Origin of the sequence: Pseudarthrobacter humi (assembly GCF_024294965.1) — a bacterium.
Lineage (GTDB): Bacteria > Actinomycetota > Actinomycetes > Actinomycetales > Micrococcaceae > Arthrobacter > Arthrobacter humi.
Genome location: NZ_JANCLV010000004.1, coordinates 1 through 112,337 on the forward strand (window position 1 = coordinate 1; position 112,337 = coordinate 112,337).

Consider the following 112,337-nt stretch of genomic DNA (forward strand, 5'->3'; position numbering starts at 1 on the left):
GGCGTTGTGGCGGCGCAGGATCTCGGGGAACACCTCCGCGGCATTCCCGACATAGCCCACGGACCAGCCGCGGCGCTCTTCCTTGGCCTTCAGGACCTTCGCGATCGCGGTGTCGAGGTCGGTCTCGACCTCGTCGAGGTAGCGTTTGCCCGCGCGGCGGCGCAGGCGGCTTTCGTCAACGTCGACGATCAGGCAGGCGCCCGCGTTCAGGGTCACCGCGAGCGGCTGGGCACCGCCCATGCCCCCGCACCCGCCGGTGAGGGTCAGGGTCCCGGCGAGGGTGCCGTCCTCGTCCCCGGTGAGCTTCCGGGCGATCGCGGCGAAGGTCTCGAAGGTGCCCTGCAGGATGCCCTGGGTGCCGATGTAGATCCAGGACCCGGCAGTCATCTGGCCATACATCATCAGGCCCTCGGCCTCGAGCCGGCGGAACTCGGGCCAGTTGGCCCAGTCGCCCACGAGGTTCGAGTTCGCCAGCAGCACCCGCGGCGCCCACTCGTTGGTCCGGAACACACCCACCGGCTTGCCGGACTGGACCAGCAGGGTCTCGTCCTTCTCCATCGTTTCCAGGGTGCGGGTGATCGCATCGAACGCCGCCCAGGACCGGACAGCACGGCCGGTCCCGCCGTAAACCACCAGATCATCCGGGCGCTCCGCGACCTCGGGGTCCAGGTTGTTCATCAGCATCCGCAGCGGGGCTTCTGTCTGCCAGCTCTTGGCGGTGAGCTCGGTGCCGCGGGCAGCTTTGACCGGGCGGGCACCGGTAGTGAAATCGGCGGGTGCCATGAGGGGCTCCTTGGTGTTCTGGGCGAGTATGAGGTTCGCGGTGTTGGGAAGAGGTTCTGTATCAACTAAAGCCGTTCCCGGCCGGGCCGGACAGGGCTTTCGGAGGGGTGGTGTCCGGGATTCCAGACGTGCACGTTCTCCCCCGTCAGGTAGCAGCAGGTGTCGTTTTGGGCGCTCATAGCGACCTCTGCCGCTACCTACATGGGCAGCACTACTTGGCGGGACGGCCGTGGATGCGGATGGACAGTTCGTCCGCTACCTTCTGGACCCGCGCGGCGAGCGCCGGCCATTGGTCCGCCGGCAATTTGTCCTCGAGGAACGTGACGGCAACTGCCGCCGTCGGCCATCCCACGTGGTCCGTAACAGCGGCGGCGATCGAGCCGAAGCCCGGCGTCACCTCGCCATGTTCGGTGGCGTAGCCGCGCTGCCTCACCTGGTCCAGGTGCGAGGACAGCGCGGAGTACTTCATGATGGCGCCCTCCACCTCATGCCGGGCGGTGAAGGCCTCGGCATTCGGATAAAGCGCCCGGACTTGCGACTTGGGCAGTGCGGCGAGAATGGCGCGGCCGCTGGCGGTGAGGTGGCTGGGAAGCCGGACGCCGACGTCGGTCACGAGGGACGGGCGGTTCTTGGCCCGTTCCTCCACGATGTACAGCACGTCGCGGCCATGAAGCACGGCCAGGTGCGCGCTCTCGCCGATGACGTCCACCAGCGACGCCAGCAAAGGCCGGCCCAGGCGGGACAGCGGCTCCTGCCGGGAATAGGCCGAACTCAGCTCGAAGGCACTGATGCCCAGCCCGTAGCGCTGCTCCTCGTGCAGATGGAGGACAAAGCCGTTCGCCTCCATCACTCCCAGGAGGTGGTAGACACTGGAGCGCGGCAATCCCAAGGATGTGGCAATGCTCGACGCCGCCATCGGCCCCCGTTTGGAGGCCAACAGCTTGAGGATACGAAGAGTGTTCTCGGCGGCGGGTACTTTGGACGCCGCCCTTGGTTCACTGCCCGCCCCTGGCCTGGCTTCCGCGCTCGACACCACTGCACTCGACTCCACTGTGCCCTCCGTCATTTCTCGCAGGGCTCCCGGCCATGTCCGGGATCCCGTACTTAACCTTGCGCCCACGACCGGTCCCCTCATGGCCATCAAAACACGGCCGATGTCCGGGATGCCAGACACTTGGCTTCGATGCGGGTCGGTCCGGAGTTGTTTGGGCTTAGGCTGGCTTCCCGGCCGCTCGGGCCCGCCCTGGCCCGCCGGGGCGGCTGGCTCGGGTCCGGCGGCGTGGGCCGGAGACGCTGGTCGTCGGAGCTGGTCGTAGGCTGAAGCGTATGGCCTCAACCAGCGATATTCTTGCCGCGTACGATTCCCAGCTCCGCCGGCTGGTTCCGCCAGCGGTTCCGGCAGGCCACGAGTATCAACTGCTAGGCCCCCTGCTTCGCGTGACCGGACAGCGGCGGGGCTTCATCGAGTCGGCTCGTGATGTCGGCGTGGAGGGCGGAATGCTCGACAGACTGATCGACGAGCAGCGTGACTACTTTGCCGGCCGCGGGGAAGCCGTCGAGTGGAAGATACGGGCGCATGACCTCCCGGTTGATATTGAGTCCCGGCTTCTGGCCGCTGGCTTCGCACCGGAAGACCGCGAGACCGTCCTGGTGGGTGAGACGGCAGCGATGGCCGGTGATCTGGCGGTCCCCGAAGGCATCCGTGTGAGGCCAGTCTCAGAACGTGGCGACCTGGAGCGGATTGCGCGCATGAACTCCGCGGTGTGGGGCGTTGACTACAGCTGGGTGGCCGCTGACCTGCATCAGCGGCTCGCCTCTGACCCGGAAAACCTGGTGGTCTTCGTAGCGGAGGCCTCGGGCGAAGTGGTATCGGCGGCCTGGCTGGAGATTAATCCGGACACGGATTTCGCCGGTTTGTGGGGCGGGTCCACTTTGCCTGCATGGCGCGGGCGCGGGATCTATAAGGCTCTGGTTTCCGCACGCGCCCAGGTGGCGGCCGCCCGTGGAGCGAAATATCTGCAGGTGGACGCGTCTGCTGACAGTGAGCCGATCCTGCGAAGGTTGGGGTTCAGGGCCATCACCACCACCATTCCGTTTGTGTGGACTCCTCCTGCAGGCGGCGCCAGTCCTGGAGCAGCTGGATAGAGCCCGCCCCCGCGAGGACGAAATGTCATGCTGCACCACCAACTGCGCTCCCGTGACTCAAACCAGCGCCGAATCCAGGAACGTGCATTCTGTCAGTGATGGTCCTGCAGCTGGCCTTTTGGCAGCAATGAGTCGACGGGTGGGTCGTCAATAACCGCGCCAACGTGTTGAAGTCTGAGCTCTTCGAGAAGCTCCGGCGGCCAGTGGGGTGGTTCCCAGTCGGGGTGTTCGCTGGCGTAGTGACGTCCGGTCGGTGATATCCAGCTTGGCGGTTCGTTCTTGGTGGCGGCGGCGGGTTTCCAGGCGGTGGTGTGGCGGAGTCTGTGGTGTTTGTGGCATGGCTGGCCGAGATTGCTGATTCCGGTGGTGCCGCCGTGGGCCCAGGCGAGGATATGGTCTGCTTCGTTGTCGAGGGAGTGGTTGCTGCAGCCGGGGAAGGGGCATTTCCCGTCGCGGAGCCGTAGCCATTGGCGCTGGGCTTTGGTGAGCCGGTAGCTGGTGCGCCCGATCTCGAGCGGTGCGCCGTCGCGGGGGTCGATCAGGACGCGGTGGAAGGATTCGGCGCCGTCGGCGACGAGCCGGCGGGCCACGGACGGCGGGATCGGCCCGTACCCGTCGAGCATGGCCGGTTCCTCGGTGCGGCCCAGCAGCGCCATGACCGGGACCGTGACCAGCACCTGCGCCCGCGGCGACGGAACACCGCCCACGCCGACGGATTCCCGGCCAGAGCTGAGATCGGTCCCGCCGCTGATGCAGTCCGCGCTTCCGCCGAGGAGCCAGGTAGCGACGGTGTCGGCCCGGAGCTGGCTGAGGTTCCGGTCCTCGGCCGGGCCTTGCAGCGCCCGGGCGGCGGTGGTGGCCCGGTTCCAGATCCCCGCGGCGGTGTCCGCCGGGAGGTAGGCGGAGAGCCAGGCCATACCGTCCCGGTCCGGGGCATACTCCAACCGCCGATCCGCGGCGCTGCGGGTGTGGCGTTTTTCGATGCTGACCGGGTGGTGGCGTTCCCGCCAGGTCCGGGCCTTGTGCCGGAACCTGCCGGGGATGAGCTCACCGGCGAAGCCACGTGCCGGATTCACTGCGTGGGGGTCCAGGAAATGTGCCTCCAACGCCGCCGCGGCCGGCCTGTCGAGGTTGATGGTTTCGTCGACCATGATCCGGGCGTGCTGCCACGAGATCGTCCCGGCCTGCAGCGCCGAGAACGTCAAAGGCAGGGCAGTGGTCAGGGCGTGCGCCTCGGCGAGGAGGGCACCGGCAGCCCGTTCGCTGACCGTCAGCGCACAGGCGACCTCGGCGATCAGGGCCATCTCCTGCCCGGTGTTGTCCTCGGGCGACGTTGCAGGGCCGGCCAGAGCCTCGGCAGCGGCGGAGTAACCGGCAGCCAGCCAGGCCTTCAGGGCGGCACTTTTGGCGTCCAGCCGTGAGATCTCGGCCAGCCCGTCCAGGAAACCATCCGCCACCCGACGCATAGGATCAGCCTCCCCGGAACAGCCGGAACCGGTCCCGTCCCGGAGCGCAGAAGCAAGCTCAGCGAAGGACACCGAAAGGGCCTCCGCCGTCGCCACAGCTGCTCTGCTATCCATACCCAAATCATCCGCGGAGGGTCTGACAATAATGGCGACGCTGAACGGCTATGTGCATAACTCCGCTGACGTCCTTGTCGAAGAGTGTCGGCGGAGCTGGGCGCTTAAGTCGCCCTTCGCGCCTGGTAATTGGGGACGGTGAGGAGCGTCAGATGCTGACAACAACCTTGCCGCGGACGCGCCCTTCGTGCATGTATTCGACGGCGGCCGGCGCTTCAACAAGCGCGTAGACCTTGTCCACGGCGGGCTTCACACTCCCGGCTTCAATGAGCATGGTCAGTGCCTCGAGATCGCGATAGTTTTCCGTCGAAACAAGCCCCTTGAATTTCTGCCCGGAGAACAGTGACGCCAGCGGCGCACCCATCGAACGCTCAAACCCGCCGGTCAGGTTCCCACCGCCCTCGCCGCCGACGATCACCAGCGTGCCGCGCGGGGTCAGCACGCGCCGCAGGACTGCGAGCGGCCGGTTGCCGGCCGTATCCAGGATGACGTCGTAACGCATTCCGGCGCGGGAAAAATCGTCCCGGGTGTAGTCGATGACGTGATCAGCCCCGAGGGACCGGACCAGCTCCACTTTTCGGGTGCTGCAGACTCCGGTGACCTCCGCCCCGAATGCCTTCGCCACCTGCACCGCAAAGGACCCGACTCCACCGCCAGCACCGATGATCAGCACTTTCTGGCCGGTCGTCACCTGTCCAGCGTCGCGGACAGCCTGCAACGCGGTTACACCCGAAATGGGTGCCACCGCAGCTTCCTCGGCCGTGAGGTTCGCGGGCTTTGTGGCCACACGATCCTCCCTGGCGCAGACAAATTCCGCGAAGGACCCCTCACACGTGCCGAACACTTCGTCGCCAACCTGTAAGCGTGTGACGCCAGCCCCCACTGCCTCCACGACGCCGGCAACCTCACGGCCGCGGACCGGAATCTTGGGCTTCTTCAGCCCGAAGCCGAAGAGGCGGAGCAGGTATGGCCGCCCGGTCATAAGGTGCCACACACCCTGGTCGACGCCGGCCGCGCGGACCCTGATCAGTACTTCCCGATCACCCGGCACGGGCAGCGGGATATCCCTTAGCTGGAGCACGTCGGCGTTCCCGTAAACGTCCTGCACGATAGCTTTCATGATGCGTCTCCTTGATGATTCGGGTACTGGAACACGTCCTCGAGCGGCACGCTGAGCACATGGGCGATTTGGAACGCCATCTCCAGGGACGGCGAGTACCGGCCCTGTTCGATGGCGATGACGGTCTGGCGGGTGACGCCCACACGCTCGGCGAGTTCGGCCTGCGTCATCTCGCCCCGTTCGAACCGCAGGCGGCGGATTGAATTGGTCACCCGCGTTGGCTTCACCACGGCTGGAACCCCCTGCGGTAGGCAACAATCTTGGCCACGGAGCCGAGGATTGCAGAAAGGAAAAACGCCAGGTAGATGACATTTGCGATCCAGAAGTGGTCCGCCTCCAGCATCGCCATCAGCAGCACCGCGACTCCCCCAATCACCAGAAACGACTGCCCGATGTACTCGCCGAAGCGGTAGATCTCCCGGTCCCGCTGGTCCTTCTTCCCGGCCTCCTTGGGCGAGAAAATGCCCATCAGGATGTGCAGGGCGATGGACAAAACAATGGAACCCCCTACCGTCCACAGCAGCGGCGCAACGTACGGGACGTCGACCAGAGGCATGGTTCCGGCCAGGCCGAGGACGATGGCCAGGTAGATGCCGTAGGAGCCCACGGCCACCACGCCCGTGATCCACGCGCTCTTCTCTTCGAAGGACATTTCCGCTCCCTGCCGACACTTAGCGTGTAAAACAAACTTGACACTCCCAATGTAAAAGAAAGCAGACATGGAGTCAAGGATGATTTACATAGGCGGAAGTTGCCTTGTGCCCCCGTCCGTTCAGGCGCCCGGAAGGCGGGCGAACCCGGCGTGGAAGTCGCGGACAATGACCGACCCACTGCCCAGGAGCTTCGCCTTCGTCTGAAGCCGGGCCACGAGTTCCTCCGTTGGGCGGCCGAATATTTCGATCGTCTGCATCCTGATGAATGGAGCAATCGGCGGGAACTTGGGTCCTGCCACCTCCAGATGGAACTCCAGTGAGGCCGGATCAGGATGGAAATGCAGGACGCTCATCGTGGTTCCATCCGCCGAGAAATAGACGCTGTAGGCGATGATCCGCGGCTCGTTCAGATCCACGAATGCAGCCAGTTCCGTCATGGCCGCCTTGAGTTCCTCCAGCTTGCCGGGCCGAACCTGGGATGTATCAAGATACGCAATGAAGTCATCCACTTCATCCTCCGCTTCAAGGTCCGGCTCAACGTCCGGGATGGCCTTCCGGGAACCATCTTCCTCCGGATCCAACTCACCGCCTAGCCCGCGCAAGGCAGGAGCACTTCGCTGCGCCAGCCCGCTCCCCGGCCCGGGGGGAGGCCGCGTTGAGTCTGGAATGAAAGACACCAAGTGTCCGTGAGGCTCATCACGCCGGGCGCCAAAATGGTCTGCTGGTTAACGATCCCCCTCCCAATGACGAGAAGGTATTTGTATGCAGCACGCCGCCACCAGGCAAGACACAGAAGCCAGCCCGGACGCCCGCCCCACCGAAAGGCCCGGCCCAGGCACCGCCGTCGCAAGCGCCCTCAACCGGGGACTGAACGTCCGGCATATCCGCTTCATGGCGCTCGGCTCGGCCATCGGCACCGGCCTGTTCTACGGCTCCGCCTCCGCCATCCAGAAGGCCGGCCCGGCGGTCCTGCTCGCGTACGTCATCGGCGGCGCGGCGGTTTTTATGGTGATGCGGGCGCTCGGCGAGATGGCCGTCCGCCACCCCGTCTCGGGCTCGTTCGGCCAGTACGCCAGCCGGTACCTCGGCCCGCTGGCAGGGTTTGTCACCGGCTGGACCTACGTCTTTGAGATGGCGATTGTGGCCATCGCGGACGTGACCGCATTCAGCATTTACATGGGCTTCTGGTTTCCGCAGGTGGACCGCTGGATCTGGATCCTGGCCATCATCTGCTTCCTGGCCGCACTGAACCTGCTCAGCGTAAAGGTCTTCGGCGAACTCGAGTTCTGGTTCTCGCTGATCAAGGTGGTGGCCATCATCGCCATGATCGTCGGCGGCGCCGCCATCATCGCCTTCGGTTTCCAGGCGGGCGGCTCCACCGTGGCGCCGGGCCTCGGCAACCTCGTGGAGCACGGCGGGCTGTTCCCGAACGGCTTCGAGGGGCTCCTGGCCTCGTTCGCCGTCGTGATGTTCGCGTTCGGCGGGATCGAGACGCTTGGCATCACCGCCGGCGAGGCCGCGGACCCCAAGAAGGTTATCACCAAGGCGGTGAACACGGTGCCGGTCCGCGTCCTGCTGTTCTACGTCCTGACCCTCGGCGTGCTGATGAGCCTCTTCCCGTGGAACGAGATCGGCAGCAACGGAAGCCCGTTCGTCCAGATCTTCAGCGGCCTGGGCATCCCTGCCGCACCGCACATCCTCAACGCCGTGGTGATCACCGCCGCGCTCTCCGCCATCAACAGCGACATCTTCGGCGCTGGCCGCATCCTGTTCGGCCTCTCCAACCAGGGCCACGCGCCGGCAGTATTCGGCAAGGTCTCGCGCCAGGGCGTGCCGTGGATGACGGTAGTGATGATGGCCGGCATCCTCCTGGTGGGCGTGGTTCTGAACGCGGTCATCCCCGAGGACGTCTTTATCCTGATCGCCTCGATTGCCACGTTCGCCACCGTCTGGGTGTGGGTTATGATCCTGGCTTCCCATGTCGCGATGAAGCGGGAGATCGCGCAGAAGAACCTGCCGGCGTCGGAATTTCCGTCCCCGTGGTGGCCCGCGGCCTCCATCCTGACCATCGCGTTTATGGCGCTGGTCATCGCCGTCCTGGGCGGCTTCGACGACACTCGAGTGGCGCTGTACTCGGGCGCGGTGTGGCTGGGCCTGCTGGTCCTCGCCTACCGCCTGTGGGTCAGAGGTAACGGACGACGCCGGGCCGAACTTGTGGACGAAACCTCACCGCTCCCGGTGGTCGCCTCAGCCCGCCGGAGCTAAGATCAGGCATGGTTCCACTCTCAAACCTTCTGGCGTTTGCGCTGGCATCCGTGGTGCTGATCGCCGTCCCCGGACCCAGCGTGCTGTTTGTGATCGGCCGTTCCCTGGCCCTTGGCTGGAAGGGCGGCGTCCTGACGGTACTGGGCAACGCGACCGGGCAACTGGTGCAGGTGGCTGCAGTCGCGCTCGGCGTGGGCATTATTGTGGCGCAGTCCGTGGTCCTCTTCAGCGTGGTGAAGCTGGCCGGCGCCGCCTACCTGGTCTATCTGGGCATCAAGGCCATCCGGAACCGTCGGCACAACTCCTTCGCCGATCGTCAGCCAGTGGCCTCCTCGCCACGACGGCTGGTGGCGGAAGGCCTGGTGGTGGGGATCACCAACCCCAAGTCAGTGGTGTTCTTCGTGGCGGTGCTGCCGCAGTTTGTCGACTACCCGTCCGGGGCCATTCCGTTCCAGCTGGCGCTGCTGGGGGCGGTGTTCCTGCTGATCGCCGTAGTGTCGGATAGCCTCTGGGCCGTCGCCGCGGGTTCAGCCCGCCAATGGTTTGCCCGTTCGCCCCGCCGGGTTTCAGCGGTGGAGGCAACAGGCGGGGCCTTGATGATCGGCCTCGGCGGAACCTTGGCCCTGACAGGCAGCAAGTCCTAGGGACCACCCCGACGCTCTCTCACTTTTGGGGCGATTTGGCGCAACGCTCTTACACATGAGGTGAGAGAGCGTTTGCCCAAAACGTGCATTACGTGAGAGAGCGTCCGGGAGTTGCGCTCGTGCTCAGACGGCGGCGAGCGCCGAGCGGACCGCGGCCGGCATCGGCGTTGTGGGCCGGCCGATCAGGGTGCGGAGGTCCGAGCCGCTGACCAGGAGGTCGCCACGGGCAATGCCGAGGTCCGAGTCCGCCAGGATGTCGGCGAAGAGCTCCGGCACGCCGAATCCGGCGAGGAGTCCTGCGTAGTCGCTGGCCGGAAGGTCCTGGTAAACCACGGGCCTGTTGGCCGCGGCGCTGATTTCCTGCGCCAACTCGGAAAGCGTGAAGGCGTGGTCCCCGCCGAGCTCATAGACCTTGCCGGCCTGGTTGTCGGCAACCAGGACTGCTGCGGCGGCCTCGGCGTAGTCAGCGCGGGTCGCAGCGCTGACCTTGCCTTCACCGGCGCTGCCGGCAAGCGCACCCTGGGCAAGGGTGCCCTGCAGCTGGTCGGTGTAGTTCTCGAGGTACCAGCTGTTGCGGAGAATGGCGAACGGGACTCCCGAGTCCTTCAGGATGGCCTCGGTTGCCTGATGGTCGGCGGCCAGTTTCATGGCGGTGGTGTCGGCGTTGGCCACACTTGTGTAGGCCAGCAGCTCCACGCCTTCGGCCTTCGACGCCTCGATCACCGTGCGGTGCTGGTCCACGCGCGCGCCTACCTCGTTGCCGGAAACGAGGAGGACTTTGCTCGCGCCTTTCAGCGCCTGCGCCACGGACGTGGCGTCTGTGTAGTCCATCGGCTTGACCTGCACACCGCGCGCTGCGAAGTCGGCAAGCTTTTCGATGGACCGGCCGGCGGCCACAATCTCTGCCGCCGGAACGTTGCGCTGCAGCAGGGCCTCGATGACGTGGCGGCCAAGCTGTCCTGTTGCTCCTGTAATGACGATGCTCATGGGGTGTTTCCTTTCACCGTTTGTAAGGGGGTCACCATCCACAACCCGCCACGTGTCGGATTACTTCCTGAAAGACAGTACGCACTTCTAGGTAAGGTACTCACCTTTTGGTAAGTTATGGGTATGGAAGCGACTGGATGGCCCACCACCCTGCCGGAAGATCTCCGGGCACACCTGCCGGAAGGATCGGCCGACGGCGTGTTCCCGGCTGGGTGCCCCAGCCGCACCGTCCTGGACCACATCACCAGCAAATGGGGAGTCCTGATCCTCCTGGCGCTCTCCGAAGGTGAGCAGCGCTGGAGCGAACTCCGGCGCCGGGCAGAGGGCATCAGCGAAAAAATGCTGGCGCAGACCCTCAAGACCCTGGAGCGCGACGGCCTGGTGCTGCGGAAGGCCCAGCCCGTCATCCCGCCCCGCGTGGACTACAGCCTGACCGAACGCGGCCATGAGCTGTCCGGCCTGCTGGTCCCCCTGGCCACCTGGGCCTACAACAACGCCGACGACATCCTCAACGGCCAGCGCTGATTCCGGCGGGGCGCTGATTCCGGCCCGCCCTGGTTCCCGGACAACGATGATTCCCGGCCAGCGCCGATCCCTGAATCCCCTAAGTACGAATCGTCCGCGAAGTCGAGTACATGTTACTGGTGTGACTGGTGTGAATAGCGCCTAGCGTAGATGCAAGGTGCCAGCCAGGAATTGGAGGACCATCCTCTGCTGGGAGCGTTCCGGCTACCGCACCAAAGTGGGCGGCTCCACGCCGCTTCAAGGAGTGGTTCGCATGGTGAAAGCACATGTCCAGGACCTGGCCAGCATGGGGCGGCCCGTCAGACTTTCTACCCTCGTCCACCGCGCATGCGGCCGAGTCCTCGCGGCGTTCCGCCCACGGTGCCCCTATCGCGTGGGCGATGCCGCGGTGGGCGACGATCCGTTCAACGGCCGGCACGAGGGGATCATCATGTCCCACCGCGGTCCAGCCGTAGAACTCGGCGCCGCGGCTGGGGTCTTCTTCTACGATCACCGCCACGTGAGGCGGCTGGACTGAGTTTTTGTCCAGATAACGCGCTCATCAGGGGCCGTGGCCCACGTTATCTGGACAAAAACTCCACGCCCGGACGGGCTGTTGGGGGCTTACCGCGCCGACCAGCCGCCGTCCATCGCGTAGCTGGCCCCGGTGACCATGCCGGCGTGATCGGACGCCAGCCAGGCCACCAGGGAAGCAACCTCCTCCGGCTCCACCAGGCGTTTCACGGCGGACTCGGTGAGCATCACCTTGGCCAGGACCTCGGACTCGGGGATGCCGTGCACCTTCGCCTGGTCCGCGATCTGCTTCTCGACGAGCGGGGTCCGGACGTAGCCAGGGTTGATGCAGTTGGATGTGACCCCGTGCCCCCCGCCCTCAAGCGCCGTCACCTTGCTCAGCCCTTCCAGGCCGTGCTTGGCGGAAACGTACGCGCTCTTGAACGGGGAAGCACGGATTCCGTGCACCGAGGACACGTTGACGATGCGGCCGAACCCGTTGGCATACATGTGCGGCAGGGCGGCCCGGATCAGCAGGAACGGGGCTTCCAGCATGAGGGCGATGATCCGGCGGAACTCCGCCGGATCAAACTCCTCAATGGGGCTGATCCGCTGGATCCCGGCGTTGTTCACCAGGATGTCGCAGTCCAGGCTCAGGGTGGCGAGCGTGTCCACGTCCAGCAGGTCCACGGCCCAGGCGGTGCCGCCCACTTCATCGGCGAGGGCGGCAGCGCCGGCGGAGTCGACATCGGCCACCACCACTTTCGCCCCGCGTGCGGAGAGTTCCCGGACACACGCAGCGCCGATCCCGCTGGCGCCGCCGGTCACCACGGCCTTGCGGCCGTTCAGTGTGTTTTCCATTGCAGATCTGCTTTCCATCGTGTGCGCGCTCAATTTCCCTGCGGTGAACTGGTCAAGCAGTTCAGCGTGAGGCCGCCGGGAGCAGTCCCTCGCGGGCGGCGTCGGCCTTGTCCACTTCCTCCAGCGCGATGCCCTTGGTTTCCTTCAGGCTCAGCACGGCAACCGTAGTGATCGCGCAGGCAACCACGAGGTAGATCGCTGTGGGCAGCCAGGAACCGGTGTCCTTGAGCCACTGGGTAGCAAGCAGCGGGGCCAGCGAACCGGCGAAGATCGAGGTGACCTGCGAGCCCAACGAAACGCCCGAGTAGCGCATCCGGGTGGGGAAGAGCTCGGCCATGATGGCAGGCTGGCCGGCATACATAAACGCGTGCAGGCACAGGCCGATGGTCACGGCCAGGACAATCACCACGGCGTTGCGGGTATCGAACATCGGGAAGGCGAAGAACGGCCAGGCCGCACCGGAGATGGACCCGATCAGGTAGACCGGCTTGCGTCCAAGTTTGTCCACGAGCCGTCCCACCTGCGGGATGACCAGGAAGTGGATGACGTGGGCGATCAGGAGTGCGAGCAGGAGCGAGGACGTGTCGTACTTGTGCACGCTCTTGAGGTAGACAATGGCGAAGCTGACCACCAGGTAGTACATGATGTTCTCCGCGAAGCGCAGTCCCATGGCCTGCAGGATGCCCTTGGGGTACTTGCGGACCACCTCGAAGACGCCGTAGCTGACGGCCTGTTCCTTCTCCACCAGGGCCTTGGCTTCCAGGAAGATGGGCGCCTCGGTGACGTGGGTGCGGATGTAGTAGCCAACGAAGACGATCACGGCGGAAAGCCAGAAGGCCACGCGCCAGCCCCAGCCGAGGAATGCCTCCGGGCTCAGGGCGGTGGACATAATGAACAGCACCAGCGTTGCCAGCAGGTTGCCCACCGGCACTGCGGCCTGCGGCCAGCTGGACCAGAATCCGCGGGACTTGTTGGGGCTGTGTTCGGCAACCAGCAGCACCGCGCCGCCCCATTCACCGCCGAGCGCGAAGCCCTGGATGAAGCGGAGGGCCACCAGCAGCGCCGGAGCCAGGTAGCCGATGTCGGCAAAGCCCGGGAGGCAGCCCATCAGGAACGTGGCCACGCCGACGATCACGATGGTCAGCTGCAGCGTGGGTTTGCGTCCCAGTTTGTCGCCGATCTGGCCGAAGACGATGCCGCCGAGGGGGCGTGCCACGAAGCCCACCGCGTAGGTGAGGAACGCCTGGATGATGCCGTCCAGCTCGTTGCCGGTGGCGGGGAAGAAGTACTTCCCGAAGACCAGGGTGGCGGCGGTGGCGTAGAGGAAGAATTCGTACCATTCCACCACCGTGCCCACCATTGAGGCGGCCACAATCTTCTTAAGCCCGGATCCCTTGGGTGCGGATCCGGCGGCATTGTCTGCCGAGCGCTGCTCTACGCTCATGAGTTTCTCCTTAGTGTCCACTTTGACACGCGCTGTGATCCACAGCACTAATGGCTCCACTGAGTATTACTGCACAAACATGCGCCTTCAATGCCCAATCCGGCACCTGCTGTGTGCACAATTGCAGATATGAAGGCGAATCCCGATGACCTCCTGGTCCTGCTTGCGGTATCCCGCTCCGCCAAATTTACGACGGCGGCGCAAGTGTTGGGGCTGAACCACACCACCGTTTCGCGTCGGATCGCCGCCCTGGAGAAGGCGCTCGGCGGCCGTGTCCTGGCCCGGGCGGCGGGCGGCTGGGAACTGACCGACCTGGGCACGGAGGCCGTCCGGGTCGCCGAACAGGTGGAGGCCGCGGTGAGTGCGCTGGGACCGGCAGGCCAGGCGCCGGACCCGATTACCGGCGTCGTGCGTATGACGGCGACCGACGGTTTCAGCGCCTACATCGCGGCCCCGGCTGTCGCCCGGCTGCGCCGGAAACACCCGGGACTGAGCGTGGAAGTGGTGACCATGACCCGCCGGGCGCTCCAGCAGCGCTCCGGGCTGGACATCGAGGTGGTGGTGGGCGAACCGCAGGTCCACCGGGCTGAAGCCGTCCAACTGGGTGAGTACATGCTGGGGATGTACGCCTCGCGTGCCTACCTTGCCGAGAACGGGACGCCGGCGAGCGTTGCCGAGCTGACGGAGCACCCGCTGGTGTACTTTGTGGATTCGATGCTGCAAGTGGACGACCTGGACGCGCCCCGGCGGCTGGTGCCGGCCATGCGCGAGGGGCTGACGTCCACCAACGTGTTTGTCCATGTGGAGGCCACCCGTGCCGGCGCCGGCATCGGATTCCTGCCGTGCTTTATGGGCAATCTGCACAACGACCTGGTCCGGCTGCTCCCCGAGGACTTCGCCGAATTGCTCCCTTACTGGATGGTGCTGCGGCCCGATTCGATGCGCCGCCCTGCCGTGGCCGCAGTTGTGCAGGCATTGCGCGACCAGACGGCGGCGCACCGGGACGCCCTGCTGGGCCGCGCTCAGACCCCATCAACTGCTCCATAACCGCCGTTTTCGGGGCCCAAAAGGGCGCCTACGGAGCAATCGATGCGGCGACAGGGTCGTGACGCACCGGAGAGTTCGCGGCGAAGGCGCGAACCTGGGCGTCGTTCCAGATGTGGGCCGGGACGGCGCCGCCCAGCAGCCGGCGGGCCAGCTGCGGGTCTCCGTCGAGCGGGGTGTCGCTGCCGGCCATGACCATGTTGCCGAAGCGGCGGCCTTTCAGCATGGCGGGGTCGGCGATGATGACCGTGTACTTGAATGCGGCCGCGATGGTGGCTGCGTCTTCGCGCGCATTCAACAGGTTCGGGGCGTCGCCTGAGTTGACCACATAGATGCCGCCCGGCGCCAGGACCCGCTGGATGTGGCTATTGAACTCGGCGGTGGTGAGCGGCCGCGGCGTGAGTGACCCGGCAAACACGTCACGAATGATGAAGTCGCGGCTGTCCGGCGTGAGCGTCTCGGTGACCTCGCGGGCCTCCCCCACTCGCAGCCGCAGGAGCGGCGCCTTGGGCAGGTCGAACCAGCCGCGGACATACTCGGCCAGCTTGCCGTCTAGTTCCACCACCACTTGGCGGGCGTCGGGATAGGCCGCGTGGAAGTACCGGGCAAGCGAACAGGCCCCGCCACCCAGATGTAGTCCGCGCAGCTTCTCGGCTACGCCCGCGGTGGGCGCGGCAGCCTTGGCCCCGCCCTTTGCGGCCTTCGGCGGCCATCGTGACTCAATCAGCGCCGCCATCCAGCGCATGTACTCAAAATCGAGGAAAAGCGGATCCGCAAGGTCGATGTGGGAGCTCATGACGCCGTTGATCTTCAGGAGCCAACCGTTGGAGTTGTCCTGGTCCGCAATGAGCTCGCAGTCGCCGGTGTCAACGTAGTAGACACCCTCAACCGGGCCCTCAGGACGGGTCCCCTTGGGCACTTCGATGACACCCGCCGTCGAACGCTGGCTGCTCCGGCCGCCTGACTTGCCGCGCTTTGCCATTACCCGTGTGCCGCTTCAGTCATGGATCAACCATAATTGACCGCCCCGCATCAGCCGTCCGGCACGGCTCAGGGCGTCGGGAACAGGGCGTCGGGAACAGGGTCAGGTTGAGAGCGGCCGGTCCCGATCGCTCCCCTCAGTTCGGTCCGCACGGTCACGGTCTGCGCGGTTACTCCGAAGCTCCTCTGCCCGAGTGGCGTCGGAGCGCGTGTCGCCGGCCCGGGTGGCGTCGGAGCGCACGTCGCCGTCCGGATGCAGGTCGGTGCGTGTTGCTTCTGTGCGGGTGGCCTCCCTGCGCCCGTCCCCGTCCTGATTAATGTCCGGGTCCAGCGCATCGGCCTTCCGCGTGCGCTCGGCAACATCTTCACGGAGCGACCTGGCGTTGTCGGTCTTATCCTCGGCCTCCTGCTTCAGCCTCGCCGCGTCGACCTGCGCCTGTTCGGCATCGGCACGGGCGCGGATGGCCCGGGCTTCGTTCTCACGCGCATCGAGCTCGATATCCTCGGCTTTCCGGCGCATTTCGGCGGCCTTTTCGCGGTGCGACTCGTCCCGCTTCTGCTGCATGGCCTGACGGCGACGCCCGGTCACCAGCCACAGCACGATCAGGACCAGCACGACGATGGCAACAATCACCCAAACCCACGATGTTGTATCCACGACTACCCACCCTTTCCACTTCGTTGTGACGGGGTCCCTGCGATGCCGGGCGGCAGGCGATACAGACGACCTGCAATCCAGTTGGCCGCGGTACCCGACCCCTAATAGTAACCATGCTTAGCATCTTGCGGCCAGCGTGGGACCGGCCGGGACAGGCAGTGCCACACGGGACTAGGCAGGGCCTGCCACTAGGAGGAAAATCAATACCAGCAGATTCCTTCAGGCTTCCCGGGCTCCTCCGCGTCCCGGGTATCAGACGGGGTCGGCGGCGAGGTGGCCTCTTCTGAGACCGAGGCCAGTCCCCCCAGTCGTCGTCGGCCCCCTTGCTCTGCTCGCAGGTACACAGCCGACCGGCACTCAGCGGACGCGTGCCAGAGCGAACCCGTCCCAGCCTTTGGACCCGACCGTCTGGATCACGGTAGCATCGAGCTGCGGATGTTGGCCCAGCAGTTCCAGGGCGCTGATGATCCCGGGGGCATTGATCTGGTCCATGGAAGGATCCAGCACCGCGCCCTCCCAGACAGCGTTGTCCAGGACCACCACGGTTCCCGGCCTGCCCAGGCGCACGGCCCACTCAAGGTACGCGGCGTCGTTTTCCTTGTCCGCATCGATGAACACAAAATCGAACGGCTCTTGCCCCTCGGACTGCAGCGCGGCCAGGGTGTCCAAGGCAGCGCCCACCCGGATCTCCACTTTGTCCCCCAAGCCGGCAGCCTCGACATTCGCCCTGGCGATGTCCGCATGTTTGGCGAGGTATTCGCACGTCACCAGCCGGCCGCCGTCGGGCAGTCCCTGCGCCATCCAGATGGTGCTGAACCCTGCGAGCGTGCCGATCTCCAGTACCCGGCCGGCGCCGGACAGCTGGACCAGGAGCTTCAGCAGCTTGCCGGCGTTGGGCGTCACTTCAATGGGCGGCATCCCGGCGTCGACGGCGGAGCGCACCGCCTGCCGAAGCGCAGCGTCCGGATGCACCACTGTAGTTGTGAGGAAGTCTTCCACGGCCACCCACCCCGGCTGGGTCTTGTGCTCAAACATGGCCACAGTCTGGCACGCAGGCACGCGACGGTCTAGGAGGCCAGCCGGCGCCAAAAGAATGCCTGGCGTGGCGGGAATTAGGAACCGTCCGAGAGTGCCCCTTCGAGGCGGTCCACCTTGGCGCTGAGCTCGCCCTTATAACCGGGCCGGATGTCTGCCTTGATGACCAGTGAGACACGGCTGCCGAACTTGCCCACGGCTTCGGTGGCGCGCTTTACGACGTCGAACACCTCGTCCCATTCGCCCTCGATGGTGGTGAACATTGAGTCCGTCTGGTTGGGCAGGCCCGACTCCCTGACGATCCGCACGGCGGCCGCAACGGCGTCGTGCACTGATGCGTCGGTGGGACGCGATCCCTCTGCGGGCGTACCGGACGGGGCGACTGAAAATGCAAGCAACATACGGCAAGTCTGTCATGCGGCCAAACCCGAAACAGGTCTGGTGAGGCCGGCGAAGCGTCACATACGTTGCTACCCTCCGGTAACCATGATGGCTGCCTGCGCCATTGCTAACCTGAACGAATGAGCATTGCTGTCGTCCGCAAGCCACTACGCGCAGACGCTGCCCGGAACGTGGACAAGATCATCCTGGCCGCGCGCCAGTGCTTCCGCGAACATGGGCCGGAGGTTCCGCTCCAGACCATCGCGCAGACGGCAGGCGTTGGCCCGGCCACCCTGTTCCGGAACTTCGCCGACAAGGAGGAGCTGGTCCTGGCCGCCCTCAACCGGCAGCTCCGGGAGTCGGTGGACCCTGTCATGGCGGACGCGTTGGCGGACATCGATGCAACGGCGGGACTGCTGCGCGTCCTCGAGGCCATCATGGCCGCGGCCAGCGCTGATGCCAACCTGCTGGGCGCCGTTGCGGGCCGCCGCGAACTCCTCACCGGCATCACCGGCTCGCTGATGGATTCCATGAGTGTCCTGCTGGGCCGCGGCCAAGGCCAAGGCACCCTGCGATCGGATATCTCCATGACGGACATGTTCCGCTTGCTCGCCATGCTGATCGGCGTCGTGGACACCATGGAGCCCGGTTCCGACGCCTGGCGCCGCCCGCTCGCACTTATCGAGGACGCTATCCGCACTGAACGGCCCCACCGCCCGTTGCCCGCGCATGTGCCGCTGCCCGCCCCGCAGCTACAGGGTCCACAGTTCACCTGACACACGAGCCCGCCCGCCGACCACCACGCCGGGCTCCCCATTGTTGGTGTCCAAACGGTGGATTAGACTCAAGTAGGGTTACGCAGCCAGCCTCTGAATCTTCAGAGGAGTATCAGTTGAAACACGCCAAGCGCAGCCAATCCAACGACACGGTCCGCCGATGAACCAGGCCCACTTGTCCCAGGTTATCCACGACCCCCGCGGCCCAGAGGAGATCCTGCCGTCGCTGGCGGCGGAGGATTTGGCCAACCTGCTGGACGCCCTCTACCAAAACCTCGACACTCCCACCCCGGTATTCGGTGCGCAGGCGTGGTATGAGCTGGCCGTCGAGGAAAGCGCCCGCCGGACCCGGTCGCCAGAGGAAGAGCAAACCGCCTGACCGGCCTACGGCCCGGACAGCGCGGGTGGCGGTGCCGGGCTGACGATGAGCTCAATCAGCTGGCGTCGCCCCGGCGTTCTTTTCTTGAGGTTTGCTTTCTTCGGGCGTGTCCTCCTGCAGCCCGGCGCTGCCGTTCCCTTCCGCCGTGGGAGGCTCCTGGCCGTGCTTGTGAGGCTCATGATCGTAGTGATGGGGCACGTGCTCCTTGGCCTCCAACAGGTGCTGCTGCAGCTTCTCCTCCGCATCGCGGCGGCGCCGGGAAGTATCCCGCAGTTCCCGCGTCGATTCGGAGACAGTGGTGTCATAGACCGGCCGCGGCTTCGGGTCCGGAGCCTGGGGGTTGTCGGTTCCAGTGTCCGGATCCGGCGTGTTGGGCTCTGGCTGTTCGTTCATCTTGACTGACTCCTTAGGCCGTAGCGACAGCCTCACGCCGATACACCGGCCGGCCATCAATCGTCAGGTTCCGTTTCCCGGTTTCGGAGTTCGGCCCGCACGGCCGCGTGCAGGGCGGCGATGTTTGCTTCCTGGCTGACGTCCAGAGCCAGTCTCATCCGCTCGGAGAGTACAACCAGGTCCTCCGGCGGCACGTCTGCCAGGGACCGGAACCGGGTAAAGAAGCGCTTGACCGGTATCCCGGCGCGCCAACCGTCACGTGCTGGACGGCGGGTTTTGCCGGGTCTCGCACCGGCTGGGTGCAGCCTTATTTCCATGGTCAGCGCTCTCACGAGAGTCCACGGCCAACTGCATAGCCAGGCCCATGCTATAACGCATATGAGCCGCACCACCAGTGCTTCGGCGTCGTTTCACGTGGCGGTCAGTTCCATCCGATGAGCCGCAGCAGGGCTGCGGCTCCGGCGCCCACCACCACCACCAGCAGGAAGGGCGCCCGGAAAGCCAACGCGACGGCGGCGGCGGCGAGGGCTCCCAGCCGCGCGTCGGCGGCCAGTGTCTGGCCGGACGCCACAGCGTTGACAATGGTCAGGGATGCCAGAAGTCCGATGGTCATGGTGCCGGCGATACGCGACATCCGGGGGTCCTTCAGCAGCTTCGCCGGGACGAGATAGCCCACCAGCTTCCACGCGTAGGCAAGGACGCACGCCAGCAACAACCAGATCCAGAGATTCATGCGCCCGCCTGCCCCGTTTGCCCGTGGCCGTCCCCGCGGCTGTCCCTCTGGTTGTCCCTCTGGTTGTCCAGGTGCGCGTCCCGGGTTTTATCCCGGCGCCCGTGGTGCTCGTCGTAGGGATCCACGTCCGGCTCCAGGCCTTCATCACTGCGTCCGTGGCTGAACCAGCCGATCACTGCAGCCACCACCGCGGCGATCAGGATGGGCACGCCCGCCGGAACGAACGGCACGGCAACCACCGTTGCCAGGGCGCACACCACGGCGATCGCCGCCGGTTCCCGCCCCTTGAGCCGCGGCCACAGCAGGGCCAGGAATGCGGCCACTGCCGCACCGTCCAGGCCCCACTGTTTGGGATCACCCAATCCGCTTCCTGCGAGGGCCCCCACGGCGGTGAAAAGGTTCCAGAGTACGTAGATGCCAATGCCGGCCGTCCAGAAACCGCGGCGTTGCTCGTCGGGGTCGGTCTGCCCGCTGCTGGTGGCGGTCGACTCGTCAATAGTGACTTGTGCGGCAACATACTTCCGCCAGCCCGTCGGATGCAGGAGGGCGTTGAGCTGCATGCCGTAGATGCCGTTCCGCATGCCCAGCAACGTGGCTGCGCCCATGGCGGCAATTCCGGAGCCTCCGCCCGCCACCACACCGATGAACGCGAACTGGGAACCGCCGCTGAAAAGCAGCAGGCTGAGCACCATGGTCTGCCAGAAATCAAGACCTGAGGTGACGGACAGCGCGCCGAAAGACACTCCGTAGAGGCCTGTGGCAATGCTGATCGAGATTCCCACGCGCACGGCGGGCGAGGCGAGCAGCTTCACCACCGTCGCCCCGGGTTCCGCAGGCTCCAAGCCCACAGGATGAGCGGCAGCTGAAGCGGAAACCGGACGGTGTGTACCTTGCGCTGCGTCGGTGACCCGGCGGAGCCATAGGCGCGGCGAAGCGCGTCCACGTGGCCGGCCAGGAATACCGTGAACATTGCAGTCACAGCGGTGGCGGTTGCCCGCCGTGTCACCGGGATCAGGAGGCCGACGGCGGCACCCGCCTCCAGCAGTCCGCTCACCGCAATCCATTCCTCCCGTGACATCACCGCCAGGGGCCGCCGACCGCCGTCGGGCGCTGGCACTGCGCGCCCCGCCGGCGACTCGCCGACACCTGGAGTCTCGCGGCACAGATAATCCGGGACCACCTGTTCGAAGAACCGCGGCTCGCGGAAGTGCTTCATGGCGCTGGTCATCAGCAGCGCGCTCATGGCCGCCGCGGACACTGTTTGGGTGGCCCGGGCGGACCATCGAAAAGGCATGGGTCCACTCAATCACAGCGCCGCCCCGGGGGGCTAAACAGCAGCGGCTCAGGACGGCAGCTGGACCTGTTGCCCGCTCGATTGCAGCTGCGCCAGCACCCTGGCCGGTTTGTTCGTGGTGATCTCGTGGATTCCCAGCCCTTGGCAGAGCGCCACATCCCGCTCCGAATCAACGGTCCACACGCGGAAGCGGCGGCCGGACTCCAGCCAGCGCTGCACGGTCCGGGCGTGCTCGCGGACGTACATGATCCCGGGCCCCGCGAGTCCCACCTCGCACTCATCCAGGATGCGTTCGCCTTCCAGCTGCGCCGCCTTCATCAGGTTGGCGATGGCGCCGCCGGCCAGGGGGCCGAGGCTGAGTTCGTCGCGGAGTTCGTCGACGTCGATGTCGTCCACCAGTTGGCAGATGAATTCGGCCGGCACACTCCGGAGCAGGTGCTTTACGGAATCCGGGCTGAAGCTCATGAACGTCACCTGGATGTTGTCCACCGAGGAAGTTCCGCGGTCCCAGCCTTCGCCCCGGAGCACGTCCAGCACTCGGTCCTCCAGTTTCAGCTGGTAAGGACTGGGGTGCTTGAGCTCGATTGCCAGGCCGATCGGCCGGCCAGCGCCGCGCAGGATGTCCAGGAGTTGAGGGAGCGTGAGGAACTGCTCCGACTTCGCGCCGTATTCCTCCGGGATCCGGGCGCCTTTCCAGGACGAGAAGTCCAGCAGCCGCAGCTCCGCCAGTGTTCGGTCAGCAACAGGTCCGGTTCCGTCCGAGGTCCGGTCCAGGTTGGCGTCATGGAGGAGCACGGCGTGCTGGTCCCGCGTCAGGTGGACGTCGCACTCCACCCCGTCCGCACCGTCGGCAATGGCTTGGAGGTAAGCGGCGCGCGTGTGTTCGGCAAATGCCGCGCTGGCGCCGCGGTGGGCAAAAACCAGTGGCCGTTCCGGCTCAGGCTCCTCGAATGTCATGAGGACACGCTAGCGGACGCCGCCCGGCGGCTCGGCGCTAGGCTGGGCACATGCAGGTGAACTCTGAGCCAACTACCCGCCAGGACCCGTCCCGGCCCGCAGGCCTCGCGCCGCGGCCCCCCAAGGCGGGCGCCGCCGTCGTCGGTCATCAACTCAGCGCCGGGGACGCCGAAAAGGCGGCAGCGCTGCGGACAATGAAGCTGGTGGCGCTGGGACTCCTCATTGCCATGGCCGTCATTTTTGTTTTCGCGTTCGCGCTGCAGAAGGAGTATCCGTGGCTGCAGTACGTCCGCGCCGCGGCTGAGGGCGGCATGGTGGGCGCGCTGGCCGACTGGTTCGCCGTGACCGCGCTGTTCAAGTACCCCATGGGCATCAAGATCCCGCACACAGCCATTATCCCGCGCCGCAAGGACCAGATCGGGGCGTCGCTGGGTGAGTTTGTGGAGACCAACTTCCTGTCCGAGCAGGTGGTCCAGGAGAAGCTCGCTTCGGTGGACGTCGCCCGGAAGGCCGGCCAATGGCTCGCCGGGCCGGGTGGCGCCGAGCGCGTGGCGAAGGAGGGTGCCGCCGTCATCCGCGGCGCGTTCAAGGTGTTGAACGACGACGACGTCCAGGCGGTCATCGAGGGAATGGTGCGTAAGCACCTGCTGGCTCCGCCGTGGGGACCGCCGGTGGGCAGGATGGCGGAGCGGATTTTTGCGGACGGGCACCACCACAAGCTGGTGGACCTGCTGGTGGACCGAGCCGCGGACTGGGTGGACGACAATCACGAAACCGTCAGCCGGCTGGTCTCGGACCGCTCCCCCACCTGGGTCCCGCAGTTCGTGGACGGGCTGGTGGGCGACAAGGTGTACGTGGAGATCCTCAAGTTCACGCGCGCCGTCCAGTCCGATCCGAACCACCAGGTCCGGCAACAGATCGACAAGTACCTGAACGACCTCGCGCAGGACCTTCAGCATGATCCCGCGATGATCGCCCGGGCCGAGGACATCAAGGCACAGGTTCTGGGAGATCCAGAGGTCCGCGAGCTGGCCTCCCGCACGTGGGGAACCGTGAAGAGCGCCCTGTTGTCTGCGGTGGACGATCCGGACAGTGAACTGACGGTCCGGTTCAAGGTTGCCGTCCGCGACTTTGGCTCGCGCCTGGTCAACGACGCCGAACTGGCCGGCAAGGTCAACGCCTGGATCGGCGACGCCGCCGGTTACCTGGTGCGGACCTACCGCTCCGACATCGCCGGCGTGATCACCGATACCGTGGCCCGCTGGGATGCCGAGGAAACGTCGCAGAAGATCGAACTCCAGGTGGGCAAGGACCTGCAGTTCATCCGGATCAACGGCACCGTGGTGGGCTCACTGGCCGGGCTGGTCATCTTCAGCGCGGCGCACCTGGTCTTCGGCTGACCTGGCCTTCTAAGGCAACGCGGGGTCACTTAACGCCCGATAAACGGCCCCGCATGGGCAGTGAGTGACCCCGCGTTGCAGTAGGCGGGGAGGTTACGCGAAGGACTCCAGCTGCACGCCGGCCGCTTCGAGTCCGGCGCGAACACCGGCGGCCATCTCCACAGCCCCGGGGGTGTCGCCGTGGATGCACAGGGAGTCGGGCCGGACCTGAACCACCGTTCCGTCCACGGCCACAACTTCGCCCTTCGTCGCGAGGCGCACTGCGCGCTCAACGATCGAGTCGACGTCGTGCAGGACGGCACCAGCCTCGGAGCGCGGCACCAGGGTCCCGTCCGCCTTGTAGGCGCGGTCCACAATGGCCTCAACAAAGACCGGGTGTCCTGCTTCCTTGGCCTGGATCAGCAGCTGTGAGCCCGGCAGCCCGAGGATCGGCAGGCCGGGGTCGTAGGCCTGGATGGCGGCAACCACGGCTGAGGCCTGCTCGGCGTCGTGGACCAGGCGGTTGTAGAGGGCGCCGTGGGGCTTGACGTAGTCAACGGAGGCCCCGACGGCGTGCGCCACGCCGTCGAGCGCGCCCAACTGGTAGAGGACGTCGCCGAAGAGCTCGTCGAAGGACATGTCCAGGGAGCGGCGGCCGAAGCCGGCCAGGTCCCGGTAGCCCACGTGCGCGCCAACGGTGACGTCGAGTTCGAAGGCGGCGCGGCAGCTGTCCAGCATGGTGACGGGATCCCCCGCGTGGAAGCCGCAGGCCACGTTCGCGCTGGTCACCAGCCGGAACATTGCGGCGTCGTCCCCCATGTTCCACGAGCCGAACGATTCGCCGAGGTCAGCGTTAAGATCCAAGGTTGTTGCCTTCCAGAGTAAGTTTTTCCGGTTCCGCCGCCACAGCCTTGAGCTCCCCCGGGATGGTGTCCGGCATGGGGCCAAAGGCTTCCTTGGCGTTCGCCACCACGGCGCGGCCCATTATGAGGTTACCGGCACCGCCCACCACCGCGCCGATGCCGAACGGAAGCGCCCGTCCCAGCAGCGCAGTGCCCTGGCGTTTGAGCAGGTTCTTGAGGAAGGCCCTCTGGATCTTGTTCCGGATGGCACCGAAGCCCGATGGCATGGACTTGGTCAGCACGTTGCCCCATGCCTGGGTGGCGCTGGCTCCCTTGCCCATGGCCTGGCCGCTCAGGGTCCCCAGCAGGGCGGTGCCTTCTTCGCCCAGCATGATGGCCATGACCATGGTGCTGGCCTTTTCCGGGTTGGTCAGCCGGATGCCATGAAGTTCCGCCAGCGAGGTGGCATAAAGCGCTGTTGCTTCGAGGAAGCCGACGGTCGCCGCGGCGGAGAGGCCCAGGGAGGCCACGGTTCCGACGCCTGGCACAACGGCGGTTGCCCCAACGATCGCACCGCCGCCGGTCACCGCCCGCAGGTAGTCGCGTTCGAGGATCTCCGCGAGCCTGGCGGCGCTGGCGCGCGGGTGTTTGCGTTGCAGCCGCCGGACGTAGGCGAGCACCAGCGGTCGCTGGATTTCGACTGCCCGGAGGAGCATGTTGTGGACTCCGGGTTTCGGCTTGCCGTCGGCGTCGAACACCGCGTTGTGGGCGGTCTCCTGTGCGATACGTACTGCGGGATTGCTGCGCTTGGCCATGGTCACCTCTGCTTCGGTATTGCTTGTGTCCGCCGGCAGTTTTTGGCTGCGGCCCTGCCTTAACACTAAGGGTGCTTAAGAGTAAGCGGTCCCCGCGCCCACCGGACCACGCCGCCGAGTTCCGCCAAAATCCCGGCCAGCCTAGACTTGCGCTATGCCCACACTCCAAGCCCTGCGGCCCTTTGCGCACCGAGAGTACCGGGTCCTCATCTCCGCACTGGCCATCTCCATTTTCGGATCGGGAATGTGGGCTGTCGCCATGGTCTACCAGGTGATCCACCTCGGCGGTGGTCCGCTGGAGCTGTCCCTGGTGGCCACTGCCGGCAGCATCGGCCTGGTGGCCTTCGTGCTCGCGGGCGGGATCGCCGCTGACCGTGTGCCGCAGCGGCTCCTGATCATTGCCGTTGAAGGCGCCAACCTCGCCGTTATCGCGGCGATCAGCGGGCTGGCCATGGCAGGGTGGCTGCAGCTGTGGCATCTCGCCGTGGGCAGCTTTGTGCTGGGCGTGGGCGCCGCGTTCTTCTTCCCTGCCTACTCGGCGATCCTGCCGCGCATCCTGCCGCCCGAGGACCTGCTGGCCGCGAATGGCATGGAGGGGACCATGCGGCCCATCCTCCAGCAGGCGGCCGGACCCGCCGTCGCGGGCGTGGTGGTGGCCGCGCTCTCGCCGTCGCACGCCGTGACCGGAGTGGCCACCTGCCATCTACTGGCGTTCATCGTCCTGAACTTCCTGGGGCGGCATGCCCTGGACGCGCCCCACAACGGGCCGACGGCGGGGCTCACGGCGGGAGCGCGAGGGCCGGGACGCACGCCGGGGCAGCAGGCGCCGCGAAAACGTCCTTCTTCCACGACCTCCGCGAGGGCATCAGCTACACCATCCGCACACCGTGGCTGCTGTGGACCTTGCTGTGGGCCTGCGTTTCCGTGCTCTTCCTGATCGGTCCCATCGAAGTGCTGATGCCGTTTGTGGTCCGCGACCAGCTCGGCGGCGACTCGAGCATGTTCGGCTTCCTGCTGGCGGTGATGGGCGTGGGCGGGGCCGTCGGCTCGCTGGTCACGGCTTCCCTGAAACTGCCGCGCCGTTACCTCACGGTGATGATGGTGTCCTGGGGTGCGGGCAGCCTGCCGGTCGCCGCCATCGGCATCCTGGACAGCTTCTGGACCGTGGCCGCCGCGATGTTCGTCTGGGGCGCCACCGGCAGCGTGGGCATGGTCATCTGGGGCACCTTGCTGCAGCGACGGGTGCCCAGCCACCTGCTGGGACGGGTCTCCAGCCTGGACTTCTTTGTGTCCCTCGCGCTGATGCCCATCTCCATGGCGCTTGCCGGACCGGCAGCCGAGGTCTTCCCCATCTGGGCAATTTTCCTGGCCGCCGGCGTCGTCTGCCCCGTCCTGGCGGTGATCGCCATGATCGCCGCCCGGATGCCCGCCGACGAACTGGCCCACCCGCTGGACAGGCAAGTTGTGGTGGAACGCACGACGGCGGCGGGAGACTGACGCACCCTGTCACCTGGGGCGCGCAGTCACCTCAGCCGCGAATCACCTCAGGCGCGGAACCCCACAATGGGGAGGCTCGCCGTCGGGGGCCCGCTGGGGAAGACAGTACGTTCCGGAACCTCAAAGGGATCCAGGGCAACCCGGACCGCTTCTTCACCAATGGTGTGCACCTGGCCGCGGACATCCACGTCAAGCGGTCCGCCGGTGCGGACGCTCAGCGTGAGTGCCCCGGAGTCGAGCTCCACCAGCAGTAGCCGGCCCTGGATCTTCAGGTGGAAGGACAGCGTCTCCCACTCCGCCGGAAGCCGCGGATCGAAGTACGGCAGGTGGCCCTGGTCCCGGAGCCCGGCGAAGCCGGAGACCAGCGAGCTCCACACTCCCCCGGTGGAGGCGATGTGCACGCCGTCGATCGTGTTCCCGTGGGTGTCATCCAGGTCGATGAAAACGGCGTTCGTGAAGTGCTCCAGGGCAGCTTCGGGATGCCCCACCTCGGCGGCCATGATCCCCTGCACGCAAGCGGACAGGGTGGAATCGCCGGTGGTGATGGGGTCGTAGAAATCGAACGCGCGGCGCTTCTCATTGGCAGAGAAATCCTGCCACTGCAGGAACATGGCCAAGACCGTGTCTGCCTGCTTCAGCACCTGGTGCCGGTAGATCACCAGCGGGTGGAAGTTCAGCAGCAGCGGGTACTTGGACCGGGGAGTGGTCCAGTCCCACGGCTCCAGGGTCATGAAGTCGTTGTCCTGCGAGTAGACCTGCAGGTCATCGTCGAAGGGCAGCTGCATACGGTTCGCGGCCTGCTCCCACAGCTCGCGTTCGGCGTCCTCGATCCCCGGGTGGTCCAGCGCGGCGGCGGTGCGCAGGTTAAAGCGGGCCATCACGTTGGTGTAGAGGTTGTCGTTGACAACAGCCGTGTACTCGTCCGGTCCGGTGACCCCGTGGATGTGGAAGAGCCCGTCCTTGCCGAAGAATCCCAGGGAGCTCCACATGCGGGCGGTTTCGATCAGGAGCTCGGCGCCCATGCCCTCGCGGAAGGTCTCGTCGCCGCTGGCCCACAGGTAGCGGTTGGTGGCGAAGGCGATGGCGGCCGCGATATGGAACTGCGCCGTGCCGGCGGCGTAATACGCGCTGGCTTCCAGGCCGTTGATGGTGCGCCACGGGAACAGGGCGCCGTCCACGCTGAGCTCCTTGGCGCGGATCTTGGCGGCCGGCAGCATGTCGTGCCGGAACTCCAGGACCTGGCGGGCGCCGTCCGGGTTCGTGTAGGTGAGGTAGGGCAGGAGGTAGACCTCCTGGTCCCAGAAATAGTGCCCCTCATAGCCTGAGCCGGTGACGCCCTTCGCAGGGATGCCCGCGATGTCGGCCCGGGCGGTGGCCTGGGCCAGCTGGAACAGGTTCCAGCGGATGGCCTGCTGGAGCTCGGACTGGCTGCCCACCACGATGTCCGAGGTGTCCCAGTACTCGCGGTAATGCTCGCGGCTCTCGGTGAAGATGTCCTCCACAGACCGGAGCCCGGCTTCGGCGGCCTCTGCCGCGTCCCGTTCCGAGTCCTGGACGCCGCGGCCGGCGGCGTAGCTGACGCTCTTTTCGAGCCGGAACGGCTCGTCGGCGCGGACGGCAAGGACGTACCGGACGCTGCTGTCGTCTTCGCCTGCCACAGTCTCAAAGGGCTGGTGGCCCGCGGAAGTCCAGTGGTCCACGGCGATTCCCACGCGCTGCCCGGATTCCGCCGCTTCCCAGGAGAGGCGGAGCGAGCCGTCGCCGCCGTCGGTCCTTACCGGCAGGAGAACCCGGCCTGCGTGCCGGCCTGCCCGGCGCGGGTCATGCGCCGAGTGGTCCTCCACAGGCTGGTCCTGGCGGTTGATGACGGAGGACGTCACATCGGCGGACACCTCGCGGTCCGAAGCTACTTCGAGCGAGATGCCCAGGCTGCCGCGCGAGGCGAAGCCCACGGCGCGGCGTTCGGTGGTGGTCACCGTGGCGCCGGACCGGCACAGCCAGGTGATCCGGCACTCGTAGATGCCAGTGGCGAAGTCGACGGAGCGTCGGTAGTCCAGCACGGCGGATTCGGCGAGTGTGAGGCTCTCGCCGTCGATGATCACCGTGAAGTTGTTCGCATCAGGGATGTAGATGATCCGCTGTCCGGTCCGGGCGAAGCCGAACGCGTTCTCCGCGTGCTTGATGTCCCAGATCTCATGGAGGCCGTTGATGAAGCTGCCCGGAAGGTCTGCGTCCGAGGCCGCCCAGTGCGCACCGCGGATGCCCAGATGGCCGTTGCCCAGGGCAAAGAGCGTCTCAAGGGTGCCCGCGCTGCCCGGCTGGTGGCGTGTCTCCACAAGCTGCCAGGGGGTGTTGGGGAACCGTTCACGGTCCGCGGTGATAAGAGCCATGGTGTTGGGGTCCTTTGGCGTTGTGCGTTGCGGGGAAGTGCTTCGTGCCTGAAGCCCGGGGGAGCGTCAGGGGCGATGGCTGTTAGAGCAGTTCGTCGAGGTCGTTGACCACGCTCGTGGCTCCGGCGTCGAGCAGGGTCTGCCGGCCGGCGCCGCGGTCCACGCCGATCACCGAGTGGAAATGCCCCGCATGTCCGGCCTGGACACCCGAGACGGCGTCCTCAACCACCACGCATTCTTCGCTCGGAAAACCCAGCAAGTCCGCGGCGTACTGGTACGTGGCGGGGCTCGGTTTGCCGGGCAGGCCCTGGGCCGCAGCCACCACACCGTCAACCACAATTTCGAAGTGCCCGTTCAGGCCGGCGGCTTTAAGCACAGCCGGAGCGTTCCGGGATGAGGAGACGACGGCGACCTTGAGTCCGCGGCCCACGGCGGCTTCCAGGAAGCGCACCGAGCCTTCAAACGGCTCGACGCCGGCGCTGACGATGTCGTTGAAAACCGTGTTCTTCCGGTTGCCCAGTCCCTGGACGGTGGCCTCCTGCCCGGGGTTCCCGGCAGAACCTTGACCGGTGGTGCCGTCACTTGGCGTGCCTTCCGGCAGCACGATGCCGCGGGACGCCAGGAAGTCCCGGACGCCGTCGAACCTGGGCTTGCCGTCGATGTGATCGAAGTAATCGTCTTCGCGGTAGCCGGGCACATCCGGACGGGACGCCAGGAAGCCCTCGAAGAGTTCCTTCCACGCCTGTTCGTGGACAGTGGCCGTGGGGGTCAGCACGCCGTCGAGGTCGAACAGGATGGCAGAGGCAGTAGTCCAGCTGGTGCTTTGGGTTTTCAGAACGTCAGTCATGCGCGGTGTCCTTTCAGACGGCGGGCAACAGGCGGGATGTCACGGGGCGATAAGTAATGGGGCTATGTAAGCGGGGGCTGTGCAAGCAGGCGGAACGTGGAATAGCTGGCAGAAAAGCGGCGGGCAGCAAGGAGGGGTCCAAGCAGGGAGCGGAGAGGGACGGCCACGATGCCGCCCGGTCAGCAGAGACGGCTAAGGGCCGGGGTAAAACCACGGCGGGCCGATGGGCTGCTGTTTAACGTCTTCTTCCATCATGAGCGCCTTGGCCCGGCCTGACAACTTGGCGGAGCAGGCATCGCCACGCAAGGCGGGCAGGAGGCCTGGACGGAGGCCTGGCACATGGCATCTGTCCGGCTGCCCTTTCCGACGGTTTCCAATGGCCCGCAAGAGCTGGCCACCGACGAGTGTAAGCGCTTACAAATTTCGCGCGCAACTGTTTTTTCTCATATTGCGATACGGGGCACACGCCCGGCCGGGCACAGGGTTCAACAGTTCACGCGCTGGAACCGATTACGCAGTTGAGCCGAGCACGTAGTGGCGCAGGAACGCGCTGACGTCCACCATCTCCGTCTTGCTCATGGCGTGGCCCATGCCCGGATACGTCCTGGCGGTCAGCCGGGTGTTTTCGTTCAGCCATTGTTCCGTGTAGGCCGTGGCGTCCCCATTGATCACCAGGTCCGCCTTGTCCCGCCCCCAGAAGAAGGGCGGCGGAGCCGTGAAGGATTCGGTCAGGGACAGCAACTCGTTTTCCAGTACAAACCCGGAAAGCCCAACCGTGGCCCTGTAATCCGCGGGATGGAGCCGGAGCAGCGTACTGGCCATGGCCATCCCCTGCGAGTAACCCAACAGACTCACGCTGCTGTGCCGGCCCCTGGCAGAGTTTATCCACGCCTGGACGGTGTTGGTGGCAGCGATGACATCCGCGAAGTCGTTGGCCAGGAAGTAGTCCAGCAGGAACCAGCCGTAGTGGTCGCCGATCACCATGGGCGCGCGCAGGGCAACACACGTGAACTCGGCCGGAAGGTATTCGAACAGCCGCGCCATCCGCGACTCGTCGGTGCCGTAGCCATGCATCAAGACCAGCAGCGGCGTGCCGTCCCGTTCGCTTTCCGGCTTGGACCACGTAACTGTTTCCATCGGATCAGCGTAGCCAGTCCAGCGGGCCAGCGGTTCGCATCGACTCCTGCTGATCGGCGCGAACGCGCCGAGGCCGTGGTGGAGTGGGGCCGGCGCAACGCGGCGCCAAAGATCCGCGGGCAGTTCCAGCGTGTGCTTGAGGACCTGATCCTGAGATCCGTGTTCCGCTCGCTCTCCCGGAAGGCCGCGGAGAACGTCGACTGGGTCTACCGGCACCACATTCGACTGGGGAGCCGGGTACGACCCGGGAGTTGAGGCCAGCGTTCCGCCCAACACCGGACACATAAGGTAGCCTGACGCTGGAAAGCATGCTTACCAAATGCGGCGCGCAGGATGCTGCCGCATACAGCACCGCCCCTCCAAGATCAGCGGACAACAAGGAGCAAGTCATGAGAATCGGTTCCTCCATCTTCCTTATTGCACTCGGCGCCATCCTGGCCTGGGCTGTCGCCCCGGGACTCATCCCCTTCATAGATCAGGTCATGGTGGGCTACATCCTGATGGCCGTTGGCGTGATCGGGCTGATCGCCTCCCTCATCCTGGCCTCACCGGGCCGCAGCCGCCGGGTCAGCGAAACCCGTTCGGTGGTTGATCCCAACACCGGCGAGCGCATCACCCGCAACGAAAGCCGCGACGGCGGTATCTAGGCTCCACAACCACCCGGACGCCGGGCCGGACCAGACAGGTCCGGCCCGGCTTTTCCGCTTCCGGACCGCCTCACCCATAACACCGGCCGGCAGGCTTTGTTTCATGTGGGTTTCCATTGACAAACCAACATAAGCGAAGATAAAGTCAAGTAATTCAACATCATGTGATGCCAGTCACTGGACGTCACAGCCGCTGGGATTCAGCACTTTACGCAACGGAGGGTACGTGTTCGCCGAGGAGCGCCAGCAGAAGATCGCGGAGCTAGTCGCCGGCACCGGCCGGGTCAGTGTGACCATGCTGGCGGAGCGCTTCCGCATCACCACCGAAACCGTCCGGCGCGACCTCGCCACCCTCGAAACCACCGGCACCGTGCGCCGGGTCCACGGCGGAGCAGTTGCGGCCGACCGCTACAGCACCACCGAGGAAAGCATCAACGAACGGACCATCCAGCGCCCGGACCAGAAGATGCGCATCGCGCAGGCGGCCCTGGCCCTGATCCCCCAGGCCACGTCCGGCAGCATCCTGCTCGACGCCGGTTCCACCACCGAAGCCTTGGCCGACCTCCTCTCCCGCCGCGCCGCCGTCGAGCCTTCCGCAGCGGAACCCCGGCCCGAACTGGTGGTCATCACCCACGCCGTGCCCATCGCAGCCAAACTGTCCAGCGCGCCCGGAATCGCCCTGCAGATCCTGGGCGGCCGGGTGCGCGGCCTCACCCAGGCCGCTGTGGGGCAGTCAACAGTGGAGGCCGCTCAGCGGATGCGCCCGGACATCGCCTTCATCGGCACCAACGGCATCCACCCCAGCTTTGGCCTCAGCACGCCCGATCCTGAAGAAGCCGCCGTTAAGGCAGCCTTCGTCCATTCGGCACGCCGCATCGTGGTGCTGGCCGATTCCTCCAAGCTGGACGCAGAAACCCTGGTCCAGTTCGCCTCCCTGAAAGATCTGGACACCTTGATTACAGACAGCGAGCCCAGCGCCGAACTGGCGGCAGCCCTGACCGAGGCCGGCGTCGACGTGGTGATCGCGTGATCGTCACCTTCACGGCCAACCCCAGCCTGGACCGCACGGTGGCCCTGCCCGGACCCCTGGAACGCGGCGAGGTCCAGCGCGCCGTCTCGGTCAGCCAGGAATCCGGCGGCAAGGGCGTCAACGTTTCCCGCGCCCTGGTTGCCTCCGGCCTGGAGACCATCGCGGTGCTCCCGGGCGCCGAGAGTGATCCCGTGCTCGCCGGGCTGCGCCACAATGGCGTTCCGTTCGCCGCCCTACCCATCGACGAGCCGCTGCGCACCAACGTGGCGCTCACCGAGCCGGGCGGCGTGACCACCAAGATCAACGAGCCGGGACCCATCATGGATGCAGACCAGCAGGAAGCCCTGATCGGCCTGCTGCTGGAACGCGCCCGCGGCGCCAGCTGGGTAGTCCTGGCCGGTTCCCTGCCTCCCGGCTTCCCGGCCGACTTCTACGCCACCGTCACACGGCGGTTGCGTAACGGGGCGGGAGGCGGCACGCCGCTTATCGCCGTGGACTCGTCCGGCGCTCCGCTCGTCGCAGCCGTAGCTGATGCTTCGGCGGACAGTGTGTCCGGGAAACCGGACCTCCTCAAACCCAACGCCGAGGAACTGGCGGAACTGGCTGCTGCAGCCGGCTTCGCCACGGCGTCCACCGCAGACGAACTGGAAGCGGATCCGGAGGCCGCAGCAGCGGCCGCCGCCGCCGTCGTGCGTTCCGGTGTGGGTGCTGTGCTGGCAACTCTCGGATCCAAGGGAGCTGTGCTGGTAACGGCCGACGGCGCGTGGCTGGCCACGCATCCGCCGGTCGCCGCGGTCAGTACTGTCGGCGCGGGCGATTCATCGCTGGCTGGCTATCTGCTCGCCCACGGCCAGGGCGCCGCCCCGGCCGATTGCCTCCGTCAGGCTGTGGCACATGGTGCCGCCGCCGCTTCGCTGCCGGGTTCCACTGTTCCGGCAGTCCACCAAACCACCCCGGAAGCCGTAACCATCACGGCCCTTCGAAAGGATTGACAGTGACTCAGCTCATCATCACCGAACTGGTCGAGCTCGACCAGAACCTGGGCACCTCGCCCGAGGACGTGATCCGGCACCTGGCCAGCAAAGTTGCTGCCACCGGCCGCGCGTCAGAGGTTGAAGGCCTCTTCGCCGACGCCTTCGCCCGCGAGCAGAAGACAGCGACCGGCATCCCGGGCGGCATTGCCATCCCGCATTGCCGCTCAGCCGCCGTCCTCGAACCGACGCTGGCCATGGCCCGCCTCAACCCCAAGGTGGACTTCGGCGCCAAGGACGGCCCCGCGGACCTGATCTTCTTCATCGCTGCCCCCGAAGGCGCGGACCAGGAGCACCTGAAGCTGCTGTCCAAGCTGGCCCGGTCCCTGATCAAGAAGGACTTCACCGCGGCCTTGCGTGCGGCGTCTTCCCGCGAGGAAATCGTGGAATTGGTGGACGGCGCTTTGGCGGACAAGCCGGCAGCCCACGCGGCTGCTGCGGTTGCTGAGGCGCCTGCTGCCGCCGTTTCGGCAGACTCGGCTTCGGCAGGCTCAACCACCGCGGGTCCCCGGCGCCTCGTGGCTGTGACCGCGTGCCCCACCGGCATCGCCCACACGTACATGGCGGCCGACTCGCTGGTTGCCGCTGCCCAGGAAATGGGTGTGGACCTGCAGGTGGAGACCCAGGGATCCTCGGGCGCCAAGCCGCTGGACCCGGCAGTCATTGCCGCCGCCGACGCCGTGATCTTCGCGGTGGACGTGGACGTCCGCGGCAAGGAACGCTTCGCCGGCAAGCCCGTCATCAACGCACCCGTCAAGCGCGGCATCGACGAGCCCGCCAAGATGGTCCAGGAGGCGCTCGCTGCCGCTGACAATCCGAATGCGCGCCGCGTCCCCCACTTCGGGGCAGAGGAACAAGCCGAGAACGAGGCTACCGAAAAGGGCGAGCACATCGGCCAAAAGCTGAAGAAGGCACTGCTCACCGGTGTCAGCTACATGATTCCGTTTGTGGCCGGTGGTGGCCTGTTGATCGCCCTGGGCTTCCTGCTGGGCGGCTACGACATCACGGGCGTCGCTGACAAGGTGGTGGTGGAGAACAACTTCGGCAACCTGCCAGAAGGCGGACTTGCGATCTACCTTGGCGCGGTCATGTTCAAGATCGGCGCCCTGTCCATGGGCTTCCTGGTTCCCGCACTGGCCGGCTACATCGCCTACGCGATCGCCGACCGTCCGGGCATTGCGCCCGGCTTTGTCGCCGGCGCCGTCGCAGGGTTCATGGGGGCAGGCTTCCTTGGCGGCATCGTGGGCGGCCTGCTCGCGGGCTACATGGCCCACCTGATCGGGACCTGGCAGGTACCGCGCTGGCTGCGCGGCCTGATGCCCGTGGTGATCATCCCGCTGCTGGCTTCAATCTTTGCCTCCGGCCTGATGTTCCTGGTTCTCGGCGGCCCCATCGCCGGACTCACCACCGCTCTGAACTCCTGGCTGTCGGGCATGACCGGCGCGTCCGCCGTCGTCCTCGGAATCATCCTCGGCCTCATGATGTGCTTCGACCTCGGCGGCCCGGTCAACAAGGTTGCCTACGCGTTCGCTGTTGCCGGCCTGAGCGCCGGCAGCGCCACCAACCAGGCGCCGTGGCAGATCATGGCAACTGTCATGGCTGCCGGCATGGTCCCGCCGCTGGCGATGGCCCTCGCCACCGTGCTCGACAAGAAGCTCTTCAGCCTGGCTGAGCGCGAAAACGGCAAAGCGGCCTGGCTGCTGGGTGCGTCGTTCATCTCCGAAGGTGCCATCCCGTTCGCCGCGGCGGACCCGCTGCGCGTCATTCCCGCCAGCATGGTGGGCGGTGCCCTCACTGGAGCCCTCTGCATGGCCACCGGCGTTACGTCGCAGGCACCCCACGGCGGTATCTTCGTGTTCTTCGCCATCGGCAACCTGGTCATGTTCGTCGTCGCCATCCTGGCCGGAACCGTGGTCAGCGCGCTGGCAGTCATCGCCCTCAAGCGCTGGGCCGTCCGCGAGCCCGCTGCTACCGTGGAGTCCGTTCCCGCAACGGTCTGACCCGGCCTTACCAAACAACGAATTCACGGCGCTGAACGTAGAGGCGCCGAAAGACAAAGGAGCAATAAATGTCAGAACGCACCGCAACCGTCGCCAGCCGCGTAGGCCTGCACGCCCGCCCCGCCGCCATCTTTGCGGAGGCCGCTGGAGAGTTCGACCTGGACATCACCATCGCCCGCGAAGGTGAGCCGGTCGATGAGGCAATGGACGCCGCGAGCATCCTGTCCCTCATGAGCCTGGGTGCCGCCCACGGCGACGTTGTGGTGCTCCGCGCCGAAGGTACCGGCGCGGATGACGCCCTGGCGCGTCTGGTCCAGATCCTGGAAACAGATCACGACGCCGAGTAAACCGCCTCACGCGAGCGGCCGCCGTCGCGCCTGTCCCCTCTTTGGGGAAGGTACGACGGCGGCCGCTCGCTTAATCCCTCTCCCGCCCAACTAGGTAGCAGCAGATGTCGTTATGGAGGCTCATACCGACATGTGCTGTTACCTAGTTGAGGTCAGCCGCGTTCGGCGATCTTCTTGACGTCCGCCACGAGCATGTCCCACATGCCCTTGGAGTGTTCCGCCGCGTCTTCGTTGGCGTTGTTGTCCTGTGAGAGCGTGAGCGTTGTTGCACCGCCCCGCTCCTCGAGGGTCCACGTGAGCGTGTGGTAATTTTCCGGCTTGTCCGGTTCGCCGCCCAGCGGACTGAAGTGCGTGTGGACCAGCTTGCGGCCGGGATCTACCACGAGGATCTTGCCCTTGTCCTCGTAGGGTTTTCCTTCCCACTCGCCACGCCACGCGATGGGGCTACCCTCCGTCCAGTCCGTCTCCAGGTCCGCGCCGAACATAAACTCCTTCACGGCGGCCGGATCGGTGATGACCTTCCAGACGCGGTCCGCCGGAGCATCAATGGTGATGGTGGATGTGGCTACGAGGTTCACAGGCACTACCGGGCCGCCTTGGCGGTCAACAGCAGATATTCCCATTCCATTTGCCATACGGCATCACCGTGGGCCTCGCCAAACGAATCGGCCAGTTCGGTGAGGGCTTTGTCCAGTGCCTGTGCCTTCTCCTGGTCGTCGCCGATGAACTTGTAGACCGAGATGGTGGGACCGTAGTGGGACTTGAAGTACCGCAGGAAGTCCTCCGGCTGGTGGAAACTGCGGATGGCCAGCGTGCGCTTTTTCGCCTGGATATCGGTGATCCTGTCTCCGAAGAGTTCCCGCACATGGTCTTCGCTGCCCCACAGCGGGGGCGGCTGGGCTCCGGGCGGGGGCGGCGGCGCGAACGGCTTCATGGTGGCGAACATCTTTCCAATGAAGCCTTCGGGCGTCCAGCTGAGCAGGCCGATGGTGCCGCCGGGTTTGCACACCCGGACGATTTCGTCCGCACCGGCTTGATGGTGCGGCGCAAACATCACACCCAGGCAGGACGCCACCACGTCGAATCTGTCGTCCTCGAACGGCAGTGCCTCGGCGTCTGCTTCCATCCACTCCAGCTCTACGCCGCGGTCGGCTGCCTGCCGGCGCCCGGCGTCGAACAGCTCCGGGGTGAGGTCGCTGGCCACCACCCGGGCACCCATCATGGCAGCGGGGATGGCGGCGTTGCCGGAGCCCGTAGCGACGTCCAGAACACGCTGCTTGGCTTTGACTCCGCACGCATCCACCAGGATGGCTCCGAGATCCAGGAGCATCTCACTGGCCAGCGCGGGGTAATCCCCTGAAGCCCACATGGCCCGGTGCTTTTGTTTCAGAGCCCGGTCTGCCTCGTCCACATCCACTTTGTCATTCATGGTGGCGCCCCTCTCCTTTGACAGGCTTTTTCCTTGACAGGTTTCGAGTGACAGCACGCTGTTGCGCAGGGCTGCAATGCGACCCATTGTGGCCGCAGCGGGGCGGGCTGTAAAGCGTCCGGGGCTAGGGCTCGGCGCGGAAGCAAGCAAACTTAGGGTTTCCTTGTGTTTCCCCAACCCCGGAATTAGCGTGGAAGCCTGACCAGCCACTACGGCGCTACGGCGTCCAGGATTTCCCGGTCCCGGCAAAGGAGGACGACATGCCCGGCAAAAAGAACCCGAGCCTGAAAGATCCTGAACTCTACGAGGAACTGCGCGAGGACGGCGCGTCCAAGCAGAAAGCCGCCCGTATCTCGAACGCGGCCGCCAAGAAAGGCCGCTCCGCGGTGGGCCGCAAGGGCGGGAAATCCGGCGACTACGAGGACTGGACCGTCCCGCAACTTAAGGCCAAAGCCAAGGAAATAGGCCTCACCGGCTACTCAGCCAAAAAGAAGAGCGATCTCATCTCCGCCCTGCGGAACTCCTAGGCGGCTGCCATCCCCACCAACACAGCATGCTCGCGGCCTATGCATTCCCGGTCCGCTTTTTCGCGGACGGCCTCAAGCACCCTGTCGAGCCCGTGTGGTGGTGGTCTTCGCCGCAGGCTTCTCGGCGGCGGTTTTGGTTTCGGAGGACTTCGCCGCAGCCGTCTTTGCAGTCGTTGTCCTCGTCCCCGAAGTCTTGGCACCGGCTTTGGCGGGAGCCTTCCCGCCAGGACGGTCGGCACGTTCTCCTGTGCCGGCGTCGTCCGCGTCCGCAGCGTCCGCATCCTCAGAGGCGGCAGGCTTCCCGCCGCCGCGCTTCCGCTCCAGGCTGCGCTTCAGCGCCTCCATCAGGTCGATGACCTCGCCGTTGCCGCCCTCACCGGCTTCCGCGCCGAACGTTTCGGCGGTATCGAGCGAATCGCCCTTCTCCAGCTTGGCCTCGATGAGCTTCCGGAGCTGCACCTGGTAGTCATCGGTGAAGTGCTCGGGTTCGAAATCCGCGGCCATGGACTCCACGAGGGCGGCGGACATTTCGCGTTCCTGGGCGGAAATCCGGATGGACGTGTCCAGCGCAGGGAAGCTGGCGTCCCGGACCTCGTCGGGCCACAGCAGGGACTGCAGCACCAGCACCTCGTCCTTGATGCGCAGCGCCCCCAGCCGCGTCTTCTCGCGCAGGGCGAACTGGACGATGGCCACACGGTCCGTGTCCTCGAGCGCCCGGCGCAGCAGGACATAGGCCTTGGGCGACTTGGAATCCGGCTCCAGGTAATAGCTCTTCTCGAACATCATCGGTTCAAGCTGCTCCGACGGAACAAACTGGACCACCTCGATCTCGTGGCTGTTCTCCGCCGGGATGGATTTGAGCTCATCCTTGGACAGGACCACCGTCCGGCCTTCGTCCTCAAAGGCCTTGTCGATGTCCGAGTAGTCGATGATCTTGCTGCACACCTCGCAGCGGCGCTGGTACCGGATCCGGCCGCCGTCGGCGTTGTGGACCTGGTGGAGGCTGATGTCGTGGTCCTCGGTGGCGCTGTAGACCTTCACGGGCACATTGACCAGGCCAAATGCGATGGCACCTTTCCAGATGGCTCTCATCCCTCAAGTGAACATCACGGGGGGCCGGAGGTGAAGACCCATGGCCGGCCCTAAGGAGCGTGTCCGGGTCGCGGGGCGGGAACTGACCCTCACCAACCTGGACAAAATCATCTACCCGGAGACCGGCACCACCAAGGCCGATGTCCTGGCCTATTACGCCGCCGTGGCCCATGTCCTGATTCCCGCCGCGGCCAACCGGCCCGCCACCCGCAAGCGGTGGGTCAACGGGGTGGGCACCACCGGGCATCCCGGCGAGGTGTTTTTCCAGAAGAACCTGGAGGATTCAGCGCCCGGCTGGCTCCCCCGCGCCGCCATCACGCACAAGGGCCGGACCATCTACTACCCGATGGTGAACGATCCCGCCACGCTCACCTGGTTCGGCCAGATCAATTCGCTGGAAATCCACGTGCCCCAGTGGCAGGTGGACTCCCATGGCAAGCAACTGAACCCGGACCGCCTGGTCCTGGACCTCGATCCCGGTGACGGCGCAGGGCTTGAGGAATGCGCCGAGGTTGCCAGGCTGGCCCGCGCCATCCTGCAGGACGTGGGCCTGAAACCGGTGCCGGTGACCAGCGGCAGCAAGGGCATCCACCTCTACGCGGGCCTTGACGGAACGCAGACCTCCGACCAGATCTCGGACTTTGCCCACGAACTGGCCCGCGCGCTGGAGGCGGACCACCCGGATCTCGCCGTGAGCGACATGAAAAAGAAGCTGCGCATGGGCAAGGTCCTGGTGGACTGGAGCCAGAACAGCGCCGCAAAGACCACTATCGTGCCGTACTCCCTGCGCGGCCGCCTCACGCCCACGGTGGCCGCCCCGCGGACCTGGCAGGAGATCGGCTCCCCCATGCTCCAGCACCTCGACTACAACGCCGTGCTGCGCCGGGTGAAGGCGGGCAAGGACCCGTTCGCCGCCGTCGGCAGCGGTGCCGGGAACCGTGGGGACGCCGGGAACCCCAGTGCGAAGACGGACGACGGCGGCGCGCACGCCCGCCTGGAGCGGTACCGGTCGATGCGGGATCCTGACGCGACGCCTGAGCCGTTCTCCGGCGCCTCCGGAAACGGGGATACGTTCGTGATCCAGGAGCACCACGCGGGCAGGCTCCACTTCGACTTCCGGCTGGAGCACGAGGGTGTGCTCGTGTCGTGGGCCCTGCCGAAGGGCGTCCCGGAATCCGGCGGGAAGAACCACCTGGCGGTACAGACCGAGGACCACCCTTTGGACTACGCCACGTTTGAGGGCACCATTCCCAAAGGGCAGTACGGCGCCGGCGAAGTCACCATCTGGGACCACGGCACGTATGAACTGGAGAAATGGATCAACGGCCGGGAGGTCATCGCCACGCTGACCGGCGCCGAGGGCGGCGGCCTGGGCGGCACCAGGAAGTTCGCTCTCATCCACACCGGCCGCGGGCAGGGCAGGGACGCCGAAGGGCAATGGCTCATCCACCTGATGGACAAGGACCACCACACGTTCCACCCGCGGCGGGCTCCGGCGGAGGATGAACCGGCGGAGGACGCGGCGGAGGAGGATTTCGGGGCGGAGGGTGCGGCGCCGGACGCTTCCGGGGCTGCGCCTGCCGCTGACGTTTCCCCGGCCAAGTCCGGGCTTTCCCCACTGCGTGCCGAGGATTTCGGCCCCATGATGGCAACGTCCGGGACCGCCGCCGACCTTCATGGCAGCGACTGGCAGTTCGAGCTGAAGTGGGACGGCGTGCGTGCCCTGCTGGTCGCGGACGAAGAGAAGGTCCGTGTCTTCAGCCGCAACGGAATCGACGTCAGCGCAACCTACCCCGAGCTGACGGACCGGGCCTGCTGGCCGGCGGGCCCGTTCGTCGCCGACGGTGAAATTATCGCCGTCGGGCCTTCCGGCAGACCAGATTTCGGTCTGCTCCAGGGACGCATGAAACTGACCCGGCCGGCCGACGTCGCCAAGGCCCGCGCAGCAATCCCTGTCCGGCTGATGCTTTTTGACCTGCTGTCCGACGCCGGCGGGGACCTTCGCCGACTGCCTTTCGCTAAGCGGCGGGAGCGGCTGGAGGAGTTCCATCACCCGTCGGAGTGCCCCGTGGAGCTTTCCGCCGTCCTGGACGAGAAGATCGAGCACATCCTGGAGAGCGCGCGGGAGCTGGGCCTCGAGGGCGTGATGGCCAAGCGGACCGACAGCCGCTACGTCAGCGGGCAGCGGACCCGGACGTGGATCAAGATCAAGCTGGAGCAAACCCAGGAAGTGGTGGTGGGCGGCTGGCGGCCGGGCAAGGGCGGGCGGCAGGGTTCGGTGGGTTCGCTGCTGGTGGGCATCCCCGACGGCAGCGAACTGCGCTACGTGGGCCGGGTGGGCAGCGGGTTCAGCATGCGCGAACTGGAAGAACTCCGGCAGAAGCTGGACGGTCTGGCGCGAAAGACGTCACCGTTCGACGACGTTCCGCGCGAGGATGCCTCGGACGCCCATTGGGTGACGCCCCGGCTGGTCGGAGAGGTGACCTTCGGGGCATGGACGGGCAGCGGCAAGCTCAGGCATCCGGTATGGCGGGGCTGGCGGCTGGACAAGAATGCCGACGAAGTGGTGCCGGAGGGTTAGCGACGCTGCGTTGGCGACGCGCAAATTTTCCCGGGACACACAAACGGCCTGGCGACACCCGAATTCTGGTGTCGCCAGGCCTTTTGTGTGTCGTCAGATCAGATGCGCGTCGTCAGCGAGGGTGTTCCTAGGACGAGTGCGGCATCTGCGGGCGCCCTGTGCGGTGCACAGCCGTCACTGCAGCTTCCTGGCCCAGACGGCCGTGGCCTGCACCCCGCTCTTTGGGGTGCCGGCGCTTGCCGTTGCCGTCCGGCCAGTGGCGTTCACCGGCCATCGCCGTGGTCACCGCAATGGTGGCCGGGCCCGGCATGGACGGGGTGTCCATGGCTGCCGCGAGATGGTCCGCGACCTCCGGTTCGATCTTTGTTCCAGCATTTTTTTCAGCCATTTTTTCTTCCTTCCGCAGTGAAATGAAGTGGTTACCAATAGTAGGTCTGGCGTGCTGTCCTGGCGCTGGATTTACCAGCGGACCTTCTTCTCTGCCGGGCCCTGCTTGCCGCTGACATGGGTCGGCTTGTGGTTCTTGCCGACGCTCTGCAGCCCGGAGTCGCCGCCCCTGGATTTGCTGGCCAGCATGGCCCGCTGCGCTTCGGTCAGCCCGGCCCGGATGCCTTTGGCTTCGGCGTCGTCCTGCGCGGATTCGGGCTGGCTGGGAGTGTTGTTTGCAGTCATTTGGTGGAACCTTTCTGAGGAGAATCAGTGTGTCTGACGAGATCAGCATGGACGGGGCCTGTGGTACCAGGCCGCAGGCGTCCGCCTACTCAAAAATCAGTGTTCCCATGAATCAACAATAGGCAGTTTCAGGCTCGGTTGTGAACCCCCGGTTTCCGGCCTGTACATGGGGTACGGTGGCGGCCGGAAATGGTGCCCGAACGGCCGTGGCGGCCGTCACTTTTCCGCGCGGTTCAGGGGAAAAGTGACCCGAAAAATGGGTCGTGAACAAAAAGATTCCGTAACGATGGGACTGCACCGCCCCAATCCCAGTGATGACGGGGCGAGAGCAGCCAAAAGAAATCCGTGAAAACCGGCGGAAACCCTCCCCAAGGAGGGCACTTTACGGCATAGAACTCTCATTTGCCATGGAATCCGCGTAAAATTGAAAGCCTGCCCAGAGCGGGGCAGCTACAAGTCGCAAGCAAATGACCTCCATAGGAGTCGCCCAAATGCCCACAGACCGAAGCACGACCGACTCTTCAGCAGGCGTGAACAACGCCAGCCGACCCAACGAAGCAGCACCAGATAACGCACTCCCAAGTGCGCGCAAACCGAAGATCCTTGCACGCCGCAGGCTCAAAGAGTCCGACGTGAATGTTGTCAACCAGCCCATGCTGAAAAAAGCGCTCGGCGGAACCATCGTGGGTAACACCATGGAGTGGTTCGACGTCGGCGTGTTCGGCTACCTGATCACCACCATGGGACCTGTTTTCCTTCCCGAGGCCGACAAGTCCGTCCAGACGCTGTTCCTGCTTGGAACGTTCGCTGCCACCTTCATTGCCCGTCCACTCGGCGGTGTTGTGTTCGGCTGGCTCGGCGACAAGATCGGGCGGCAAAAAGTACTCGCCGCAACACTGATGATTATGGCTGCCAGTACGTTCGCCGTCGGGCTGTTGCCCGGATACGCCCAGATCGGCATCTGGGCCGCTGCGCTGCTGGTAATCCTGAAGCTTGTACAGGGCTTCTCCACCGGCGGGGAATACGCAGGCGCCACCACGTTCGTGAGCGAATACGCCCCGGATAAGCGCCGCGGATTCTTTGCAAGCTTCCTGGACATGGGCAGCTACCTCGGCTTTGCCCTGGGTGCGGCGCTGGTTTCTGTCCTGCAGCTGACCCTTGGCCAGACAGCCATGGAGGAATGGGGCTGGCGCATACCCTTCCTCATTGCCGGCCCGCTGGGCCTCATCGCCATCTACTTCCGGAACAAGATCGAGGAATCCCCTCAGTTCCAGGCCACCCTGGATGCCCAGGAATCCATTGGGCAGACCGCCGCAGCAGCCGACGTGGACGCCGCCAAGAGTCCTGTCGGAATCGTCAAGGCCTACTGGCGCTCGCTCATCGTGGCCATGATCCTTGTGGCCGCTGCCAACACCGCCGGGTACGCCTTGACGTCCTACATGCCGACGTACCTCACGGAGTCCAAGGGCTACGATCCCGTCCACGGCACACTGCTGACCATCCCCGTGCTGGTCATCATGGCCTTGTGCATCCCGCTGACGGGCAAGCTGTCCGACCGCATTGGCCGCCGGCCGGTCCTCTGGATCGGCGCCATCAGCACCGTCGTGCTGGCTACGCCGGCGTTCCTGCTGATCGGCATGGGTGACGTCTGGTCCACGCTGGCAGGCCTCTCGCTGATCGCGTTCCCAGTGACGTTCTATGTTGCGAACCTCGCCTCGGCGTTGCCCGCACAGTTCCCGACGGCCAACAGGTACAGCGCCATGGGTATCGCCTACAACTTCGCAGTTGCCATCTTCGGCGGCACCACGCCGTTCATCGTGGCCGCGCTGATCACGGCGACCGGCGATGACATGATGCCGGCCTACTACCTCATGGCGACCTCAGCCATCGGGGTTGTGGCCATCTATTTCCTGAAGGAATCAGCCAAGCGTCCGCTGCCCGGCTCCATGCCCAGCGTGGACACCCAGGCGGAGGCCAGGGAACTGGTTGCCACCCAGGATGAGAACCCGCTGATCGACCTGGCCGATATGCCGTTCGAATCCCAGGACGTCACCGACGCCGCGGCCGCCAAGGTCCCGGCCGGAGTCTAGGCACCACAGCCTAAGCAACACACCACAAACCGGCCTGACCGGGCCGTCTTGTAGCCCGCGCTCAAAGGCCCGTCCCGCGCGCTTTCCTTGGGGGAAGCACGCAGGGCGGGCCTTAGCCGTGCCCGGCGCTGCCCTTCCGGCCATGCCCACGCGACGCCTTGTGACCCAGCTAATGGTCAGCATTCCGGGCTTCTGCTAATTTTCGAACAAGGGCTTGAGGAATAGGTGGTGTTGGCTGTGCGCAGAGTCATGGCCCATGCCCGCACGCTGCACGCCCTGGGCCCGGCGAACAACGACCGGCTCTCGGCGGTTCGGGTTGCCCTCAGCGTGGCAGTGCCCTCCCTGGTACTCCTGGCCATCGGCCGTCCCGAACTGACCATGTACGCGGTGTTCGGTGCCCTGACTGGCATGTATGGACGCTCGGAAACCCACCAGCTTCGCCTCAAGCACCAGGCGCAGGCGGCAGTGGTCCTGGTCAGCGGCATCACGGTGGGCGTGTTCCTGTCCGTCAACCACCTCCACTCCTGGTGGCTGGTGCTCGTGGAGGCCGTGCTGGCCGGTGCCGGTTCCCTTTTCTCCGACAAAGTGCGGCTCAAGCCGAACGGACCGTTCTTCGGCATCCTGGCCCTGGGCGCCTGCGCCTCGGTCCCGACGAGCGTGCCGTTCCTGACTGCCGTGCTGGTCGGTGCGGCCTCGGCCGCGTTCTCGATCCTGGTGGGCTTCGCCGGCTGGCTGCGGGTCCGGGCCTGGCAGGCGGGCGCCGTGCGTGATGTTCCGCGTCCCAGCAGCGAACTCCGGCAGGCCGCGCTGGTCCACGCCGCCCGCTATGTCCTGGCCGTCGGTGCAGCCGGAACCTGCGGCGTCCTGAGCGGCAGCGGCCACCCGCACTGGGCCATGGCCGCGGCCGCCGTCCCGCTCGCGGGGGCCGACCTGCCCAGCCGCGTCCACCGCGGGATCCACCGCATCGTGGGGACGTTCGTCGGTTTGGCGCTGGTCGCCGTCGTACTCTTTCCTGGGCCGTTGTCCCCGTTGCAGTATTTCCCCGGCCACACCGCCGCCGTGCTGGCGCTGCTGGTGATCGCGTTCCAGTTCCCCACCGAACTGTTCATGGCGCGGCACTATGGCTGGGCCATGGTCTTCTTCACGCCGGTGATCCTGCTCATGACGCAGCTTGCCGCGCCCGCGGACCCGGGCTTGCTGGTCACCGAACGCGCGGTGGAGACCTTTGTGGGCGCCGTGATCGGTATCGCCGTGGTGGTCGCCATCCGCGCACCGCGGAAGGCTACTGCTTCGGACGCCGCGGCGGCCCGGACGTAAACCGCGCCGGCAGCACACGCGAGATGGCGGCCACCAGTTTGTAGCGTTTAGTGGGGATCGAGACGCCCTTCCCGCGGGCGTTGTCCGCCAGCCCGTCCCGGACCACCCAGTCCGCCCGCAGCCACATCCAGTGCGGGGCGACCGACTTGTCCATGCCCATGCGGTCATGGAATTCGGTGTGCGTGAATCCGGGGCAGAGCGCGGTGACGTGCACGCCTCTCGGTCCGTAGGCAAGGTTGGCCCAGCGGCTGAAGACGACCTGCCAGGCTTTCGCAGCCGAGTAGCTGCCGCGGTTGGCGAAAGCCGACACACTGGCCACGTTGATGATCCTGCCGGAGCGCCGCTCCAGCATCCCCTGCAGCGCAGCATGGCAGAGCTCCATGGGGGTCTGCACGTGCAGGCGCAGGTGCCTCCGCTCGTCCTCCAGGGGATTTTTTTCGAACGAATGCAGCAGTCCGATCCCCGCATTGTTTACCAGGACCTCAACCGGCCGCGCAGGGTCCGTGAGGCGCCCGACGACGGCGGCCACACCGGCGTCGTCCGTCAGGTCGGCGGGCAGCACCTCAGTGGAAACGCTGTAATCACGCTCGAGTTCGTCAGCGATCTGCTGGAGCCGGGCGGCGTCTCGGGCCACCAGCACCATGTGGTGGCCTTCCTGCGCGAGCTGGCGGGCGAACTCCGCTCCCAGCCCTGCGGTTGCCCCTGTTATGAGCGCGGTGGTGGGTGTCTCCATGCGCCCAGACTAGCGGTGTTACGGAGCCGACGGCTGGTGCAGGCCGAAGGTCGAGCCCTGATCATCTTTGCAGAGCTTGAATCTTCCCTACTCCGCCGGGGATGCCGGGGGTGCCGATGATGGATCCGCCCTCTCCAGACGGTCCGGGGCTGAAGTCCCAGCCGAAGAGCGCGCCGTAGAACGCCCTGCCCCGTTCCGGATCTTCGACGCCGATTTCAAAGAACGCTGGTTCGCCGGCCATGGCTTCTCCTTGTCTCGTGGGATCAGGTGGGCGCGTAGGGTCCATCGGACGAACCCACCCTAGACCTGCCCGGCACACCGGTCCAGAGTCAGCCGGCGCGCTCAGAGGTCCGGAAAAAGTCCTGGGTTTGTGTCGATCGGGCCTCGCGCCGTTCGACCTGTGGATGAGAAGGTCGAAGGGCGACCTTCCACAAACCAAGGAGAAGATTGAGATGGCCAAGTACATGCTGATCATGCGGGAAACCGACGAGTCCCTCGCGAAGTTCACGGACGTCGACTTCGACGAGGCGATGAACGCCATGGGCAAGTTCAATGACGAACTGATCCGCGCCGGCGTCCTGTTGGCGGCCGAGGGCCTGGAGGATCCGAAGGAGGGAGTTGTGGTCGACTTCACCGGCGAAACACCGGTGGTCACCGACGGCCCCTACGGAGAAACCAAGGAACTGTTCGGCGGCTTCTACATCCTCGATGTGGCCTCGAAGCAGGAAGCCATCGAGTGGGCGAAGCGGGCGCCGCTCACGGCCGGCCGCAAGACCGAAATCCGCCGCGTGCCCACCATCGACGAGTTCCCGCAGGACAACGAATGGATCCAGAAGGAACGCGCCTGGCGCGAGCAGACCGGGCAGCTCTGAGTCGCCTGCCCTGACGCGACAGCTCTTGATGCGACAGTGAGTGCGGTTGAGGCGCGGGGCGCCGTCGAGGCAGTGTGGCGGATGGAATCCGCCCGCATCGTCGGCGCCCTGGCCCGCTATACAGGCGACTTCCCGCTGGCCGAGGATCTCGCCCAGGAGGCACTCGCCGAAGCACTCGTCTCCTGGTCCGTCAACGGGATACCCGCTGAACCCGCCGGCTGGCTCCTCACCACAGGCCGCCGTCGAGCGATTGATACGTTCCGCCGGCGGGCGGCACGGGACGAAAAGTACGCCCTGCTGGCCAGCGACCTCGCGGCGGAGGAGCCAGGAGCGGACACCTTGTTCGACCCCGATGCGATCGACGACGACGTGCTCGCCCTGATGTTCATCTCCTGCCATCCGGTGCTGGCCAAGGAGTCCCGGATCGCCTTGACGCTGCGCGTAGCGGGCGGCCTGGGCAGCGACGAGATTGCCAAGGCCTTCCTGGTCCCGGTGGCGACGATCCAGGCACGCATCACCCGGGCCAAGAAGACGCTGGCCGCCGCACAGGTGCCGTTCGCGGTGCCTGAGCCGCCCGAGCGGGCTGAACGTCTTGGCTCGGTGCTCAACGTCATCTACCTGATCTTCACGGAGGGCTCGTTTGCCTCCGGCGGCGCGGAGTGGATCCGCACGGACCTCGCTGGCGAAGCCCGCCGCTTGGCCCGCGTGCTGGTGCGGATAGCGCCCGAACCCGAGGTGTTCGGGCTGATTGCGCTGATGGAACTCACCGCCGCGCGGTTCCCGGCCCGGCTCGATGCGTCGGGCCGCCCGGTGCTTCTGGAAGACCAGGACCGACGGCGGTGGGACCAGGCCGCGATCCGCCGCGGACGTGCGGCGCTGGCCCGGGCCGCGGGATCCGGACGCGGGTTGGGTGCGTACGGCCTGCAGGCATCCATCGCCGAGTGCCACGCGGTGGCTCATTCGGTGGCCGAGACGGACTGGCAGCGGATCGTCATCCTCTACGAAGCCCTCGGCCGGCTGGCCCCGTCCCCCGTCGTCGAGCTCAACCGTGCGGTGGCCGTCGCGATGGCCTCCGGCCCGGCGGACGGACTGGAGCTCGTGGAGGCCATCGCCGCACGCGGAGAACTGGCGGGCTCGCACCTGCTTCCCGCGGTCCGTGGCGAGATGCTTACCCGGCTCGGCAGGCATGACGACGCACGGTCCGCACTCCTGCAGGCCGTGGCGCTGTGCGGAAACGCCGCCGAGCGCGCGGTGCTGCAGCGCAAGGCGGACGAGCTCAGCTGACTCCTGGCTGAGCTCACGCCACAGCGAACCTGGCGAGCGGGTTGGCAAGCCGGCCGGCCATCTGCAGCCCGCCGGACGGGTCGGTGAGGTCCAGCATCTGCTGGTTGTTCCGCAGCTGCAGCCGGTTAAGGCACGACAGTTCAAAGTCAGGGGCGAACAGGTCGTGGCGGGCGAACTGGTCCGCGAGCTCCGGGTGTTCAGCCTGGTACTCCTGGATAACGCGGGCGGCCGTGCCCCAGAACTCCTCCTCGCTGAGTTTCCCGTCCTCCACCAGCAGGGCACTGAGGAAGCGGAAGATGCAGTCGAACACATCCGTGAAGATGGCCAGCACCTTTTCACTGTCGGGAATGTCCACCTGGATCCGTGATACGTCCGCGGGCAGGTCCAGCCGGCGCCCCATCACCACGATTTCCTCGGCGATGTCCTTCATCACCGCACGGACGGGCACACCGTTATCCAGCACGAGGATCACGTTCTCGCCATGCGGCATAAAGGCGAGTTCGTACCGGTAGAGGCAGTGGACCAACGGGACGAGGTAGGCCTCAAAGAAGCGGCGCAGCCATTCAGCGGGCTCCACTCCGGAGCGCTCAATCAGGGCAGACGCCATCGGTTTGCCGGTCGAATCGACGTGCAGCAGGGACGCCATGGTGGCAAGCTGCTGGCCGTCCTCCAGCAGCGGGAGCGGACTTTCCCGCCACAGCGCGGACAGCATTTTCCGGTACGGCGAGCCCTTGGCGGACGCGGCCTCGTAGTAGCCGTTGTGGTAGCCGATGGCAGCGATCTCGCTGATCATGGCCAGGCCGCGTTTCTGCAGGGCTTCGTCTGACCGGATCAGGTCCTGCAGCCAGTCGTTGATGGCGGGGGTTGCCTTCATGTACTGCGGCGAGAGTCCCCGCATAAAGCCCATGTTCAGGACGGACATCGCCGTCTTGACGTAGCTCTTGGCGGGCGCGGCCGTGTTGAAGAACGTGCGGATGGACTGCTGGGCCTGGTAACTGTCGGCACCGGTCCCCAGATGGATGATGTGCTGCTGGGCGATTTCGGCAGCGAACGTGACGGTGAGCTTGTTCTCCCACTGCCACGGATGCACCGGCATCAGGAAGTACTGGGCGGGGTCCACACCCTGCGCCGAGAATTCGCTCTCAAAGGACTGCAGCGCGGCGGCGCCGAGCTCGGCCTCCAGGTGGGCGCGGTAGTCCAGCCCCGCGCTGGCGGTGAAGACAGCCTTGCTGCGGTGCACCCCGATCCATTCCAGGCGGACGGGGGCTCCGGTCTCCGGCGCGAACGCCCGGTAGTCACTGATGCCGAACCCCAGCCTGCCGTTGTTGGCCACGAAACACGGGTGGCCCTCCGTCATGCTGCGTTCGATGGCCTGGAAGTCGGCGGCGGGGTCCGTGCCGCCGGTGACTCCTGCCGCGAGTTCCTCGGCGGACGGCTGTCCCAGCCACTGCTTGTAGGAGTGGCCGGCCAGGGTGCTGCTGATCTCTTCAAGGTAGACCGGGAGCATCTCCTCGCGGATGCCCAGGGTGTCCCTGAACTCGGTGATGAAACGCAGGGCGTCCGGGGCGGCATCCTCGCCTTTGCGTGTGCAGTGGATCGAAGCGGCGTCCACCGACCAGTGCTCCAGCTCAAGCACGCGGGCCGTGAACGAGTACGCCGTGAGGCCGTCGTCGCTGCGGACCACGTACACTGCGGGTTCCTCCGGACCCGTGGCACCCCTGCCGGAGCCCAGGCGCTGCGGCTCCAGGATGCGTTCGTGCAGGAATTCGGCGAGCGCCTTGCGGACCAGGTGGCGGTTGGCTATAGCCCAGCGTTCGGGTGCGAGGTGGGGAACGGTGTTGGCGGTGCTGTCCGGTATTTCGACGACGGTTTGGTCCAGCTCGGTGATGGTCACAGTGATGCTCCCTGGTGGATCGGGGCGGAAAGGTCATGGGAAGGGTCTTGGGGGCGGCGCAGGGCTTCGCGGGCGGCGATGTGGTCCTGGCGTGTGCAGAAGCTGAGCAGCGCTTCCTTGTCCGGCAGCGTTACGACGCCTGCCGGCTGGAAACCGAGCCGCTCATTGAGCACATGGATTTTGGAGTTCCGGGCGTCCGGTTCAACCACCACGCGTTCCACGCCCGGTTTTTCGAACAACCGCTCCAGCACGGCGTCCATCACCGCGGCCGTGTACCCCGGTTGGGGGTCTTCCGGCGGCGGCGCCACCAGCAGGTGCATGCCGATGTCGCCCTCCTGCACGGCATAGACCGCGGCCAGAGGCGAGGCGGCCGGCAGGTATTCCTCCATCAGGAAGGCGGGGACGCCGGCGTCGAGCCCCAGCAAGGCGTGGTGGTGCCCGCTGGACTGGATCGTTGTGTATTCCTCCACAACGCCGTCAACTGTGGCGGACAGCATCCCCCAGAACGACGCGTACGGCTGGGTGACCCAGTTGTGGAGGAGTGGCGCGTCGGCAACGGCGTCGACACAGCGGAACGTGAAGCTCATGCGGACACCACCGCTGTCTGCTCTTCCCGGGCCGGGCCTGCTGCTGCCGGAACAGCTTCCGGCGCGCCGAATTGCTGGAAGGCGATGCTGCGTTCCACCGGATAGACCTCGCGGCCGGTGATCTCCTTCAGGATGCACGAGTTGCGGTAGGCAGCCATGCCGAGATCCGGGGTGACAAAGCCGTGTGTGTGCAGCTCGGCGTTCTGGACGAAGACTTCGCCGGGTTCGACGCCGGTGCTGTAGTTGCGTGCCACGGCAAACCGGCCGGAGGGGTCCCTGGCAATCCGGTCCTGGATGCCGGCCAGGAAGTCCGGCTCCCGGTAGGTGTAACCGGTGGCCAGGACTACGGCTTCGCTGTCCAGCACATAGTCCGAGCCTTGCTCCTCGTGCCGGAGCTGCAGGGCGTGGGAACCGGCGGCCCGATCCCACGCCGCGCCGGTGAGCGATGAGTGGGTCAGGAGCTGGGTGTCCACCATGCCGGAGATGCTCTTGGTGTACAGGAGGTCGTAGATGGCGTCGATCAGCTCGGAGTTGATGCCTTTGTACAGGTTCTTCTGGCTCTTGATCAGGCCGTCGCGCCGGTCCTGGGGCAGCCCATGGAAGTAGTCCACGTACTCCGGCGAGGTCATCTCGAGTGTGAGCTTGGTGTATTCCAGGGGGAAGAACCGTCCGGACCGGGTGACCCAGTTCAGCTGGTAGCCGTGGGTGTCGATGTCCTGCAGGAGCTCGTAGTAGATTTCCGCGGCACTCTGGCCGCTGCCCACGATGGTGATGCTCCGCTTGGCCTGCAGCTCACTCTTCCTCGACAGGTAGTCGGCGTTGTGGAGGACAAGTCCCCCGCCGCCATCAGCGGCTGCGTCGACTATTCCGCCACAGGACGCCGGCACGTACGGCGAGGTGCCCGTGCCCAGCACCAGCCGCCGCGCCAGCAGCACCCCAGGCCCTTCGGGACCTGCCACCGAAAGGCGGTACACGCCGGCGTCGTACGTTACATCCAGCACGGCTGTGCTAAAACGAACGGACCGCAGCTGGCCTGCCACCCACTGGCAGTACTGGTTGTATTCCGCGCGCAGCGGATAGAAGTTTTCGCGGATGTAGAAGCGGTAGAGGCGGCCGGTCTGCTTGAGGAAGTTCAGGAACGAATACGGCGACGTGGGGTCGGCCAGCGACACCAGGTCCGCCATGAACGGCACCTGGAGGTGGGCCGGCTCCAGCATCATGCCGGGGTGCCAGTCGAATGATTCCCGTTGCTCCAGGAAGACGCCGTCCAGCCCGTCCACCGGCTCGCTGAGGGCGGCCAGGCCAAGATTGAAGGGCCCGACGCCGATGCCGGCGAAGTCGAAAATGCGCGGTTCGGTGGAGGTGCTCATGCGGACACCTCGCTGGTGCTGTTGTTGGTGTTGGCGCCGGACAGCAGCTGCGCGCCGGTGCGGCGCAGCAGCTCGATGATCTCGCTGATGTCCTCCAGGGTTGCTTCGGCGTTGAGGAGGGTGAACTTCAGATAGTGCCTGCCCGCCACCCTGGTGCCGGCCACCACGGCCTGCCCGGACGCGAAAACGGCCGCGCGGATGGCCGGGTTGAGGGCGTCGGCCGCATCCTCGGAAAGCCGGCCGTGAGCGCCGGACGCGGCGCCAGTGATGTCAGCACCGGAATCTCTGGGCCGGTAGCGGAAGACCAGTGTGCTGAGCTGCGGGGCGGCGGCGAGCTCAAAGTCGTGGTCGGCCGCCAGCACTGATCCCACCCGGGCGGCGAGATCGATCGCTTCATCAAACAGGGCGCCGATCGCATCCGCGCCCATGATGCGCAGGGTCAGCCACAGTTTGAGCGCGTCAAAGCGCCGGGTGGTCTGGATGCTCTTATCCACCTGGTTGGGGATCTCGGCCAGGGCGGCGCTTTCCGGGTTCAGGTAGTCCGCGTAGTAGGTGACGTGCTGGAGCATGGCGCGGTCGCGGACCAGCAGGGCGCTGGAGCTGACGGGCTGGAAGAACGTTTTGTGGAAGTCCACGGTGACGGAGTCGGCCAGGCGGGTCCCGTCCAAGAGGTGGCGGTAGCGGCTGGAAACCATCAGTCCGCCGCCGTAAGCCGCGTCAATGTGGAACCACGCACCGTAGGCGCGGGCCAGGGCCGCGAGGTCCGCGAGCGGGTCCACCGCACCGAAGTCTGTGGTGCCGGCGGTGGCCACAACCGCCATCGGCACCAGCCCGGTTTCGTGGGTTTCCGCCATGGCCTCGGCGAGCGCGGCCGGGTCCATCTTGTGGTCCGCGGCACAGGGGACGGAGATGACGGCGTCGAACCCCAGCCCCAGCATGGACGCGGACTTCTGGATGCTGAAGTGGCTGTCGGCGGATGTGAAAATCCGGAGCCTTTCCAGCAGGGCGGGCAGCCGGAGTCCGGCGTTGGCCGGATCCTGCCGCAGCCCGACAACGGCGTGGTTGCGCGCGATCAGCAGTGCCTGCAGGTTGGACTGGCTGCCGCCGGAGGTGAACACGCCGTCGGCTGCAGCCCCCAGCTGCAGCCGTTCGGCGGTCCAGTCGATGAGTCGGCGCTCGATCATGGTGGCCCCGGCGCTCTGGTCCCAGGTGTCCATTGAGGAGTTCACCGCGGACAGGATGGCCTCCCCCACCAGCGCCGGGATCACCACCGGGCAGTTCAGGTGTGCCGCGTACTTCGCATCGTGGAAGTAGATGGCGTCCCGCAGGTAGACGGTCTCCAGCTCCTCCAGGGCCGCGGCGGTGTCCGGGAGCGGCTGGTCCAGGTCAACGGCGCCGATGCGCGCCTTCATTTCGGCAGGCCCGACGCCGGTAAAGGGTCGGGTGGTGCGGTCGATTTTGGTGGCCACGGCGTTGACTCCCTGCAGCACCTGCGCCACGTACCGGGTGGAGTTCCTGGTGTTGAACAGATGGTTGGTGGCAGCGAGGGCCAGTTCCACGCGGGAGCCGAAATCCTGCCCGGGCAGGGTTTCGCCCACCCGATTCTCATCCACGTACATCTCATCAACACGGGGCAGCAGCGGCACAGTGGTCATCCTTAGTTCGACGTTGGGGTTGTCCTTAGCAAGGCAAGCCTTACTTAGGTGAACCTTTTCGTCAAACTTTAGTGACTTATTTATCTTAAGCCGCGGGAATACGGCGTTCTTCAGGGCGCGGGCGCGTCATTGACTGGCCCCGATCACGAATCGGGTGCAAGATACCCCGCGCGAACGGCCACTTGAGGCCTTCCGATGGGAGTCTCCAAGGCCTTAAATGACCGTTCGCGCTGGTTGGAGGGGGCTCAAATGACCGTTCGCGCTAGTTGTCCGGCCAGTCGATGTGCTGTTCGTAGCCCTCGTGCGCGCGGAGATAGCGGGTAATGAAGGGGCAATGGGGGATGATCCGCTTGCCCGAGGCCACCACGTCGTCGAGCGCGAAATGGGCCAGCACCTTGCCCAGGCCCTGGCCCTGGAAGGCCTCGGCAGTGTCGGTGTGGAGGAAATCCACATGTCCGGGCAGGTCCCGGAAGAAGGACTGGACGGCGACCTTTCCACCCACCCGCAGCTCGTAGCGGTGATGCTCGTCATCCCTGGACAGAGAAACGTCGGGGCTGAACTTGTCCTCTGTGGAAATCATGTTCTCAGTCATGGTTCGACATTGGCACTACTTGGCCCTGCTGGCAATGGCCCCTCAGGCTGGCTGCCATCGTGGGCGACGCGTTCGGCACCGACATCGCCGGGGACACGTTCGGGCATCCGGCCCAGCAGCAGGACGGCCAACACAAAGCATGCCGCGCCGCCTCCGAGCAGGCCCAGCGTCAGGCCGTTGAGGGCAGCGTCCGCCACCGGAATGAAGACGACGACGGCGGCCGTCACCACCGCGGCGGCGGGCCGGCCGCGGGTGTGGACAGACGCCGTCGGACGTTCCTCAAGGTGCCCGAACGCGGCCAGCACCGGGAGCAGGAGGGCCACAACCCCCAGGAGGACGAGCGGCCGGGCCCACCACCATTCGGCGGTGCCTGCCGCGGGCTTGGGGAAGTCGGTGAGGAGCAGGAGCCCGGACATGGCCGCGAGCAACGGCAGGTGCCACAGGTACACGGTCATGGAGCGGCGGCCGGCAACCATGACCACCGCGCGGATCCAGCGCACGCCCGAAACCCAGCCGAGCCCCGGCCGGAAGAGCTGGAGCGCGGCAGCCTGGGACACGCCCAGGAGCAGCAGACAGAGGTTGGGCGGGTTGAGGTTGACCAGCATGTTTCCGGAGTAGAGACCCAGGCCGGTGACCAGCCCGAGCACCAGGTTGGCTGCCAGGATGAGCCCCACCAGGCCGGAGCGCGTGAGCCTGGCCAGGTGACCGTCGGCCATCAGGAAACCAAGCTGCTGTACGGCGCACCACAGGAAAACAAGATTTGCGTAGGCGAGCATGGGCAGCGCTCCGCGGAAGCAGTCGATGGCCACCACGAGGGCCGCCAGGACCGAAACGGTCAGCCAGGGCGCGCGCTCGTGGAACCGGGCCAGCAGCGGGATGTTGAGCTGGGCGGCCAGGTAGGCGGCCAGGAACCAGAGCGGCATGCCCGCTCCGGTGGTCATCAGCTGCACCACCTGGGCGTCCACGCCCAACAGCAGCGCGGCCCAGAACCCCAGGAACATCACCGCCAGGAGTGCCGCCGCCGGGCGGACCAGCCGCAGCAGCCGGGCCTGGGCAAACTCGACGCCCGTGCCGCCGCGGGCTCTCAGCCGCTGCCAGGACTGGAGGCCCGTGGTGCCGCCGGTCACGAAGAACAGCGGCATCACCATAAAGATCCAGATCACGGGCTCGAACCACGGCTGATCGCCCAGCGTATTTTTGGAGGTCACGGTGCCGTCCCCTTGCAGGACCGGGCTGACCATCATGCAGTGGCCCACCACCACCAGGGCCAGGCAGACGAACCGGACAAGGTCGATCACGAGGTCGCGCCGGACCGCCTGTTCACCCTGCGGGGCCGGCCCCGGCTCCTTCACACCACTCACGTGCAGTCCCAACATGCGCCGATGCTGTTGTTCACTCCATTGTCCGCCCGCGATGCGCTCCCGGCCAGAAATGCGTGCTCCCGGCCAGAAACGGGCACAACGTCAACTCAGCAGTGGTCGCTCAGGAGCGTCAGTCAGCCGGCAACGGCCAGCAACCCAAGCACGACGGCGAGCAACGGCGTCGTGCCTTGCAGAACCGCGGCGCGGAGGTATTTTTTCCCGCTGAGTGCCAGCACCGCGGCGGCGAGGAGCATGGAGCCGCAGGAGCTGAAGATCAGCGTCCAGCCCACCACGTGCTGCGCCGATCCGTCCGGGCCAAGCGCCATGCAGCCCACCCCGATGAACGCGCCGATGGCCAGGAACAGGTTGTAGAAGCCCTGGTTGTAGGCGAGGGGTTTGGTGGTCTCGGCGTCGGCCTGGGAGGCGAGGCCGAAGCGCTTCCACGTGGCCGGCGTGGTCCAGGTGAGGGACTCCATGGTGAAGATGTACACGTGGAGCGCGGCGGCGAGGAAGGCAAAAAGCAGGGAGGCCAGGATCATGTGCTGATCCTAGCCTCCCCAAAAACTCAACTGATGCGTCAGCGGCTGAGCATGCCCAACGCCGACGTGGCGAATTCCCTGGCCGAGGTGTTCCAGTGGCCCAGCAGGCCCTGGAGGTTCTCGCCGTCGGCCCGGTGCGCCGGCAGCTGCTCCTGGAGCGTGGACAGCACGCCGGTGCGGAGCTCGGTATTGAAGTTCACTTTGCCCACGTTCATGGCGGCGGCCTTGACCAGTTCCCCCGCCGGAATGCCGGACGCGCCGTGGAGCACCAGGGGAATGTGGGTCCGCACCGCAATGTCCTGCAGGACGTCCCAGCGCAGCTGCGGCTCGCCCTTGTACTTGCCGTGGACGTTGCCCACCGCAACAGCCAGCAGTTCCGCGCCGGTCCGGGCCACAAAATCCTCCACCTGGGCGGAATCCGTCAGGCCGGCCACTGCCACGCCGGCTTCGTCCGCGCCGAAGGCCCGGTCCTCGTCGCCGGCAAGGCCGCCGAGTTCCGCTTCAAGCACGACGTCGGCGCCCAGCACAGCGCGCGCGTCACGGACCAGTGCAATGTTGTCCTCATACGGAAGCGACGAACCGTCCGCGAGGACCGAATCCGCCCCCGCGGCGACGGCGTCGGCCATCACCTTGAGGTCCGTCGCGTGGTCCAGCTGGACGGCCACCGGAACGGATGCGGCGTCTGCCAGCCCGCGGAGCGCGGCGACCAGGCGGAGGCCGTTGGACGTGCCGGCCGTTTTGGGGGCCACCAGCAGGATGACCCCGTGGCCCGCGTCCTCGGCCGCGCCCACAACAGCCAGCGCAGTGGTGAAGTCGTAGCAGGTGAATGCGGGAACGGCCGAGCCCTGCTGGAGGGCGGCGGTGACGAGGTGGTCGAGTCGGGTGCGCATCAGACGCTCAGGCCTCCCACGAGGATCCAGGCCACGTAGGTCAGGATAAAGCCGGCCACGCCCAGGACAGTGGTGAGGACGGTCCAGGTCTTGAGGCCGTCCGAGACGGTGAGGCCGTAGTAGCGCACCACGGTCCAGAACCCGGCGTCGGTCACGTGGGACAGGCCCAGCGAACCGAAGCCGATGGCGATCACGATGACGGCGATCTGCGCCGGAGAGTAGCCGCCTTCCATCACGGCGGAGGTCAGCAGGCCGGTGGTGGTGACGATGGCGACGGTGGCCGAGCCCTGGGCTGCACGCAGTGCCAGGGAGATCACAAAGCCGAGCACAATGACCGGCAGGCCCAGGTGGTCCAGCGTCTGGGACAGCGCGGCACCGATGCCGGAGGTCCGCAGGACCTCACCGAACACGCCGCCGGCGGCGACAACCATCAGGATGGACGCGATGGGAGGCAGCGCGCCTTCGAAGATCTCGCCGGTTTCCTTCAGGGACCAGTTGCGGCGGACAGCGAGCAGGAAGAAGGACAGTGCAACAGCTACGAGCAAGGCGAAGAACGGGTTGCCGATGAAGGCAGCCAGGCCGTACCAGGAGTTGTCCTTCGGGATGGTGAGCGTGCCCAGGGTGCCGATGAGGATCTGCACGATCGGGGCGGCGATGAGGAAGATGATCAGGGCCGGACGCGGCGGGGCGATGCCTACGGCGCCGGGGCCTTGGTGGCCGACCTTGACCAGGGAGTCGGAACCGAATTCGTCCACCTGGGCCTTGACGCCGGGGAGGAGCTCATACTCCTTGCGGTTCATGATGCTGGCAACCCAGTAGGACAGGAATCCGAGCGGGACGCAGATGAGCAGCGAGATCAGCGTGATCAGGCCGATGTCGGCGCCGAACACGCCGGCGCCTGCCACGATGCCCGGGTGCGGCGGCACGGCGACGTGGATGGAGAGCATAATGCCGGCCATCGGCAGGCCGAACTTGACCGGGTGCACGTTGGCGATCTTCGCAAAGGCGTAGACGATCGGGACGAGCACAATGATGCCCACCTCGAAGAACACGGGGATGGCCACCAGGAAGCCGACCGCGGTCAGGGCCACGGCGACGCGCTTGGCGCCGAGCTTCTCGGTGAAGTGCGCGGCCAGCGACTGGACGCCGCCGGAAACCTCGATCATCCGGCCCAGGACGGCGCCGAGCGCGATCAGCAGGGCCACCTTGCCCATGGTTCCGCCCACACCGGTAGCGACGACGGTGAAGACGTCCTTCAGCGGGATCTGCGCGGCCACGGCCACGGCGATGCTTACGGTCAGCAGGGCCACAAAGGCCTGGATCTTGAAGCGGATGATCATCACCAACAGGACGGCGATGCCGATCGCCGCGATGGTGAGGAGCAGTGGAGTACCCAGCTCCACCGCGGGCTTGATGGCGGGGGCATCGGCCGCCCGCACCATCAGCGAGTTAATCAGGGGGTTCATTGCGGTGTCTCCTTCGACAAGCCAGTCTTCCAGAAGACGGGCTAGCGGGCGCTATTTCTTATGCTGCGTGAACGCTGGAAGATACGACGACGGCGGAGGGGGGACCGCCGTCGTCGTACGATTTTTTGGGGGTGCTTTAGCCGGGCTGCGGTCGTGCCGTGGTGCTTAGGCGGTGCGCTTGGTGGGCGCGACAACCTTGATGACTGCGGAATCGTCGGCGGCGGCGAGGCCCTGGGCCTGGCCCAGGAGGTACAGCTGCTCGGCGGCGGCGGCAACGGGGGTTGCCAGGCCTGCGGCGCGGGTGGCCTTGCCCACGATGCCCATGTCCTTGACGAAGATGTCCAGGCGGGACAGGACCTCGGCGCCTTCCTCGGTGTAGGCCTCGAGGATGCGGGGGCCGCGGTTGGAGAGCATAAACGAACCTGCCGCGCCGGCCTCGAGGGCTGCGAGGGTCTTGGCCTGGTCCAGGCCGAGCGCGTCGGCGAGGGCCATGGCCTCGGCGGCGGCCGCGATGTGGATGCCGCAGAGGAGCTGGTTGACGGTCTTGAGGGCCTGGCCGTCGCCGGGCTTGTCGCCCACCACGGTGAGCGTGGAGGCCAGCAGTTCGAGGGCCGGGCGGGCCTTCTCCTGGGCCTCGGGGGAAGCGCCGACCACGATCAGCAGGTCGCCTTCGCCGGCGCGCTTGGGGCCGCCGGACAGCGGCGCGTCCACGAGCTCAACGCCGTAATCGGCGAGGCGTGCCACGGTTGCGGGGATGGCTTCGGTGCCCACGGTGCTGCCGAGGATGACGACGGCGCCCGGCTCCAGCACGGAGGCCACACCGTTCTCACCGAAGAGGACGTCGTTGAGCTGCTCGCCGTTGCGGACCGCCAGGAGCAGGGCGTCGGCGCCCTTGGAGGCTTCCCGGGCGGAGGCGAACGTGCGGATGCCTGCTTCTTCGGCGAGCTTCAGGCGCGGCTCGGCGATGTCAAAGCCGTGAACGGTGAGCTCGCTGGCCAGTCGGGTGGCCATGGGCAGGCCCATGGCGCCGAGGCCCAGGACGGTGATGGTGTAGTTGCTGGTCATGGTGTTCTTCCTTGAATACTGGCGGGGATTAGAAAGTGCTGCTGAGCTTGCGGGTGACGTCGGCGAGGGACTGGTCATCGCCCACGTTGCCGGCGAACACGATGTACGGGATGCCCTTGGCGGGGCCGTCCACCGGCTCCCAAAGAGAGACGATGCCCGGCAACATGGGACCGCGGACAATGGCGTGGCGGATCTCCAGGCCGTGGGCGGCGACGTCGGAGGACGTGATGCCGCCCTTGGCGATGACGAAGCGCGGCGGGAAGGTCTTGAGGGTCCGGTTCACCACGGCGACGACGGCGGCGGACACCGTGCGCGCGATCCGCAGGCTCGCTGCGGGGTCATCGGTCTTGATGAGCAGGCGGCTGGTGTGGACGATGACATCTCCCCCGCGGAGTGCCTCCACGACGGTGTCAACCGTCTGGTCGAGGTGGGCGTCCCCGGCGCCCGTTTCGGTTTCGGCGGCGACTAGCTTCTCGACGTCGATCTCCACAATGCGCGCGGCGCTGTGCTGTTCGGTGAGGGCCTTGAGTTGGCGGGTGGTGACGCCCACGTGGGAACCCACCACGATCAGGCCGCCGGCCTCGGACGGGGTGTTGCCTGCGTAGGCTTCAGCGCCGGTGAGCTCGGTGCGGATTTCCTGGCCGATCCGTGCGCGGACAAACGGCGGTCCCACGCGGTAGAGCAGCTTCTTGCCGCGCCGTTCGGCTTCTTCCAGGCCCAGGGACAGGGCGCGGAGATCGTTCTCGGTGACGATGTCAGCGACGATCGGCGTGGAGTTGGTGGCAGGCTCGATGGCGTCGGCGATGGCCTTGGCGGTGATCTGCGGATCGGCAGAGGCCCGGATGATGTTCAGGTCCAGGACAATCACGGATTCCGCGGCGAAGCGGCCCTGTGACTTCTCTTCCACGTATTCGGTCATGTCCGAGTTGGCGAAGCCGAAGCTGGCGTCCTTGGCGAATTCGGTCTCGGCCACGGGGGTGAGCTTGCCGGCGTCGTCCCCGGTGCCGCGCATGTAGTGCACGCCGCCGATGGTCACGCGTCCGGCGTCGGGGAATGCCGGCACCAGCACAACGCCGTCGGTGGCTTCTCCGCTGACGTCGGCAACAGTGGCCGCAATGACGTCGGGCTCCAGCGGGTAGTGGCCACGGAGCGTGGAGTCGCTGCGGCTCACGAACCCCAGCCGCAGGCTCGAATCGGCACCGGCATCTGCGGAACCGGCGGCGGCCAGTGCGTTGCGGACCACTTCCTCATTGCGGGCCGCGGCTTCTGCGGGGTCCAGGCTGCGGGTGTTGGTCAGCACGTACACGGCAGGCTTCGCCTGGCCAAACGCCCAGATGAAGTCCTCCACGTCCCAGCGGGTGAGCACGGGCAGATCCGCAACGGACTGCGTTCCGGTGGGGTCGTCGTCGAGCACTACGAGCATCCGGGGGGTCTCCGCGCTGGACGCGGCGACGGCGTCGGCAACCAGGCGGGCGGGAATCCGGACTTCGGCCGGGAAGGTGGCCAGGATGTCTGCTTCAAGCGTCACAGTGCACTCCATTGTGTGGAAATCTAAGTATTGACGTAACTGTAAGATGTCTGACATCTAACATTTCAAATAGTGTGGCACAGGACATACAAACGCGCAAGTAGACTTGTCAGACATATCTGGCGACGCCGCAAGGGGGACGTATGGCACGGAAATCACTGGTGGGCGTTGTAGCCGACGAACTCCTGGACCGGATCATTGCCGGGGACTTTCCACCAGGATCCAGCGTGCCCGGCGAGCTGGAACTCAGCGCCAGGCACGAGGTAAGCCGGATGACGGTGCGCGAGGCCATGAAGACCCTGGAAGCGCAGCGGATCCTCAGTGTGGAACGCGGCCGCGGCACGTTCGTTAACCCGTTGAACCGCTGGGCTTCGCTGGAAGCTGTCCTGCGCGCCGCGTCAGAGGGACAGAACGAAGCCGCCGCCTCCGTGCAGCTCATTGAACTGCGCCGAATGCTTGAAACCGGGGCGTGCGAACTCGCGGCGGCCCGGATCAGCGACGCCGACATCCAGGCGCTGTTCGGCCATGTAGCGGCGATGCGGGCAGCCCATGAGGTCAACGACATTGCCGCCTTCGTGGAGGCTGACCTGGCGTTCCACGACCTGATCCTGCGCGCCTCGGAGAACGTTTTTGTGGCGGTCCTTTTCGCACCGCTGCACCGGGTGCTGGAGAAGCGTCGGGCCGAAACATCGGCCGTGCCAACCATCCAGGAGCACGCCATCGGACACCACCAGAACATCGCCGAGGCACTGGAATCGCGTAACCCGAGCAGGTCGCGCGAAGCCATGGACCTGCACATGCAACAGACCCTGGATGACCTCAAGAACCTGGTCCTCGAAGCGCCCTGACCAGAGTCCACTCCGAACTATTGGCTCTGGCCACGCTTCAGAAGTGCCACTAGTGTTCAAGAACGGCCCGCAACCGGGAATCGAAGGCGATCACGAGGAGCGAAGTTGTCCAACCACACGTACAGCATTACTGAAATTGTCGGCACCTCCGGAGAAGGCGTGGACGCGGCAGTCCGCAACGGGATCGCCGAGGCCGCCAAGACCTTGCGCAACCTGGACTGGTTCGAGGTCAAGGAAATCCGCGGTCACCTCGAAGACGGCAAAGTTGCCGACTGGCAGGTACGGATCAAGCTCGGTTTCCGCCACGAAAGCTGACCCTTCCAAGGTCTGAACAGTGATGGCCGCGTCCTTTTGGGCGCGGCCATCACTGTTCAGCCATTCGGCACGGCCCTGCCGGGCACTTCCTGCAACGAAGGTAGGACTGCCGGTCCTAGGAAAAACAGGCACACGGTCAAGGACTGACTATCGGCGCGAAAGTGCATAGGCTCGTACCGGAGCAGTTCCCGAAAGCGGTTTCCTGCCGGACATCCCGAGCCGGGAACCACCCTTCAGCACTACGAGGAGTACCCATGTCAGAAATCTCGCTGAACAACGGCGTCACTATCCCCCAGCTCGGCTTCGGCGTTTTCCAGGTTCCGCCGGAAGACACCCAGCGGATCGTTGAAGATGCCCTGGCAGCCGGCTACCGCCACATCGACACCGCCGCGGGATACCGCAACGAAGCAGGTGTGGGCGCTGCCATCGCAGCCTCGGGCATTCCGCGCGAGGACATCTTCGTGACCACCAAGCTCCGCAACGGCGATCAGGGCCGGGCCTGGGACGCATTCCAGGACACCCGCGAGGCGCTGGGTCTTGACTTCGTGGACCTCTACCTCATCCACTGGCCGGTCCCGTCACAGGGCCTCTACGTCCAGGCTTGGAAGGAACTGGAGGCCCTGTATGCCGCCAAGGCGATCCGTGCCATCGGCGTCTCGAACTTCCTTTCCGACCACCTGGACACCCTGCTCGAGTCCGCGAATATCGTACCCGCCGTGAACCAGATTGAACTGCACCCCAGCTACCAGCAGGCCAAGCTAGCCGCAAAAAGCCGTGCCCTCGGGGTTGCGGTGGAGGCCTACAGCCCGCTGGGCCAGGGTGGGGACCTCAACGGAAACGCCGTCACCGCCGTTGCGAAGGCACACGACGCCACCACGGCGCAGGTGGTCCTGGCCTGGCACCTGGCCGCCGGCAACATCGTCATCCCCAAGTCGGTTAACCCGTCCCGTATCCGCGAAAACTTCGCGGCCGCGGCCCTGACGCTGACCAACGACGAGCTCGCCTCCATCACCGCCCTTGAGCGGGGCGCGCGCATCGGTTCCGATCCCGCCGTCGCCGCTTTCACACAGCTGTAGCCAAAGCTGACCGAGCCTGCCGGCACCGATTCCGGCGGGCTCGGTCACCGGGTTCGCCACGTCCAACCACCAGCGAAGGATCCTCCGTATGCAGTACACGCACCTGGGCCGTTCGGGCCTGAAAGTTTCCCGGCTTTGCCTCGGCACCATGAACTTCGGCCCGCATACCGACGAGGCTGACGCGCACCGCATCATGGATTCCGCCCTGGACGCCGGCATCAACTTCTTCGACACAGCCAACGTCTATGGCGGCAGCGGGCACCGGGGCTGGACCGAGGAAATCATTGGCCGCTGGTTCGCGCAGGGCGGCGAGCGCCGCGAACGGACCGTCCTGGCCACAAAGCTGTACGGCACCATGACTGACCGCCCCAACGAGTCCAAGCTGTCCGCGCTGAACATCCGGCGCGCCCTGGACGCCAGCCTGAAGCGCCTCCAGACGGACTACATCGACGTGTACCAGTTCCATCACATTGACAGGGACACGCCGTGGGACGAGATCTGGCAGGCCATCGAAGTGGCCGTCCAGCAGGGCAAGATCCTCTACTCGGGCAGCAGCAACTTCGCGGGCTGGCACATCGCCCAGGCACAGGAAGCCGCCCGCCGCCGGAACTACACCGGGCTGGTCAGCGAGCAGTCCATCTACAACCTGTTCCGCCGCGAGGTGGAGTTGGAGGTCATCCCCGCGGCACAGCAGTATGGCCTCGGCCTGATCCCGTGGTCGCCGCTCCAGGGCGGGCTGCTGGGCGGCGTCCTGAAGAAGGAACGCGCGGGCGTCCGGCGCATCGAAGGTCGCGCCGCAGAAACGCTCAAGCAGCACCGGGACCAGATCCAGCAGTTCGAGGATCTCGCGGACAGGCTGGGGCACGTACCCGGCGACATCGCGCTCGCGTGGCTGCTTCACCAGCCGGCTGTCACCGCACCGATCGTGGGGCCGCGCACGCAGGAACAGCTCGACGCCGGCATCCGGGCGTTGGAGGTCACGCTCGACGCCGACGCGCTCAAGCGGCTCGACGACATCTTCCCGGGCCACCGGCCGGCACCGGAAGACTACGCATGGTGAATCCGTTGGATTCCGCGGCCGACACCGTGGCACCGCGGAGCATCCTTTTCCTGGGCGGCACCGGGGTGATCAGCGCCGCAGCGGCGGAACGCGCCGTCGTGCTGGGACACCGGGTGACCATCCTCAACCGCGGCCAATCGGGCAAGCCGGTACCGGACGGCGCGGAGGTCCTGCACGCGGACATCCGCGACCAGGACGCTGTGCGGGCAGTGCTGCAGGGCAGGGAGTTCGACGCCGTTGCGGACTTTATTGCCTTCACTCCAGATCAGGCGCGCTCCAGTATGGAACTGTTCCGGGGCCGGACCGGCCAGTACGTTTTCATCAGTTCGGCGTCGGCCTACCAGAAGCCGCCCACCCGGCTGCCGATCCTGGAATCCACTCCGCTGAAAAATCCGTTCTGGCAGTATTCGCGAAACAAGATCGCGTGCGAGGACCTCTTGTTCGAGGCCTACCGGTCAGAAGACTTTCCGGTCACCGTGGTGCGTCCCTCACATACGTACGACCGCACGAGGGTGGGCCTGCTGGGCGGCTGGACAGACATCCACCGGATGCGCACCGGCCGGCCCGTCATAGTGCACGGTGATGGCACCTCGCTCTGGACCGTGACGCACTCCAGGGACTTCGCAAAGGCCTTCGTGGGACTGCTCGGCAGGCCGCAGGCGGTGGGCGAGAGCTACACCATCACGTCGGATGAATACCTCTCCTGGAACCAGATCTATGGGCTGTTTGCGCGGGCGGCCGGGGTTGCCGAACCCGAACTGGTCCACATATCTTCGGAAACCATCGCCGCGCACAGCGCCGGACACAGCCCCCATCTGGGGCCAAGCCTCCTGGGCGACCGCGCCCACTCCGTAGTTTTCGACAACGCCAAGATCAAAGCCCTGGTGCCTGGCTTTGCGGCCACCATTCCCTTCGCGGACGGGACCCGGGAGATCGTTGACTGGCATGACAGCCACCCGGAACTTCAGGTGGTGGACCAGTCGTTCATGGATCTGAGTGATCGGCTGATCAGGTGGGCGCGAAGGCCTGCGGACTGACGTAGTGGGTGACTGGCGTGAGGAAATGCTGGTCCGGACAGCCGACAGCTCAGCGCTCAAGTATCCGGAGTGGCACGAACAGTACTCGACTACCAGGCAGCAAATATTCTCCGGGCATTCGAAGGCCAGGAAAGCGAAAGCACGGCAGACTGTTGAAATGACTCTCTCACCGCTCATCATGCTCAATGACGGCTACAGCATTCCGCAGCTGGGGCTCGGCACCTGGCCGCTGGACGACGAACAGGTGGCTGCCGCCGTCGTACAGGCCCTGGAAGCCGGGTACCGGCACTTCGATACGGCAGTGAAATACGGCAATGAGGAAGGCATAGGGAACGGCATCCGCGCAGGCGGGGTGGACCGGAGCGAAATCTTCGTCACTACCAAGCTGGACGGCCAGTTCCAGGGCGAGGACCGCGCGGTGGCGGGGTTGGAGGGGTCACTGACCCGCATGGGGCTGGACTACGTGGATCTGCTGCTGATCCACTGGCCGCTCCCTGCGCGTGATGAATTCGTCTCAACGTGGAAGACGTTTGAGCGGCTGCAGGCGGAGGGCAAAGTCCGGTCCATCGGCGTCTCCAACTTTAAGCCGGCACACCTGGAACGACTGATGGCCGCAACCGATGTTGTGCCTGCGGTGAACCAGATCCAGCTGAGCCCGGCGATTACCCGCGAGGCGGAACGGGAGTTCAATGCCGCGCACGGAATTGTCACGGAATCGTACAGCCCACTGGGCGGGTCGGGGGCAAGCCTGTTGGGCGCTCCCCTGCTTGCGCAGCTGGGTGAAAAATACGACAAGACCCCGGCTCAACTGGTGCTGCGCTGGCATATTGAGAAGGGACTTGTAGTCATTCCCAAATCAGGAAATCCCGAGCGGATGCAGGAAAACCTGGACATCTTCGACTTCGCCCTGGATCGGCAGGATCTCGCGGAACTTGCCATCCTGGACGAGGGGCCCGGCGCCGGCAACGATTCGGACGCGACAGGCCACTGAGAGGGCCCGAACAGGCTTTCCGCGGGGATTCAGAGTGGCGAAAATAAAGTAAGCATGATTAGTATTGGGGCAGAGGGACGAAGCGTGCCCGGGATCCGGGCACCTCCCTGATGTAGGAAAGAAGGAACGACAAAATGGGTTTCTTTGCATTTTTGATTCTTGGCCTTATTGCCGGCGCAATCGCTAAGGCGATCCTTCCGGGCAAGCAGGGTGGCGGCTGGATCATCACCCTCATCCTGGGCGTCGTCGGTGCGTTCCTCGGCGGCTGGCTTGGCGGAATGATTTTCGGTACCGGCCTGCAGGAGTTCTTCTCGCTGCAGACCTGGCTGCTCGCGATCGCCGGCTCGATCATCGTGCTGCTGGTTTACGGCATGGTCACGAAGCGCGGCGTCCGCAGCTAACTTCGTCACCGGCATGAATACCGGCCCCGGGGACAACATCCCGGGGCCGGTTTTCTTTACCCCGGCCAAGCGGACCGGGGACTGACACCTTCTCCACGAGCAGGAGTTCACCATGAAATCTAAACTTCTTTTGGGTATTGGCATCGCCGCCGGTTATGTCCTGGGATCGCGGTCCGGCCGCGCGGCGTACGACAAGCTCAAGGCCAGGACGGCGAGCATCTGGGACAGTAAGCCGGTCCAGGACAAGGTCAGTGCCGCCACGGAGGCCATCAAGGAGAAGGCTCCCGAGGTGGTGGAACAGCTCGGTGAGGCCGCACGCCGGGCGGGCACAGTCATCGGCTCGGCCGTCCACCACGACGCCGCGTCCGGCACCAGCACGTCCAAAACGTCCGGCGCCGGCGTTCCCGCCGACAGCACGCACCCGGAAACGGTGAACCCGGCGACATCGGACGTTGAGTCAGACCCCGCCCTCAACGACTGCCAGGGCCAGGACTGGTCCGGCGAAGGCGGCGCCACTGCTGCCGGCGCCGCCACGAACGTTGACCCCCGCCGCGAATGATCGGGGATCGTTGCCGGGACGTTACGCGGGATCTGCCGTGTGACACGGGAGCCACGTTGAAATTGTGCTAAAAATGGTCGTTGCTGGCCGCCGCGCTCCTTGGGGGACGCGGCGGCCAAGCACGTCTCAGGTTATGGCCAGATGCCGTCTCAGGTGACCAGCCCGGCAGCACCGAACGACACGCTGAACTGAACGCACCACAGGTCAACTGACGGGTACTTCGACAGGTCAACGTCGGCGGGAATCCGGTAAACCTGATTGCCCTGGTTTCCTTTGATCATGCCGAGGTCGTAGTAATCTGCGGAGCCGGCGGTGAACCACCCGGCTGTCCCTTCCACCACGTGAGCGGCACTTAACCAGACGTGCACATCCGGACCATTGGACGTATCCAGGTTTTCGAGCGTGAGCAGCCTGGCGCCGTCAGGCTGCTGTACGATCCGGACAGTTCCCATGGTGGCGTGTTCATGGCTGATCAGCGTACCCACAGCAAGCTGCACCGGGCCTGCAGGCATGGGTGCCGGAGTCGGCGCCAAGGGTGTCGACGGAATCGGTTGTGCTTGCGCTGGACTGCTGGCCACGATGGGGAGCTGTTCATCCACTCTCACATCCACAAAGAGAAGCCAGGGCTTGAACAGCACAAGTCCAATCACCAGACCCACCGCTGCAACGGCCGCCGCAGCGATCATCCAGGTCCGGCGTCGGTTTGGACTCTGCTTGTGGCTCATGGACTTTCCGCTCATGGAATCATCGTCCGCGTATCCGCTGACCGGCGCAACGGATCAGCCGTAGCCGGAATTTGCGGCTTTTGGGAGCTCAACCGCAGGGCTGGCCTAAATGTCATAGGCCCACGGCAGAGTAATCCTATGGAGGCTTTCGGGGATCGGCTGGCTCAGAACGGCGGCGGCAACACCGCCGTTCTGTCGGACGACGCTGTCCAGTCGGACGACGCTGTTCTGTCGGACGACGCTGGACTGGCTCCGGTGATCGCTTCGGTGAACGCTGCCGCCGCTGCTGCGCCGGGGACGCTGGCGATGGCCGGCTACGTCGAAGCCGCCGACTTCGCCGGACTTGTCGAGGAGCTTTCCCGGACCGTGGACTATCTCCAGATCCTCGCCGCGGGCGCCGTGGACCGCACCCGCACCCAGGCCATCACCGCCGCCGCAACCGCAAGCCGCACCCGGTCATGGGTTACAGGGTGGGACAACGGCGTCGAAACCCTGAACGAAACGGACTCCGGGTGGCCCGCCGGGACCACCGCCGGAATCCCGGGAACGGTTACGGGGAGCGCCCGGGATATTCCGCGGTCACCGGCCGATGACGGCTGTAAAAACACCGCGGAATTCCTGCGCCTCCGGCTCCGGATCGGGCGCAGCGAAGCCCAGCGCCGCATCCACCTCGCCCACAGCATCCTGCCCGCCTCCACCCTCACCGGAGACCGGGTGCCACCGCTAAGGGAACACCTCGCCGCAGCCCTCGCCCCGACCGCCGGCGCCACCAGCAGCCCGGTAGAGACCAGCGCCGACGACGACGCCGCTGTAACCCCGTTTCAGGCCATCCCGGGATCAGGGCCCGTGGTCTCCTCCCGGGCCGGGACCATCATCACCGCCACCCTGGACCGACTCAAACACCACACCACCCCGGAAAACCTGGGCCGGATCGAACACGACCTCACCCACACAGCCGCCACCGCTGACCCCGACTTCCTCGCCCGCGTCGCCCGTCGCTGGGCCGACACCCTCGACGCCGACGGCACCGAACCCACCGAAGAAGCACTCCGCCACACCCAAGGCGCGTTCATCCGCAAACCCCGCCACGGCCTCCACCACCTCGAAATCTTCGCCACCACCGACCAATACGAACACCTCGCCACGGTCATGAACGCCGCCACCAACCCCCGCACCACCACAGGCGACACCACAGCCACGGAGACCGGGACAGGCGCAGCCACGGGTACAGAAGGCGGGTCCGAAGCCGGCACTCCCGCCACCGGACGGGGCAATGACGTCTGGCCGGGCACAGCCCTCGACCTGGACCGGCGCACCCGCTCACAGAAACAACTCGACGGGATCATCGGCGCCCTCAAAGCCGCCCTCAGCACCAATCAGCTCCCCACCACCGGCGGGAACCGGCCCCAAATCCTCGCCACCATCAATTACCAGGACCTCCTCCGCCACGCAGCGACAGCCACCGGCGGCATCGGCTCCGGCACTGGCGACGGGTCTGCGGCAGGAACACGCACAGAGAACATCGGCGAGGACACTGGCACTGGCACGAGCACAGCCTCGGGCACGGGCAGCTTCACGTTCACCGGGCCCGTCGCAGCCACCACCCTGCGCAAACTCGCCTGCGACGCCGACATCATCCCCGTCCTCCTCGGCACCCACGGCGAAATCCTCGATCTCGGCCGCAAGGCCCGGCTCTTCACCGCAGCCCAACGCCTCGCCCTCACCGCCCGCGACCAAGGCTGCACCTTCCCCAACTGCACCATCCCAGCCCCCTGGTGCGAAGCCCACCACATCACCTACTGGTCACACCACGGCCCCACCAACGTCAGCAACGGAGCAAATTGTTAATATGACCCCTAGCGACGTGGCCCACCACTGATGTCGAGCAAGCTGTAGATGCGTTGGTCATTTTCGAGCGAACGAAGACCTCCGGATACATCCAGTGACTTTTCTAAAGTAAAGTCCATCCTTAGCGAGGTTTACCCAGACAACTACAGTTGTCGTGGATCCAGTTTTGATAAGCCAGGGGGCAGTTATGGACGGGCCGGGTTGGTGGGACTGGCTCGGGCTGGGGGGAACTGCGATTGGTTTCTTCGTCGCCTTCGTCCAGCTGAGTAGGACTCGTAAGGCGGCGGCCGCGGCTACTGCGGCGCTCGGTGCTGCCCAGGTAAAGCTCAGCGGTGATGCCTTGTCAGCGGCAATGCCGGTACTTCGGGATCTCCAAGCGGACTTGGACATCGCCATCAGTGCCAACGGATCCGAAGCAGCTCAGCGCGCCCTAGTCAGATTTGGGCACGCAGCACATGAGATTGGATCTCTCCTCGGAAACGTCGAAGAAGGCGCCGCCGAACTCGTGGATAGGGTTATTGCTGCAGGCGATCGAGCACTCGATGTCAAGCAGTCGCTGGCTGGCAAGCAGAATCCAGATGTTGCCCGCACCGCAAAGGCCATCTCAGCGGAAATAGGAAAGCTCTCAAGTGAACTGGGTGGCGTCGTTGCCCAGATCCGCTACAAGTTGCAGGAGGACCCAAGTGTTCGAAGATGACGAATGGCTGGAGCTCGTGACTGAGCTAATTACGGCCACCCGCGCCCACAATCTTAAGTGGATGGAACAGGATGATCGTGTAATAGCCTTACTCGGCGACAGCTCTTACGAGATTGGATCTATCGACGATGACGGACGAATTCCGTACTTCTTGGGAGTCAGAATTCGAGAAGACGGCGTAGTTACCGAAATAGCAAGACTTGAATCTGAGCCGGTAGTAGAGGACCGCCCGTGGACGGCGGGGGAAAAGCTTCCTGAACTTCGAAATCTTGCGTTCAGATCTGCGAAGGGCGCTCCGGAGATCTTTGGAAAACTCCTGGCTGATCTCAAGGGGACTGCTGAACCGCCGTTTTAGAGAGCGCCGCGCAGCGGCGCCTTTACTTGAAATAGCAACATAACTCGGGGACTACATCAGGCACATGTCGCCGTCGACGTCGGTGACGGCGGCGATGCCTTTCTTGCGTGCTGCCGCTGCGCAGCGTTTGCACCCCGTAAGTGCGAACCAGGTTCTCGATGGTCCGGAAGTCTCCACGCCGCAGAAAGAGATGTAGGGGTCATCCAGCAGCGCAAGGTGAGGTCGAGTGCCGCCCGGGGTGTCGACAATCATGATGTCTGGTCCGTGTTCGCCGCTGCGCTCGTGGCTTGTGTTCATGCGCTCAGAGTAGCGGGCGGACAGTGGCAAGGGACGCAGCGCCCGCAGGACGCTCCGCGTCCGAGGACGAACGGTCGCGCGGCAGCTAGTGACAGCCGTGTAATTCGTGTGGCAAGATGGGCGCATTGCAGTACCCGGCAGAACCAACTCAGGGCCGGAATAGATACTTAGCAGGTGGCCTTCCTGAGGGGCCGAGCAGCGTGGTAGGCCCGCGTCCAAGAGAATGCTCACGGTAAACGACAGAGTTGGGCCCGCCGGAGCGAGACCGGATGCTGAGGCCCCCTGTCGAACATCAATTCCTGCTTTCTGTTGTCAGTGGACCTTGGCGATTCCTTGTCGGTTTCGTTCTCTTGGGGTCCCATGTCCACTACTGCTGTCGATACATCGCTTGGCCGGCTCATCGCTGCCGATGCGGGCTGGTTCTTCTCGCTCTATCCGGATGCCGGCGAGGGTGGCGGCGGGTTCCGATCCTCCTACAAACGCAACCGTGCGTTCGTGGCCAAAGGTTCGGCCGCCGATCCTGAGCGAGCTGCGACTGAGGCCGGTCGGCGTGCGGGATCCAAACTGCGGCGTTACTGCGCGGCGAACCGACTCAACCGTCTCGGGACGCTCACCTATGCCGGAACCGGGTGCCATGACCCAAAGGAATTGCGCGCCCATCTCGGCGCCTTCTTCCGGGACCTCAGGTTGGGATTGGGCGGCGATCCGTTGCCTTACGCGTGGGTTCCCGAGTGGCACAAGACGGATCATGGGCTGCACGCACACTTCGCCGTCGGTCGTTACATTCACCGGCGACTGATCAAAGAGGCCTGGGGCCGCGGACATGTCCATATCAAGCTCTTGGGTGACCTGCCGGTCGGTTCTGGGGCGCTGTCAGAGGCGCGCAAGGCAGCCGGGTATCTGTCGAAATACGTCTCCAAAAGCTTCACAGAACCGGGTTCACAGGTCTTTGGCCTCCACCGATACGACGTGGCTCAGGGCTTTCAGCCGGTCAAGCTCGCGCTCAGCGGTTACTCACCGGCTGATGTTCTGGCGCAGGCCTCCGATTTTCTGGACGGGCCCCCGGTGACTCAGTGGTCGTCGGCTTCTGTTGAGGACTGGGCCGGTGCTCCCGCGATCTGGGCGCAGTGGGGTGCGTGATGCTGGATCAACGGGTGCTTGCTGAGTGGGTGGAGGCCAGTTGCGCTGCCCAGGGCGTTCCGGTCCGTGTGACTGATCCCGTTGTTCTTGCCCGGGTTGGCGTGCTCATGGGTGCCGCGCCCGGAACGGACGGACGCGTCAGCGGCCGGAGTACCGCCGCGGCGTCATAGCCGCCACTGGGGCTGAATCCGTGCCGAGTCCAGGGATCGCGCTCCCGGTGTCCCCGGCAGAATCGTCGCGTAATCCAGCACGGCCTTGATGATCGCCGCCTGCCGGTCAAGGTTCAGCGTCTCCCAATTCTCTTTCAGCTGACCACCGGTGCCGATCAGCCCGTCAAGTGCTGTGGAGTTTGATGCCTGCGCCAGCTGCCGCTCGGTGGTCTTGATTCTGGCTTCGATGGGGCCGCGTGCTGCTTTCCACTCCGCGCTTGAGATTTCTTTTGCCGCCCACAGTTCGGACAGTTCTTTCATCTGGTTCCGGTCACCCTCCAACGCTGTCAGCAGACTGCTTTGCTGCTCGTCCGCTGCCCTGCGGCCCGCTAGGGTGTCCGCCAATTCAGGGGTGTCGAGCCGCATTAGTACCGCAGCGGCGAGGAACTCTTCGAGGGGCGGGGCCACGATGGTGATGCCGCCGCAGCCTCCGTGGTCTGGACCTGATGCGCAGACGTATCGGCGCGTGTTGACTCGGACGGCGGAGAACAGCTTGTTACCGCACTTGCCGCAGCGCAGGAGGCCGGATAGGACATACCTGCGCGGCGCACGGGTATTGGTCCGCTTCTTGGTTTCGAAACGGCCGAGGATCTGCTGGCGCTGTTCCGGGGCGATGATCCCTTCCCATTGTGCGTCGGCAACTACGATGCCTTTGTGCTCGCGCAGCCCTGCGATGCGGGCTGACTTGAGAAGCGCGTTGAGGGTCATTGTCTGCCAGGGGCCGCCAGCTGTGGTCTGCACGCCTGCGTCATTAAGCCAGACACAGATGGACCGTGAGGATTCCCCGGCCAGGAACCGGGCGACGGCCTGACGCAGAATTTCAGCCTCTGCCTCGTTTACCGTCATGCGGTCCTTCTCGTATCCAAAGGGGCGGTGGTGGCCGCCGTTGGGCAGTCCCTGCTCGGCTGTCTGTCTAGCCTTACGCTGGAGTCGCTGCGACTTCCGACCGGACTCCTTGGAAGCGATGGCGGCCAGGATGCGGGCCATAAACAGCCCGTCGTCATTTCCTAGGTCAATGTCAGCCGTTACTGATTTCACCTGAGTCACCCCGGCCTGCTCGCACAGGCGGGTGAACTGTTCGAGTTCCATTGGTTGCCGGGTCAGCCTGTCCATGCTGTAAACGATGACAGCGTCTCTGTAGCCTCCGGCCAAGTCGTCAAGCATCCGCTGGTACTGGGGTCTAGGCTTCCCCTTGTAGGCGCTGATGTCGTTGTCGACGTACTCCTCGCCCACCGTCCAGCCGTGATCGGCGGCGAGCTTTCGGCAGTCCTCCAGCTGGCGCGTCACGCCCAGCGCCTCCCCGGACTGATCAGAGGAGATGCGGGCGTAGATCGCGGCGGAGCGGGGTTGCTTCATGGGGTCAGACTAACAAGTGGTCAGCAACGGAGCCCTCCTCTGCTCCCATCACCACCACCTGATCCACAAAGAACAATGGACCATCCACACCCGCCACGGCACCCCCTGGTTCACACCCCCACGCCACATCGACCCCACCCAAAAACCCCAACAAAACCACTACTTCAAACCACCACCACCGCCCAAACGCGAATGGGCAGCCGCCACCTCAGGAAGATGTACCCGGCGGCGCACCCGTTACTGAGGCCGGGCGCGTCCGACTACAACGGTGCCGTCCAGTTCTTCAGAGCGGACAGTCTTCACCGCGAAGCCCGCATGCGCCAGGATCGACGACGTCCCTCCGGCCTGCCGCTCGCTGGTTTCGATGATGAGATTCCCGCCCGGCCGCAGCCATTCGGTGGCCTCCGCAGCGACGCGGCGGTGGAAGTCGAGTCCGTCAGTGCCGCCGTCGAGCGACCACAACGCTTCGTGCTCGCGTGCCTCGTGCGGCATGGACTCTATGGCGCCGGTGGGGACATAGGGGGCGTTGACAGCCAGAACACGGATCCGTCCCTTGATGGGGCCCGGCAGGGCATCGAACAGGTCGCCCTGGTGGACCTCGCCACCCACGCGGCCAATGTTCCGGCGGGCGCAGGCCACCGCGGCCTGGTCAATGTCCGCCGCATGGAGTTCCAGCCTCGGGATCCGGAAGGCGATGGCGGCCCCAACCGCACCGGACCCGCAACACAGGTCCACAACAACGGCGGGCTCCGAACTCTCCCGAGGCACCCGTTTCGGGTCCGCCGAGAGCAGGGCTGCGGCCTCATTCACCAAGAGCCCGGTGCGGCGGCGCGGAACAAAAACCCCAGCATCGAGCTCAATCCGGAGTCCACAGAAATCGGCCCAGCCCAGGATGTGCTCCAGCGGGTACCCGGCAACGCGCTGCTCCACCGCCGCAGCGATTTCGTCCGGGTCGGACACTGCGGTCAGTAGAAGCCGGGCTTCTTCCTCCGCAAAGACGCACCCGGCCGAGCGAAGCCGCTCAGCAATCCCCAAAAGGGACTCAACATCCAGTTCAGTGGCTGACATGGGTACACCTTCCGCAATCCGATGGGCGCCGAGCGCCGTCGCCCGCCTCTGAATGTACGCGAAGGTTGCCCTTGGCCGCCCGCCTAAAAGGACTGGATTTATTCAGTGCAAGCGCTTACAGTGTGCCGTGGTTCACCTTGCGATCGTTCCTCGACTGCCTTCGTGAACCGCACACCTGACCGCCAACTGACGCCACCCAACCGCAACTCCACAGCAGCCTGTACAGCAACGCCGCTACCAGGAAGGTCTCCTGACGTGAACACACGCACCCGCAGACAACGCCTCAACAACCCGCTGACAACATGGCTGGGACTGCTCGCCGCAGCCGTAGTCGCGTCCACTTCCGTCCTCCCCGCGCACGCGGCGTCGGACCCCAAAGACTCGGGGTCGTCGTCGGCCCTTCACTCCCTCCGAGCCCCGGTGACGGACGAGAATTTCTACTTTGTGATGGCTGACCGCTTCAGCAACGGTGACACAAGCAATGACGACGGCGGCCTGGGCAGCGACCCCATGGTGTCCGGCTTCAACCCGACGAAAAAGGGTTTCTACAACGGCGGCGACCTGGCCGGGCTGCTCGACAAGATCGATTACATCCAGGGCCTGGGCACCACGTCCATCTGGCTCACGCCCAGCTTCAAGAACAAGGCGGTGCAGCCCGAGGACAACTCGGCCGGCTATCACGGCTACTGGATCACCGACTTCACCCAGATCGACCCCCATCTGGGAACCAATGACGAGCTGAAGGCCCTCATCGACGAAGCCCACTCGCGCGGCATGAAGGTGTACTTCGACATCATCACCAACCACACGGCGGACGTGATCGGCTACGAAGAGGGCGCCCGCAAGACCTACGTTTCCAAGGACGCCGAGCCGTATAAGACCGCGGCCGGTGAGGCGTTCGACGACCGCGACTTCGCAGCGTCGAAGGATTTCCCGGAGCTTGATGCCACGACGTCCTTCCCCTACGTCCCCGTTCTGGATAAAGCCGAGGAGAACCTGAAAGTTCCCGCCTGGCTGAACGATTCCACGCTCTACCACAACCGCGGCGATACGACCTTTGTAGGCGAGAACTCCTACTACGGCGACTTCTTCGGCCTCGATGACCTCTTCACCGAGAACCCCAAAGTGGTGGACGGCATGGAAGAGATCTACAAGTCCTGGATCGGCGATTTCGGCGTGGACGGCTTCCGGATCGACACCATGAAGCACGTCAACAACGAGTTCTGGCAGGAATTCGGCCCGGAGATGCTCAGCTACGCGAAGGCGCAGGGCAAGGACGAGTTCTTTATGTTCGGCGAAGTCTTCGACACCACCAAGAGCTTCACCTCGCAGTTCACCACCCGGAACCAGATGCAGGCCGTGCTGGACTTCCCCTTCCAGGACGCAGCCCGGAACTTCGCCTCCAAGAGCCAGGACACCCGCTCGCTGGAGACCTTCTTCGCAGGCGATGACTGGTACACGGACGCCGATTCCAACGTCTACCAACTGCCCACCTTCCTGGGCAACCACGACATGGGCCGCATCGGCAGCTTCATCGCGGCCGACAACCCCGGGTCAGCCGACACGGAGCAGGTGGCCCGCGACCAGCTGGCGCACGAGCTGATGTACTTCTCCCGCGGCAACCCGGTGATCTACTACGGCGACGAGCAGGGCTTCACCGGCCCCGGGGGCGACCAGGACGCCCGGCAGACGCTGTTCGCCAGCCAGGTGCCGGAGTACCTCGACGACGACCTGCTGGGCACCGACGCCACCCACGCGGCCGACAACTTCAACGCCGGCCACCCGCTGTATGCCAAGATCGGCCAGCTCGCCGCCCTGACCAAGGAACACCCGGCACTGCGCGACGGAGCCCACCAGCACCGGTACGCCTCGGAAGGGCCCGGGATCTATGCCTTCTCCCGTACCGGCTCCGAAGACCAGCGCGAATACGTGGTGGCCCTGAACAACAGCGAGCAGCCGCAGACGGCGGAGGTCCCCACCTACATCGGCAAGCGCAGCTACACCCGGATTTACGGTGATGCCGCAGAGGAAGCCAAGACGTCCGCGGACGGAAAGCTGACCGTCACCGTCCCGCCACTGTCCGCCGTGGTCTACCAGTCCTCGGGCCGCATTCCGCATTCCAAGGCGGCCCCCGCCGTCTCGCTTCAGGAACCCGCCGCGGCACCCGCTGACAACGGCCGGATCAAGGTAACGGCCGACGTCGGCGGTACTTCGTTCTACGAGGTCACCTTTGAGGCCAGGACGGCGGGCGGTGGCTGGGCACCGATCGGCACCGACGACACCGCGCCGTACCAGGTGTTCCACGATGTCGCTGCCCTGGATGCAGGCACCGCCCTCGAATACCGCGCCACCGTGCTGGACAACGGGGGCCACCGAGCCACCAGCCAGCCTCGGGCAGCCGCCGTTCCGGCGCCGGTCCTGACTATCCAGACGCCCCTGGAAGGAAGCAGCGTGGAGGGGGCCGTTGAGCTCAGCGCAACGGCCGATCCGGAAAAGTCCAGCCACGTGGTGTCCTTCGAGCGCAGCGTCGCCGGCGGCGAGTGGACGGCCGTAGGCTCCGATGACTCCTCGCCGGTGTACTCCGTGACGGATGTGGCTCCGCGGGACCTGGCCGACGGCACCGAGGTCCGGTACCGCGCCACGATGGCCGGCCCCGGCTTCAACGTGGTCAGCGAACCGCGGACGGTGTTCGTGGGCGAGGCCCCGCAGCCTGGCTCGGTGACCGTAGCGGGATCATTTAACTCGCAGATTGGCTGCCCGAGGGACTGGGATGAAGCCTGCCCCGAGGCGTCCATGGTCCTGGACCCGGCAGACAACGTCTGGCGCCTGACGGTTACCCTGGACCCTGGCCAGTACGAGTACAAGGCCGCCCTCAATGGCACTTGGGACGTCAGCTACGGGGCCGATGGAGTCCTGGGCGGAAGCAACATAGCCCTGGACCACCCCGGCGGGACCGTCACGTTTCGCTACGACAACCGGACACACATCGTCAGCGCGGTCTACGCCTCACAGCAGCCGCAGGCCGTGGCAGTCGCCGGAACCCTCAACGCGCTCCTCGGATGCGACGGCGACTGGGATCCAGCCTGCGACCAGGCCCAGCTGACGATGGACCCGGACACGCTTGTGTGGAAGCTGAGCGCTACGCTGCCAGCCGGAACCTATGAATTTAAAGCCGCGCTGGACCGCGACTGGAAGGAAAGCTACGGGGCCGGCGGCTCGGCGACTGGCGGGAACATCTCCTACACGCACGACGGCGGCGCGGTCACCTTCCGGTACGACGACGCCACCCACCTGCTCACGGCGGGGTAGTCACGGCGGGCCGGTCAGGGCCGGCTAGGGCTTGTCGCGGGCCTGGGTGCGTACAGTTTGCCCCAGGCCCGTGACGAACCGCCGGATAGCGAGCTCGGCAGTCGGCGGCTCGCCGAAGAACTGCCGCTGAAGTGTGGTGTCCGCGACGTACAGGCCGGTCTGGAACCACTCGATCATGGCGGAGAGGTCCTTGGCCATAGGGTTGACCGGCGCCAGCAGGGTCCCCGCTGCCCGGACAATACCGGCGGGGACGGACCGGACACGAAGAGGCCGGCCGGTGAGCCGGCCCGCGATGTCCGCGACCTCCTGCATGGCCACTGGACGGTCCCAGCCGATGTCGATACGCCGGCCCTCCAGGTCCGGGAGGTCAACCGCCTCCGCCAGATAGCCGGCGAGGTCGGAGGTGAGCACGAACGTCAGCGGGATCCGCGGCGATCCGATCCAGCTGAGCCGCCCTTTGCTGAACGGGTCGCCGCCGAACCGGGTGACCTGGTCCAGGAACGCGCCCGGCCGAAGCGCCACAAACGGGACACCGAGTTCCGCCAGCTTGTCTTCGGTCAGCTTCTTATGCCAGAAATGTGGAACCTTTGGGGTCTGGTCGCACGTGAGGATGCTGGTGAGGACAAACCGCCGAATGCCCGAGCGGCTAGCTGCCTCCACGAGGTTGATGTTGCCCACCGTGTCGGTTTTGGGGGTGTCCCCCTTGCGGTGCCTCGTATAGCCCGCTGCCGAGGTGATCACGGCGTCGACGCCCTCCATCACCCGCAGCAACGACCAGGGATCCATCATGTCGCCTCGCGCGATCTCCACCCCGGCAGCCTCAAGCACGGAGGCATCCGAGCCGGGCCGCACCAGCGCCCGCACCCGCTTACCGCGCTTGAGCAGCTCCGTGGCAACCTGGCGGCCCAGCATGCCGGTGCCTCCCACTACAAGGACGGGCCCGTCGGTCATTGCGAATCCCCCAGCGCCTCCGAGACGGCACCCAGCAAACCGTTGAACCGCGTGTTTCCGGGAAGGTCGTCGATAAACACCGGCTTACCGTCCGGACCGCCGAGCGGGACCTGCCAGTTCGGGTACAGCGCCTCGGTGGTGCCGGGCTGGTTCTGCACGCGCCGCTCCCCCACAGCATCCACCAGCGCCACCCCAAGAAGGACCGACGGCGTCTGGGCCAGCAGGCGGTGCAGCGCCTCGATGGTGTGTTCCTCGCTGCCGGTGCTGCCGTCGGGACCGCTGCCGCCGGGACCACCGGCGGCAGCGGCACCGGACGTGCCCCCGTCCTCGGGCAGCAGGCCGCGTTCCCGCAGCAGCCCCATCATCTTTTCGAGCGTGGCCGTATGTTCCGCCCGCTCTTCCGCCTCGGGGCGTTCCAGGAGGCCCAGCCTGCTGCGAAGGGCCACGTGGTCGCCCGCCAGGTAGCCGGCGGTGGGCGGCAAGTCGTGGGTGTTGACGCTGGCGAGGGCCTGCGTGCGGTACAGCTCCGGCGGCAGGGGTGAATCGCCGTCGTTCTCGAACCATAGGATGGAGGTGCCCAGGATGCCGCGGGCAGCGAGGTAGTCGCGCACCCACGGCTCGAACGTTCCCAGGTCCTCGCCGATCACCACGGCGCCGGCACGCTGGGCCTCCAGTGCCAGGATGCCGATCAGTGCTTCGTGGTCGTACGTGACGTAGGCGCCGTCGCGCGGGGAGTTGCCGGTCGGCACCCACCAGAGGCGGAAGAGGCCCAGCACGTGGTCCACCCGGATGCCGCCGGCATGCCGGAGCACGGTGGAGAGCATGTTGCGGAACGGCGCGTAGCCGGCCTCCGCCAGGCGGGCTGGATGCCACGGCGGCTGGTTCCAGTCCTGGCCGAGCTGGTTGTACATGTCCGGCGGCGCCCCCACACTGATCCCGGGCGCCAGGACGTCACGGAGCGTCCAGGCGTCGGCGCTGCTGAGGTCCACGCCCACGGCGAGATCGTGCACCACGCCCAGTCGCATCCCGGCCCGGCGCGCCGCCTGCTGCGCATTCTCAAGCTGCTCGTCACAGATCCACTGCAGCCAGCGGTGGAACCCGATCCTGTCCGCAAGCTTCAGGCGCAGTGACTCCGCTTCAGGGGATCCCAACGCGCCGTCCGGGTCGGTCCAGAGCGGATGGTCCGGTGCCAGGTCTTCCCGAATGGCAGACCACAGGGCGAAGTCATCCAGCCCGGAGCCGGAGATCCGGCAGAATTCGTCGAACGCTGCCTGCCGCGCCGGCGAGCGCCGCGCGTGATACAGAAGTTCCAGGGCCTGGAGCTTGGCGGCGTACACGGTGTTGCGGTCCAGCCGTTCGCCGTCCTTGTTCAGGACCTGCACCTGCTCCTGCAGCCTGTCCACCGTTGCACGCCTTCGCGGTTTCAGGTAGGCGATTTCCGGGATGGCCTCCACCCGGATGTACAGCGGGTTGAAGAAGCGCCGCGTGGACGGCGAGTAGGGCGATGGCTGGACCGGCGGCACGGGTTCCGCGGCGTGCAGCGGGTTGACCAGCACGTAGTCCGCACCACGGGCGCCGCTGAGCGTGGCCAGATCCGCGAGGTCGGCGAAGTCGCCGATCCCCCAGGAACGTTTGGACCGCACGGAGTAGAGCTGCGTGGCCAGGCCCCATCCCCGACGCTCCACCAAGGAATCGGCGGTGGTGAGCCGCGCCGGAACCACCACCAGCGCGCTCATTGCAGTGACGCCGTCGGACTCTGCCTGCAGCGTGTGCCAACCCAGCGGCAACCGCGCAGGCACGGCGAAGGTGGCCCGGCCGGTGGCCACGCCATCCACGTCCCGGGGCGCCACCCAGACGTCCTGCTGGACAGCTTCCACGGGCTCGCCCGTACCGGCCTCGAGCACAACTGTCAGACGCGCTGTCGAACCGTCCCGGACGTGCACGGGAACCAGTGCGGTTTGGCCCTGCTGGACCACAACGGCGGGCGGCAGCATCCGCCGCCACGGCGCCACTTCCGCCTCGGCCAGGGCAGCCTCGATCAACTGGTTCGTGTGGGCGGGGACGCCCAGAGCCGCCAGGACCTTGGTCAGGGTTTCCGGGGCGACGCTGTGCGGCAGCCCGTCCCAGCCGTGAAACGAGGTGCCCACGCCGTGAACGTCGGCGAGGCGTTGGAGCAGGTGCCGGTCCACGGGCTCATGACCGGCGGCATCACCATTGCCCGGTGGAACAGGTGTTCCGAAAATTTGAGCGTGCTGCTGGTCTGGAGCCTTCATGGATGTCCGCCTCGTCTGGTGTGATGGGCCCGAACTTACATTGCTGCTTTGCACGCCGGAGCTTCGCTGCGCCCGGACACACTTTGCCTCCGATTATTGCAGGGCGGCCCCGGACTGCTCCAACGCCGCTTCGAACCGTTGACTTGTCTTGTGGACATCCCTTACCGTTCCTGTCACTGACAACGTTGTCTATCCACTAGGCACGCGCGATGAAGGGCAACCCCTATCCATGCAGATCAACAAATCCCGAACGCTCCTTACGTGTTCGGCACTCACGCTGGCCGGCCTCAGCCTCACGGCAACGCTCGCCGGTTCGGCCCCGGCCTGGGGCACGGCAGCACCGGCAACCACACCAGCCCCACGAACCGTTTACGACGCTGACGCCGGCTCCGGAACGCCCCTCGGCGGGGAACAGTACCGGCCTGCCTTCCACTACACGCCAAAACAGAACTGGATGAACGACCCCAACGGTATGGTCTTCCACAAGGGCGTCTACCACCTGTATTACCAGCACAACCCGTCGGGAAACACGTGGGGCAACATGTCCTGGGGGCATGCCACGTCCAAGGACCTGACGCACTGGACCGAGCAGCCGGTGGCCATCGCCACCGATGACCAGCAGGACATCTTCTCCGGCAGCGTGGTGGTGGACAAGGACAACACCTCAGGGTTGGGAACTGCGGAGAACCCGCCGCTGGTGGCTGTCTACACCAGCGCGTACAAGCCCGGCTCACCCCACCAGGGCCTGCAGGCACAGTCGCTCGCCTACAGCCTGGATGACGGCCAGACCTGGACCAAGTACGACGCCAACCCGGTGCTGAACCGCAACTCGGCAAACTTCCGCGATCCCAAGGTCTTTTGGTACAGCACCCCCGATGGCGGCGGCTACTGGGTGATGGCCGCCGTCGAAGCCGCCAACCACCGGGTTCTGCTCTACAAATCCGGGAACCTCAAGGACTGGACGCTCCTGAGCGAGTTCGGGCCGGCCAATGCCACGGGCGGGCTCTGGGAATGCCCGGACCTCTTCCCCCTGGCCGTGGACGGCGATCCCGCCAACATCAAGTGGGTCATGGTGGTCAACATCAACCCAGGGGGCGTCGCGGGCGGATCGGCCGGCCAGTACTTTGTTGGCGACTTCGACGGCACCACCTTCACCTCCGAAACCACCAAGGCAAGTGAGGCCCTGCCTGCCGGGACACCGATCGCCGGTTTCAACACCGGCACCTACGACGGCTGGACGGTTGCCAACGAGCCAGGAAACTGGAAGAACGGCCCGTTCGGAGATGCACCCGCGGCCGGCTCGCTGCCGGGACAAAACACGGTGAGCGGCTTTGCAGGGGCGGGGCTGATCAACTCCTTCAACGACGGCGACTGGCCCCTGGGCACCGCGGAATCACCTCAGTTCACGGTCACTACCGACTACCTGAATTTCCTGGTGGGCGGCGGCCAGCATCCCCGCGTCTCTGACAAGCTGGACAACACCCCGCCGGCCGGGGACCTGCTTTTCAACGGCTTCGAGGTTCCGGACGGAACCTCAATGGCCGACGCCGGCTGGACCGGAACCGCCGACCTCGCACCTTCGTTCCAGCCCGCCACGTCCGGCGGTGACTTCTTCATCGGCGCCAAGCGGATCAATACGTTTGATACCGGCGGCGCACCAGGCGACGACAGGCAGGGAACCATGACGTCGCCGTCGTTTACGCTCTCCCGTGACTTCATCAGCATGCTGGTGGGCGGCGGACACCGGGCCGCGGGCTCAGGCCAGCAGCTGGAGGTGCAGCTGCTGGTGGGCGGCAACGTTGTCCGCAGCCTGGCCGGGGACGACGCCGGCGCCCTGAACTGGAAGGGCTGGGACGTTTCCGAGTTCGCGGGGCAGGAGGCACAGCTGCGGATCGTGGACCAGGCAACGGGCGGTTGGGGCCACCTGACACTGGACCACGTGATGCTCACCGACCAGGCCGCGGTGCCGCGGTCCGACGAGACCACCGTGAACCTGGTGGTGGACGGCCAGGTGGTCCGGACCGCCACCGGCGCCAACAGCGAGGTTCTGGACTGGGCCTCGTGGAACGTTGCCGAATTCAAGGGCCGGCAGGCCAGCATCAGGGTGGTGGACAACAACCGCTTCGGCTGGGGCCACATCCTGGCGGATGAATTCGTGGCGTCGGCGCAGGCAGCCACACCGCGGATCCAGACCTACGACTGGCTGGACTACGGCCGCGACTACTATGCCGCCGTTTCGTTCGCCAACATGCCCCAGGACAAACGCGTCATGCTGGGCTGGATGAACAACTGGGACTATGCGCAGGCCATCCCCACTTCGCCGTGGCGCAGCGCCATGTCACTGCCCCGGGAAGTAGCGCTGACGCAGACTCCGGCCGGACCGCGCCTCACCCAGAGGGCTGTCAAGCAGGTGGATGACCTCGCTGTGAAGCCGAGCTACGCCGAGAAGCGCGCCCGGGACATTGCCCCGGGGACCACTGCGCTGCCCGCGGCAGCCTGGGGCCAGGTCCAGCGGATCGACGTCACGCTGGCGCCGGGCACGGCTTCACGGGCCGGAATCACCGTACTGGGGATCGGCAACACCGCCACCGAGATCGGCTACGACCGGACCACCGGCGAGGTGTACGTGGACCGGGAGAATTCGGGAGAGACCGGCTTCCATCCGCTGTTCACCTCCGTGGACTCCGCACCCGTAACCCTGGATGCAGACGGCACAGTCACGCTGAGGGTGTATGTCGACAGGTCTTCCGTGGAGGTCTTCACCCAAGGTGGGCAGCGGACCATCACGGACCAGGTGTTCCCCGCAGCGGGAGCTAACCAGGTGGCGCTCTTTGCCGACGGCGGCACGGCGCAGCTGAAGTCAATCACCGTGACTCCGGTGGCGCAGTCGATGTTCAGCACGTTGACCAACCCGGTCATGGACCGCCGGAAGTAGGCTGAACCGGCCCGGGCTTGTCCGCGGTTCCCTGCCTTGAAGGTTCGGAACCGCGGACAAGCCCGGCTTTGCAGTCAGTGGACCGGTTGCAGCCAGGTCAGTATTGAGCCGTCCTCTTCAATCAGGTCCGCGAGCTCGCCGTTGAACCGGGCGCCGTAGTCCGCGCTGATGTGCTCCTGGAAAGCGGCATCGTCCTCGTAGACCTCGAAAACGAAGTACTCACGCGGATTCGCTTCCCGGGTGTAGGGCAGGAACAGCTGGTTCCCGGGTTCCCGCCGCACTTCCTCGGTCAGCTCGCGCATCATTTCTGCCACCCGGTCCTCGCTGCCGGGCTTGACGGTGAATTCGGCGTAGAGCGTTTTTGTCATGATGTCCCCTCTGGATTTCTTGGATTTGCTGGTGGTTGGGTCTGCTGGTGGTCGGTTTCCGGGTGGTTGGTCTGCCGTTTTCAGCCAGCGGGCGGCGGGAGCTCTCCGGAGCCGCGCTGGATGAGCTCGGACGGAACAACGTAGGTCTGCGGTGCGCTGCTGTCGCCGTCGATCCGGGCGAGCAGACGTTCCGCGGCGAGCTCGCCGATCCGCTCGGGGTGCTGCGCAATGACCGTGATGCCGGGCTCCATCATGTCCGCCAGCGTGAAGTCGTCAAAGCCCACCAGTGCCACACGGCGGCTGGCACCAAGTTCCTTCAAGGCGCGCATGACGCCGAACGTGACGAGGTTCTGGCTGGAGAAGATGGCCGTCGGCGGGTTCTCGGCCTTGAGGATCTCAAGAGCGGCCTTCCGCGCTGATTCCTCATCGTGCAGTCCCTCCCGGATCGGAACGGCGGCCGTCGGTTGCCCGGCCCGGCCCAGTTCCTCGATGAAGCCGCGCCGCCGTTCCCGGGCGGTCTGGATGTCCGTGCGGTCCCCCAGGTATGCCAGCCTCGTGTGCCCGTGAGCCAGAAGGTGGGCAGCCGCCCGCGCTGCGCCAACGGCGTTATCCGTCACGACGGCGTCGGCCTCGATACCCACCGGCTCGCGGTCGATGAAGACCATGGGAAGGTCCCGGGAGTGCTCCGGAATGGCGTACGCCTGGCTCCTTGCGATGGGGGTCAGGACCAGGCCATCCACGCGCCGGCCAAGGAACGCGGACACAAGCGCCTTTTCCCGCTCGGGGTCATCGTCCAGGCTGGCGGCGAACACGGCAATCCCGCGGGCCGCCAGGGTGTCTTCCATTGCCCGGTGGATCTCGCTGCTGAACGGGTTGGCCACGCTGGGCAGAAGCAGCCCAACGGAGAGTGTCTGGCGTCCCGTGCGGCGGAGGCTTCCCGCCGCCATATCCAGCTGGTAGTTGAGCTGCTGCGACGCGCCGAGAACCCTCTGCCGGGTGGCCTCGGAGACACCCGGTTCATCGTTCATCACCCGGGAGACGGTCTTGATGCCCACCCCGGCCAAGGCGGCGACATGGCGCATGGTGGGCCGATCCTTAGGCGGGGCCGCTTGGTAACGATTAGACATCGTTGTCATGACTTCGTCCTTCATCATCGAATTTACCTTGACTCTACCGTGTGACGCTGATTACATGATGCCTGACATCGTTGTCAGGCACGGGATGTGCCACGAACCCAGGAGATTCAATGTTGACTTCTAAGACACCGCGCACCATCACCCGCCGCCTGGTTGCCGTGGGCGCCGTCCTGACCCTCGGAACCCTGAGCCTCGCGGCCTGCGGCGGAAATTCCCCGTCCACCTCCGGCACCGACTCCGGCGAAAAGGTGGGCGTGTCGCTGATCGTCAAGACCACGTCCAACCCGTTCTTCGTTTCCATGCAGGAGGGCGCCAAGAAGGCAGCGGAGGCAGACGGCGTTGACCTGAAGCTCGCCGCGGGCAAGGCCGACGGCGATGAGGACACCCAGATCCAGGCCATCGAAAACGCCATCTCCAAAGGCGACAAGGGAATCCTGATCACCCCCAACGGCCCGTCCGTGGTGGACGCCCTGAAGAAGGCCAAGGACGCCGGGCTCTTTGTGATTGCCCTCGACACGCCGCCTGACCCGGCCGACGCCGCGGACATCACCTTCGCCACGGACAACTTCGCCGCCGGAGAGCTGATCGGCAAATGGACCGCCGCGCAGCTGGGCGGCAAGAAGGCCACGATCGCCCTGCTTGACCTGTTCGACGACAAGGTTGTCTCCGTTGACTACAACCGCGATCAGGGCTTCCTCACAGGCCTGGGCATCGACACCGCGGACGCCAAGAAGAACGGCGACGAAGCCAAGACCGGCAAGTACACCGGCGGCAAGGGCGGCGACTACGAGATCGTTGGCAGCCAGGCCTCCCAGGGTGCCGAGGACGGCGGCCGTACCGGCATGGAGACCCTCCTGTCCAAGAACCCCAACATCAACGTTGTCTACACCATCAATGAACCCGCCGCAGCGGGCGCGTATGAAGCCCTGAAGTCAGCCGGCAAGGAGAAGGACGTACTGATTGTCTCGGTAGACGGCGGCTGCGCCGGCGTGGACAACGTGAAGTCCGGCGTCATCGGCGCCACCGCACAGCAGTACCCGGTCAAGATGGCCGAAATGGGCGTGAAGGCCATCGTCGAACTTGCCAAGACCGGCAAGAAGCCTGCCAACTCCGAGGGCCTGGACTTCTTCAACACCGGTGTTGAGCTGGTTACGGACAAGCCCGCAGACGGCGTCAAGAGCATCACCACTACCGAGGCCAGCAACATCTGCTGGGGCAAGTAAGAGGGCGGAACGATCTCAGGAGAAACCGTGACCCAGCAACAGACCGCCGGTCCGCCCGCCGCGGGGAAGCAAACCGACCTGGCAGAAGAATTCCTGGACCGCAGGACGCCGCTCAGCCGGATACGCAACATCCTCCACCGCTACCCCGCCGTCAGCCCCGCACTCGTCCTTCTTATCGCCGTCGTCGTGTTCGGGCTGCTCAATGACAGGTTCCTGCGGGTTGAAAACCTCTCGCTGATTACCCAGCAGGTGTCCGTGGTGGGCACCCTGGCCATCGCCCAGACGCTCATCATCCTCACCGCCGGCATCGACCTGTCCGTCGGAGCCGTCATGATCCTCTCTTCCATGGTCGTGGCCCAGCTCGCCGTCAACAACGGACTGCCGGCACCCGTTGCGCTGCTCGCAGGCCTGGTCGTCGGACTCGCCGCCGGCGCCGTGAACGGGTTCCTGGTCACCAGGTTCCGCCTCCCCCCGTTCATCGTCACCCTGGGCACGCTCAACATCTTCATCGCGCTGACGCTGCTCTACTCCAACGGAGCGACAGTTCGCGGCTCGGCAATGCCGGACCTGCTGACCTGGACAGGAAGCACCTTCCCGGTGGGCCCTGTGCGGATCTCCACCGGCGTCGTCGTGATGCTGCTTCTCTACATCGCCATCGCGTTCATCCTGGGCAAAACCGCCTGGGGCCGGCACGTCTACGCCGTGGGCGACGACAAAGAAGCGGCCCGCCTGGCCGGCATCGCCGTGAACAAAGTCCTCATGAGCGTCTACCTCGCCGCCGGCGCCGTCCTGGCCATCGGCGCCTGGATCCAGATCGGCCGCACCAACGCAGCCAGCCCCAACGCTGGCGTGGACCTGAACCTCGACTCCATCACCGCCGTCGTGATCGGGGGGACCAGCCTCTTCGGCGGGCGCGGTTCGGTGTGGGGAACCCTCCTGGGCGCCCTGATCGTCGGCGTCTTCCGCAACGGACTCTCCCTTGCCGGCCTGGACGTGCTGTACCAGACCCTCGCCGTGGGCGTCCTCATCATCCTCGCTGTGTCCATCGACCAGTGGATCCGAAAGGTGAAGTCATGACCGCGTCCCAGCTGGAATCCGCCGGCACCGAGGTCCGCCAGCCCATCCTGCAGGCCAGGAACCTCGTCAAGACCTTCGGCCGGGTGGTGGGTCTCGACGGCGTCAGCCTGGACCTCTACCCCGGTGAAGTCCTGGCGATCATCGGCGACAACGGGGCAGGCAAATCCACCCTGATCAAATGCCTCACAGGGGCAGAAGTCCCCGACTCCGGCGAGCTCTTTGTGTCAGGACAGCCGGTGCACTTCAAGCGACCGCAGGACGCCCGGGTCCACGGCATCGAGACCGTCTACCAGAACCTGGCGGTTTCCCCGGCCCTGGACGTTGCCTCCAACCTGTTCCTGGGCCGGGAGGAACGCCGTGCGGGACTCCTCGGGAGCGTGTTCCGGATGCTGGACACCAAAGGCATGCGCTTGAAGGCCAAACAGGAGTTGACGCGGCTCGGAATCTCCACGCTCCAGGACGTGACCGTGCCGGTGGAGAACCTCTCCGGCGGCCAGCGCCAGGCTGTCGCAGTGGCCCGCGCCGCGGCGTTCGGTTCAAAGGTAGTGGTGCTGGATGAGCCGACGGCGGCCCTCGGCGTCAGGGAGTCCAACCAGGTCCTGCAGCTGGTCAGGGACCTCCGGGACCGGGGACTGCCCGTGATCCTGATCAGCCACAACATGCCGCACGTGTTCGACGTGGCGGACCGGATCCACATCCAGCGCCTGGGCAAGTGCGCGGCCACCATCACCCCCCAGTCCCACACGATGACCGATGCGGTGGCCATCATGACCGGTGCCGCCACAGCCTGACCCAGCACCACTGACCTGCGCCACCCGGTTCACCCCGAACCGGTTGATCCCCAACCCGACGCCGTCTCCACCCTCCGTCCGCGGGCCTGCACCAGGCCCGCGGACGGCCCCATGAAAGGCTCTTCCGTGCACAGCAAATCCCCCAGCCCCGCGTCCGCAGCTCGCCCGGCGGCCCCTGACGTCGTCGTCGTCGGCGAAGCGCTCGTCGACGTTGTCGCCTCAAGCAACGGCCCCGTAGAGCATCCAGGTGGCTCGCCGATGAACGTGGCCTACGGCCTGGGACGACTCGGCGTATCCACCGCGCTGCTGACGTCGCTGGGCGCAGACGCCCGCGGCGAGGCGATCGAAGCGCACCTGCGAAGCGCCGGCGTCGAACTCCTACCAGGCTCAATGTCCGCTGCGCGAACAGCGTCCGCCACGGCAACCCTCGCCGTGGACGGCTCCGCCACCTACGACTTCGACATCAGCTGGGAACTGCCTGCAGCGACCCCCGCCCACCTGCCCAAAGTTCTCCACACCGGATCCATCGCCACCTTCCTGGCGCCGGGCGCGACGGCGGTGCGGGCACTTCTGGAACAGTCGCACCGCGGTTGCCTCGTCACCTATGATCCGAACATCAGGCCCGCATTGCTGGGCAGCCAGGCAGAGGCCGTGCGGATTTTCGAGGACCTGGTTCCGCTGACGGACGTGGTCAAGCTCAGCGATGAGGATGCCGCATGGCTGTACCCCGGAGTCGGCCTTGAGGACGCGGCAGAACGGATCCTGCGGCTGGGCGCGGGACTGGCAGTGGTCACCCTCGGCGGAGAAGGTTCATTGTTGGCGACGCCCGCCACACAGCTTTACATTCCGGCCATCCGGTCCACGGTGGCGGATACCATCGGCGCCGGTGATTCGTACATGGCAGCCCTGATCTGCGGCCTGCTGTCGCGGCGCACCGAGGGTCTGGGACAGGACGTCCTGGCCACGATCGGGCACTTGGCGTCGAAGGCGGCAGCCATTACCGTTCGCCGTCCGGGCGCTAATCCTCCCACGGCCGTGGAGCTGGCTGCGGACCTGCCGGGGGCGGAAGTGATCCAAGGAACGAAGGCTACTGCCGCCGTCGTGGTCTGAGGAACTGGTGTCCGGCGGCAGCCTCCAGGGCGAGGGCGTCGTTGAGCCCGAAGACGGCGTCGAACGGAACGCCGCGCTCCAGGAGGCCGGCGACGGCGACTGCTCCCCCGTCGCGGCGCCATTCATCCGGTGCCACCAGGGCCGGGTCAAACGGGACACCGGTGTCCTCCATAACCGTTGAGCCGCAGACCGGCCGAGCCCGCTGATTCGCCAGGATGGGCGCCGAGCACGGCAATACGACGGCGGCCTCCCGCCAACAGGTGGGCGGTGAGGGCGTGGGCGGCGTCCTGGTTTTTCATGGTGCCAGGTCCAGCCGGGGATCCGCCAGGTGCTCCCCGAGCAGCACCACCGGCTTGCACGTTCGACACGGCCTTTAACGACACCCCGGCGACGCGCGTCACATCGTTCATGGTCACTGCCATGAGCGGTCAGCCTTTGGCAGCCTTGGCCGCCGCCTTTGCTGCCTGCTTGCTGGCCCGCACCTTGGCTAGCGATTCAGGACTCACGATGTCGGCAACCGAAAGGAAGGCATCCTCCTGGCCGTAGTGGCCGGCGGCCTCGCGCCAGCCAGGTGCGTTCAGCCCGCGCTGCTTTCCCAGGAGCGCAAGGAAGATCTTTGCCTTCTGCTCCCCGAATCCTGGCAGTGCCTGCAGGCGGCGCAGCACCTCTGGGCCGTCCGGGTCGCCCTTGGTCCAAATCAGCGTTGCGTCGCCGTCCCAGTCATGCTGCACCGTCTCGGCAAGCGCCTGGACGCGTCCAGCCATCGAGCCGGGGAACCGGTGCACCGCGGGCCGTTCCTTGAACACCTCGACGAACGCCTGGGGTTCGTACGCGGCAACCGCAGCCGGGGCGATGGACCCGATCCGGGACCGGATCTTCTCCGGCCCGGCAAAGGCGGATTCCATGGTTACCTGCTGGTCCAGCAGCATGCCCGTCAGCAGCGCAAACGCGTCATCGGTCAGCAGTTGGTCGGCGGCCGGGTCGCCGGTGATATGCAGTTCCATGGTCCTCATCTTTCCACCTCCCGCGGCCTGCGTCATGACCTGCAGTTTTGTCCATGCTCATGGTGATCGTGCTAGAGGGGGAGAATCATCAGCGCGGAGTTGCGTAGTTCCTCCGAAAAACCAAGTACTACCTAATTTGAAAAACAAGTACCGATTACGCGGTTGCCGGGGACCCTGCCGGAACTACCTTCGACTAATGAGTTAAGACTCGAAAACCGCACTGGTTTGGATGTCTCACTAGGGGGTTGTGGGAAGGATGAATACACGACTCGACAGCCGCGTTTTCCCGCTCCAAGGGGTCCGGGAAATAAGCGGGGCCGGCGACGAGGAGGTCTTAGAGACCAAGGCCTCTCCCCCAGCCGTCGCCGGCCCTTTGTCCTCCACGCTTCACATTCATCCAACGTTTCCAATCAGTTCCTGGTGTCCCGGCGGGAGGCCGACGTGAAGTATTCCCGGTCCGAGGCTTCCCAGGCACACGCGTCGGCGGGCAGGAGGCCAGCGCCCGCTCATCCAGCCCAGCACACCACCCAGCATGCAGCTCCGCATCCGGGGCCGGCGGCAATCCCGGACCGCAGGCCCAACCCGGCACCGGGCGATCGTCCTGGCGCGGAACCGGCAGCCAAGGCGTTCCCCATCGGGCTGGTCGGCGCCGACGGGCTTATCCCCGATTTGGTCACCGGCGCGAAGGACCTGTCTGGCTCCCTGGAGATCCTGGCCCACCTGGGAGCGGCCACGCTGAGCCGGCTAGCCGGCGTTCCCATCGAAAGCGCCGTGGCCCTGGTCCGGGCCAAACGCTCCAGAGCCACCGCTGGAACCGGCACGCGGACCGCGACGTTGGCCCGGCTGGAAAATGAGGTCGGCGAAGGCCCCCTGACCGAAGCCCTCACCGGCACAGGGACCGCGGCCATGAACCATGTGGCCTCCGACTTCCGCTGGGGACTCTACAGGCCGTACTTGCAGGACGCCGGGTTCGACAGCGTCCTGGGCCTGCGGCTTTCCCTGGATGAGGGCACCGAGGCCGCCCTCGCCTTCTTCGCAGCCAACCCCCAGGCGTTCCCGCAGCACGTCATCGCCGAGGCCCGCAGTTTCACCGACCTCGCGTCCCGCGGCCTCAGGCTGGCCCTTGAGTTGGAGTCGGCCACTACCAGGGCGTCGGACCTGCAGTCAGCCTTGGAAAGCCGGACGTCCATCGACATTGCCTGCGGCGTCATCATGGCGCAGAACAGGTGCTCCTACAACGACGCAATTGCCATCATCGCCAAGGCATCCAGCCACCGGAACATCAAACTCCGCAAGGTGGCTGAGGGCATCCTGGCGAACCTGCCGGGCGGAGCACCGGACACGCATTTCGAGCATTAGGCTTCCCTTCGGGGCCGAGGCACCTAGCCCAGCTTGGGAAGTCCGTCGATCACCCGCTCCGCGATGTCAGATGACGACAATTCCTCGGTGTCGAACTGGACGTCATGGGCAATGTCCGGCCGCGTCTGCTCGAACCGCCGGTACATTCGCTGGAGAAATTCCGGGTCCTTTGATAGCCCACGCGTCGGGTCTTGGATGACCCGTGCCAGGGCGGTTTCATACCTCGCTGTGATCAGCACCTTCCGGACGCTGACATCCGGGCCAACGTGACGCATGATCTGCTCGATCTCCTCAGGTGTTGCAGGCCCCTCGGCGATCACGGTCGGGATCGGCTTTTCCAGCCAGGCACCAACAAGCTGCCCGTGGACCTCGTGTGCCCAACTCCAGTCGGTCAGTGTCGGCAAGGCCATCTCGGCGACGGTGTCCAGACCGACCACGGCCACCGCCTCGCCGCTGCTTCGCAGCTTGTCAGCGAGAGTATCGGCCAACGTGCTTTTGCCTGAGGCGATCGGTCCGATGATGAGCACGAGGCGGCGCACGGGGACGGCGATGTCTGGAAGAGGATGTGCATTCATCTCCCAAGTGAATGCGCCGCGGCCCGGGCCTGCAACTCAGATACCCGGACCGCAGCTAGCCGTTGGCGGTGCCCAAGGCCCGGTGAAAGCGCCGATTGGCCTGTTCGATCGCATCTTCAAGAGCGGGTGGGTCGGCGCGGAGGCCTGTGATGAGCTCGTCTACGTCACGTAATCCGGCGCGTTCCAGAAGCCGTTTCTCGTTCGTGACCCACTCACCGCGAGCAGCCAGTACAGCGTGGGCGGTCATCATTGCGGATGTGGCAAGGGCGCCGGCCAGCTCCGTCAGCTTCCCGGCGTCGACGTAGGCAGCCCGCGCGTAGTGCAACGTGAGGTCGGCCCGGCCGCGCCAATCAAGCGACGCCGTGTCCCGGAGGCGCTGTGAGTATGCCGGATGGGGCAGATCCCCCCGCAGGACGCGATTCATCGCGAGTTCGGCGACTACCAGATAGCTGGGGATACCGGCCAGGTGGAACATGAGGGGCTCGATGTGAAAGCGGCCCTGCTGGGCCTCGGCCAGCTCATATTCGACAACGTGCAGGTCTCGGTAGTGGACATCGACCCGACGGCCCTCGATTTCAAGCCAGGCTCCGCCGTTGAAGACACCGCCACCCCAGCCACCTATTTCTGAGACCGTTCCTTCCCAGCCGAGGGCCCGCAGGTCGGCGGGATCGAACCGGTCCCTGTAGTAAAGGGCGAAGTCCCAGTCGCTGCCAGGCCCATGGGTGCCGGATGCTCGTGAACCTCCGAGCGACACCGCGAGCACTCCGGGAAGGGCGGCAAGCTGATCGGTGACGTGGTCAACGAACGAGGAGTCATCCACGAGGGCACGGGCGCATGTGTGTGGTTTCGGCGGCGTCAAGGAGGTCCAAGTAGGCACCCTTTACGAGCGCGCCGTCCTCAATTCCGAACGCAGCTAGGAGTCGGTGTGCTTCTGACACCGCGGCGTCAGGCTCCAGCGTGTCTCCGACCGTGACTTCCAGTTCCAGGAACTCACCCAGTCCGTGGACGCGGTCGAGGTGGATCCGGGTCTGACCGAGGCGAAACACCGTGCGGTGCTTTCGAACTCGCCCAACTTCGCCATAGGCATCAGTCAGGACTGATCGGAGCCCCTCTGGGTCTGAAGTTTCCGAATGGACATAGAACGAAGGCTTCGGGCCGAGTTCGTCTGCCCGGCGGTAGTAGATCAGCAGGCCGCGGCCATCGCGGAGAACCCGAAGCTTGAGCCGGCCGTTGGGGCAGGAGAAGAACGTGTCGTTCTGCACAACATGCTCCGGTCCTGCGTCTGCCAGTGACGCGACCACCGGCAGCAGCTTTTCGAGACTGTCCACGCGCGCTTTGATTTCGATGTTCGTCGGCATGATTCCACTAGACCACGTCGCGGCCCTCCCACGAGATCACCCACGCGAGCGGCGCCACCGACCCTTGTGTGCATGCCCTCGCTGCCGCTGCATTGGTCGCTTCGGTGGTTCTGGCTGCGCCATTATTCAGTACCTGTTTGGCTGCTGTCGCTGCTGCCGCCTCTGTCCCGCAGTTGGGCGCCTTATCAGCGGCTCGTTGGAGCCGCCTCGTGGATAGGTCGCAACTGACGGCCGCATTCTCCTTGGAGGCCGTAGCGAATAATGTCGCTTTCCTTGCCGGACCCGCCTTGGTGGTTTTGATAGCCGCCTATGTCCATCCCATCGCAGGGTCGGTTTGCGCAGCTGCATTGATCGTCCTCGGCGGGCTCGCTCTTGCGGCCCAACGAACGACTGCGCCGCCGTTTGGCACGCATCCACCGGCAAGGGTCCTCGACAGAGGAAGCCTAGTCCCCAGCCTTTTTCACCCTGTTGGCGCTGAATATTGGCTTGGGAATGTTCTGTGGCCAGACTGCTCGGCGGGCTTATCAGCAGCACCCGACGGTGGAAGCGTCGACCCGAGCGCCTCCTGCTAGGAATCGCGGTCTACTTCGCGGCCACAACGGCCATCCTCACGGTGACGGACGCAGTATCGTCCCTCGCCGGGCTCCTGGTCCTGGTCGGTATAGCGATCGCACCCATGATGGTGCTGTCCTCAGCCCTCACCGAACGGAAAATGGAACCACGGATCTTGACCCAGGCCTTCACCGGATGAACTTCCCGCGGCCGTGAGTAAGCATTGGTGTCGCGTCCGTACCAAGCTCAAGCTGGAGCGGCTCACGTCCCACACCTTCCGGAAGAGCGTCGGCGCCGACCAACCAGGCCATGCCCAGTTGTCCGTGACCACGGACGTCCACGTTGGCCGGAAGTGGCTGCACACGGAAGTCGCTGACGTGCTGGACAACAAAGTCGGGTGAGCGTTCAGAACAATTTTTCTTCTTGGGTCGATTCGCTAGATTCGCTAGCCGGGGATTCGTCTTCTACGAGGAGCTGCATATAGCGGGTGTTGATAAAGAGCCGCTCGCGTCCGACCTTCACATCGACAAGGACGTTGTTGTCCTTTAGAGCGTTAAGCCAGTTGGTCGCGGTGGGCCGGGAGACGCCACAGACTTCCATGACGTTCGAGATTCTGCAGTAGGGCTGCTCGAACAGTACGTCAAGTAGTCCCACGTGGCCACCGCCGGAAATTGCTTGGCTCATCTCCAGCTTCATGATTCCCTGAAGAGTCCTGATGGCATCGATCTTTTTCAGGGTTGAGATCGATGTTTGCCGGACGCCTTCGAGCATGTACAGGATCCAGTCAGTCCATGCTTCGTCGGCGGTGACGGCGAGTAGCTTCTTGTAGTAGTCGTTCTTGTTCCCAATGATGTACCTGGACAGGTATAGAACAGGTTGGCTTAGCAGCCCGGCGGCCACGAGCATCAAGACGTTGAGAACTCGCCCCGTTCGTCCGTTGCCGTCTTCAAACGGGTGTATGGCCTCGAACTGGTAGTGAGCAATTGCCATCCGGACGAGTGGATCGTAGCCAGCGCTTGAATTGACGAAGAGCTCCCAGTCGCCGAGCTTGGCGTCAATGACTCCGTAGCCCTCAGGAGGAGTGTAGACGGCCGTTTGGGTATCGGGGTTGCCGATAAAGGTTCCATTCCCGCTGCGCAGGTCCATCGTGTGCATCTTGATGATTGAACAAACTTCACGGGCCGTGTTGGTCGTTACGATCCCTCTGCTGGTGACGCTTTCGAAGCCCTCGAACAGCGCTGTGCGGTATCTCAGCGCCTCCCGCGTCGCGGGGTTCGCTGAGGATTCATCTTGGGCGTGCATGAATAGCTCATCGGTAGTGGTCACAATATTTTCCACTTCCGAGCTCGCTTGCGCTTCGAGCAGCGGTATCGCATTTATGAGGACCGAGGGGTTGGTCATTGACAACGTCGCCTGGTTCAATGCAGCCAGAGCGGCCCTCGCTTCGATGGCCAGCTTCAGGACGGCAACAGTTTCCACCTCGCCCTTGGGCGGTAGCGGCAGTAGATCGTTATGCGGTTTCTTGGGATCCCAGGGCGACATGGAAAGAAACTAGCAACGTATGGCATGACATGTAAAGAAAAGGCCATTTTTTTTACATGTTTTGAGGATGTGCAAAGAAAGATGCATGGCTTATCCACAGGGCGGGCCGTGGTATAGGCGACCAAAATGAACCATGCGTGGCGGGCTGGCACCCATGACGCAACGCACCCTCTAGGCACACTTCAACGAATTAGTTTGGGTTTCCGTTGGGTTGGGGCCCTAAAACACAAGCAGGTCAGGGGCAATGTGCCTCTGACCTGCTGCGTGGGTGGGCCCTGTGGGGATCGAACCCACGACCCACGGATTAAAAGTCCGATGCTCTACCAACTGAGCTAAAGGCCCCAGCCGACGGTCAAACGACCGATCAGCCCAGTCCATTTCTGGACGTAAAATACTTTACCCCACACACGGGGCGGCTTTGACACGCAAGTTGTCCGCCGCCGTCGTATGTTCCGAATTCCGGACAGCGTTACACGCGCTGGCAAGGTCCATCCTGGCTGCAAACAGTACTCGATTTCCCGCGCGGCACAGGAGTAGCGTGGGGGGCATGAGCGAACAAGCAGGACCCAGTCATTACGGCGGAGCCAACCGGCATCACAAGCCCAAGCCGTTCGCCCCCATCGACTTTGAGCCGTTCGCAGGCGGCCCCGATCCTGCGCGCGTCTCCGAGGCGGCCCACCTCGCCGCGCAGGCACTGGTACGCCACGGACGCGACAGCGACGATCCCGTCATCACCGAACGCCTGGTCAAGCTGACCGACGAGCAGGGCCTGGAGGCCATCGCGGAGATGTGGGCGGAAAGCCCGGCGCGTTCGCTGCCCGGCGCCCTCTGGCGGCTGTACGCCCTGCGCGCCGCCACCGTCCAGGACCCCGAACGGATCTCCGTGTACTTCCGGGCAGGCAAGGACACCGCGCAGGTTTCCAACGTGGTGGCCGGCGCCGCTGAACCGCCGGGAGCCGAGGAGATGCGGACCATGGCTGACGCCATTCTCTCCGGAGCGTTCGACGGCGAGTTCGACGTCGCGCTGGAACGTTCCGCCGCGTTCTGCCGCGTGGTGGCGCTGGGCCAGGCGACGATCGCCGACGGTGCCGAGCTCGGCAACGAGGCCCACGCAAGCAAGCTCACGCGCAACTCGCACCAGCTCGTGAAGACGGCCGAGGACCTTGAACATGCGGCAAACGCCTGGCGGCTGGGCGAGCTCGACTGAACCACCGGCGCCGATCTGTCAATGTTGACTTGGGCCAAGCAACGTAGAACACTGAAACTGGTGTCGAGCCGCGAAACCCCCGGGCTTCAACAATTAGCCGCCTAGAGCGGCCTACCGCCGAGAGGCGTATCCGGTTCGGCACCATTTTTTTGCGCCTGTTTACAGGCCGCGGCAACTGGGCCGGTAGTATCAACATCAGCTGCTGGCCCGCGTCAAGTTACAAGTGGGCGGCCCCCGACCCCTGCACATCCCCGGAGACCGGTACCCAACGTGAAGCTGCGCCTTTTTCCCCAGGAGCCCGCAGGGCTGATCCTGCTGTCCCAGATGGCCCAGCAAATTGTGCATGCCAGCGCCACCATGGCAGAGATCCTTGGCGTACCTGCCACGGAGCACGCCAAGCTCGTGGACGACATGCACAACCACGACGCCAGGTCCGGCGAACTGCATTTTGCCTTGCTCACCCACATGCGTTCGAGTTTTGTGAACCCGCTCCCCCGAGAAGACATGTACGCGCTGTCCCGCTACCTCAACGAAGCCCTCGAGAAACTGGACAGCGCGGCGGAACTTGTTTTCCTGTACCAGCTGGACCGCCTGCCGCGGCGGGCCGCCGACCAGCTCGAGATCATCAGCCGGCAGGCCGAGCTCACAGTGGACGCCATGCGCCGGCTCGACAACCTCGACGACCTCGAGGACTACTGGATCGAGATCCTCAGGCTCGCCAAACGCGCGGAACGGACCCACCGGGTCTGGGTGGCGGACATGATCCGGGACATGAAGTGGGCGCAGTATTCCCGTAACCGAGACGTGGCCAACCAGCTGGTGGAAGTCACCAAGGACATGCGCCGCGTCGCTACCCAGGTAGGCAGCATCATCGTCAAGGAATCCTGACGTGACAGCAGTAATTTTCGGAGTTGTGGTCCTGCTGACCGCAGTGTTCGCCTTTCTTAACGGCTTCAGGGACGTCTCCACATCCATTGCGCTGGCTGTTCGCACCAGGGCGCTCACACCCAGCGTCGCCGTGCTGCTGGCCGCCCTCTTCAATTTCGTGGGCGCCTTGATCAGCTCCACTGCCGTGGTTGCCATCAGCCACACGTGGATCGACTTGCCCGATGGCGAAAGCGGCCTCAGCATCTTGGTGGCAGCCCTGGCCAGCGCCAGTGCATGGGGCCTGCTGATGTGGTGGCGCGGCATCCCGGCTTCATCCACGCACGCCCTGGTGGGCGGGCTCGTCGGGGCAGGGCTCGCCAGCTTGGCCGTGGGCGGGGCGGGAGTGGGCAGCGTTGACCAATCCCTGCTGGTCCAGGTCATCCTGCCGCTGGTGCTCTCGCCCGCCGTCGCTTACATTGGCGCGTACCTGCTGGTATTCCCAACGACCTGGGCGGCGCGCTACGCCCAGCCGAGCGTCATCAACCAGCGCTTCCGCCGCAGCCAGGCCATCGCGGCAGGGGCCGTGGCATTCGGCCACGGCATGCAGGACGGCCAGCGTGTAGGCGCCGTGCTGCTCCTGGCCCTGGTCGCGGCCGGGTACGCCGACGGCGAGAGTATCCCCCTGTGGGTGGCATTGGTATCCGCCCTGATGATCACGGCCGGAACACTCTTTGGCGGCTGGCGGATCTCGCACACCATCGGCTACAAGATCACCAGGGTGGACCCGTTGCGGGGCTCCGTGGCCCAGACCTTCAGCGGCGTGATGCTGTTTCTCGGGGCGATTGCGTTGCAGTGGCCCCTCTCCACCACCCACACTGTCACCGCGGCCGTGCTGGGTGCCGGCGAGAACCAGCACTTCTCAGTCACCAACCGGAAACTGGTCATGCAGATCCTGGCACTGTGGGTCCTGACGCCCGCGGCAGCCGCAGCAGGGGCCTTCGTGCTGGCCCTGGCGATGTCACCTTTGGCGGGCTGAGCGCAAGCCTTAAACGCCGCAGGGACTAGCCGAAGCGGCCGGAGACGTAGTCCTCGGTAGCCTTCACGTTGGGGTTGTTGAAGATGGTCTGGGTGTTCCCGTATTCGATCAGCTTGCCCGGTTTGCCGGTACCGGCAATGTTGAAGAACGCCGTCTTTTCCGAAACGCGGGCGGCCTGTTGCATGTTGTGGGTCACGATCACCACGGTGTACTGGTCCTTCAGATCGTTGATAAGGTCCTCGATGGCCAGCGTGGAGATCGGGTCCAGCGCGGAGCACGGCTCGTCCATGAGGATCACCTGCGGTTCCACCGCAATGGCACGGGCGATACAGAGTCGCTGCTGCTGGCCGCCTGACAGGCCGGATCCTGGCTTCTCCAGGCGGTCCTTGACCTCGTTCCAGAGGTTGGCGCTCTGGAGGGACCTCTCTACGAGGACGTCGGCCTCGCCCTTGGAGATCTTCTTGTTGTTCAGCTTGACGCCGGCCAGCACGTTGTCGCGGATGGACATCGTGGGGAACGGGTTGGGCCGCTGGAAGACCATGCCGATCTGCGAACGCACCGTCACGGGGTCCACGCCGGGGCCGTAGAGGTTGTCGCCGTCCATCAGGACTTCACCTTCGACGCGGGCGCCGGGCAGAACCTCGTGCATGCGGTTCAGGGTGCGCAGGAACGTGGACTTGCCACAGCCTGAGGGACCGATGAAGGCCGTTACGGACTTGGCCTCGATGTTGATGCTGACATCCTCCACGGCCAGAAAATCGCCGTAGTACACGTTCAGGTCTTTGACGTCGATGCGCTTAGACATGGTGTTCCTTCACTTGCTGGGTACGGATTGAAGTCTAGGGTTTGGCCGCGAGGACCGGAATGGCCTGCTGAAAAAAATTTCAGCGGCCGGTCTTGGGCGCAAAGGTCCTGGCGATCAGTCGGGCGCCAAGGTTCAGCACCATCACCAGGATGATCAGCACCAGGGCGGCGCCCCAGGCCCGCTGCGAGGACGGGTCCGGGTTCGCCGGTGAGGTGGGGTTCAGGATCTGGGTGTAGATGAAGGTGGGCAGCGACGCCATCCAGCCGCCGAACACGTTGTTGTTGATGCTGGTGGCAAACCCGGCGGTGACCAGGATGGGCGCAGTCTCACCGATAACGCGGGCGATCGCCAAGGTGACGCCGGACGCGATGCCGGAGATCGCCGTCGGGATAACCACCTTGAGGATGGTGCGCCACTTACGCACACCCAACGCGTAGGCCGCTTCGCGCAGTTCGTTGGGGACGATCTTGAGCATTTCCTCGCTGGAACGCACCACTACAGGAATCATCAGGACTGAAAGCGCGACGGCGGCGACGGCACCGGTTTTGGTGCCGGGCCCCACCACGGCGAAGAAGAACGCTGCGGCGAACAGGCCGGCCACGATGGACGGGATGCCGGTCATAACGTCCACAAAGAACGTGATGGCGCGGGCCAAACGGCCGTCGTGGCCGTACTCCACCAGGTAAATGGCGCTCAGCAGTCCGACGGGCACGGAGATCACGGTGGCTACCAGCGTGATCTGGATGGTGCCCAACAGGGCGTGGTAGATGCCACCGATAACGGGGGCGCCCTCTTCGACGGCCTTATTGTCGTAGACGCCCGTGACGCCGTTCATGGAGCTGGTGAGGAAGCCCGGGGAGATGAGGCCGGGAACGCCGTTGACCAGCACCGTCCAGATCACGGAGATCAGCGGGAGCAGCGCGACCAGGAACGAGCCCACCACCAGGCAGGTGGCCAGCTTGTCCTTGGCTTTGCGCGAGCCTTCCACCGCCGCGCTCCAGCCCACCAGGCCGGCAGCGAAGAGGATGGCCGAGACGATGCCCCAGCCAAAGGCATTGAACCCGATCAGTGCCAGGATTGCGGCGCCCACGATGAGGGCGAGTCCCAGGACAACGTACGGCGCGTACTTGGGCAGCTGGCCTTTGGTGAGGGCTGAACGCTTGCTGCGCGCGGGGGTAAGAGTGGAGGACATTTAGTTGGCTCCCGAGAATTCTTTGTGCCGGGTGATGATCCAGCGGGCGATCATGTTGACTCCCAGGGTGATCACAAAAAGGACCAAGCCGGCAGCGATCAGCGTGCTGACCTTCAGGCCACTGGCTTCGGGAAAGTTCAGCGCGATCTCCGCGGCGATGGTCTGGTTCCCGGACGTGATCAGGCTGGCTGTCAGGGCACCGGAGGAGAGGACCAGGGCAACTGCCATGGTCTCGCCCAGCGCACGGCCCAGGCCCAACATAACGGCGCTGATGATGCCCGGACGGGCGAACGGCAGGACCGACATTTTGATCATTTCCCAGCGTGTGGCGCCGAGGGCCAGTGCGGCTTCCTCATGGAGCTTGGGCGTCTGCAGGAAGATTTCGCGGCTCAGGGACGTGATGATCGGCAGGACCATCACCGAGAGCACAATGCCGGCGGTCAGGATGGTTTTTCCGGTGGCAGAGGCGGGACCTTGGAAGATGGGCAGCCAGCCCATGTTCTGTGCCAGCCAGTTGTAGGCGGGGGAGATTTCCTTGGCGAGGAACGCCGCGCCCCAGGCACCGTAAATCACCGACGGGATGGCGGCCAGGAGGTCCACCACGTAGCCAAGGCCGGACGCGAGTCCGCGCGGGGCGAAGTGGGAGATGAACAGGGCCACGCCAATGGCGATGGGTGTTGCGATCACCAGTGCGATGACGGCTGCGATGAGGGTGCCGATAACGATCGGCCAGATGTAGGCGAAGAAGCCTTCGCCGCCCTGGATCTCGGCGGCCGGGGCGGTGAGCGCCGGAATTGCCTGGACAACAAGGAAGAGTGCCACGCCGAACAGGACGGCGAGGATGAGGCACCCGGCGGTCAGGGCGGCGCCGGAAAAGATCTTATCCCCGGCGCGGCCTGCGCCCTGGGGACTACTCAGGGGGGTGGCGGTCATTCCAGACCCTTCGGTTGTGGGCGGTGCCTAAATCGAGCTTACAAGCCAAAGTTCCCCGCCCCGCCTTTCGGCGTGGCGGGGAACGTGGTTCAGGGCAGGTACTAGGACTTGACCTTGATGGATTCAATGGCCTTGACGGCCTTCTCGGCGAGGGCCGGGGAGAGCGGCGCGGACTTCGCGGAATCAGCAGCCGTCTTCTGGCCGGCGTCCGAAACTACGTAGCTTTCGAAGGCCTTGACGAGGTCAACAGTTTCCTGCTTGTCGTAGGTGGTGCAGACAACGTGGTAGGAAACCAGGACGACCGGGTAGGCACCTGACGCGGTGGTCTTGCGGTCCAGCTTGATGGCGACGTCGGTGGCGGAGCGGCCATCTACGGCCTTGCCGGCTTCAACAGCCTTGGCGGCGGCATCGGCGGAGATCTTGACGAACTCGCTGCCCACCTTGATGGAGGCGGTGCCCAGCTTGCCGCCCACGGCGGAGTCATCCGCGTAGGTCACGGCGCCCGGGGTGTCGGTGACGGTCTTGACAACACCGGAGGTGCCCTTGGCGTTTTCGCCCTGCAGGGTTGCGGGCCAGATGCCGGCAGCCTTGTCGGTCCAAACATCCGCAGCAGCAGCCGCAAGGTACTCGGTGAAGTTGGTGGTGGTACCGGAATCGTCAGAGCGGTTCACCGGGGTGACCTTCAGGTCCGGGAGGCTGACGCCCGCGTTCAGGGCGGCGATGGCGGGGTCGTTCCAGTTGACGATCTCGCCGCGGAAGATTTTGGCCACGGTGGTTGCGTCAAGCTTCAGCTCGGTGATGCCGGGGACGTTGAACGCCACAGCGATCGGGGAAATGTAGACGGGGATGTTGATGGCGCCTTCCGGGCCACACTTGGCCTTGGAGCTGGCCAGCTCTTCATCCTTGAGGTACGCATCGGAGCCGGCGAACTGGGCCGAGCCGTCGATGATCGCCTTGCGGCCTGCGCCGGAACCGTCCGGGGAGTACTGCACGGTGGCGCCGGGGTTGGCAGCGGCGAAGCCGGCCTTCCAGGCGTCCATGGCTGCACCGGTGGAGGATGCTCCGATCCCGGTGAGCGTGCCGGTGACCTTGGGGCCGGCAGAAGTCTGGTTGCCTGCAGGCGTGTTGCCCGTGGCGTTATCTGAACCGCACGCGGTGAGCGCGAGTGCGCCGGCTGCGATTACAGCGATAGCCGCGTGGCGGCCGAAACGGAGTGCCTTCACTAGATGTACCCCTTCCAGGGTTATTCAGTTGCGGGGAGGGCCCGGAGAAGCCCTGCAGCGCGATGCGTACGTTTTGTACCTTCAACGAATCTATGGGCCGCAGGTTAAGCGATGGGCGGCCGAAGATGAACAGGAGATTAACGACGGCGGCATATTGGCTTACAACTGCTGCGTCACTATTGCGCACGTCACACTTTCGGTCTTAGGTGCCGGGCCGGCAAATAGACTGGAGGGCATGGCCGCAGCAGCAGGACTCTCAGCAAGCAGGCGTTTCCTGAGCGGACGCATCCGGACCGGCCTGGTCCGGAGCCGGAACTCACTGGTCCCCGCCGTCCAGATGACCGCGTGCGCGGTGGGGGCGTACGCCTTCGCCGAGTACGTCCTGGGGCACTCCGGACCCCTCTTTGCGGCCACATCGTCACTGATCGCACTGGGCTTCTCGCGTGACCCGCGGCTGCGACGCGTGATGGAGGTGGGCCTCGGCTGCACCATCGGGATCGCCGTCGGTGATCTGCTGCTGCACTGGCTGGGCAGCGGAATCTGGCAGGCCGCCGTCGTACTCCTGTTCTCCATCCTGCTGGCCCGTTTCCTGGACAGCGGCAACATCTTCACCACGCAGCTGGGGCTGCAATCCTTGCTGGTAGTTCTGCTGCCGGCTCCGGACGGCGGGCCTTTCACGCGCAGCCTGGACGCCGTGGTGGGTGGCCTTTTCGCCCTCCTGGTGACCATCCTCATTCCGAAGGATCCGCGCCGGGAGCCCCGCAAGGATGTCCGGAAGCTGCTCCATGAACTGGCGGAAGTGCTCCGGGAATGCGCCGCCGCCCTGACCGAAAGCGACTCCACGCAGGCCTGGCACGCGCTGATCCGCGGCCGGAACTGCCAGCCGCTCGTGGACGCGATGCGTCATTCCCTGCGCGCCTCCGGTGAAGTGGCCACCCTCGCGCCGGCCCACCGGCGGCACCGCGACGAGCTGGACAGGCTTGAGAACTCCCTTGACTTCATCGACCTTGCGCTCAGGAACAGCCGCGTCTTCGCACGCAGGCTGACCAGCGCCATCAACCACGCCGCGCTTTCTGACAACGCCACCGCGAACATCGCCGATGTGCTCCAGGAAACCGCGGCCGCGATTGATGAACTGTCGCTCGGCCTGGCGGAAACGCACGAAGGCGTGCGCGGCGCCCATCTTCGGACGGCTCGGCGGGACTTCAGCGAGATCGCGCTGCGGCTGCATCCGAAATTGCTGGAGGTCGAGCGGCTTGAGGGTGAGACTGTGGTGATGCTGTTCCGGCCACTCATGGTGGACCTCCTGGAGGCCACCGGCATGGATTCGCGCGAGGCCCGGGACGTGCTGCCGGGGTTGTAGCGCTGTCGCCGTCCGTCCTTGTCGGTGCCCGCCAGTAGGGTGGAACCCATGGCAACAAAGACTTCCCGGGCGTCCAAAGCGCCGGCATATAAGTGCGCCGAATGCGGCTGGACCACGGTCAAGTGGGTGGGGCGCTGCGGCGAGTGCCAGGCGTGGGGCACGGTTGAGGAAACCGGCGCCGCTGTAGCGCGTACGACGGCGGCTACTACAGTTCTGGAGCCGGCCCGCCGGATTGCCGAGGTCGATGCCACCACGGCGGCTTTCCTGCCCACCGGAGTGGACGAGCTGGACCGGGTGCTGGGCGGAGGCCTGGTTCCGGGCGCGGTCATCCTGCTGGCCGGGGAGCCCGGCGTAGGCAAGTCCACGCTGCTGCTGGACGTCGCGGCGAAGTTTGCCCGCACCGCCCAGGACGTTCTGTATGTCACAGGCGAGGAGTCCGCCGCGCAGGTGAAACTGCGCGCCGAACGGATCGACGCCGTCGCCGATTCCCTGTACCTGTCTGCGGAAACGGACCTGGGGCAGGCACTGGGGCAGGTGGAGAAGATCGAGCCGCGGCTGCTGATTGTGGACTCGGTCCAGACGCTCAGCAGCGCGGACGTCGACGGCGGCGCCGGCGGCGTCTCGCAGGTGCGTGAGGTTGCTGCGTCCATCATCGCGGCAGCCAAGCGCCGGAACATGACCACGTTGCTGGTGGGGCACGTGACGAAGGACGGGTCAATCGCGGGGCCGCGGCTGCTCGAACATCTGGTGGATGTGGTCTGCCAGTTCGAAGGCGAGCGTCACTCCCGGCTCCGGATGCTGCGCGCGGTGAAGAACCGGTACGGGCCCACGGACGACGTCGGCTGTTTTGACCTGAATGAGAACGGCATCGAAGGGCTGACGGACCCCAGCGGGCTGTTCGTCAGCCGCACCAAGGAACCTGTTTCAGGCACCTGCATCACGGTGACCATGGAAGGGCGGCGGCCGCTGCTGGCCGAGGTGCAGTCGCTGCTTGCCGAGAGCGCCAACTCGCAGCCCCGCCGGGCCACCAGCGGCCTGGACAGTTCACGGGTGTCCATGCTCCTGGCGGTGCTGCAGCAGCGTGCCGGCTGCCTGCTGCACAAGGACGATTCCTACGTGGCCACCGTGGGCGGTGTGAAGCTCAGTGAACCGGCCACTGACCTCGCCGTTGCCCTTGCCGTCGCGTCCGCGAAGGCCCGCAAACCCCTGCCCATCCGGCTGATCGCTTTCGGCGAAGTAGGCCTGGCCGGCGAGGTCCGGCCCGTGCCCGGCATAAACCAGCGCATCCAGGAAGCACACCGCCTGGGCTTCACCCACGCCGTGGTCCCGGCCAGCCACAACGGACCCGGACCCGTGCCACCAGGCTTCTCGGTGCGCGAAGTGGAGCACCTTACGGAGGCGTTGAGCCTGCTGATCGGGTAGGGCAGCTAGGCTTTCACAACGACCTTCAGGCAGCCGGAGGTCATCACGGCTGTGTCTGGGGGACAGACTGATGCAACAAACGCAACGAAATGGCTCGACGCCGGGCCAGGAACCGCCAAACGACGGTCTTCTCGCCGGACGGATCGACGCGTTCTTCGGGGGCCTTGGCGCCCGGGGCCGGGTGGTGATGAGCCAGCTTCCGCTCACCGTTACGGTGTTGCTCGTCGTGGTGGCTGCCGGGCTGTTCAGCCCCGCCACCTTGGCGGACAACGCCTTCCGGCTGGCGTTACTGGCGCACTCGGCCGTCTTCGTCGCCTGCGTGGCTCTTCCGTGGAGCAGGCTGCCGTCCGCCGCATTCACGGTGATACCTTTCCTTGATTGCCTTGCCATCGGCTTCACGCGCCAGGCCGGTGGCCCCAATTTCGCGGTACTGAGCCTGATGCTCGTGTTCCCCGTGGTGTGGCTCGCCATCGGCCGCCAGCGCATCAGGGTGGTACTGGCTGTGGTGGCCACGCTGCTCAGCACCATCGTCCCCGCAGTGGCCTTCGGCGCGCCCCCGGCCCAAGGCACGATGATCCGGACCATCTTTCTGCCCCTCGTGATGGCCGCAATCGCAGTGACAGCGCATGTCGTCTCCGGGACGCTTCACCGCCAGCGCACGGCAATGGTCAAGAAGGACGAGGCGCTGGCGGAAACGCTTGCTGAGAGTGTGGACCGCCAGCGGCTCCTGGACGCCGTGCTGGCGGCGGTGGGAGTGGGCGTCTGGGTGGTGGACCAGCACGGAAACAATGTCCTGGTCAACCGGGCCATGCGCGATGATCCGACGTTGGCCCGACTGACCGAAGCCGAGAGCACTATCACCCTGCTGCTCAGCGACCGGGCGACGCCGGTGCCTTCCGACGGGCTCCCCGCTGCCCGCGTTGCCCGGGGCGATATGTTCACGGACGAGCTGATCTGGGCAGGCGATGAAAAGGACCAGCGCGGCTTTTCCGTCAGCGCGCACGCCATTTGCTCCGGGGACGGAGCGCGCAGCGGCGGTGTCATAACGCTGGTGGACGTGACAGCCCTGATCACAGCGCTCGCCGCGAAGGACGACTTCGTTGGCACCGTCTCCCACGAGCTGCGAACGCCCCTGACGTCCATTCTCGGCTACCTCGAACTCGTTCTGGAGGAACCCGGGCATGAAGGGATCGAAGCCGAACTGCAGGTGGTACACCGGAACGCGACGCAGCTGTTGGGCCTGGTGAACGATCTGATTGCGGTGGCCTCTGAACATGTGGACCTTTCTCTGCAGGAGGCCGACCTCGCCTGGCTCCTCGCCGACGTCGTCGATTTCACGCTCCCCCAGGCCGCCAACAGGGGCCTTGAACTGGTCCTGGAAGTGGGACCGTCGCTCACCGCCCGGATGGACGTCCCGCGGATCCGCCAGGTGGTCAGCAACCTGCTCGCCAACGCGATCAAATACTCGCCCGACGGCGGCCGCATCACCGCCCGGGCGCACCGCACCGGCACGGACCTCGTCTGCTCGATCACCGATCCCGGCATCGGCATGAGCACGGAAGACCAGGAGCAGGCGTTCACCAAATTCTTCCGCTCTGCGCGGTCCCGCGAAACGGCCATCCCCGGGGCGGGCCTGGGGCTCCCCATCAGCAAGACCATCGTCGAGGGCCACGGCGGGTCCATGAGCCTGACCAGCGCACCGGGCGCAGGCACCACGGCGACCTTCGTCCTGCCTGCGTCCTGAACGACAGTTCTCAGGGCTGGAGCACTGCGCCTGCCGGTTGGAAGTTGAGGAGGACTTTTCCTGATGCGGCGGAGTTCCTGGCGGTTTCGAAGGCTTCGAGTCCTTGGCTGAGGGGGTATTCGTGGGTGATGACGGGGCCGATGTTCAGGGTGCGGTCGGCGAGGGCGGTGATGACGTCGTCGATCTCGTTGTTGAAGCGGAAGGATCCGCGCAGGTCCAGTTCCCGGGTGATGGCCAGGGAGATCAGGACCGGCTGGGGTCCGGTGGGCAGCAGCCCGACCATGACCACCGTCCCGCCGCGCCCCGCGCCCTGGATCGCTGAGGCCAGGCCGTGGTGGCTGCCGGAGGATTCGATGACGACGTCGGCCTGCACCGCGGCGATCGCGTCCGCGTCCCCGGCCTGCAGGGTCTGGTCCGCTCCGACGGCGGCGGCGATCTCCAGCGGTTTGGCATGGACATCGACGGCGGTGATCCGTCCCGCGCCGGCACGTTTGAGGACCGCGACGGCCAGCGCACCGATCGGGCCGGACCCGATCACCAGCACGCTCCTGCCCGCGACGTCCCCGGCACGGGCGACGGCGTGCCAGGCCACCGACGCGGGTTCGATCAGCGCCGCGGTCCGCAGATCCACCCCGGCCGGGAGTGCCCGCAGCATCCGGGTGGGCAGGTTCACGTAGCGGGCGAACGCGCCGTCGGTGTGCGGGAACCGGGCCGCGCTGCCCAGATACGTACATCCCGGGGAGAGGTTGGGCCGGTCCGCCGGCCACCGCACCTCCCCCGCCCCCGGACCCGGGGTGGCCGGGTGGACCGCGACCGGGGCGCCCGCGGACGGGCCGGTCCCGTCCGCCGCCGCCCGGACCACAACACCGGAAATCTCATGCCCCAGCACCAGCGGCGCCCTCAGGATCGATTCGCCCGCCGCCCCGTGCAGCCAGTAATGCAGGTCCGACCCGCAGATCCCGCCGTACGCAACCTCGACCACGGCCTCGTCCGCGGCCGGGGCGGCCAGCGGGACCTCCTCGATCCGCAGGTCCCCGGCCGCATGCGCCACCACCGCCACACCCGACACCGGCAGGGAAACCGGCAGGGATGTTGCTTCGGTCCCCCGAGCCATTGCTGAAGCGCCCATCAGACCACCACCGTCATTCCGCCGTCGATAAAGATCGTCTGCCCGTTCACAAAGTCCGACCCGTCCGAGGCCAGCCACACCGCCGGCCCGGCCAGGTCCTGGACCGTGCCCCACCGGCGCGCCGGGGTCCGGCCCAGGATCCAGGCATTGAACTGCTCATCGTCCACCAGGTTCTGCGTCATCTCGGTATGGATATAGCCCGGGGCGATCCCGTTGATCTGCAGCCCGGACCCCGCCCACTCCGCCGTCATCGCCCGGGTCAGGTTCCGCAACCCGCCCTTCGCCGCCACATACGGGGCGATCGTGGGCCGGGCCAGGTCCGTCTGCACCGAACAGATATTGATGATCTTGCCCCTGCCCCGCGGAATCATATGCCGCGCCGCCTCCCGCCCCACCAGGAACGCGCCCGTCAGATCCGTGGCGATCACCCGCTCCCAGTCCGCGACATCGAGCTCCAGCATCGGCACCCGGTGCTGGATCCCCGCATTGTTCACCAGGATCTGCAACGGACCTACGTTTTCCTCCACCCACGAAACACCCCGGGCAGCCTCGGCATCACTGGTGACATCAAACCCGACACTATGGACCCGCCCCGGCGCGAAGTCCGCGGCCATCGCCGCCTCAGCCGCCTTCAACCGCTCCGCATTAATCCCGTTCAGCACCACCGTCGCCCCGGCATCCGCCAACGCCCGCGCCAACGCATTGCCAATCCCCCGGCTCGAACCCGTCACCAGGGCAACCCGCCCCGTCAAATCAAAAAGTGTATTCATGAGAAGGGGCCGATCTGCACGAGGTTGGCCGGAAGGCGTCCAGCGGCCAGCGCCTCCAGCTGCTGCCACAGGAGCTTGACGATCCGGGGTTCGAAGGCGGACGCGTTACCGCCAATATGGGGCGTGATCAAGGCATTCGGAGACCCCCACAGCGGGTGGTCGGCCGGGAGCGGTTCCGGATCCACCACATCGATGGCGCACTGCAACCGGCCGGACGTGACTTCCTTGGTCAGCGCGGCCGTGTCCACCACCGCTCCCCTGCCCACGTTGACCACCAGCGCGCCGTCGGGCAATGCTGCGAGGACCTTCTCGCCGATCAGGTGGTGCGTCTGCTCGCTCAGTGGCAGGACTGAAATGAGGATGTCGTGGCTGGCCGCGAGTTCCGCAAGTTCGGAGGACGCGTGCACGTGCCCGTGGTCGTCGTCGCGCGCGGCGCTCCCCACCCGCGTGACGGTCACTTCGAAGGGTTCCAGGCGCTTTGCCGTCTCCTGCCCGATACCGCCGACGCCGACCAAGAGCACCCGGCGGTCCGCGAGGGACTGGCGGCGCTCCGGCCGCCAGGCCGCCTGCAGCTGATCCCGGACCGCATGATCGATCCCCCGGAGCTTGGCAAGGATGAGTCCCACCGCCAGTTCCGCTGTTGCCGCTGCGTGGACTCCGGCTGCACTGGACACAGCGGCCGCCGAACCAGCCGCTTCCCGGACACCGTCAAAGCCCGTGGACTGCGTCTGGACGAACTTGAGCCCTGGTACGTTGGCCAGCGCGGGCAGCACCGCCCCGGCGTCGATGTAGGGCAAGATCACGGCATCGATCTCCTCCAGGGTTCCGCCCTGTGGATCGGACCGGAGGTCCCAGACGACGCCGCGGAGCCCGCCCGGAAGCGGCTCCAGGTCGGCGAGCAGCTGCTGGTCGGGGAAACTCACCGTACGGATGTTGTGCATCAGGGGACCTATCGTTTTCTGCTGGTGGCAGTGCGGTGCGGGGACGGTTGCTGGTCAGCGGCGGTCGAAGGTGAGTCCGCCGGGGACCTGGAAGGTGGGCATCAGTTCCAGCATGCCGACGTTCACGTGCTGGGGTGTTTCGACGGCGTAATCCAGGGCATTGACGATGTCATCAGTCGTGAGGGACTCATAACCCTCGTAGTAGGTCTTCCACGCTTCTTCCATGGCCTCGGGCGTGCCGCCCATGTTCCGACCGAAGATTTCGGTCTCCACCCGGCCGGGGCAGATCTCCGTGACGCGGATTCGCTTGCCCACGGTATCGTTGCGCAGCTGCCGGGAGACCTGGTGCACTGCCGCCTTCGTGGCGTGATAAACGGTGTGGCCATAGAAGTTGTAGACGCCGGCGATGGAGCTGATGTTGACGATGTGGCCCTTGTCCCGCTCCACCATGCCGGGAAGCACCAGGCGGGTCAGCTGCAGGAGGGAGCGCAGGTTGACGTCCACCAACTCGTCGATGTCGTCTT

111 protein-coding genes, 1 tRNA gene and 3 pseudogenes (1 of these 115 running past the window's edge) are annotated in these 112,337 nt (G+C 65.7%); 50 read left to right on the forward strand and 65 right to left on the reverse strand.

All coding sequences use genetic code 11. The features are described 5' to 3' along the window. Positions 1-783: urocanate hydratase (hutU, locus tag NFC73_RS07120; protein ID WP_504967611.1), on the reverse strand; the 783-nt coding region annotated here is incomplete at its 3' end. Between the two features lie 211 nt (positions 784-994). Further along, entirely contained in the window at positions 995-1,849 is an 855-nt protein-coding gene (locus NFC73_RS07125) for an IclR family transcriptional regulator (RefSeq protein WP_254748874.1), read from the reverse strand. 260 nt (positions 1,850-2,109) lie between these two features. Here NFC73_RS07125 and NFC73_RS07130 point away from each other — a divergent pair, with 260 nt between their 5' ends. Beyond that, the gene (locus NFC73_RS07130) at positions 2,110-2,928 is read left to right on the forward strand and encodes a GNAT family N-acetyltransferase (protein ID WP_254748876.1); all 819 of its coding nucleotides are present in this window, start codon (positions 2,110-2,112) and stop codon (positions 2,926-2,928) included. Positions 2,929-3,020: 92 nt separating this feature from the next. Here NFC73_RS07130 and NFC73_RS07135 read toward each other — a convergent pair whose 3' ends face one another. The 5 genes from NFC73_RS07135 to NFC73_RS07155 form a co-directional block, all read right to left on the reverse strand. Next, entirely contained in the window at positions 3,021-4,508 is a 1,488-nt protein-coding gene (locus NFC73_RS07135; RefSeq protein ID WP_254748878.1) for an HNH endonuclease signature motif containing protein, read from the reverse strand. A gap of 148 nt (positions 4,509-4,656) precedes the next feature. Then, positions 4,657-5,628 carry an NAD(P)-dependent alcohol dehydrogenase gene (locus tag NFC73_RS07140; RefSeq protein ID WP_254748880.1) on the reverse strand — a complete coding sequence of 324 codons (972 nt, stop codon included), beginning with the start codon at positions 5,626-5,628 and terminating at the stop codon, positions 4,657-4,659. Beyond that, the gene (locus NFC73_RS07145) at positions 5,625-5,858 is read right to left on the reverse strand and encodes a helix-turn-helix transcriptional regulator (protein ID WP_058930270.1); all 234 of its coding nucleotides are present in this window, start codon (positions 5,856-5,858) and stop codon (positions 5,625-5,627) included. The genes NFC73_RS07140 and NFC73_RS07145 overlap by 4 nt, the downstream gene beginning before the upstream one ends. Continuing rightward, entirely contained in the window at positions 5,852-6,280 is a 429-nt protein-coding gene (locus NFC73_RS07150; protein ID WP_254748882.1) for a hypothetical protein, read from the reverse strand. The genes NFC73_RS07145 and NFC73_RS07150 overlap by 7 nt, the downstream gene beginning before the upstream one ends. Before the next feature lie 120 nt (positions 6,281-6,400). Next, positions 6,401-6,862: a hypothetical protein gene (locus NFC73_RS07155; protein WP_254748884.1), complete on the reverse strand. Its 462-nt coding sequence runs from the start codon at positions 6,860-6,862 to the stop codon at positions 6,401-6,403. Positions 6,863-7,043: 181 nt separating this feature from the next. Here NFC73_RS07155 and NFC73_RS07160 point away from each other — a divergent pair, with 181 nt between their 5' ends. Both NFC73_RS07160 and NFC73_RS07165 read left to right on the forward strand, forming a co-directional pair. Continuing rightward, a complete protein-coding gene (locus NFC73_RS07160; RefSeq protein WP_254748886.1) occupies positions 7,044-8,546 on the forward strand; it encodes an amino acid permease in 1,503 nt (500 codons plus the stop codon). A gap of 8 nt (positions 8,547-8,554) precedes the next feature. Then, positions 8,555-9,190: a LysE family translocator gene (locus NFC73_RS07165; protein WP_254748887.1), complete on the forward strand. Its 636-nt coding sequence runs from the start codon at positions 8,555-8,557 to the stop codon at positions 9,188-9,190. A 123-nt stretch (positions 9,191-9,313) separates the two neighbouring features. Here NFC73_RS07165 and NFC73_RS07170 read toward each other — a convergent pair whose 3' ends face one another. Beyond that, positions 9,314-10,177, reverse strand: a complete 864-nt coding sequence (locus NFC73_RS07170; protein WP_254748888.1) for an SDR family oxidoreductase — start codon at positions 10,175-10,177, stop codon at positions 9,314-9,316. Positions 10,178-10,300: 123 nt separating this feature from the next. On the opposite strand from NFC73_RS07170, the gene NFC73_RS07175 reads away from it, so the two are divergent. Then, positions 10,301-10,702, forward strand: coding sequence for a winged helix-turn-helix transcriptional regulator (locus NFC73_RS07175; protein ID WP_141139252.1), 402 nt, complete (start codon positions 10,301-10,303; stop codon positions 10,700-10,702). Between the two features lie 253 nt (positions 10,703-10,955). After that, on the forward strand, positions 10,956-11,219 hold the full coding sequence (locus NFC73_RS07180) for a hypothetical protein (protein WP_254748890.1): 264 nt from the start codon (positions 10,956-10,958) through the stop codon (positions 11,217-11,219). A gap of 86 nt (positions 11,220-11,305) precedes the next feature. Here NFC73_RS07180 and NFC73_RS07185 read toward each other — a convergent pair whose 3' ends face one another. Beyond that, positions 11,306-12,055 (reverse strand): 3-hydroxybutyrate dehydrogenase, encoded by a 750-nt coding sequence (locus tag NFC73_RS07185; RefSeq protein WP_254748892.1) that lies wholly within the window; start codon positions 12,053-12,055, stop codon positions 11,306-11,308. A gap of 61 nt (positions 12,056-12,116) precedes the next feature. Continuing rightward, on the reverse strand, positions 12,117-13,499 hold the full coding sequence (locus NFC73_RS07190) for an MFS transporter (RefSeq protein WP_056349045.1): 1,383 nt from the start codon (positions 13,497-13,499) through the stop codon (positions 12,117-12,119). A 129-nt stretch (positions 13,500-13,628) separates the two neighbouring features. Here NFC73_RS07190 and NFC73_RS07195 point away from each other — a divergent pair, with 129 nt between their 5' ends. Then, a complete protein-coding gene (locus NFC73_RS07195) occupies positions 13,629-14,546 on the forward strand; it encodes a LysR family transcriptional regulator (RefSeq protein ID WP_254748894.1) in 918 nt (305 codons plus the stop codon). A 28-nt stretch (positions 14,547-14,574) separates the two neighbouring features. On the opposite strand, the gene NFC73_RS07200 is transcribed toward NFC73_RS07195, so the two are convergent. The 4 genes from NFC73_RS07200 to NFC73_RS07215 all read right to left on the reverse strand — a co-directional run bounded on the left by NFC73_RS07200 (position 14,575) and on the right by NFC73_RS07215 (position 17,618). Further along, complete coding sequence (locus NFC73_RS07200) at positions 14,575-15,525, reverse strand: spermidine synthase (RefSeq protein ID WP_254748896.1); 951 nt, start codon at positions 15,523-15,525, stop codon at positions 14,575-14,577. Between the two features lie 102 nt (positions 15,526-15,627). Further along, positions 15,628-16,182 (reverse strand): hypothetical protein, encoded by a 555-nt coding sequence (locus NFC73_RS07205; RefSeq protein ID WP_254748898.1) that lies wholly within the window; start codon positions 16,180-16,182, stop codon positions 15,628-15,630. 357 nt (positions 16,183-16,539) lie between these two features. After that, the gene (locus NFC73_RS07210; protein ID WP_254748900.1) at positions 16,540-17,217 is read right to left on the reverse strand and encodes an O-methyltransferase; all 678 of its coding nucleotides are present in this window, start codon (positions 17,215-17,217) and stop codon (positions 16,540-16,542) included. A 77-nt stretch (positions 17,218-17,294) separates the two neighbouring features. Next, positions 17,295-17,618, reverse strand: a complete 324-nt coding sequence (locus tag NFC73_RS07215; RefSeq protein ID WP_254748902.1) for a thiamine-binding protein — start codon at positions 17,616-17,618, stop codon at positions 17,295-17,297. Positions 17,619-17,738: 120 nt separating this feature from the next. On the opposite strand from NFC73_RS07215, the gene NFC73_RS07220 reads away from it, so the two are divergent. Next, complete coding sequence (locus NFC73_RS07220) at positions 17,739-18,374, forward strand: TetR/AcrR family transcriptional regulator (RefSeq protein WP_254748904.1); 636 nt, start codon at positions 17,739-17,741, stop codon at positions 18,372-18,374. 160 nt (positions 18,375-18,534) lie between these two features. Then, entirely contained in the window at positions 18,535-18,753 is a 219-nt protein-coding gene (locus NFC73_RS07225; protein ID WP_254748906.1) for a hypothetical protein, read from the forward strand. Between the two features lie 51 nt (positions 18,754-18,804). Here the strand turns inward: NFC73_RS07225 and NFC73_RS07230 are convergent, their stop codons facing one another. From NFC73_RS07230 to NFC73_RS07250, 5 genes are all read right to left on the reverse strand, one after another. Next, entirely contained in the window at positions 18,805-19,146 is a 342-nt protein-coding gene (locus NFC73_RS07230) for a hypothetical protein (protein WP_254748908.1), read from the reverse strand. A gap of 421 nt (positions 19,147-19,567) precedes the next feature. Next, the gene (locus tag NFC73_RS07235; RefSeq protein WP_254748910.1) at positions 19,568-19,879 is read right to left on the reverse strand and encodes an AzlD domain-containing protein; all 312 of its coding nucleotides are present in this window, start codon (positions 19,877-19,879) and stop codon (positions 19,568-19,570) included. After that, the gene (locus NFC73_RS07240; RefSeq protein WP_254749447.1) at positions 19,876-20,691 is read right to left on the reverse strand and encodes an AzlC family ABC transporter permease; all 816 of its coding nucleotides are present in this window, start codon (positions 20,689-20,691) and stop codon (positions 19,876-19,878) included. The genes NFC73_RS07235 and NFC73_RS07240 overlap by 4 nt, the downstream gene beginning before the upstream one ends. Continuing rightward, positions 20,688-21,173, reverse strand: a complete 486-nt coding sequence (locus NFC73_RS07245) for a DoxX family protein (protein WP_254748912.1) — start codon at positions 21,171-21,173, stop codon at positions 20,688-20,690. The genes NFC73_RS07240 and NFC73_RS07245 overlap by 4 nt, the downstream gene beginning before the upstream one ends. A 48-nt stretch (positions 21,174-21,221) precedes the next feature. After that, positions 21,222-22,130 (reverse strand): glycerophosphodiester phosphodiesterase, encoded by a 909-nt coding sequence (locus tag NFC73_RS07250; protein WP_254748914.1) that lies wholly within the window; start codon positions 22,128-22,130, stop codon positions 21,222-21,224. A 50-nt stretch (positions 22,131-22,180) separates the two neighbouring features. Here NFC73_RS07250 and NFC73_RS07255 point away from each other — a divergent pair, with 50 nt between their 5' ends. Continuing rightward, positions 22,181-23,530, forward strand: coding sequence for a DUF445 domain-containing protein (locus NFC73_RS07255; protein WP_254748916.1), 1,350 nt, complete (start codon positions 22,181-22,183; stop codon positions 23,528-23,530). Between the two features lie 93 nt (positions 23,531-23,623). Here NFC73_RS07255 and NFC73_RS07260 read toward each other — a convergent pair whose 3' ends face one another. Beyond that, on the reverse strand, positions 23,624-24,373 hold the full coding sequence (locus NFC73_RS07260) for a LamB/YcsF family protein (protein WP_254748918.1): 750 nt from the start codon (positions 24,371-24,373) through the stop codon (positions 23,624-23,626). Further along, a complete protein-coding gene (locus NFC73_RS07265; protein ID WP_254748920.1) occupies positions 24,363-25,166 on the reverse strand; it encodes a hypothetical protein in 804 nt (267 codons plus the stop codon). The genes NFC73_RS07260 and NFC73_RS07265 overlap by 11 nt, the downstream gene beginning before the upstream one ends. Positions 25,167-25,320: 154 nt before the next feature. On the opposite strand from NFC73_RS07265, the pseudogene NFC73_RS20990 reads away from it, so the two are divergent. Continuing rightward, positions 25,321-26,663: pseudogene (locus NFC73_RS20990) on the forward strand (MFS transporter). Between the two features lie 47 nt (positions 26,664-26,710). Here NFC73_RS20990 and NFC73_RS07280 read toward each other — a convergent pair. The 3 genes from NFC73_RS07280 to NFC73_RS07290 all read right to left on the reverse strand — a co-directional run bounded on the left by NFC73_RS07280 (position 26,711) and on the right by NFC73_RS07290 (position 31,037). Continuing rightward, positions 26,711-29,053 (reverse strand): glycoside hydrolase family 65 protein, encoded by a 2,343-nt coding sequence (locus tag NFC73_RS07280; RefSeq protein ID WP_254748924.1) that lies wholly within the window; start codon positions 29,051-29,053, stop codon positions 26,711-26,713. Positions 29,054-29,135: 82 nt separating this feature from the next. After that, positions 29,136-29,900: an HAD family hydrolase gene (locus tag NFC73_RS07285; protein ID WP_254748926.1), complete on the reverse strand. Its 765-nt coding sequence runs from the start codon at positions 29,898-29,900 to the stop codon at positions 29,136-29,138. 510 nt (positions 29,901-30,410) lie between these two features. Beyond that, positions 30,411-31,037, reverse strand: coding sequence for an alpha/beta hydrolase (locus NFC73_RS07290; protein WP_254748928.1), 627 nt, complete (start codon positions 31,035-31,037; stop codon positions 30,411-30,413). A gap of 389 nt (positions 31,038-31,426) precedes the next feature. Here NFC73_RS07290 and NFC73_RS07295 point away from each other — a divergent pair, with 389 nt between their 5' ends. The 5 genes from NFC73_RS07295 (at position 31,427) to NFC73_RS07315 (ending at position 36,092) form a co-directional block, all read left to right on the forward strand. Further along, positions 31,427-31,684, forward strand: coding sequence for a DUF6458 family protein (locus tag NFC73_RS07295; protein ID WP_056348963.1), 258 nt, complete (start codon positions 31,427-31,429; stop codon positions 31,682-31,684). A gap of 226 nt (positions 31,685-31,910) precedes the next feature. Beyond that, positions 31,911-32,714: a DeoR/GlpR family DNA-binding transcription regulator gene (locus NFC73_RS07300; RefSeq protein WP_254748930.1), complete on the forward strand. Its 804-nt coding sequence runs from the start codon at positions 31,911-31,913 to the stop codon at positions 32,712-32,714. Further along, positions 32,711-33,706 carry a 1-phosphofructokinase family hexose kinase gene (locus NFC73_RS07305; protein WP_254748932.1) on the forward strand — a complete coding sequence of 332 codons (996 nt, stop codon included), beginning with the start codon at positions 32,711-32,713 and terminating at the stop codon, positions 33,704-33,706. The genes NFC73_RS07300 and NFC73_RS07305 overlap by 4 nt, the downstream gene beginning before the upstream one ends. A gap of 2 nt (positions 33,707-33,708) precedes the next feature. After that, a complete protein-coding gene (locus NFC73_RS07310; RefSeq protein ID WP_254748934.1) occupies positions 33,709-35,745 on the forward strand; it encodes a PTS fructose transporter subunit IIABC in 2,037 nt (678 codons plus the stop codon). 68 nt (positions 35,746-35,813) lie between these two features. Then, a complete protein-coding gene (locus NFC73_RS07315; protein WP_058930307.1) occupies positions 35,814-36,092 on the forward strand; it encodes an HPr family phosphocarrier protein in 279 nt (92 codons plus the stop codon). 152 nt (positions 36,093-36,244) lie between these two features. Here NFC73_RS07315 and NFC73_RS07320 read toward each other — a convergent pair whose 3' ends face one another. Continuing rightward, positions 36,245-36,676 (reverse strand): SRPBCC domain-containing protein, encoded by a 432-nt coding sequence (locus NFC73_RS07320; RefSeq protein WP_254748936.1) that lies wholly within the window; start codon positions 36,674-36,676, stop codon positions 36,245-36,247. Then, entirely contained in the window at positions 36,676-37,521 is an 846-nt protein-coding gene (locus tag NFC73_RS07325) for a class I SAM-dependent methyltransferase (protein WP_254748938.1), read from the reverse strand. Before NFC73_RS07325 ends, NFC73_RS07320 begins: the two co-directional genes overlap by 1 nt. 260 nt (positions 37,522-37,781) lie before the next feature. Between NFC73_RS07325 and NFC73_RS07330 the strand changes: the two genes are divergently transcribed. After that, on the forward strand, positions 37,782-38,048 hold the full coding sequence (locus tag NFC73_RS07330; protein ID WP_254748940.1) for a DUF7218 family protein: 267 nt from the start codon (positions 37,782-37,784) through the stop codon (positions 38,046-38,048). A 72-nt stretch (positions 38,049-38,120) separates the two neighbouring features. Here the strand turns inward: NFC73_RS07330 and ku are convergent, their stop codons facing one another. Continuing rightward, positions 38,121-39,140 carry a non-homologous end joining protein Ku gene (ku, locus tag NFC73_RS07335; RefSeq protein WP_254748942.1) on the reverse strand — a complete coding sequence of 340 codons (1,020 nt, stop codon included), beginning with the start codon at positions 39,138-39,140 and terminating at the stop codon, positions 38,121-38,123. 40 nt (positions 39,141-39,180) lie between these two features. Between ku and NFC73_RS07340 the strand changes: the two genes are divergently transcribed. Beyond that, the gene (locus tag NFC73_RS07340) at positions 39,181-41,721 is read left to right on the forward strand and encodes an ATP-dependent DNA ligase (RefSeq protein WP_254748944.1); all 2,541 of its coding nucleotides are present in this window, start codon (positions 39,181-39,183) and stop codon (positions 41,719-41,721) included. 127 nt (positions 41,722-41,848) lie between these two features. Here the strand turns inward: NFC73_RS07340 and NFC73_RS07345 are convergent, their stop codons facing one another. Together NFC73_RS07345 and NFC73_RS07350 are read right to left on the reverse strand one after the other, a co-directional pair. Next, entirely contained in the window at positions 41,849-42,109 is a 261-nt protein-coding gene (locus NFC73_RS07345) for a hypothetical protein (RefSeq protein WP_254748946.1), read from the reverse strand. A gap of 71 nt (positions 42,110-42,180) precedes the next feature. Further along, positions 42,181-42,393, reverse strand: coding sequence for a hypothetical protein (locus NFC73_RS07350; RefSeq protein ID WP_248763096.1), 213 nt, complete (start codon positions 42,391-42,393; stop codon positions 42,181-42,183). Between the two features lie 491 nt (positions 42,394-42,884). Here NFC73_RS07350 and NFC73_RS07355 point away from each other — a divergent pair, with 491 nt between their 5' ends. Beyond that, on the forward strand, positions 42,885-44,483 hold the full coding sequence (locus NFC73_RS07355) for an MFS transporter (protein WP_254748948.1): 1,599 nt from the start codon (positions 42,885-42,887) through the stop codon (positions 44,481-44,483). A 237-nt stretch (positions 44,484-44,720) separates the two neighbouring features. Next, a complete protein-coding gene (locus NFC73_RS07360) occupies positions 44,721-45,800 on the forward strand; it encodes an FUSC family protein (RefSeq protein WP_254748950.1) in 1,080 nt (359 codons plus the stop codon). Here NFC73_RS07360 and NFC73_RS07365 read toward each other — a convergent pair. Both NFC73_RS07365 and NFC73_RS07370 read right to left on the reverse strand, forming a co-directional pair. Next, positions 45,766-46,533 carry an SDR family NAD(P)-dependent oxidoreductase gene (locus NFC73_RS07365; protein WP_254748952.1) on the reverse strand — a complete coding sequence of 256 codons (768 nt, stop codon included), beginning with the start codon at positions 46,531-46,533 and terminating at the stop codon, positions 45,766-45,768. The two genes, NFC73_RS07360 and NFC73_RS07365, sit on opposite strands and share 35 nt — an antisense overlap. A gap of 61 nt (positions 46,534-46,594) precedes the next feature. Then, positions 46,595-46,774, reverse strand: coding sequence for a VOC family protein (locus tag NFC73_RS07370; protein ID WP_254748954.1), 180 nt, complete (start codon positions 46,772-46,774; stop codon positions 46,595-46,597). Positions 46,775-46,985: 211 nt separating this feature from the next. Here NFC73_RS07370 and NFC73_RS07375 point away from each other — a divergent pair, with 211 nt between their 5' ends. Both NFC73_RS07375 and NFC73_RS07380 read left to right on the forward strand, forming a co-directional pair. Then, positions 46,986-47,405: a YciI family protein gene (locus tag NFC73_RS07375; protein ID WP_056347932.1), complete on the forward strand. Its 420-nt coding sequence runs from the start codon at positions 46,986-46,988 to the stop codon at positions 47,403-47,405. 36 nt (positions 47,406-47,441) lie between these two features. Then, positions 47,442-48,689: an RNA polymerase sigma factor gene (locus NFC73_RS07380; protein ID WP_254748955.1), complete on the forward strand. Its 1,248-nt coding sequence runs from the start codon at positions 47,442-47,444 to the stop codon at positions 48,687-48,689. A 13-nt stretch (positions 48,690-48,702) separates the two neighbouring features. On the opposite strand, the gene NFC73_RS07385 is transcribed toward NFC73_RS07380, so the two are convergent. From NFC73_RS07385 to NFC73_RS07435, 11 genes are all read right to left on the reverse strand, one after another. After that, positions 48,703-50,577, reverse strand: a complete 1,875-nt coding sequence (locus NFC73_RS07385) for an IucA/IucC family protein (RefSeq protein ID WP_308292664.1) — start codon at positions 50,575-50,577, stop codon at positions 48,703-48,705. 2 nt (positions 50,578-50,579) lie between these two features. Then, positions 50,580-51,170, reverse strand: a complete 591-nt coding sequence (locus NFC73_RS07390; RefSeq protein ID WP_254748956.1) for a GNAT family N-acetyltransferase — start codon at positions 51,168-51,170, stop codon at positions 50,580-50,582. Further along, positions 51,167-52,540: a lysine N(6)-hydroxylase/L-ornithine N(5)-oxygenase family protein gene (locus NFC73_RS07395; RefSeq protein ID WP_254748957.1), complete on the reverse strand. Its 1,374-nt coding sequence runs from the start codon at positions 52,538-52,540 to the stop codon at positions 51,167-51,169. Before NFC73_RS07395 ends, NFC73_RS07390 begins: the two co-directional genes overlap by 4 nt. Continuing rightward, positions 52,537-54,159, reverse strand: a complete 1,623-nt coding sequence (locus tag NFC73_RS07400; RefSeq protein WP_254749453.1) for a pyridoxal phosphate-dependent decarboxylase family protein — start codon at positions 54,157-54,159, stop codon at positions 52,537-52,539. Before NFC73_RS07400 ends, NFC73_RS07395 begins: the two co-directional genes overlap by 4 nt. Before the next feature lie 298 nt (positions 54,160-54,457). Continuing rightward, positions 54,458-54,787, reverse strand: a complete 330-nt coding sequence (locus NFC73_RS07405) for a GNAT family N-acetyltransferase (RefSeq protein WP_254748958.1) — start codon at positions 54,785-54,787, stop codon at positions 54,458-54,460. Next, positions 54,784-56,163, reverse strand: coding sequence for an acyltransferase family protein (locus NFC73_RS07410; RefSeq protein ID WP_254748959.1), 1,380 nt, complete (start codon positions 56,161-56,163; stop codon positions 54,784-54,786). Before NFC73_RS07410 ends, NFC73_RS07405 begins: the two co-directional genes overlap by 4 nt. Before the next feature lie 119 nt (positions 56,164-56,282). After that, the gene (locus tag NFC73_RS07415; protein WP_254748960.1) at positions 56,283-56,687 is read right to left on the reverse strand and encodes a DUF1304 domain-containing protein; all 405 of its coding nucleotides are present in this window, start codon (positions 56,685-56,687) and stop codon (positions 56,283-56,285) included. A 38-nt stretch (positions 56,688-56,725) separates the two neighbouring features. Further along, the gene (locus tag NFC73_RS07420; protein ID WP_254748961.1) at positions 56,726-57,577 is read right to left on the reverse strand and encodes a class II fructose-bisphosphate aldolase; all 852 of its coding nucleotides are present in this window, start codon (positions 57,575-57,577) and stop codon (positions 56,726-56,728) included. Then, positions 57,577-59,043: a GntP family transporter gene (locus NFC73_RS07425; protein ID WP_254748962.1), complete on the reverse strand. Its 1,467-nt coding sequence runs from the start codon at positions 59,041-59,043 to the stop codon at positions 57,577-57,579. The genes NFC73_RS07420 and NFC73_RS07425 overlap by 1 nt, the downstream gene beginning before the upstream one ends. A gap of 165 nt (positions 59,044-59,208) precedes the next feature. After that, positions 59,209-60,108, reverse strand: a complete 900-nt coding sequence (locus tag NFC73_RS07430; protein ID WP_254748963.1) for an NAD(P)-dependent oxidoreductase — start codon at positions 60,106-60,108, stop codon at positions 59,209-59,211. Positions 60,109-60,136: 28 nt separating this feature from the next. Next, positions 60,137-61,636: a four-carbon acid sugar kinase family protein gene (locus NFC73_RS07435; protein WP_254748964.1), complete on the reverse strand. Its 1,500-nt coding sequence runs from the start codon at positions 61,634-61,636 to the stop codon at positions 60,137-60,139. 143 nt (positions 61,637-61,779) lie between these two features. Between NFC73_RS07435 and NFC73_RS07440 the strand changes: the two genes are divergently transcribed. From NFC73_RS07440 to NFC73_RS07475, 8 genes are all read left to right on the forward strand, one after another. Continuing rightward, the gene (locus tag NFC73_RS07440) at positions 61,780-62,484 is read left to right on the forward strand and encodes a FadR/GntR family transcriptional regulator (RefSeq protein WP_248763112.1); all 705 of its coding nucleotides are present in this window, start codon (positions 61,780-61,782) and stop codon (positions 62,482-62,484) included. A 105-nt stretch (positions 62,485-62,589) separates the two neighbouring features. Further along, on the forward strand, positions 62,590-62,799 hold the full coding sequence (locus NFC73_RS07445; protein ID WP_254748966.1) for a dodecin: 210 nt from the start codon (positions 62,590-62,592) through the stop codon (positions 62,797-62,799). Positions 62,800-63,053: 254 nt separating this feature from the next. Further along, entirely contained in the window at positions 63,054-63,875 is an 822-nt protein-coding gene (locus NFC73_RS07450; protein WP_254748968.1) for an aldo/keto reductase, read from the forward strand. A gap of 88 nt (positions 63,876-63,963) precedes the next feature. Next, positions 63,964-64,935, forward strand: coding sequence for an aldo/keto reductase (locus NFC73_RS07455; RefSeq protein WP_254748970.1), 972 nt, complete (start codon positions 63,964-63,966; stop codon positions 64,933-64,935). Beyond that, positions 64,929-65,972: an SDR family oxidoreductase gene (locus NFC73_RS07460; protein WP_254748972.1), complete on the forward strand. Its 1,044-nt coding sequence runs from the start codon at positions 64,929-64,931 to the stop codon at positions 65,970-65,972. The genes NFC73_RS07455 and NFC73_RS07460 overlap by 7 nt, the downstream gene beginning before the upstream one ends. A 157-nt stretch (positions 65,973-66,129) precedes the next feature. Beyond that, entirely contained in the window at positions 66,130-66,963 is an 834-nt protein-coding gene (locus NFC73_RS07465; RefSeq protein ID WP_254748975.1) for an aldo/keto reductase, read from the forward strand. A gap of 134 nt (positions 66,964-67,097) precedes the next feature. Then, on the forward strand, positions 67,098-67,364 hold the full coding sequence (locus tag NFC73_RS07470; RefSeq protein ID WP_254748976.1) for a GlsB/YeaQ/YmgE family stress response membrane protein: 267 nt from the start codon (positions 67,098-67,100) through the stop codon (positions 67,362-67,364). Between the two features lie 112 nt (positions 67,365-67,476). Continuing rightward, on the forward strand, positions 67,477-67,923 hold the full coding sequence (locus NFC73_RS07475) for a hypothetical protein (RefSeq protein ID WP_254748977.1): 447 nt from the start codon (positions 67,477-67,479) through the stop codon (positions 67,921-67,923). A gap of 149 nt (positions 67,924-68,072) precedes the next feature. Here the strand turns inward: NFC73_RS07475 and NFC73_RS07480 are convergent, their stop codons facing one another. Further along, the gene (locus NFC73_RS07480) at positions 68,073-68,663 is read right to left on the reverse strand and encodes a DM13 domain-containing protein (protein ID WP_254748978.1); all 591 of its coding nucleotides are present in this window, start codon (positions 68,661-68,663) and stop codon (positions 68,073-68,075) included. A gap of 123 nt (positions 68,664-68,786) precedes the next feature. On the opposite strand from NFC73_RS07480, the gene NFC73_RS07485 reads away from it, so the two are divergent. The 3 genes from NFC73_RS07485 to NFC73_RS07495 all read left to right on the forward strand — a co-directional run bounded on the left by NFC73_RS07485 (position 68,787) and on the right by NFC73_RS07495 (position 71,548). After that, on the forward strand, positions 68,787-70,496 hold the full coding sequence (locus NFC73_RS07485) for a DUF222 domain-containing protein (RefSeq protein WP_254748979.1): 1,710 nt from the start codon (positions 68,787-68,789) through the stop codon (positions 70,494-70,496). Between the two features lie 154 nt (positions 70,497-70,650). Continuing rightward, positions 70,651-71,193, forward strand: coding sequence for a hypothetical protein (locus NFC73_RS07490; RefSeq protein WP_254748980.1), 543 nt, complete (start codon positions 70,651-70,653; stop codon positions 71,191-71,193). Next, the gene (locus tag NFC73_RS07495; protein ID WP_254748981.1) at positions 71,180-71,548 is read left to right on the forward strand and encodes a hypothetical protein; all 369 of its coding nucleotides are present in this window, start codon (positions 71,180-71,182) and stop codon (positions 71,546-71,548) included. Before NFC73_RS07490 ends, NFC73_RS07495 begins: the two co-directional genes overlap by 14 nt. A gap of 51 nt (positions 71,549-71,599) precedes the next feature. On the opposite strand, the gene NFC73_RS07500 is transcribed toward NFC73_RS07495, so the two are convergent. After that, a complete protein-coding gene (locus NFC73_RS07500) occupies positions 71,600-71,845 on the reverse strand; it encodes a hypothetical protein (protein WP_254748982.1) in 246 nt (81 codons plus the stop codon). Positions 71,846-72,205: 360 nt separating this feature from the next. Here NFC73_RS07500 and NFC73_RS07505 point away from each other — a divergent pair, with 360 nt between their 5' ends. Then, positions 72,206-72,985 carry a rolling circle replication-associated protein gene (locus tag NFC73_RS07505; RefSeq protein WP_254748983.1) on the forward strand — a complete coding sequence of 260 codons (780 nt, stop codon included), beginning with the start codon at positions 72,206-72,208 and terminating at the stop codon, positions 72,983-72,985. Beyond that, complete coding sequence (locus NFC73_RS07510; protein ID WP_254748984.1) at positions 72,982-73,155, forward strand: hypothetical protein; 174 nt, start codon at positions 72,982-72,984, stop codon at positions 73,153-73,155. The genes NFC73_RS07505 and NFC73_RS07510 overlap by 4 nt, the downstream gene beginning before the upstream one ends. Here the strand turns inward: NFC73_RS07510 and NFC73_RS07515 are convergent. Then, a complete protein-coding gene (locus NFC73_RS07515; protein WP_254748985.1) occupies positions 73,150-74,550 on the reverse strand; it encodes a recombinase family protein in 1,401 nt (466 codons plus the stop codon). The genes NFC73_RS07510 and NFC73_RS07515 overlap by 6 nt on opposite strands. A 22-nt stretch (positions 74,551-74,572) precedes the next feature. Here NFC73_RS07515 and NFC73_RS20995 point away from each other — a divergent pair. Then, positions 74,573-74,794, forward strand: a pseudogene (locus NFC73_RS20995) (hypothetical protein); the annotation flags it as partial. Here NFC73_RS20995 and NFC73_RS07520 read toward each other — a convergent pair. Continuing rightward, positions 74,788-75,618 (reverse strand): putative protein N(5)-glutamine methyltransferase, encoded by an 831-nt coding sequence (locus NFC73_RS07520; protein ID WP_254748986.1) that lies wholly within the window; start codon positions 75,616-75,618, stop codon positions 74,788-74,790. The pseudogene NFC73_RS20995 and the gene NFC73_RS07520 sit on opposite strands and share 7 nt — an antisense overlap. A gap of 255 nt (positions 75,619-75,873) precedes the next feature. Between NFC73_RS07520 and NFC73_RS07525 the strand changes: the two genes are divergently transcribed. Beyond that, a complete protein-coding gene (locus NFC73_RS07525; RefSeq protein WP_254748988.1) occupies positions 75,874-78,927 on the forward strand; it encodes an alpha-amylase family glycosyl hydrolase in 3,054 nt (1,017 codons plus the stop codon). Between the two features lie 24 nt (positions 78,928-78,951). On the opposite strand, the gene NFC73_RS07530 is transcribed toward NFC73_RS07525, so the two are convergent. Both NFC73_RS07530 and malQ read right to left on the reverse strand, forming a co-directional pair. After that, positions 78,952-79,878 carry an SDR family oxidoreductase gene (locus tag NFC73_RS07530; RefSeq protein ID WP_254748990.1) on the reverse strand — a complete coding sequence of 309 codons (927 nt, stop codon included), beginning with the start codon at positions 79,876-79,878 and terminating at the stop codon, positions 78,952-78,954. Next, positions 79,875-82,151, reverse strand: a complete 2,277-nt coding sequence (gene malQ / locus NFC73_RS07535) for a 4-alpha-glucanotransferase (RefSeq protein WP_254748992.1) — start codon at positions 82,149-82,151, stop codon at positions 79,875-79,877. The genes NFC73_RS07530 and malQ overlap by 4 nt, the downstream gene beginning before the upstream one ends. 229 nt (positions 82,152-82,380) lie before the next feature. Here malQ and NFC73_RS07540 point away from each other — a divergent pair, with 229 nt between their 5' ends. Beyond that, positions 82,381-85,086, forward strand: a complete 2,706-nt coding sequence (locus tag NFC73_RS07540) for a GH32 C-terminal domain-containing protein (protein WP_308292659.1) — start codon at positions 82,381-82,383, stop codon at positions 85,084-85,086. Positions 85,087-85,160: 74 nt separating this feature from the next. Here NFC73_RS07540 and NFC73_RS07545 read toward each other — a convergent pair whose 3' ends face one another. Together NFC73_RS07545 and NFC73_RS07550 are read right to left on the reverse strand one after the other, a co-directional pair. Then, a complete protein-coding gene (locus NFC73_RS07545; RefSeq protein WP_254748994.1) occupies positions 85,161-85,454 on the reverse strand; it encodes a putative quinol monooxygenase in 294 nt (97 codons plus the stop codon). Between the two features lie 80 nt (positions 85,455-85,534). Beyond that, entirely contained in the window at positions 85,535-86,536 is a 1,002-nt protein-coding gene (locus NFC73_RS07550) for a LacI family DNA-binding transcriptional regulator (RefSeq protein ID WP_254748995.1), read from the reverse strand. Between the two features lie 164 nt (positions 86,537-86,700). Here NFC73_RS07550 and NFC73_RS07555 point away from each other — a divergent pair, with 164 nt between their 5' ends. The 4 genes from NFC73_RS07555 to NFC73_RS07570 all read left to right on the forward strand — a co-directional run bounded on the left by NFC73_RS07555 (position 86,701) and on the right by NFC73_RS07570 (position 90,791). Continuing rightward, positions 86,701-87,813 carry a substrate-binding domain-containing protein gene (locus NFC73_RS07555; protein ID WP_254748996.1) on the forward strand — a complete coding sequence of 371 codons (1,113 nt, stop codon included), beginning with the start codon at positions 86,701-86,703 and terminating at the stop codon, positions 87,811-87,813. A gap of 27 nt (positions 87,814-87,840) precedes the next feature. After that, positions 87,841-88,890 carry an ABC transporter permease gene (locus NFC73_RS07560; protein ID WP_254748997.1) on the forward strand — a complete coding sequence of 350 codons (1,050 nt, stop codon included), beginning with the start codon at positions 87,841-87,843 and terminating at the stop codon, positions 88,888-88,890. Then, positions 88,887-89,681, forward strand: a complete 795-nt coding sequence (locus NFC73_RS07565) for an ATP-binding cassette domain-containing protein (RefSeq protein ID WP_254748998.1) — start codon at positions 88,887-88,889, stop codon at positions 89,679-89,681. Before NFC73_RS07560 ends, NFC73_RS07565 begins: the two co-directional genes overlap by 4 nt. A gap of 126 nt (positions 89,682-89,807) precedes the next feature. Continuing rightward, positions 89,808-90,791 carry a carbohydrate kinase family protein gene (locus tag NFC73_RS07570; RefSeq protein ID WP_254748999.1) on the forward strand — a complete coding sequence of 328 codons (984 nt, stop codon included), beginning with the start codon at positions 89,808-89,810 and terminating at the stop codon, positions 90,789-90,791. A 19-nt stretch (positions 90,792-90,810) separates the two neighbouring features. Here NFC73_RS07570 and NFC73_RS07575 read toward each other — a convergent pair. Both NFC73_RS07575 and NFC73_RS07580 read right to left on the reverse strand, forming a co-directional pair. Continuing rightward, a pseudogene (locus tag NFC73_RS07575) lies at positions 90,811-91,146 on the reverse strand (LacI family transcriptional regulator); the annotation flags it as partial. Between the two features lie 73 nt (positions 91,147-91,219). Then, positions 91,220-91,804 carry an HhH-GPD-type base excision DNA repair protein gene (locus NFC73_RS07580; RefSeq protein ID WP_254749455.1) on the reverse strand — a complete coding sequence of 195 codons (585 nt, stop codon included), beginning with the start codon at positions 91,802-91,804 and terminating at the stop codon, positions 91,220-91,222. Between the two features lie 432 nt (positions 91,805-92,236). On the opposite strand from NFC73_RS07580, the gene NFC73_RS07585 reads away from it, so the two are divergent. Then, entirely contained in the window at positions 92,237-93,154 is a 918-nt protein-coding gene (locus NFC73_RS07585) for an ANTAR domain-containing protein (protein ID WP_254749000.1), read from the forward strand. 23 nt (positions 93,155-93,177) lie between these two features. On the opposite strand, the gene NFC73_RS07590 is transcribed toward NFC73_RS07585, so the two are convergent. From NFC73_RS07590 to NFC73_RS07600, 3 genes are read right to left on the reverse strand one after another with little or no spacing between them, the layout of a single operon-like run. Next, positions 93,178-93,729, reverse strand: coding sequence for an AAA family ATPase (locus tag NFC73_RS07590; protein WP_254749001.1), 552 nt, complete (start codon positions 93,727-93,729; stop codon positions 93,178-93,180). Positions 93,730-93,784: 55 nt separating this feature from the next. Further along, positions 93,785-94,549: a nucleotidyltransferase domain-containing protein gene (locus NFC73_RS07595; protein WP_254749002.1), complete on the reverse strand. Its 765-nt coding sequence runs from the start codon at positions 94,547-94,549 to the stop codon at positions 93,785-93,787. Continuing rightward, positions 94,542-95,087 carry a class IV adenylate cyclase gene (locus NFC73_RS07600; protein WP_254749003.1) on the reverse strand — a complete coding sequence of 182 codons (546 nt, stop codon included), beginning with the start codon at positions 95,085-95,087 and terminating at the stop codon, positions 94,542-94,544. Before NFC73_RS07600 ends, NFC73_RS07595 begins: the two co-directional genes overlap by 8 nt. 499 nt (positions 95,088-95,586) lie before the next feature. Between NFC73_RS07600 and NFC73_RS07605 the strand changes: the two genes are divergently transcribed. After that, positions 95,587-95,838, forward strand: coding sequence for a hypothetical protein (locus NFC73_RS07605; RefSeq protein ID WP_254749004.1), 252 nt, complete (start codon positions 95,587-95,589; stop codon positions 95,836-95,838). 13 nt (positions 95,839-95,851) lie between these two features. Continuing rightward, entirely contained in the window at positions 95,852-96,040 is a 189-nt protein-coding gene (locus NFC73_RS07610; RefSeq protein WP_254749005.1) for a hypothetical protein, read from the forward strand. A gap of 4 nt (positions 96,041-96,044) precedes the next feature. Here the strand turns inward: NFC73_RS07610 and NFC73_RS07615 are convergent, their stop codons facing one another. Together NFC73_RS07615 and NFC73_RS07620 are read right to left on the reverse strand one after the other, a co-directional pair. Continuing rightward, entirely contained in the window at positions 96,045-97,181 is a 1,137-nt protein-coding gene (locus NFC73_RS07615; RefSeq protein WP_254749006.1) for a Fic family protein, read from the reverse strand. Positions 97,182-97,450: 269 nt separating this feature from the next. Then, positions 97,451-97,523, reverse strand: a tRNA-Lys gene (locus NFC73_RS07620). 205 nt (positions 97,524-97,728) lie between these two features. Between NFC73_RS07620 and NFC73_RS07625 the strand changes: the two genes are divergently transcribed. From NFC73_RS07625 to NFC73_RS07635, 3 genes are all read left to right on the forward strand, one after another. Next, positions 97,729-98,388, forward strand: a complete 660-nt coding sequence (locus tag NFC73_RS07625) for a hypothetical protein (RefSeq protein WP_056347859.1) — start codon at positions 97,729-97,731, stop codon at positions 98,386-98,388. A 270-nt stretch (positions 98,389-98,658) separates the two neighbouring features. Continuing rightward, complete coding sequence (locus tag NFC73_RS07630; protein WP_254749007.1) at positions 98,659-99,276, forward strand: DUF47 domain-containing protein; 618 nt, start codon at positions 98,659-98,661, stop codon at positions 99,274-99,276. Position 99,277: 1 nt separating this feature from the next. After that, the gene (locus NFC73_RS07635) at positions 99,278-100,291 is read left to right on the forward strand and encodes an inorganic phosphate transporter (protein WP_254749008.1); all 1,014 of its coding nucleotides are present in this window, start codon (positions 99,278-99,280) and stop codon (positions 100,289-100,291) included. A gap of 25 nt (positions 100,292-100,316) precedes the next feature. Here the strand turns inward: NFC73_RS07635 and pstB are convergent, their stop codons facing one another. From pstB to pstS, 4 genes are all read right to left on the reverse strand, one after another. Continuing rightward, positions 100,317-101,096: a phosphate ABC transporter ATP-binding protein PstB gene (pstB, locus tag NFC73_RS07640; protein WP_058930354.1), complete on the reverse strand. Its 780-nt coding sequence runs from the start codon at positions 101,094-101,096 to the stop codon at positions 100,317-100,319. Positions 101,097-101,175: 79 nt separating this feature from the next. Beyond that, complete coding sequence (gene pstA / locus NFC73_RS07645; RefSeq protein WP_254749009.1) at positions 101,176-102,288, reverse strand: phosphate ABC transporter permease PstA; 1,113 nt, start codon at positions 102,286-102,288, stop codon at positions 101,176-101,178. After that, on the reverse strand, positions 102,289-103,221 hold the full coding sequence (gene pstC / locus NFC73_RS07650) for a phosphate ABC transporter permease subunit PstC (protein WP_254749010.1): 933 nt from the start codon (positions 103,219-103,221) through the stop codon (positions 102,289-102,291). Between the two features lie 101 nt (positions 103,222-103,322). Beyond that, entirely contained in the window at positions 103,323-104,444 is a 1,122-nt protein-coding gene (gene pstS / locus NFC73_RS07655; protein ID WP_254749011.1) for a phosphate ABC transporter substrate-binding protein PstS, read from the reverse strand. A gap of 235 nt (positions 104,445-104,679) precedes the next feature. On the opposite strand from pstS, the gene NFC73_RS07660 reads away from it, so the two are divergent. The 3 genes from NFC73_RS07660 (at position 104,680) to NFC73_RS07670 (ending at position 108,973) form a co-directional block, all read left to right on the forward strand. After that, a complete protein-coding gene (locus NFC73_RS07660; protein ID WP_254749012.1) occupies positions 104,680-105,807 on the forward strand; it encodes an FUSC family protein in 1,128 nt (375 codons plus the stop codon). 48 nt (positions 105,808-105,855) lie between these two features. Further along, the gene (gene radA, locus NFC73_RS07665; protein WP_254749013.1) at positions 105,856-107,229 is read left to right on the forward strand and encodes a DNA repair protein RadA; all 1,374 of its coding nucleotides are present in this window, start codon (positions 105,856-105,858) and stop codon (positions 107,227-107,229) included. A gap of 70 nt (positions 107,230-107,299) precedes the next feature. Next, positions 107,300-108,973: a sensor histidine kinase gene (locus NFC73_RS07670; protein ID WP_254749014.1), complete on the forward strand. Its 1,674-nt coding sequence runs from the start codon at positions 107,300-107,302 to the stop codon at positions 108,971-108,973. Between the two features lie 10 nt (positions 108,974-108,983). Here the strand turns inward: NFC73_RS07670 and NFC73_RS07675 are convergent, their stop codons facing one another. The 4 genes in view from NFC73_RS07675 to NFC73_RS07690 are tightly spaced (at most 54 nt apart) and all read right to left on the reverse strand, a layout consistent with a single transcriptional unit that may run on beyond the window. Further along, positions 108,984-110,102 carry an L-idonate 5-dehydrogenase gene (locus tag NFC73_RS07675; RefSeq protein WP_254749016.1) on the reverse strand — a complete coding sequence of 373 codons (1,119 nt, stop codon included), beginning with the start codon at positions 110,100-110,102 and terminating at the stop codon, positions 108,984-108,986. Then, on the reverse strand, positions 110,102-110,872 hold the full coding sequence (locus tag NFC73_RS07680) for an SDR family oxidoreductase (protein ID WP_254749018.1): 771 nt from the start codon (positions 110,870-110,872) through the stop codon (positions 110,102-110,104). The genes NFC73_RS07675 and NFC73_RS07680 overlap by 1 nt, the downstream gene beginning before the upstream one ends. Beyond that, positions 110,869-111,813 (reverse strand): 2-hydroxyacid dehydrogenase, encoded by a 945-nt coding sequence (locus NFC73_RS07685; RefSeq protein WP_254749020.1) that lies wholly within the window; start codon positions 111,811-111,813, stop codon positions 110,869-110,871. Before NFC73_RS07685 ends, NFC73_RS07680 begins: the two co-directional genes overlap by 4 nt. 54 nt (positions 111,814-111,867) lie before the next feature. Then, on the reverse strand, positions 111,868-112,337 hold the 3' portion of the coding sequence (locus NFC73_RS07690; RefSeq protein ID WP_254749022.1) for an SDR family oxidoreductase. It continues 280 nt past the right edge of the window; the window shows 470 of its 750 coding nt (coding positions 281-750); its start codon lies off the right edge, out of view; its stop codon occupies positions 111,868-111,870.

Coding starts and splice junctions, on each gene's coding strand:
- NFC73_RS07150 (WP_254748882.1), bottom strand. CDS start 6,280: ATGTCCTTCGAAGAGAAGAGCGCGTGGATCACGGGCGTGGTGGCCGTG.
- NFC73_RS07165 (WP_254748887.1), top strand. CDS start 8,555: ATGGTTCCACTCTCAAACCTTCTGGCGTTTGCGCTGGCATCCGTGGTG.
- NFC73_RS07455 (WP_254748970.1), top strand. CDS start 63,964: ATGCAGTACACGCACCTGGGCCGTTCGGGCCTGAAAGTTTCCCGGCTT.
- radA (WP_254749013.1), top strand. CDS start 105,856: ATGGCAACAAAGACTTCCCGGGCGTCCAAAGCGCCGGCATATAAGTGC.
- NFC73_RS07175 (WP_141139252.1), top strand. CDS start 10,301: ATGGAAGCGACTGGATGGCCCACCACCCTGCCGGAAGATCTCCGGGCA.
- NFC73_RS07410 (WP_254748959.1), bottom strand. CDS start 56,163: ATGTTGGGACTGCACGTGAGTGGTGTGAAGGAGCCGGGGCCGGCCCCG.
- NFC73_RS07390 (WP_254748956.1), bottom strand. CDS start 51,170: ATGAGCTTCACGTTCCGCTGTGTCGACGCCGTTGCCGACGCGCCACTC.
- NFC73_RS07215 (WP_254748902.1), bottom strand. CDS start 17,618: ATGTTGCTTGCATTTTCAGTCGCCCCGTCCGGTACGCCCGCAGAGGGA.
- NFC73_RS07355 (WP_254748948.1), top strand. CDS start 42,885: ATGCCCACAGACCGAAGCACGACCGACTCTTCAGCAGGCGTGAACAAC.
- NFC73_RS07125 (WP_254748874.1), bottom strand. CDS start 1,849: ATGACGGAGGGCACAGTGGAGTCGAGTGCAGTGGTGTCGAGCGCGGAA.
- NFC73_RS07520 (WP_254748986.1), bottom strand. CDS start 75,618: ATGTCAGCCACTGAACTGGATGTTGAGTCCCTTTTGGGGATTGCTGAG.
- NFC73_RS07545 (WP_254748994.1), bottom strand. CDS start 85,454: ATGACAAAAACGCTCTACGCCGAATTCACCGTCAAGCCCGGCAGCGAG.
- NFC73_RS07250 (WP_254748914.1), bottom strand. CDS start 22,130: ATGACATTCGAGGAGCCTGAGCCGGAACGGCCACTGGTTTTTGCCCAC.
- NFC73_RS07345 (WP_254748946.1), bottom strand. CDS start 42,109: ATGGCTGAAAAAAATGCTGGAACAAAGATCGAACCGGAGGTCGCGGAC.
- ku (WP_254748942.1), bottom strand. CDS start 39,140: ATGAGAGCCATCTGGAAAGGTGCCATCGCATTTGGCCTGGTCAATGTG.
- NFC73_RS07200 (WP_254748896.1), bottom strand. CDS start 15,525: ATGGCAAAGCGCGGCAAGTCAGGCGGCCGGAGCAGCCAGCGTTCGACG.
- NFC73_RS07210 (WP_254748900.1), bottom strand. CDS start 17,217: ATGTTTGAGCACAAGACCCAGCCGGGGTGGGTGGCCGTGGAAGACTTC.
- NFC73_RS07465 (WP_254748975.1), top strand. CDS start 66,130: ATGACTCTCTCACCGCTCATCATGCTCAATGACGGCTACAGCATTCCG.
- NFC73_RS07470 (WP_254748976.1), top strand. CDS start 67,098: ATGGGTTTCTTTGCATTTTTGATTCTTGGCCTTATTGCCGGCGCAATC.
- NFC73_RS07265 (WP_254748920.1), bottom strand. CDS start 25,166: ATGGCCAAGCGCAGCAATCCCGCAGTACGTATCGCACAGGAGACCGCC.
- NFC73_RS07140 (WP_254748880.1), bottom strand. CDS start 5,628: ATGAAAGCTATCGTGCAGGACGTTTACGGGAACGCCGACGTGCTCCAG.
- pstA (WP_254749009.1), bottom strand. CDS start 102,288: ATGTCCTCCACTCTTACCCCCGCGCGCAGCAAGCGTTCAGCCCTCACC.
- NFC73_RS07530 (WP_254748990.1), bottom strand. CDS start 79,878: ATGACCGACGGGCCCGTCCTTGTAGTGGGAGGCACCGGCATGCTGGGC.
- NFC73_RS07500 (WP_254748982.1), bottom strand. CDS start 71,845: ATGAACACAAGCCACGAGCGCAGCGGCGAACACGGACCAGACATCATG.
- NFC73_RS07415 (WP_254748960.1), bottom strand. CDS start 56,687: ATGATCCTGGCCTCCCTGCTTTTTGCCTTCCTCGCCGCCGCGCTCCAC.
- NFC73_RS07480 (WP_254748978.1), bottom strand. CDS start 68,663: ATGAGCGGAAAGTCCATGAGCCACAAGCAGAGTCCAAACCGACGCCGG.
- NFC73_RS07460 (WP_254748972.1), top strand. CDS start 64,929: ATGGTGAATCCGTTGGATTCCGCGGCCGACACCGTGGCACCGCGGAGC.
- NFC73_RS07280 (WP_254748924.1), bottom strand. CDS start 29,053: ATGGCTCTTATCACCGCGGACCGTGAACGGTTCCCCAACACCCCCTGG.
- NFC73_RS07615 (WP_254749006.1), bottom strand. CDS start 97,181: ATGTCGCCCTGGGATCCCAAGAAACCGCATAACGATCTACTGCCGCTA.
- NFC73_RS07230 (WP_254748908.1), bottom strand. CDS start 19,146: ATGAACGAACAGCCAGAGCCCAACACGCCGGATCCGGACACTGGAACC.
- NFC73_RS07190 (WP_056349045.1), bottom strand. CDS start 13,499: ATGAGCGTAGAGCAGCGCTCGGCAGACAATGCCGCCGGATCCGCACCC.
- NFC73_RS07685 (WP_254749020.1), bottom strand. CDS start 111,813: ATGCACAACATCCGTACGGTGAGTTTCCCCGACCAGCAGCTGCTCGCC.
- NFC73_RS07675 (WP_254749016.1), bottom strand. CDS start 110,102: ATGGGCGCTTCAGCAATGGCTCGGGGGACCGAAGCAACATCCCTGCCG.
- NFC73_RS07515 (WP_254748985.1), bottom strand. CDS start 74,550: ATGAAGCAACCCCGCTCCGCCGCGATCTACGCCCGCATCTCCTCTGAT.
- NFC73_RS07395 (WP_254748957.1), bottom strand. CDS start 52,540: ATGAGCACCTCCACCGAACCGCGCATTTTCGACTTCGCCGGCATCGGC.
- NFC73_RS07425 (WP_254748962.1), bottom strand. CDS start 59,043: ATGAACCCCCTGATTAACTCGCTGATGGTGCGGGCGGCCGATGCCCCC.
- NFC73_RS07565 (WP_254748998.1), top strand. CDS start 88,887: ATGACCGCGTCCCAGCTGGAATCCGCCGGCACCGAGGTCCGCCAGCCC.
- NFC73_RS07540 (WP_308292659.1), top strand. CDS start 82,381: ATGCAGATCAACAAATCCCGAACGCTCCTTACGTGTTCGGCACTCACG.
- NFC73_RS07590 (WP_254749001.1), bottom strand. CDS start 93,729: ATGAATGCACATCCTCTTCCAGACATCGCCGTCCCCGTGCGCCGCCTC.
- NFC73_RS07580 (WP_254749455.1), bottom strand. CDS start 91,804: ATGAGGACCATGGAACTGCATATCACCGGCGACCCGGCCGCCGACCAA.
- NFC73_RS07180 (WP_254748890.1), top strand. CDS start 10,956: ATGGTGAAAGCACATGTCCAGGACCTGGCCAGCATGGGGCGGCCCGTC.
- NFC73_RS07420 (WP_254748961.1), bottom strand. CDS start 57,577: ATGCGCACCCGACTCGACCACCTCGTCACCGCCGCCCTCCAGCAGGGC.
- NFC73_RS07285 (WP_254748926.1), bottom strand. CDS start 29,900: ATGACTGACGTTCTGAAAACCCAAAGCACCAGCTGGACTACTGCCTCT.
- NFC73_RS07235 (WP_254748910.1), bottom strand. CDS start 19,879: ATGAATCTCTGGATCTGGTTGTTGCTGGCGTGCGTCCTTGCCTACGCG.
- pstC (WP_254749010.1), bottom strand. CDS start 103,221: ATGACCGCCACCCCCCTGAGTAGTCCCCAGGGCGCAGGCCGCGCCGGG.
- NFC73_RS07370 (WP_254748954.1), bottom strand. CDS start 46,774: ATGGCCGGCGAACCAGCGTTCTTTGAAATCGGCGTCGAAGATCCGGAA.
- NFC73_RS07315 (WP_058930307.1), top strand. CDS start 35,814: ATGTCAGAACGCACCGCAACCGTCGCCAGCCGCGTAGGCCTGCACGCC.
- NFC73_RS07130 (WP_254748876.1), top strand. CDS start 2,110: ATGGCCTCAACCAGCGATATTCTTGCCGCGTACGATTCCCAGCTCCGC.
- NFC73_RS07555 (WP_254748996.1), top strand. CDS start 86,701: ATGTTGACTTCTAAGACACCGCGCACCATCACCCGCCGCCTGGTTGCC.
- NFC73_RS07485 (WP_254748979.1), top strand. CDS start 68,787: ATGGAGGCTTTCGGGGATCGGCTGGCTCAGAACGGCGGCGGCAACACC.
- NFC73_RS07660 (WP_254749012.1), top strand. CDS start 104,680: ATGGCCGCAGCAGCAGGACTCTCAGCAAGCAGGCGTTTCCTGAGCGGA.
- NFC73_RS07295 (WP_056348963.1), top strand. CDS start 31,427: ATGAGAATCGGTTCCTCCATCTTCCTTATTGCACTCGGCGCCATCCTG.
- NFC73_RS07365 (WP_254748952.1), bottom strand. CDS start 46,533: ATGGAGACACCCACCACCGCGCTCATAACAGGGGCAACCGCAGGGCTG.
- NFC73_RS07475 (WP_254748977.1), top strand. CDS start 67,477: ATGAAATCTAAACTTCTTTTGGGTATTGGCATCGCCGCCGGTTATGTC.
- NFC73_RS07220 (WP_254748904.1), top strand. CDS start 17,739: ATGAGCATTGCTGTCGTCCGCAAGCCACTACGCGCAGACGCTGCCCGG.
- NFC73_RS07400 (WP_254749453.1), bottom strand. CDS start 54,159: ATGTACGTGGATGAGAATCGGGTGGGCGAAACCCTGCCCGGGCAGGAT.
- NFC73_RS07325 (WP_254748938.1), bottom strand. CDS start 37,521: ATGAATGACAAAGTGGATGTGGACGAGGCAGACCGGGCTCTGAAACAA.
- NFC73_RS07290 (WP_254748928.1), bottom strand. CDS start 31,037: ATGGAAACAGTTACGTGGTCCAAGCCGGAAAGCGAACGGGACGGCACG.
- NFC73_RS07430 (WP_254748963.1), bottom strand. CDS start 60,108: ATGACCAGCAACTACACCATCACCGTCCTGGGCCTCGGCGCCATGGGC.
- NFC73_RS07245 (WP_254748912.1), bottom strand. CDS start 21,173: ATGCCTTTTCGATGGTCCGCCCGGGCCACCCAAACAGTGTCCGCGGCG.
- NFC73_RS07330 (WP_254748940.1), top strand. CDS start 37,782: ATGCCCGGCAAAAAGAACCCGAGCCTGAAAGATCCTGAACTCTACGAG.
- NFC73_RS07625 (WP_056347859.1), top strand. CDS start 97,729: ATGAGCGAACAAGCAGGACCCAGTCATTACGGCGGAGCCAACCGGCAT.
- NFC73_RS07680 (WP_254749018.1), bottom strand. CDS start 110,872: ATGAATACACTTTTTGATTTGACGGGGCGGGTTGCCCTGGTGACGGGT.
- NFC73_RS07340 (WP_254748944.1), top strand. CDS start 39,181: ATGGCCGGCCCTAAGGAGCGTGTCCGGGTCGCGGGGCGGGAACTGACC.
- NFC73_RS07255 (WP_254748916.1), top strand. CDS start 22,181: ATGCAGGTGAACTCTGAGCCAACTACCCGCCAGGACCCGTCCCGGCCC.
- pstB (WP_058930354.1), bottom strand. CDS start 101,096: ATGTCTAAGCGCATCGACGTCAAAGACCTGAACGTGTACTACGGCGAT.
- NFC73_RS07405 (WP_254748958.1), bottom strand. CDS start 54,787: ATGACTGAGAACATGATTTCCACAGAGGACAAGTTCAGCCCCGACGTT.
- NFC73_RS07440 (WP_248763112.1), top strand. CDS start 61,780: ATGGCACGGAAATCACTGGTGGGCGTTGTAGCCGACGAACTCCTGGAC.
- NFC73_RS07225 (WP_254748906.1), top strand. CDS start 18,535: ATGAACCAGGCCCACTTGTCCCAGGTTATCCACGACCCCCGCGGCCCA.
- NFC73_RS07185 (WP_254748892.1), bottom strand. CDS start 12,055: ATGGAAAACACACTGAACGGCCGCAAGGCCGTGGTGACCGGCGGCGCC.
- NFC73_RS07350 (WP_248763096.1), bottom strand. CDS start 42,393: ATGACTGCAAACAACACTCCCAGCCAGCCCGAATCCGCGCAGGACGAC.
- NFC73_RS07160 (WP_254748886.1), top strand. CDS start 7,044: ATGCAGCACGCCGCCACCAGGCAAGACACAGAAGCCAGCCCGGACGCC.
- NFC73_RS07135 (WP_254748878.1), bottom strand. CDS start 4,508: ATGGATAGCAGAGCAGCTGTGGCGACGGCGGAGGCCCTTTCGGTGTCC.
- NFC73_RS07505 (WP_254748983.1), top strand. CDS start 72,206: ATGTCCACTACTGCTGTCGATACATCGCTTGGCCGGCTCATCGCTGCC.
- NFC73_RS07450 (WP_254748968.1), top strand. CDS start 63,054: ATGTCAGAAATCTCGCTGAACAACGGCGTCACTATCCCCCAGCTCGGC.
- NFC73_RS07550 (WP_254748995.1), bottom strand. CDS start 86,536: ATGCGCCATGTCGCCGCCTTGGCCGGGGTGGGCATCAAGACCGTCTCC.
- NFC73_RS07600 (WP_254749003.1), bottom strand. CDS start 95,087: ATGCCGACGAACATCGAAATCAAAGCGCGCGTGGACAGTCTCGAAAAG.
- malQ (WP_254748992.1), bottom strand. CDS start 82,151: ATGAAGGCTCCAGACCAGCAGCACGCTCAAATTTTCGGAACACCTGTT.
- NFC73_RS07670 (WP_254749014.1), top strand. CDS start 107,300: ATGCAACAAACGCAACGAAATGGCTCGACGCCGGGCCAGGAACCGCCA.
- NFC73_RS07375 (WP_056347932.1), top strand. CDS start 46,986: ATGGCCAAGTACATGCTGATCATGCGGGAAACCGACGAGTCCCTCGCG.
- NFC73_RS07195 (WP_254748894.1), top strand. CDS start 13,629: ATGAAGGCGAATCCCGATGACCTCCTGGTCCTGCTTGCGGTATCCCGC.
- NFC73_RS07170 (WP_254748888.1), bottom strand. CDS start 10,177: ATGAGCATCGTCATTACAGGAGCAACAGGACAGCTTGGCCGCCACGTC.